Raw genomic sequence first — 109073 nt, forward strand, 5'->3', positions numbered from 1 at the left:
TAATCGGTTGTGAATGCCCCTTAGCATAGCCGTACCCTCTCATGCTACAAATGGGGGAGAAATCGACTGGTTGATTTCGGATTAGTGTTGTGGAGCATATCTTAACGAAGGCCGCCCACTTCCACTCTTGTGGGACCTGTTTGACCTGAAGATCCACTTTTACGAGCGGTTTTTGCTCGAAAAAGTTAGCTGAAGGGCAAACCCCACGGAAAGGGAAGTGGGCAGCCGGAGTGGTAGTTATCATCACGATATATTTCAAAATTATGTCTTAGATTACCGCACATCTAATTACTGCACTACTTAGAACAAACAAAACTTTCATTACTTCGCAGTATATATCTAACGTACCAGTTACTAGATAATTGGACTAGCGGTGATAACCTGAAATATCAGAGGAGGACTATTCTTTCTGTTTTTTGACGTTCTTTCTAATAACAAAAAATATGACGAGACCGATAATCAAGAATAGAATAATAATGGGTGCATTGCCGATAAGAAATACAAAAAGTCCAGACGCGATCGATAGAATTACCTGTATACTTTTAAGAAATTGATCTTTTGTTTTTTCCCATGTACTTAATGATTCGTCTTGAACAGATGGCATATCAACTCTGCGCTCTGTCAGTTCCATATTGATGGTCGCATAGTCAGACTGATTTTCTAAATAATTTATTTTTCCTGTTAATTGTTCAATTTCTTCCTGTACAGCTGCTAGGTCATCGGAAATCTTCAATAAATCCTCCGTTTTTTCAGCTTCTTCCATGAAAGAAAGTAATCGTTCTTCGACCACTTCCTGTGATTTCAATCTGGAAGTTAAGTCAACATATTGCTCCGTGACATCTTCCCCGCTAACTGATTTATCCGAAACTTTTACATCGCCATTTTCTACTAATGCGATATAATCTTGAAAACGATCTGCAGGTATTCGAACGGTCAATGTAGCAAATCGTTCCGCTTCTTCTCCATGGTTTGCATAATTGGAATTGACAACATACCCATCATAATTAACCGTTTCTGTTTCCAAAAAATCAACTGTTTTATCAAAAGTTTCTGTTTCTAAATGTAAATTAGCATTATAAATAATTTTCCTGTCCTCTACATTGTTCAAGCTTTCCTCATTTCCTTCATTATCCTCACTTGTTGCTTCCTCTGTTTTTTCCATGTCAACTTTATTTTCTAGTTGCTCATCAGCACTCATACCCGATGACTGGCTGGCTGACTCTTCACTAGCGGCACTATCTGTGTCAGCAGATTCGTAGTTATTATCTTCTGCATTGTTGGAACAAGCAGAGAGGAAAACAATCAACATCAACACATATACAACTTTATTCAAATGGACCACTCCCTTTTTGTTGGATTAGACGTGGCAAAAGTAAAGAGGTTACAAAAAGATTACAATTTATATTTATTCAATCACTTGTATATTTTTCGTTCGGTGTGGTGTAATCATTGAAAAAGAAGACAAAAACCATCTATACTCTCCAACGGGGATGGAAGGCATGAGCGAATAGAAACACCATTTAGTTGGCAATGTCGATTCTTCCTTGTTGCATGGGCACAGTCGAAACATAGCTAAACAGGGGCTTGCGCTTTTCCGATAAAAAAATAAAAAATTTTCATGATAACTGTTGAATTAATATACTAAATAGTGCATAATAATACATAATTAATCAAACGAATACATCTAGAAATAGATAATACACTTAAGGAGAGGTTATTTCATGGGTAAAGAGAAAATTGTTTTAGCTTATTCTGGGGGACTTGACACCTCTGTTGCAATTAAATGGTTACAAGATAAATACAATTATGACGTTATTGCTGTTGGTTTGGATGTTGGCGAAGGAAAAGATTTAGAATTTGTGAAAAATAAAGCAATCGATGTAGGAGCAATCAAATCTTATTCAGTTGATGCTAAACAGCTTTTTGCAGAAGAGTTTGTTTTACCAGCATTACAGGCGAATGTAATGTATGAAGATAAATATCCATTAGTATCCGCATTGTCTCGTCCGCTAATCGCAAAAGTATTAGTAGATATCGCGGAAAAAGAAGGGGCGGTAGCAGTTGCACATGGTTGTACTGGTAAAGGGAATGACCAGGTACGTTTTGATGTAGCCTTTACCTCATTAAACCCAGAGTTAAAAATTGAAGCACCTGTACGTGAGTGGCAAATGACAAGGGACGAAGAAATAAAATATGCACAAGAGAATGGTATTCCAATTCCAATTAATTTAGATAGTCCTTATAGTGTTGACCAAAATCTTTGGGGCCGTGCTAATGAATGTGGTGTTTTAGAGGATCCTTGGGCAGAGGCACCGGAAGATGCGTTTGAATTAACGGTTAATCCGATTGATGCACCTGAAAAGCCTGAGATTGTGGAAATTGAATTCAAACAAGGAAAACCAGTTGCGATTAATGGGCAAGAATATCCTTTGCATGAATTAATTTTAGAATTAAATGATATTGCAGGTAAGCATGGGGTTGGAAGAATTGACCACGTAGAAAATCGTCTTGTAGGAATTAAATCTCGTGAAATTTACGAAGCGCCAGCAGCGATTACGCTTATCAAGGCACATCATGAAATAGAAACCATTACACTTCCAAGAGAAGTATCAAAATTCAAGCCGGTTGTGGAGCAACAATTAGAACAAGCAATCTATGATGGTTTATGGTTCACACAATTAACAGATGCACTAAAAGCATTTATTGCAGAAACTCAAAAATATGTGAATGGTGTGGCGAAAGTGAAACTTTACAAAGGGCAAGCATTTGTGATTGGACGTAAATCAGAGAATTCATTATATGATCTGAACCTTGCAACGTATAGTAAAGGGGACGAATTTGATCATGAAGCGGCACTTGGTTTTATCAAACTTTGGGGCTTACCAACAAAAGTTCATTCAACAGTGAATAATGTACACGCAGATAAAGCGAAAATTATGGAAAAAACAAAAATTGATATGAAGGAATCAGTGAAACAATGAAACTATGGGGCGGACGATTTACAAAACCAACAAATGAATTAGTCGATGAATATACAGCATCGATCAGCTTTGATAAAAAATTAGCACAATATGATATTCAAGGCAGTCTGGCACATGTGGAAATGCTTGCTAAATGCGAGATTATCCCGGTAGAAGACGCTGAAGCGATTAAAAAAGGCTTGAAGATTGTAGCTGAGAAAATAGAAGCTGGAGAAGCAGAATTAACAGAAGCAAACGAAGATATTCATATGAATGTTGAAAAGCTGCTTATTGATGAAGTCGGTGCTGTTGGTGGTAAATTGCACACTGGAAGAAGCAGAAATGATCAGGTAGCACTAGATATGCGTTTGTATTTACGCGATTCACTTGTAACGTTAGTCGAATTGCTAACGAAAGTACAAGGGGCGCTTCTGACACAGGCAAAAGCGAATTTAGATACAATTTTGCCAGGATATACGCATCTACAACGAGCGCAGCCAGTGTTGTTCGCCCATCATATGATGGCATATGTATCCATGTTTGAACGTGATGTGGAGAGGTTAAGTGACAGTTTCAAAAGGGTAAATCGTTCACCGCTTGGTGCAGGTGCATTAGCTGGAACAACTTTCCCGATTGATCGTCATGATGTTGCAGAGAAGCTGAACTTTGATGGTGTGGTAGAAAACAGCTTAGACGCAGTTAGCGATCGTGACTTTGTCGTCGAATTTTTATCCAATGCTTCTTTAACCATTATGCACTTATCCCGTTTAAGTGAGGAATTAGTGCAATGGTCTAGCGCTGAGTTTAATTTTGTTGAATTAGATGATGCCTTCTGTACGGGTAGCAGTATGATGCCTCAGAAGAAAAACCCTGATGTGGCTGAATTAGTAAGAGGAAAAACAGGGCGTGTCTATGGGAATTTAATAGGGATGCTGACAACCTTGAAGGGTTTACCAATTGCATATAACAAGGATATGCAAGAGGATAAAGAAGGTATGTTTGATACGATGGAAACATTAAAAGGTGCACTTGCTCTTTTTGCACCGATGATTGAGACAATGGAAGTAAAGAAGGATAATATGTATGCTGCCGTTGCAGATGATTTCTCTAATGCGACGGATTTAGCGGATTACTTGGTGAATAAAGATTTACCATTTCGTGAAGCACATGCGGTTGTCGGTCAAGTTGTATTGCATTGTATACAGGAAAATATATATTTACTTGATTTAAGCTTAACGGATTTCCAAAGCTTTTCTGAGTTAATAGATGCAGATATTTATGACATATTATCACCAAAAGCGGTTGTAAACGCTCGTGATGTTGTCGGCGGAACAGCGAAAAACCGTGTTCAAGATCAAATGGTACAGGCAGAAAATCGCCTCCAGGAAAGCAAAACGTGGATCGAAATCCATGAGGAAAAAGTGAATGTTCTTAAAAAATAACTTAAAAACGCAACTGACTAAATTCAGTTGCGTTTTTGTTATAAAGAGATGCGTAGCCTAAGCACTAAGCTTAAACCTTTCTCAAAAATTTTCAAAAAATTAATGCATAAATATAAACTTTGTAGTATAATTATAAATAATTAAACATGAAAAATTAATATGACTTGAGATAATATATTGTTAGATATTGGAGGAGGAGCAAAATGTCAGAAACAACAGGTTATCTTGTTTTAAATACGGGGGATATTTTAGAAGGAAAATGGCTAGGAACACCAAAGCAAGAAGAAGGAGAACTCGTATTTAATACAGCGATGACGGGCTATCAAGAAGTGATGACAGACCCCTCATATGCTGGGCAAATCGTTACTATGACCTATCCATTAATTGGGAATTATGGTTGGAATGAGATCGATTATGAAAGTATCAAGCCATCTCTAAAAGGTTTTATCGTCTCAACACCTAGTCATAATCCAGAACACTATCAATCGAAAAATACGTTAATGGAAATGTTGGAGGAGCACCATATTCCAGCATTATCTCATATCGATACCAGAGCACTAACACGTATTATTCGTGAGCATGGAGAGGTATACGGGAAAATTACACAGGACCCAAATGAAAGCCCTGTGAATACTTCCGTTAATACTAATATCGTCTCAACGGTATCCGTTAAAGAAAAAAAATCTTACAAAATAGATAATCCAACAAATCATCCCACACCACATGTGGTCGTAATGGATTTTGGCTATAAGCATTCTATCGCCCAATCATTATTAGAATTGGGGTGTGAGGTAACTGTTGTTCCATATAATGCAACTTTTATAGAAATTCAATCATTGGATCCGGACGGTGTATTATTATCCAATGGCCCAGGTGATCCCCAAGCATTGGCAGATCTATCGGAAAACATTAAACAAATATCAGAAAGCTTTCCAACGATGGGCATTTGTTTAGGACACCAACTGATCGCACTAGCACATGGTGCAACAACCCAACGCTTACCATATGGTCACAGAGGCAGTAACCACCCGGTGAAAGACTTACAAACCGGTAAAGTAATGATTACATCGCAAAACCATGGTTATGTAGTTGACTATGACTCTGTTAATATGAAAAATTGGTACGTTTCGCACGTTAATGTCAATGATAAATCAGTAGAAGGTTTAAAACATAAAACTAAACCTTTAATGACGGTACAATTTCATCCTGAGGCACACCCTGGTCCAATCGATACCCACCATTTATTCGTAGATTTTATTCAGCAGTTTATTACTAAGGGAGAGAAACAGCATGCCTAAGAAAGACAACATAAAGAAAGTACTTGTTATCGGCTCCGGTCCAATCGTCATTGGGCAGGCAGCCGAATTTGATTACGCAGGAACCCAAGCGTGTCTTGCCTTAAAAGAAGATGGCGTAGAAGTCATTCTGGTAAATAATAATCCTGCGACGATTATGACGGACGAAAATATAGCAGACAAAGTATATCTGGAACCATTGACTTGTGACTCAATTACGAAAATTATTGATAAAGAGCGACCTGATGGTATTTTGCCGACTTTAGGTGGTCAAACAGGATTAAACATGGCAGTTTTACTAGATGAAGCTGGTGTGTTAGAAAAATACGATGTTACTTTATTAGGAACACCGCTAGAAACGATTCAAAAAGGGGAAGACCGTGAAATTTTTAAATCGATGATGAAAGATATTGGAGAACCAACTGCTGAGAGTCTTTCCACTTCTTCTGTTGACGAAGCTGTGCGTTTTGCCGGTACAGTCGGCTACCCGATGATCGTACGGCCTGCTTATACACTTGGTGGTGCTGGTGGCGGAATTGCAAATGATGAAGCGGAATTACGTAATATCGTGAAAAACGGTCTGCACTTCAGTCCAATCAGCCAGGTTTTAATTGAACAAAGTGTAAAAGGCTGGAAAGAAATCGAATATGAGGTAATGCGCGATTCCAACGATACATGCATCATTGTTTGTAATATGGAGAATTTTGATCCGGTTGGTGTGCATACAGGAGATAGTATTGTTGTCGCGCCATCTCAAACGTTAACGGACCGTCAATATCAAATGCTTCGTACATCTTCGGTAAGGGTTATCCGTGAGTTAGGTGTGATTGGAGGGTGTAATATTCAATTTGCGCTTAACCCGGACAATGATGACTATATCATCATTGAAGTAAACCCGAGAGTTAGCCGTTCCAGTGCATTAGCATCTAAAGCAACGGGTTATCCCATTGCACAAATTGCGGCAAAAGTAGCGCTAGGTTATCAATTGGATGAGGTGATTAACCCGATTACAGGTGATACGTATGCAAGCTTTGAGCCGGCGATTGATTACATTGCAGCAAAAATTCCGCGTTGGCCGTTCGATAAATTCACCCAAGCAGACCGTCTATTAGGCACACAAATGAAAGCAACTGGTGAAGTGATGGCACTGGCACGAAACTTCCCAATGGCGATTAATAAAGCGATCCGTTCACTGGAAATTGGTTTGGATTCATTATATTTACCTGGTGTGGAAAAGTTATCTAATCAAGAGATACATACCGCACTGGATCAAGCAACAGATGAGCGGTTGTTTATAGTTGCGGAAAGCTTACGCAGAGGAATGACTGTGGAAGAGATCCATGACATTACAGCGATCAATAAGTACTTTTTATATGAGTTAGAAGCAATGATTACAAAAGAAAAAGAAATTGCCGCAAAAGAATGGCAAGCGATCGAAGCAGAAGACTTAAGAGATGCAAAATCTTTTGGTATTTCCGATCTTACCTTAGCTAAGCTATTAAACGTAGATATATCGACTATTCAACAGAAAGTGAAGGAAGAAAAACTAGCCCCTTCATATAAAATGGTTGATACATGTGCTGCTGAATTTTCGGCAGAAACACCATACTTTTACAGCTCATGGAATGAATGGGATGAAGTAGAGTCGTTGAATGGAGATAAACGGATGGTTGTGTTAGGCTCTGGTCCGATCCGCATTGGCCAAGGGGTGGAATTCGACTACTGCTCCGTTCATGCAGCCAAGTCTCTGCAAGGGCAGGGTATTGATGCGGTTGTTATTAACAACAACCCTGAAACTGTGAGTACCGATTTTAACACGGCAGATCATTTGTATTTCGAACCGTTAACAGTTGAAGATGTGTTACATGTAATTGAGAAAGAAAATGCACAAGGTGTCCTAGTCCAATTCGGGGGTCAAACCGCGATTAATTTAGCTGACGGACTGCAAAAAGCAGGTGTTAAAATTACTGGTACTGCACTGGAAGCAATAGAATCGGTAGAAGATCGTGATCTGTTTTATCAACTTTTACAACAATTAAATATTCCACATATTCCCGGTGACACGGTCATGGCGGTAGAAGACGCTAAAGCAGTTGCAAAACAAATAGGTTATCCGATCTTAATGCGACCATCCTATGTTATTGGCGGTCAAGGAATGGTAATTTTGCATAATGAAAATCAACTGGTTGAATATTTGGCAGATTTACAGGCAACAGCACATGGTAATCGAATTTTTCCATTGTTAATTGACCGTTATATTGCAGGATATGAAGTGGAAATTGACGCGATTTGTGATGGATCAGATGTGTTGATTCCAGGCATTTTTGAACATGTCGAAAAAGCAGGGGTACACTCTGGAGATAGTGTGGCTATTTTCCCGGCACCTAATCTGACCAAAGAGCATAAACAGCTGATTGAACTATATGCACAAAAAATCTCCAAGCAACTGAATGTCAAAGGGATTATGAATATCCAGTTTGTTCTAAGTGAAGATCGAAAAACTATTTACGTATTAGAAGTAAACCCGCGTGCCTCTCGTACCGTGCCAATCGCAAGTAAGGTCACTGGTATTCCAATGGTCGACCTGGCAACACGTGTGCAAATGGGAGAATCACTGAGCGACCAGGAATGGAAGCTTGGACTCCATAAAGAGGTGCCGTATTATGCGGTAAAAATGCCGGTATTCTCTACTAACAAGTTACCAGGTGTGGATCCGATTCTAGGGCCTGAAATGAAATCAACAGGTGAAGCGATTGGACTCGGCTCAACGGTAAAACATGCGATGGCTAAAGCATTTGGTTGGAAAGAAAATAGCCTCAAAGCATTAAGCGAACAAGATACTATTTTCTTATCATTAACCAAAATAGATACAAAACTAAGCGAACAATTGAAGTCTGTGACCGCATCGATAGAAGCAGATCCGGAAACAGCAACATTATTAACAGAGCAAGGCATTCAAGTTCGCACAACTACAAACCTACAGGAAGCAGAGCAAAAATGTGTAGACGAAAAGTACACTTTTATTGCAGATACACATCGCACAGGTGAAAAGGATCAGCATGTTTCATTACGTGAGGCAGCCTTACGTTCCGATACATTGCATTTTACAGCAAATGATACGCTAAGTGCTTATATCGAAGCAACAACAACAAATGCAGAATCACCTGTATCCATTCAGCATTATCGTAGCAATAAACCAGACTTAAACAAAAAGGAGCGTGCGATGCCGTGAGTTTCAAAGAACAATTAAAGGGAAGAAGTCTCCTGACACTTGCTGATTACTCGCAAGCTGAAATAGCTTATATCTTAGAACTGGCTGTACAAATCAAACAAAAACAAAAGAAGGGTGAGTTGTATCAGCCACTAAAGGGAAAGACATTGGGAATGATTTTTGAGAAATCATCCACCCGTACCCGTGTCTCTTTTGAAACAGGCATTTACCAACTAGGTGGAATCGGCCTTTTCTTAAGCTCTAATGATATTCAATTAGGCAGAGGAGAGCCCATTTCTGATACAGCAAAAGTATTGTCCGGATATTTAGACGGGATTATGATTCGTACTTTTTCCCAACAAGATGTCGGGGAATTAGCAGAGAATGCCTCGATTCCTGTAATCAATGGCTTAACCGATGATTATCACCCTTGCCAAGTGTTAGCAGACCTGCAAACCATTAAAGAAGAAAAGGGAAAGCTAGAAGGCTTAAAACTTGCTTATATTGGTGATGGCAACAATATGGCCCACTCGTTAATGATTGGTTGTGCCAAAATGGGGATAGATGTTGCTATTGCAGCGCCAAAAGACTATCAGCCAAAAGAGGAAATTACGGAATTAGCTAAGTCTTTTGCAGATGGTGGTGAAGTGCTAGTAACTGAAGATGCTGTGGAAGCAGTGAAAGATGCGGATGTCATTTATTCAGATGTGTGGGCAAGTATGGGGCAGGAAGAAGAACAAAAAGAACGGGAAAAAGCATTTGCTCATTATCAAGTGAATAAGGAACTGTTCTCGCACGCTAAGCAAGATGCCATTTTTATGCATTGTTTGCCAGCCCACAGAGAAGAAGAAGTCACAGCAGCAATTATTGATGGACCACAATCGGTTGTCCTCCAAGAAGCGGAAAATAGATTACATGCACAAAAAGCGTTAATGGTTGCGCTGATGGGCTAGATCTCTTTTAGAGAGATCTAGTTTTTTTTCGTGTTTGCAGTTCATATTTTGTTATTGCTATAATAAAGATTAATTGTGTGGCAATACACAATAGTAAATTAAAGGATTGATATGACATGAGTATCGTAAAAGAATTACAACAAATTATAAATCCAGAACATATTTTGATAGATGAACCGTTAAAAAATCATACGTATACAAAATTAGGAGGAGTAGCTGATTACTTTGTAACTCCATCCACTGTCGAAGAAGTGCAAGAAATTATCCGCTATGCTAATAAAACAGATGTCCCTTTTACTTTATTAGGAAATGGTTCAAATGTAATCGTGAGAGATGGAGGCATTCGCGGGATTGTTTTAAGTTTGAAAAAATTTTCAGGTATTAAAAGAGAAGAGGACAAAGTGATTGCAGAGAGTGGCGCCCGTATAATTGATGCATCCCGTTTTGCATTGAGCGAATATTTAACCGGATTAGAGTTTGCATGTGGCATCCCTGGAACAGTAGGTGGTGCACTGTACATGAACGCTGGTGCCTACGGTGGAGAGGTGAAAGATTGTTTGGAAAGCGCGCTTGTCGTCGATTCTACTGGAGAAGTACATCGCTTGCCTGCAGATGCCTTTGCTTTAGAATACCGTACAAGTAATATCGCAGAAAAAGGTTATATTGTATTAGAAGCAACTTTTAGCCTCGAAGAAGAAAAATATGATGACATCAAAGCAGTTATGGATGATTTAACTTATAAACGAGAATCAAAGCAGCCTTTAGAATACCCATCTTGCGGGAGTGTATTCAAGCGTCCACCAGGATATTTTGCCGGAAAATTGATTCAGGATAGTGAGTTACAAGGAAAAGGTATTGGCGGAGCAGAAGTATCTAACAAGCACGCCGGATTTATCGTAAATAAAAACAAAGCCACAGCCACTGACTACATCTCTGTCATCGAAATGGTGCAACGAGAAGTAAAGGCAAAATTTGGCGTGGAATTAGAACGAGAAGTGAGGATACTGGGAGAAGACTAATTTATTTAGAATAATGAACGAGCGCAGATTGAGATGAAAGACAAAAGAAGTGAAAATCGTTGAAAAGTGTCCATCATAAGCAAGATGAAAGACAAAAGAAGTAAAAATCGCTGAAAAGTGTCCATCATAAGCAAGATGAAGGACAAAAGAAGTAAAAATCGCTGAAAAGTGTCCATCATAAACAAGACGAAGGACAAAAGAAACCAAAAATTATAAAATTGCCCATGAGTTGAATTCAACTCATGGGCAACTTGCTAAAGAAAAAGCAAAATTTATTCATAATAAGTCCATTGGCGAACTCCTTTTTTTTGAAAATGGTCATCTAATAACCGTTGAATACTTTTCTTAGAATATCCATCACCACACCAATCATAAACGAAATTAGTCGTCAATTTCTCATCTGGAAACAACATGTGTAGTTCTTTAATATTTCGAAGGAGTGCTTTATGAATAGGCTCCACCTGTTGACAATGTGGACAGAGGGCTTTTCTGCCTTCGATAAAAACAGATAAACCAGAACATTTACTACATCGCAATCCTTTCTTTAATTGTTGAAAATTATATGCAGGGATCCTAGGGTGTGGATAGTCTCCAATATCCCTTGAAATCAGTTGTTGTGCCAACGTATGTTGTGAAGATGTCACCGGAATTTTTGAAGCCAATTCTTTTATGGATTTCGGTAATTGTGTCGGAAAAATAATATGTTTATTTAATGGAGCTTGGTAGAGGTTGAATTCGGGGTTGATAAAGACATCGAAACATTCAACAGGAAGACTAACATGAAGTTGTTGTAAGACTTGGCTCATTAACGTTTCGTTCCTCATTAGTTGTAAGAGCGGATTACTGACTTCTTTATCCGGAAGCTTATACCAACGCTTTTCAGCATACTTATAATCACCGGAATAATTTTTCACATCAAAAAAGTAAAGTGTGTCGCCTGTTAGTACTATCGAATCAATTTGAAATGTGGTGGTTTGAACCTCTAACCGTAGATCGCTGAGCACAATAAAACGATTATCAACTGTTTTATCCAAAAATTGTTCGAACTTTTTTTCACCTTCATATCCCATTTTTAAATTATAAAAGTAGCGATCTTCTTTCATTGAAAAAGGGGTTCTAGCAAACAATGCTTCATACATGACTAATTCATGTGGTTTTTCCAAGGCTTTTTCGATCATAGAATGGTTCCTTTCTATAAGGATTTCGGGGTGGCAGGAAGTGTATTGGCTAGGATGATATAGATAACAAGACCAGCTGGGATGCAGAAAAGAAAAAGAAGACGAACAAGGAAGGAAGAAATCCCAAAGTACTCAGCAATACCACCACATACTCCATGAAGGGAGTTGTCTGTAGATGATCTGCGCAATTTCCGGTTCATGTACTAACCACCTCTCTGTCAATATACTTATATATTAACACAATTTTCCACAAATCAACAAAACAGATATTTTGCAAACAGGAGAAAAATTCTTTATACTATTTACATAATAAAATATGCGATAAAGATTCCTTTGGGGCAGGGTGTAATTCCCGACCGACGGTGATAAAAGCATAGACGCTTTTTTAGTCCGTGACCCGGATCATTTAACAATGTGAAGGTGGATTTGGTGAGATTCCGAAGCCGACAGTGATAGTCTGGATGGGAAAAGGGATTGGTGACGTAGTGACTTTTCTATGGGGAAAAGTAGTTCTTTTTGTGTCCTCATAGCTTTGCAACCACAAAACCAAGTTCTTTACTATGAATTAAAATACAAAAGCCCTAGGTATATCGCCTAGGGCTTTTTTGACTTTTCAAATAAAAGGTGATGATGAAGTGAGAACGAATGAAGAATGGATGGACCTTGCACTCAATCTTGCAGAAGCAACGATAGGTCAAACGAGTCCAAATCCTTCTGTTGGAGCGGTAGTTGTGAAAAATGGTGAATTACTCGGTGTTGGCACACATTTAAAAGCGGGCGGGTCACATGCCGAAGTACATGCAATCGCTCAGGCAGGTGAGAAGGCAAAAGGCGCAGATGTCTACGTTACGCTCGAGCCTTGTGCCCATTATGGAAAAACACCGCCATGTGCAGAATTGCTTGTAGAAAGCAAAGTAAATAAAGTCTATATCGCTTGCCTCGACCCCAATCCAAAAGTTGCGGGCAAAGGTGTCACTATCTTACAAAATGCGGGTATTGAAGTTGAAATAGGTATCCAAGAGCAGCGTGCCTTACGTATCAATCAACATTTTTTTCATTACTTGGCAAAAAAGCGTCCTTTTATCACCTTGAAGGCAGCAACGACTTTAGATGGTAAAACAGCAACTGTCACAGGTGATAGCAAATGGATAACGTCTGAAAAAGCAAGAGAAGATGTTCACAAAGAACGGCATAAACATGATGCAATTCTCGCGGGAAGACAAACTGTAGAAAAAGATAATCCTAGTTTAACAACGCGTTTGCCTCAAGGCGGAAAAAGTCCCATTCGCATTATTTTAGATACCTATTTATCACTCACAGGGGATCTTCATATATTTGAAGCCCATTCACCAACGTGGATGATATGTGGTAATCAGGCAGATAAAGCACACTTTACAGAAAAGTATCCAGATATCAAAGTGATTCAACTGCCTACTGAAAAAATTGCATTAACCGATTTAATGGAAGTCTTAGCAGAGGCAAAGGTACAATCCCTTTATGTAGAAGGTGGAGCTACCATCCATCAAGCTTTTTTAAAAGAGCGTCTGTTTGATGAATGCCATTGGTATATTGCACCAAAACTATTAGGAGGTCAAGATGCCAGGTCCGTGATTGGTGGTGCATCACCTTCAACGATGAAGGCAGCACAGCAACTGCAATTTATAGATATTAAACAAATTGGTCCGGATCTTAAGCTTATTGCAAAACCAAAGGAGGAGTCCTAATGTTTACTGGCATTGTAGAGGAAAAGGGAAAAATAGCGTCGATTACCCAGCACAATCAAGCTTTACAGATAAAGATTCATGGAAAAAAGGTAACAGAAGAAATCTCGATTGGCGATAGTATTTCTGTCAATGGTGTTTGCTTAACTGTAACTGAGTTTGCATCTGATTGGTTTACCGTTGATGTAATTCCCGAAACATTTCGTAGTTCATCGCTATCCAAACTAACTGCACAGTCTGAAGTTAACTTAGAACGTGCCATGCATGCGAATGGGAGGTTTGGCGGCCATTTTGTCTCTGGGCATGTCGATGCAGTTGGAAAGGTTGAACGTACATGGCAAGAGGATAACGCTAAATATTATTACATTTCCGTACTAGAAACGCGATATATTACGATGAAAGGTTCAATCTCAGTAGATGGCACATCGCTTACTGTTTTTGGAGTCGATGAGAAGGGGTTTACTATTTCACTCATCCCAGAAACACAAACAGCAACTGTCCTTGGTGCAAAAAATCAAGAAGATATCGTGAATGTTGAATTTGATATGTTAGCAAAATATATGGAGCGTCTCCTGCAAACATCCAATCAAACATCAGGTATTACGGAAGAGAAATTACAGCAATACGGATTTTAAGGAGGTGCAATAATGAAACACTCAGTTGAAACAGCTATAGAAGCACTAAAAAAAGGAGAAATCGTCATCGTTGTGGATAATGAAGATCGTGAAAATGAAGGGGATTTTATTGCCTTAGCAGAACACACGACTTCAGAAGTGATTAATTTTATGGCCAAGGAAGGTCGTGGCTTGATCTGTGCACCGATGACCAAAAGTTATGCTGATCGTTTTCAATTAGGAGAAATGGTCACAAAAAATACTGATGATCATGGTACTAATTTTACCGTCAGTATCGATTATCATACGACACATACGGGAATTAGTGCGCAGGAGCGAGCATTAACGATTCAGAAATTAGTCGATGATACGACGACAGCACAGGATTTTAACCGACCTGGACATATTTTCCCGTTAATCGGAAGAACAGCAGGAGTACTCGAACGAACAGGTCACACTGAAGCAGCGATTGATTTAGCACGCTTAGCGGGTTCGAAGCCAGTGTCTGTTATTTGTGAAATTATGAATGAAGACGGAACGATGGCGCGCCAGCCAGATTTAGAAAAAATGGCTGACAAACATAACATGCAGATGATCACGATTCAGGAATTAATTCAATACCGCAAACGTTATGACCAATTAATTGTGAAAGAAACTGAAATTAATTTACCGACTGCATATGGTGAATTTAGACTTGTCGCCTATACAGAAAAATATACTGGTAAGGAGCATATTGCATTATATAAAGGTGAATTAAACTCGGATGAACCGACACTGGTACGAGTACATTCCGAATGTTTAACCGGTGATGTGTTCGGCTCAGAGCGTTGTGATTGTGGACCGCAATTAGAAAAAGCATTAGAGGAAATCCAAAAGGCAGGGAGAGGTGTACTCGTTTATATGCGCCAAGAAGGCCGTGGTATTGGTTTAATCAATAAAATGAAGGCATATAAATTGCAGGAAGAAGGCTATGACACGGTGGAAGCAAATCACCAGTTGGGCTTTCCGGATGACTTGAGAGACTATGCGATTAGTGTTCAGATATTAAGGGATTTAGGTGTTGGAAAGCTTCATTTACTCACTAACAATCCTCGTAAGCTTTCAAGTATGGAAGAGTACGGACTGGAATTAGTAGGAAGAAAAGCAATTGAAATTCCGTCCAATAAAAATAATGAAAAGTATTTGCAAACGAAAGTAGAAAAATTAGATCATTTATTACACATAAAAGGGAACCAAGATGGAGGAGGAATTTAACATGGCAAAAACATTTGAAGGAAATTTGGTAGGTACAGGTTTAAAAGTAGGGATTGTCGTAGGGAGATTTAATGAATTTATTACGGGTAAGCTGTTAAGCGGTGCAGAAGATGCTTTCCGTCGTCACGGTATAGCAGAAGCCGATGTAGATGTAGCTTGGGTACCCGGAGCTTTTGAAATTCCATTAGTAGCGAAAAAAATGACCGAATCAGGAAAATATGATGCGGTAGTAACATTAGGAACGGTTATTCGAGGATCCACGCCACACTTTGATTATGTCAGTAATGAAGTATCAAAAGGAGTAGCAGGAGTTTCTATGGATGCTGGTATTCCGGTTATTTTCGGTGTGTTAACAACAGACACAATAGAGCAAGCAATTGAACGTGCTGGTACGAAGGCAGGAAACAAAGGCGCAGAAGCAGCAATTTCAGCAATTGAGATGGCGAATTTATTAAAAGAGATTGGTTAAGTTGAAAAGAGGGTGGGACAGAAGTACTCGAGTTATGACAAAACACGAACATCAAATGGATGTTCGTGTTTATTGTTCCTTGGGAAAGTATTATTGTTCCTTGGAAAAATGAGTATTTCCAAGGAAGGGAACTAGAATTCCGAGGAACAGCAGCACTTTTCCAAGGAAGAGAACTAGAATTCCAAGGAAGAAGCAACAAGCCCAATATATTCAGATGAGAAAAAGTATTTGTCCCACCTTCTTTTCTTATGGAAGTAATGCTTTTATATCATTTTCGATTTCTTTTGGTTCTGTCTTTGGTGCATAGCGTTTCACGACATTTCCATTCTCATCAATTAAAAATTTCGTAAAATTCCATTTTATTTGATCTGAAATCACTCCTGGTGCTTCTTTGGTTAGATGCTGAAAAAGTGGATGTGCATTTTTGCCGCGGACTTCCGTTTTGGCAAACATCGGGAAGTTGACACCATAATTGAGACGACAATATTCCTCCGCTTCATCACTTGATCCAGGCTCTTGATTCATAAACTGATTACAAGGGAATCCTAAAATTTCTAATCCTTCATCCTTATATTTATTATACAATTCTTGTAACCCGTCAAACTGGGGAGTAAAGCCACATTTACTAGCGGTATTTACAACAATCATCGCTTTTGCCTTATAATCGTTAACCGTTTTATTTTCACCTTTAACTGTTTCAATTGAAAAATCATACAATGACAATCTAATCGCCTCCTTCATAAAAAGGATAGCATATTCGTCCGACAACTACGAGGAACAGCTCACAGCTGAATTAAAAAACAAAAAAACACGAGGCATATACCTCGTGATTCATTAAAATTCTTGCATTACACCGTCTTCTTCAGCGATACGATCCAACCTTGCCTGGATTTCTTCTTCAGAAAGATTGTGTTCTTTAATATATAGATTGCGAGGGTGAACACGGCACTCGTGTGTACATCCACGCATATATTTATGTTCATTCTCTTCTGAGCATAAAATTTGTTTATTACACTCAGGATTGGCACAATTTGCATAACGTTCACAAGGCTCGCCGTCAAAGTACTCACGACCTACTACAACATGGTCTTTGCGGTTCACTGGAACAGAGATACGCTCATCAAATACGTAAAGTTGTCCGTCCCATAGTTCACCTTGTACTTCAGGATCTTTCCCATAAGTGACAATACCACCGTGAAGTTGTCCGACATCATTGAATCCTTTTTCTTTCATCCAACCACCAAATTTTTCGCAACGAATGCCGCCCGTACAATACATTAGTACTTTCTTACCTTCTAAAATTTCACGATTGTTTTCAATCCATTCCGGCAAGTCACGGAAATTATCAATGTCAGGATTAATCGCACCGCGGAAATGACCTAGTTCATATTCATAATCATTTCTAGTATCTAGAATAACAGTGTTTTCATCTTGCATTGCTTCATAAAATTCTTTAGGATTCAAGAAATCGGCATTCTTTTCGCGTGGATCCACATTTTCCTCACCTAAGCGAAGTGTTACTAGCTCTGGACGATAGCGGCAGTGCATTTTCTTGAATGTATGTCCATCCGCTTCATCAATTTTAAACATCATGTCACTAAATTTAGGATCACTTTGCATTGCTTCCATATACTTGTTTGTTTGTTCCACTGTGCCAGAAACTGTACCATTAATACCTTCTTCTGCTACAAGAATTCGTCCTTTTAATCCAAGGTCTTTACAGAATTCCAAGTGTTCCTGCGCAAATATTTCTGGGTCTTCGATTGTGACAAACTTATAATACAACAATACTTGATACTTTTCTTTATTTTCCATTTTACTACCACCTATCAATTCATATTTGCAAGATATAAATGTTTTTAGGTTGGTTTGTACTTTTATAATCTTGCAAGTCCTTATTTTATCACGTTTTTTTTGCATACTCAATATAGTCTTATTAACTTGAATTATGCAAATGCTAACATTTTGCTAACATTTAATTTAAAAACTGATTTTTTCTCTTACTTCCTTCATTAAATTACTGAACCGAGCTGATGTCTTTTGCTTCTGACCTTTGGTCGTATGAGCGTAAATTTTATTTAATGTCTTCATATCGTCATGACCCAACCTTTCAGCTATGTCTCTTAGTTCGATTTCTGCTTCGATGCATAAGGAAGCGTGTGTATGTCTTAGAGAATGGGGTGCCAGTTTTTTAGGGTGCTCCATCTTCTTTAATATTTTTTTCATATGATCATAAATATAGTGAGGGTGCATAGGGAACCCAGGATACTTACTAGTATTAATAAAGGCAAAATTATAATCGGTATAGGTTTTTCTATTTTTCATTATAAATTCATTCTGCCATGACTTGTGTTCTTTCAATGTATCGATCACAAAATCATCCACATCAATCACACGGATAGACCCCCTCGTTTTAGGTGGTACCAAAGAAAAATCATCAATCCTTTTTGATTCACTGTAATAGGTTTTTGTTATCGACAAAGTCTTTGTTGCAAAATCAATATCATCCCACTTTAGAACACAGAGCTCTCCTCGTCTTAAACCAGTGTATGCAAGAACAGAATAAACAGCAAAGTCTTGAGGAAACTTTTGACGCTTTGCTATTTGCAGAAACATTGCCAATTCTTCTTTTTCAAGAAAGTTCTCATCTACGTTTAATTTATCCTCCACAACTTTTTTCTTCTTCAAGAATCTAAAATCCATATTATCAGTAGGATCTAATCTTATCGTATCTTCAAGCGCAGATTTAAAAATTAATCGAGCTGTAGAATGGATGGATTTTATTGAATTCTCAGAATAGCCATTATCATGTAAGTCGTGTAACATTTCCATATACATATTTTTTTTAATCTTTTTCAAAGGGTAGTGAGCAAAGTACTCGTTTAATTTTTTAATCGATGTACGCCTACTGTCTGAAGTTCCTGGTTGCACTAATTTGGAATATCGAGGAAACCATTGATCTATATATTCTCGAAATGTAATAGTAGACTCTTGAACAAAAGTTCCTTCATGTATTTCTTTTTCCACTTTAGCTGCAGCAAGTTGCGCTGCCTTTTTTGTTTTAAACCCACTCTTAGCTTTTTGTTTTCGCTTACCAGTCTTAGGGTTTATACCAATATCAACTACATATCCCCATGAGGTCCCTCGCTTTCCTACATAAGCCATATCGATTTACACACCTCCTCTATTTTAATAGTAAGGATATTGTTTGTAATAAGACATCAGTGAATGATTACAATTTCTTATCTTTTATCATTTCAGCTATCTCGAGTGCCTGCATAATAGAACGCATAATTAATCTCGACTCTTCTCTGGAAAATTCAACACTGTCACTGACGTAGTTGTTACCTAAGTAATAAATAGCTATTAATCTTTCTAGTTCACGAATTGCATCATCTAAACTCATCTCAATCCCTCCAGGCTATTAGTAAGTAATAATATGATGAGACTGTGCATTAGCTTCTTTTCGTTTAATCTGATTAACAATATTGCGAATCTCTTCTTCTCTGAAGCCTGTTTTACGCAAGCCTTCTATGAAAGTCTTAAAGTCAGGTTGTTCCCAAAAGGGAAGATCTCCATAAATATCTATGGTTTTAGGTTCTTCATTGACTACTGGTGGGAGCGATACCAACTTTTCAAATTCTTTTTGGAAGAGAGCTCCGTTAACTTGGTTCTCATAATGCTTCAATCGCTCGTTTGCAAAATCTATCGTTACTTGAAAAGTATTAGCAATCATATCAACGGTTTCTGAACGATACTTTAAAAAATCAATTTTATGAAGCATAAAGGTAGGTACTGCAAAGTGAAAAGCAAAATTGCGTGCTCTATATTCCTGTAGATCTTTAAATGATTCAGGTAATTCTTGTTGATCACCATAGTGATGAAGAACATGGCCAAGTTCATGAAAAAATTGCTGCCTTTGTAAAAAAGAATGCAATCGTGAGTCTATTTTGATAATCTTTATGCCAGAGAAGATACCAGATATTGAAGGTCCTTTATGCGCCTTTAATAAGATGTTATATTCATCAGCTATAGTTTCTACATCTAGCAATTGCAATGGTGATCTGACATGCAATCTTTTTAGTTCCTTTTCAATTTCCATTTCTAAGTTAGTTGGCATGTAATCCATACTATCCAGCCCCTTTTGCGAATATTCGTTCGTTTTAAAGATGAATAAAAAAGCCTTATCCTGGCTAAAGGTAGATTACAGATTGTAATCCAAAAATGGTAATAAATGAGTAATGCATATACCCATTATAGAACATTTGTTCTATTTTGCAAGAAGAAATGATGTTCACATTTACATGAATGTTATATATACAATACTGATTTCATTCTTTGTTATAGTAAATATCATACTTATACCAAGGGTGATAACAACGCTCATTTGTCAATAAAAAAAGCATGAATTTACTTGATAAGTAAAATCCATGCCTGCTTATTTCCATCATAATTCTATGAGTTATATTGTTTTAAAAAGTTTAACTGATCATAAAGTAAATAACCGTCATGTTGAAGCCTAGCTACAACTATGCCAGGAAGTATATCCTGACTTTTGGCAAACTGTTCTATATTTTTTTTATCAAATTCTTGTGTGCTAACAAAATCCTTATAATCATCAGGGTGGATAAAGAAGTCTCTTGCAAATTTATTTGCTTCTTTTTCCTTGTGAGAAACTTCTTGGAATTCTAAATCATGTTCCAAGGTTATTAGTGATTCTTCAGGTATATAGTGAAGTAATAAATGTCCAATTTCATGAATTAGAGCAAACCAGACATGATCATGGGATTTAAACCGACCACTTAAGAAGATAGATGGGTGTTTTTTATAACTTGTTAGCGCACCTCTCACTTTACTATTAACTACAGCATCGCAAAACACCAGATATATCCCTAACCTGTTGAGTAATTTCCTTGCACTCTTTATAGAACTTTCATAATCTGTGTTAAGAGCAAGTTTTTTAAATTTAGATAATGATTTCTCTAATTTCTCTTTGTCGTATCTTTTATTAGTTAAATCGTTATTCTGAATTTCGACTTCTTCCCTAGCTAAATTTAGCCAAATTGCAATTGCTTCTTTTTCACCGCCATCTTCCATAAAATCAACGTCTAAATTAGAATATACCTTATCAAATTGTTCAAAGTTACTTAATCTCAGCAACTTAAGCATTTCATTTGCTTGTTCTTTTAGATCAAGGTCTAATCCAGAAAATATTTTTGAGAAATTAAACCTCTTATCGAATGTTTTTAATGTAGCTTCGTCAAACTCATTAGCAAGGTCGTTTCTAGCTTTATATTCTCTATATTTGCTCTCATAATTTAACCAATATGAAGCGGGTACAGAGTGTATGATTTTTTCCAATCGAATTGCAAAATCTTCAGTTAACCTACTCTTACCATTTAAAAGGTTGGATATGTGTTTCTCGCTTATGCCCATTCTTTTTGCAAGGTCTTTTTGGCTTATCTCAAGTTCATCCAAATAGTCTTTTATTACAAAGCCAGTAGGTACTATAAACTCATTACTCAATACCACCCCTCCTTTCTAATGATAATCCTCAATATCTTTTATTAGGATTTCATTTATTGTTTTAAGGTCATTTTCATTATATTCACCATGAGGTTGGATGATAATACGATAATTTTTAGAAACATTTATTCCCCAACAATCACTAAAAGTGCCTTTAAGTTTATGCCTGCGGGGGGGAGGATCACATGAAATATCCTCAAGTGAATTAGCTGCTCTTAATTCAGACAGTCTTATCGATAGTTTATCGTATAATTTATTGTATTGTTTTTTTATAAGTCTTGGATTATTAAGTATTTTCTCCAACTTTCTAGAGGAGTATAGAATATTCATATGGTTCCTCCTTCTTTATAAGAATATTTTACCAAAATTAACCCCGTAGGTCAATTTTGTAGGTGTAGACTAATTGATTTAGTGAATGTATAATTTATATAGATAGGAGTGTTCGGTAAATGATTAGTAAAAAAATTGATTGTTTTGAATATGGTCAATTATTATTTGAAAATTATTCAACGGTCTTAAGCAATGAAAATGTTGAGGACAGAATAATTAATACCTTTAATGGAAATATAGAACCTGATTACTTTAAAGAAAACAATATAACTCCAAGGGTATTTATTAATGAATTTCTGTTACGTTATTACCCAAATGAGACATCTATAAAATCTACATTTATAAATAATGTACTTTTAAAATCAACTAATCATGTGACAGTCTTTGAGTTAAAAGTAGGTAATAGTAGACTCGATTTATGTAAAATAAACGGCATTAGTACTGCTTTTGAAATTAAAACAGAGTTAGATACATCTGTAAGATTAGAGCACCAAATGGAGGATTATTTTAAAACTTTTGAAAAAGTATACTTAATTTGCTCAGAAAGCAATATTGACAAGATGATTGATAAAATACCAAAAGAGTGCGGTATTTACACATATTATTCGACTAAAACTGGGAGATACATTTTCAAGAAAAAAAGAAGTGCAATTAAATCTAGTCAAATCTCTTCATACAGTCAATTATCATCATTAACAAAAAAAGATTTACAAGTTTATTTTAAATGTAAATATGATATTGATAAAGATTCAATGATAGAGATGATCATTAATTCAAACACAAACAAAGAAATAAATAAAATATTTAAATTATGTTTAAAGAATAAATACTTAAAAAAATGGGAATTTCTTTTAGAAAACAAATCCGATATCTTGGAGATAGATTATCAATGGTTTTATAAAAATTTACTATCACCAGAAATAGTATACCAGTAATTACAGGTATACTATTTTGTTGCTTGCTGATGAATATATCTTGCTAAAGTATAATATATCCAACTGGGCCAACCACCAAATGAGCCTTTTTTTGCATTATCTCTAATGGCTTTTATTATTGGACAAGTATTTGTTTTATCTAATAATGAGACGTTATTTAATACTTCTTGTACTACATATGGATAACCAGTTACTCCCAAAGTTTTATCTTCATTAACAATTGAAAAAAACTTATTTTTATCCTTAAGGAAAATTAATGCTAGAGCTGAACCATTATTTCCACCACCGGGACTTGGTAATCGATCTTTTAATCCTCCAAAGTCACCAAAACCATTTAGTTTATATTGCCTGTATTCAGTTGCAACAATATTATCAATAATTCGTGTAAATTCTAAGTTATTAAATTCTGAGTTATATTTTTTCCTAGGTCGAGGGGAATTTAATAAAATTTTTTTAGCATTTGTTTCAATTTCTTGAAATTCTTGTAGCTCTATAAATTTTGCTTCAGCGTTTTGCTCTCTTATATCCAACATTATAAAATCATGGTGTGATAACTTTGCAATTTCTTCAATGTAATCTTCTAAATAATTATCTGTAATTCTCAGAGCTATACATGAATTGTTTTTTTTAAGTTCAGTAATAAATGAATTAAGATCAGTAATACTCATTTTAAAACCATCTTTTATTGAAATAGTAGGTATTAGATTTTCGTAGTCCTTAATTTCTAACATCCTATCCCTATAGTAACTATAATCCCTACTTAAACTAAATGATAACTGCACATCACTAACTTTTACATTTTTATATTCATTTGGTTGATGCCTAAAAAAATCTATAAAAGCTCTTTTTCCTTGAAGATTAGTTACAATTTCATCTAATGTTTTAATATCTTCAGGTTTATTTGGTAGTTTTACTTTGGTTTTTATCTTGTTTCCAGGTTTTAGTGTTTTAACAGGGTCTCCGGTTTTTGGATCAATCTTAAATCTATCGTTATATTTTTCTGTTATTAGTTCAAATAAAGGCATTATAGATTCGCCGAAATGTTGATTCAGATCCTTAGTTACTTTTATTTCTTGTGCTAGATTTTTCATAATAGGTACATACATAGTACTCCTCCTTGCATAATATAATATGTATAAACATTCATAAAAAGACAAATTTTTCCCTAACAATTAAAAATAAAAAGCGTATAAACGCTTCTGGTAATAAAGTTTTTCATACAAAATACCTAAATAGATGATAAATAATTAACATTATTAAACGAACTGAATTAATAATGTTAATTTAACAATGTATTATAATGATAATTGATCATGGTTTTTTTTTATTATTTTTCTGCCACAAGAAAAACTCAACTTCTTTTTTAAGCTGATCTTTTAATTCTTTCTTTTCCTCTTCTGTTAAGGAATCTAGATCGTAACCGAAGAAGCCTTCAACAGATTCAGATTCTGGCTTTTTATCTATATATCCCGCCTTTTCTAGTAATGACTCATAAGGATAGTCATAAGAATCAGAGAGTCTTTTTAGAGTTTCTGGGGACGGTTTTAAAGGAGTTTTGGTGTCTCTACGGAATCCCTTTTCAATATCTGATATGTAGGAATGACTCAGGCCGGTATCTTTAGCTACTTCCCTTAAAGATTTCTTACCTCTTAGTTCTTTCAATAATTCCCCAAGCTCGTTCATTATCACTCCAACTTTCAAAAAAGTATAGTATGTACTACATATTGTAATCTTTATTTTACAATCAATAAATAAAAAAGCAAAAAAAACCTGTTGAACATAGTTGACAATTAGTAAACAGTGTACTACAATGAAAAATGTAAACAATGTGCGACAGAGAAAGCGAGGTGATTTAATGAAAAATAATTTAAAATTCTTAAGACGTAGTCAAGGTTTTAATTTAACCCAACAGCAATTAGCGGACGAGTTAAAAGTTTCAAGGCACACCATCATTTCAATTGAAAATGGATCAAATACAACTGGAGAGATGGTTATAAAAATTGGTCATTTTTTTAACAAAGATCCAAGAGATATTTTTTTATAAATGATGTCGCACAAAACGAACAGAATAAATCTAAGGAGGTGATCTGAATCTCAGATAAGAATGGACAAAAACAAAAAGTTACTGTTGATTTTGGTCGAGTGAATCTGAAAAGTTTGGTCCTTACTAACGATATTCAACATTACGAAAAGATGAAGGCTCAAGACAATATAGGAGTATTGTTTGAGCCTCAAGTTATAAAAAATATGGGTTGTACAAACTCTACCGATTTTTACCTAATTGGGATTCAGGCGGATAAATAGGATTGTCATCACTGTCCCAAATTAGATTAACGAAATAGACTTCATTTCCTAGATTAAATGTTGAAATTCGTTTTCAACCTAATTCAACATGTTTTTGAACATATTCAAGGTCTTTATTTTCAGTTTTTCTTTCAAATTTCTCATCATGGTTACCTCCTTTCTAGTACTAGTTTACTAGATTGGGGTGGAATAACAAGGAGGTACACAATGCTTGAAATAAACATGAAAGTTGATCCAGATGCTATAAAAAAGGAATTATATGATCTCCTTTATGATGTAGTATCAGACATCACTGAAGATCACAAGCAAGAAAACGAGTTACCGTTTCTTTTAAGCAAGCGAGAATTGGCCGAGCATATTTTTAACGTTAGTGCTCAGAGTTTAAATAATCACATCTTGCACCGGGAGGACTTCCCGAAGATTCACGTCGGTGAAAGGGTTCTATATCCTCGTGATCAGGTAAAAGAATGGATCCATAAAAACATCGAAGTTATTGAACAGCAAACTACTAGATTAAGCATCATTAAATAATTTTTGGAGGTGCACTAAATGCAACAATTAGTATTTATCCAAAATGAACAGATTGTTACAGACAGTTTAACAATCGCAGAAACATTCCAAAAAGAACACGCACGAGTAATGAGAGACATTCGAGAATTAGAATGTAGCCAAGAATTTCGGGTCGGCAATTTTGCCGAGTCAAGCTATATCAATACTCAAGGTAGATCATATCCAAAATTTATCTTAACTGAGCAAGCATTTACATTATTGGTCATGGGTTACACCGGTTCACAAGCTCAACATTTCAAAGAAAAATACATTGCAGAGTTCCACAAAATGCGAGAGCAATTACAAAACAATGTAAAAGTATTAGATGACCGAACAGCATTTATCCAATCCTTAAAGATGACAGTTGAAACTGCTGAACGTCAGGATCAACTACAAAAAGTAGTAAACGATCAGCAGCTAAAGCTATCAACACTCAAATCGAAAATGGATGAACAGATTACCCTTGATCACGGTGAACAACGCCGGTTTCAAAAAGGTGTTGCTCATAGGGTATACCAATTCACAGGAGATAGAAGCGAAGCTAGCAGACTGTTCCGTGAATTATATAGGGAAATTAAAGATAGATTTGGCGTTTCCAGTTATAAAGACGTTAAACGAAAAGACCTGCAAACTGCTCTGAACTACATCGAGAATTGGGTGCCGAGAAAAGTATCTTAACTCCCTAACTTTACCTTACAAAATCTATTTGTAAGGTTTCTATAAAACATTATTACAAAGGAGAACATTATGAAATTAGGAGAATTAATAAAAAGATTTAGAGACGATGAGGGTTTAACGCAAAAAGATTTCGCTGAAGAAATGCATGTTAGTTCTTCCTTGATCGCATTGATCGAAACGAATAAAAGAGCCGTCCAGGAAGATTTCGCACAGAGGACTTTAAAGCAGTATGACGATCCAGTTTATGCAATGGAAGTCATTCGAGAGTTCTCGGACGGATATACAGCTCCTAGATTAAATGGTAATGCAGTCGAGTGGCATCGATTAGCTTTAGAAGAACTTGCGATTACTGAGGTGCAAGAAGCAGTCAAAATATTAAATGATGTAAGTTTTGTCAAGAAACCTGATGAGACGGAGTTAGAAGAGTTAGATCGAATAGAAAATGTTATAGCTGAATTACTAGATGCCGAACTTGCAGTAACAAACTTGAAAGCAATTTTAGCCAAGGAATACCACCTATCACTGAAAACAATCAGTAAAAAAAGGATTCCATATTGGAAATCGCAAGGATGGATATCATGAAGTATGGCACCTTATTTCTATTGTTTTTGTCTTGATGGTTTACTGATTTCTCTACGCGCTGTAGGAGGTGATCTAATGAAGTTCATTAGATACTTAATTGATTGTAAGTTAAGAAAGAAACACAGGTACAGTATCTTTACAAAACGGTGCATTGTCTGTGGTAAGTCAGATGGGAGTGAGTAATATTGAGAATGACAGCAGGAACATGGAAAGCACTAACCAAGAAACAGAGGTATGCCTTATTAAGTGGCTTGGTTGCAATTAATCAATTGAAGGAGATGAGTTAAGTGGAATTTCCCGAAGTTTATCAAACTAGCAAAACAGACAACACAACAAAAAAAACTAATATTTATGGTACAGATTACAAAGGAAATGAAGTCTATGCCGGTGATGAAATTTACATTTATGAAGAAGAATTTTGGCTTGTAAATGCAACAACGGATGACGAGAAAGAGTTGCTTCAGTTTTTTGGAGCGGTACGAGTAAAAGCAGAATCGGAAGTAAAAGAAAAATGACCAGCTCGGCATAGCTGATCATTAGGTATTCGCTAAATAGTGTTAGCCCCATTATAAGCGAATACCTCTATATTATCAATATTAGGAGGGTTTAATCAATGAAACAAATGAAGTTGATGGAGTTAAATTTAGTGAACTTTAAAGGTATTAAAGCATTTGAGTTGAATGCAGAAGGTGAAAACAAAACGGTATTCGGTAAAAATGAAGTAGGTAAAACCTCTATATTTGATGCATTTATCTGGTTATTATTCGATAAAAACAGCCACAACCAGAAGGATTTCGGTATAAAAACATTGGTAAATGGTGAGGTGCAGCACAACCTTAATCATGAAGTAGAAGCAACATTTTTAATAGATGGTCAAGATTTATCGCTCAAGAAAGTATTTGCTGAAAAATGGACTAAGAAAAGAGGTTCCGTTAGAAAAGAATTTACTGGACACACAACTGATTATTACATCGACTGCGTACCTAGCAAGAAGAAAGAATTCACAGATAAAGTTGCAGAGATAGTAGATGAAGAAATATTCAAACTATTAACATCGCCTAGCTATTTTAACGAACAATTGCACTGGAAAGATCGACGAAAAACACTGTTAGACATTGCCGGTGACGTATCAGACGAAGAGGTTATTCGCTCTAACAGAAGTTTATCGAATTTAACTGACATTTTGGACGGAAAAGATGTTGAGGATTTAAAAAAGATCATTGCTGCTAAACGAAAAGAAATCAATCAAGAACTAGAACGCATACCAGTACGAATCGACGAAATCAATCGAAATAAGCCAGATACAGACGGATTAGATGAATCAAATATAAACACTCGCTTAGAAGATATAAACAATGAAATCGAAGCGAAGAACAATGAAATAAATGATATTAAAAATGGTAGTGAAGCGAACCAATTAAAGGCACATATCAGCGATGTCGATTTAAAGATATCTAAAGTAAAGAATCAGCATGAACAGGATAACCAACAAGTCATTTATCGTCTGCAAGCCAAGCTACAGGAAGAACGATCAAACGCAAGCATCATTGAATCAAAAGTTAAGAATAACGAGCAACGCAAAGAAATGAACGATCGTAATATTGAAACCTTTACCAAAGATATGGCCATTCTAAGAGACAAATGGACCGCGAAAAACAAAGAAGAGTATACTCACGAAGATAATTGCGTTTGCCCTACTTGTGAACAAGAGTTACCAGAAGAACAAGTACAAGCAACGAGAGAAAAAGCAGAGAAACAATTTAATACTGCTAAATCAAACTATCTTGAAGCTGTGAAAGAAGATGGATTACAAGCTAAACAAAAGGTTGAATCATTAAAGCAAGAGAACGAATCACTGTTAAATGACATCAACAAATACAATGAGCAGCTAGAAGAGAAAAGGAAAGCTTGCGAGAAATTACAACATGAAATTGAAGATGCAGAAAGCAACGTGAAGCCATTAAGCGAGAATAAAGACTACCAGGAATTAATAGCTGAAAAAGCTCGCTTAAACAGTGAGATAAATAATATAGAGAGTAACGTTGAAGATTCTATCAATAAAGTAAGACAAGCAATGAGCGAATTAAAAGAGAAACAGTCAGCCTTGCAATTAGATTTAAGCATGATTAAGCAATTTGAACAGTCTAATAACCGTATTGCTGAACTGGAAAAGCAAGAGGAAGAACTTGCTGCAGAATTTGAAAAGCAAGAAGAACAATTACACCTAACAGAAGAATTTATTCGCACCAAAGTCGATCTTCTGGAAGAAAAGATCAACAGCAAATTCAAACATGCTCGATTTAATCTATTCAAACAGAACATTAATGGTGGTTTAGAAGAAATATGCGATACCACTTTTAAAGGTGTTCCTTATAAAGACATGAACGATGGGGCGATTATTAATATTGGCCTAGATATCATTGAAACATTATCCAAGCATTATGAAGTACAAGCACCAATCTTTATTGACAATGCAGAGCAAGTCACACACTTCTTTGCTGATATAAACGCACAAGTTATTAAATTGTTCGCTTCTAAAAATGATGCAGTATTACGAATCGAAAATTCAGAAGAAATGGAGTTGGTTTAATTGGCTAATAATAACGAATTGGCATTGGTGAAAAAAGATACAGTCGATGTTGTCGCATCAAAAGTAAAACAGTTTCAAGAAGCAGGGGAACTTCATTTCCCTGCTCACTATTCACCTGAAAACGCAATGAAATCAGCATGGTTAAAACTGCAAGAAGTGAAAGCGAAAAATGGTAATTCATACGTTCCAATTCTAGAACACTGTACAAAAGATAGTATTGCAAACAGCCTTTTAAACATGGTAGTGCAAGGACTCAATCCAGCTAAGAACCAAGGGTATTTTATTGCATACGGAAAATCATTAACGTTTCAGCGCTCATACTTCGGAACAATGGCCGTAACAAAACGAGTAACAGGCGCAAAAAGTATAAACGCATCCGTTATTTATGAGGGTGATGATGTAGATTACGAGATGGTAAACGGTCGAATTAAGAATTTAACGCACAAACAAAAATTTGGAAACTTGAACAAAGAAAACATCATAGGTGCTTATTGTGTCATAGATCTTGGCCATGATGATGTTTACACGGAACTAATGACGATTGATGAACTTCGCCAGGCCTGGTCACAATCTCAAATGTGGGGAAAAGAGCAAACAAAAGAGAAAAAAGGAAGCACGCATGATAATTTCAAACAAGAAATGGCAAAGAAAACCGTCATTAATCGCGCTTGTAAGAAATTCTTGAATTCTAGTGATGATAGTAGTCTAGTAATTGATCACTTTATGCAACAAGATGAAAAAATAGAAGAAGCGCAAGCACAGCAAGAAGTTAGCGAAAATGCTAATAAAGAGTTTATAGATGTAGAGTACAACGAGGTAGAAGAGGATTCACCACCACAACAGGAAAAAGAGCAAGAAACACCAACAGAACCACAAAATGAATTCGAGCAAGCAGCACAAGATTTAGATAAACAAACTCAAGATGAAGGACCAGGTTTCTAATGATAGCTATCAAAACATTAGCTTCTAGTTCAAAGGGAAACTGCTACTACGTCACGGACGGTAACACTCCCTTAGTACTGGAAGCAGGAATAAATTTTCGAGAGATCAGAAAAGCTTTGGACTTTAACACTAGCAATTTAGCAGGATGCTTAATCACACATGAGCATGGTGATCATTGCAAAGGATTAAAAGACGTTTTGAGAGCAGGTATTGATTGTTATGCCAGTGATGGCACTTGGGATGCATTATTACTAGACGGACATCATAGAGGGCATCCAGTTAAATCTCATGAACCATTCACGATCGGAACATGGACAATAATGCCATTTGATGCACAGCACGATGTATCAGAACCATTAGGATTCTTATTAGCAAATAAAGCCGGAGATAAGCTATTATTCGCAACAGACACCTATTACATCAAGTACAAGTTTAAAAACGTCTCACACATGCTAATAGAGTGCAATTACAGTAAAGAAATCCTAGATAGGAACATTGAAGAAGGTATAACACCTAAAGTGATGCGAAAGCGTCTCCTGAGGTCGCATTTTAGCTTAGAGAACGTCAAAGAATTTTTAAAAGCAAATGATTTAAGTAGAGTCCAAGAGATACACTTGCTGCATTTATCAGACAGTAATAGTGATGAAGCACTTTTTAAGCGTGAGATTCAACAACTGACAGGCAAAGTAGTTTATATAGCGTGACACAGAGGTGGAGGTGATAAGGTGGCAAGTCCCCAGGTTGAGAAAGGTTACATCAGGATAGCGAATGACCTTTGGAATGAAATATTAAGACGTGATTTTAGCAAGAGACAAATGAACTTAATTTTATTCATTTGGAGGTTGTCTTATGGAACAGGACAGAAAGATTGCATAGTTAATAGGTTTAATCAGTTTGAGATAGCAGGCGTTTACAAGAATGACATAAAAAAAGAGTTGAAGTTTCTGAGGGAATGCTCGGTTTTAGAGTGGGATGAAGAATCGATGACTTTCAGCATCAACAAAGACTATCATCTTTGGCAGGTATCACCTAACAAAAATTGGGATGGGGATAAATTTAAAGACCTTATTCACCTCAACCTAAACAGAAAAAAAGTTGGTGAAACACTAACTTCTGATAATGAAAAAGTTAGTAAAACACTAACAAAAAACCGGAAAAAAGTTAGTAATTCACTAACCGAAAAAGACCAAAAAGTTAGTAAAATACCAACTACAAACAAAAGTTCGGTTAGTAAAACACTAACATTTATAAGTAAAACAGTTAGTAAAACACTAACTATGAAGTTAGTAAAATACCAACCGTCAGACGATGGGAAGTCAATAGTGATAAGCGATTCCAGCTCTCTAAAGACATTATTAAAGACATTAATTATTAAAGACATAAAAGAATGTAGTAGTAGTAACAGAGATAATTATTTTGCGGAAGTTATGAAATTCTATCAACAAAATTTACAAAAAAATGTTAGTGAGTCCACTTTTAATTACGAACTAATCGAACAATGGTATGGAGAATTTGGCTACGACCTATTACTTGCTGCTATGAAACTATCAGCGAAAGCAGAGGTGCAAGGGGTTAAATTTGTGGAAAGCGTACTATTCAACTGGCAAGAAGCAGGTGTAAAGACATTAGACGATGCTCGTCTTTACGAAAAACAGTTCAAGGAAATTCGCAAAAGGCGAACATATCAGCCGAAGAATTACGGATCCAACAAGAAAGACATAACGCCGGATTGGTACATCAAGCAGAAAGAAGAGCAACGCAAAAAAGAACAGGAACGGAAAGGTCAACAATCTTCAGAAGAAGAGCGAAAGCGCACTGCCGAGGAAGCTGATCGAATGCTAGAAGAATACTTAAAACAACAGAACAATTAGGGGAGATGACATGATCACTCTGATCAAGTGGATTCGATTTATTTTAAACTACGATCATAACCAAATACTTGAAGACGATGGTAAATGAATTTCTGAGGGGGCATCGAAATGACTGATCGTCTACCGGAAAAGGTAATTAGCATTGAGCAAGTAAAAATAAATAGAAGCAGGGACAAAATATGCAAATGCAGCAATAGACGATTTGAAATAGATACAAGAAATAGAAAAATACATTGTCGAGATTGTGGCGCTATGATTGCCCCTTACGATGCTATGTACGATTTAGCGATGAAAGGCAATAGGTTGCAAGGGGAAGTAAATCAGTTGTTAGAGCAACGGAAGCAGATCATAAACTACAAACCGTGGCTAGTAACGATAAAGAAACTCGAAAGGCAATATCGTGGAAAGAAGATGCTGCCATGCTGTCCCAGATGTGATGAACCGTTTTATCTAGAAGAATTAACAAGTTGGACTGGCAAACCCTTTGCTGACGGAAATCAATCCCTTATGATGATTTTATTTATTACTCTGTAGGTCTATTAAAATCGCGAAACGGGATACCACTGGATTATTTAAGTTTAGTAGACAAGCTTTTCGATAGCGTAGCTTAAAGTGGGAGTTGAGGAAATGAACATACCAAGAATTTTGCATTATCCAGGAAGTAAATGGTCGCTGGCAAATTGGATAATTAGCTACTTTCCAGAACATGAAACATACCTTGAACCCTTTTTTGGCTCAGGAGCAGTATTATTTTCCAAGAATCGTAGCAGGTTAGAAACCGTAAATGATATTGATGGAGAGATTGTCAATCTATTTAAAATCATTCGAGAACGTCCCGATGAGCTGGCTAAAGCTATTATATTCACACCACATAGCAGAGAAGAGTACTATCAAAGCTACCTCGAGGCAGAAGATAATTTAGAAAGCGCTAGAAGATTAATTGTGAGGCTCTGGCAAGGACGTGGAGGGAAAACAGCACATAGAACAGGATGGAGAAGCATGATTGAGCGCAATGGACCATTACCAGGTAAAGAATGGCTAAGTTTTCCCGATAAAATATCAGTTGTGGCAGAGAGATTAAAAGGTGTTCAAATTGAAAATCAACCTGCAGAACTATTGATAGAAAGGTATAACCGACCAAACGTTTTAATTTATGCGGATCCACCCTATTTATTAGGAACTCGAACCACTACAAGTTACAAGCACGAAATGACAGACGCTGACCATGAGATCTTACTTGATCGACTTAATGCTCATACAGGACCTGTTATCTTATCGGGATATGAGCACGACTTGTATAACGATCTATTAACAAGCTGGCGGAAAGAGGTTGTTAAAGCAAAAGCCGAGGGTGGAGCAAGCAGGAAAGAAGTATTGTGGATTAATCCAGTAGCAGCTGAGAAGGTTCAGCAGATTAATATATTCGATTTGGAAATCTAATATCGAAGAAGAGAGACCTGATAAAACAGGTCTCAAAAAGACAAGAGAACTTGCGTTCCCCTTGGCGTATTTATTATATCAGACGAGAGGGGAAAAGAAAATGAATATTAAGTCAAGCACAATTTATAACATGGATTGTATAGAAGGGATGAAACATATTCCAGATAAAACTATCGATATGATTCTATGTGATCTACCGTATGGGACCACTAATTGTAGTTGGGATGAGATCATTCCTTTTAAATCTTTGTGGGAACAATACGAGAGAATTATTAAAGATAACGGAGCTATTGTATTGACAGCTAGTCAACCCTTTACTACAAAACTCATATCCAGCAATATGCGATTATTTCGTTATGAATGGATATGGAAAAAAGGGAAGCATGTAACTGGTTTTCAAAATGCAAAGCGAATGCCTTTGAAAAATCATGAGAATATTTGCGTATTTTATAAAAAGTTACCCACGTATCATCCACAGGGTATTATTCCTTTGGTGAAAATTAGAAAAAATAAGAGAAAGAAGATAGGTGGAATCTTTCGAGAAGGAGATGAAAGTCTATTACAAGAGTATGAGACAACTCATACAAATTATCCGAGATCTATTTTGGATTACTCTAGGGAAAGCAAAACGTTTCACCCTACTCAAAAACCTTTAGTTTTATTTGAATACTTAATTAAAACTTATACGAACAGAGGAAATCTTGTATTAGATAATTGTATGGGTTCATTTACTACAGCAGTGGCTTGTGACAATACAAAAAGAAATTGGATTGGATTTGAACTTGATAAAAAATACTGTAGACAAGGAAAAGTTAGAATTAATGAAAATAGAAAGAGTCTAGGTTTAGAAGGTGTAAATACAGTATTTATTTAGAAAATGAATGGTGGTTTAAATGAAAGGGTTATGTATAAATGCATCGGGTTTAACTGTATTAAAAGCTGGCCAGGAATATTTTGTTTTTCCTGGTGGCTCTAACACTTTTTATGTTTCAAAGTTTAATAATGAAAAAGCTCATTTCGGCGCATTTCAACGTAATAGGTTCGAAGTCATTGACGATCAAGAAAAGATCGAACAACCGGAAATCTTGGAGGAAGAAAAATTCGATCAGTTGGTTCAAATGGATTTATTTGAATTTCTAGAGGATGACGAGGAGAAACTTGATCCAGGAATAGAAATTATAATACCAGATGACATTATTTCTCCTCTGGAGTGTAAGAACAGTCCGAAATCAAAGGCATTTAAGAGGGTTCAGCATAGATGGAGTGTATATGTAAAAAGTGTACAGGATTATCATAAATGTTCATGGTTTGAAGCAAGTAAGAAGCTACTCAAACATAAAAAAGAAGGATCCCCTATTCAAGTAACATGGGATCCGGAAACAAACATATAAAAAGAGCTAGAAGCAAGCTCCCAACTCACAAACCTAAAACTATTATAACATGGGGGCATGCTCTATGCGATTAGAAAATGTGAATATTGAAGATGAAGGAAAAGAATTTAACATAAAAATACCAATTAAAGCAGGAAATTTGCCATTTGTTGTCGTATACTGTAATGGAATAGCTAAAAAGACCTATTTGCCTGATCATGGTGAGACGAAGGTAATTACACATCAAGGGAAGGTAAAGAGGGTAAAGTTTGATGAGGGGGAAGAATTTTGATTTATATTATAAATTTTGAGGAAAAGTGTGAAGGGTTTTGGAATTGTGTTTCTCCTGATGCGATAGTTAGTAGTGCAGGTACTTTAATTGGCGCATTCTTTGGCGCATTATTAGCGGGATTGATTACCCTTTTCATCTCTAAAAGGCAGGATAAAGAAGCATATAAAAGACAAAAAAAAGAAAGAGAAGAAAGGTTTTTGGTTAATTATTCTTATACTAGACTTACTATAATTGTCTTAAAAGATTATTTTAAAGAAGTCTATGATTATATAAATCAAAATGATGGTTATAAGGATAAGTTTACAAAGTTAATAAGTGACTTATCGATATACAATAGCCATTTCGATCATATTATAGCAGACAACTATACCTTTCCATCTCACAAAGTAAGGCATTTTATAAATATAAGAACAGCTTCCGCAAAAATATTTTCAACAATTAAGAAATCAAATTTAAATAAAAACAATTTACTTGATACCAAATTAAAAGAAGAAGTTAATGAGAGTTTTAGGATTTTTATGGATGCTTATTTCAAATTAGAAGAGTACTATTTGAATTTACTAAAACAGGTCGAAGATAGAGAAAAAGAACACCATAAATGATTTTATCAACTATCTGGAGACGCTATAAGTAAGAAGTACATTAATGCAGGGAAAAGAAAAACGAGGGGGGGAAGAGTATTGAATGAAATTGTGGATTTTAATAAATAAACCTAGAATTGTTATTCCCATAATTGCAATACTGTCTTTGGCTTTCGTAATATATTTTAAGAGTAATTTCTCTTTAATTTTTTTTATTGTGATTTGGTCGTTCTTAATAGCAAGAATTTTAATATACACTTTGGACAAATATGATCATTTATTATTGTATATAATTATTTTGTTACTATTGCCTTTTATTATATTATTTATTATGGCATTTAATCTTGTATTTTTACAAGATACATATTTTCTAAGTGATATGATGATATTGAAATTAATTTATTCATGCTGCTTTCTTGTCCCAGTATTTTTAGCTATATTTGTAAATAAAGGGAACTTAGATAAATTAAAGCTATCTATCAATATTCAAATTTGTATTATAACAACTATTACTGCCTGTTTTTTTATTATAAAACCAGATTTGTATGAGAGTATATTTGATATAGTTTATAATGATTTTCAAGAGGAATTTAACTTAGAATTACTTGAAAATCCTGAATTTATAGAAGACTTAGAAAAAGAAATAAAATCTAATGGAATAAAAATGGATATAACAAATCAAAATGGAGATTTTCTGGAACCCCAGGTTATTAGAGATGATTTAGAAGTTATATTAAAGAAAGAGCTAGAAAAATTCCTTGAATTATCCTTTCAATATCTTTTCTTACCATATTTGGTACAAGGTATATGGAGCAATTTGATTTTAGAAATTAGAAGGTACAAAGCCAGTCTTAGGAAAAAATAAAAATAATGTTCTACCAGCCAACTGGAGGGCACTAATCGGAAAGTTGTAAAAGCAGCTTCTTGATTGGTGTCCTTTTTTATCGTTGCAACTTTTGTGCCTAAATCCGATATTTTTGCAACCAAGGAGCGATGTAGTATGAATAACTGGGCAGATAGATTGATTCGTGAATATGAAATAGGTAGACATGATTTAGCAACAATGAAAAATGAATTGGATCCAGCTAATCTAGCGGAACGTGAAGATAGAAGTAAAATTAATAGCATGATTAGAACCATGACAGAGTCTATCGAGTGGATGACGACAGGAAGAGAGCCAGGAAAGTTAAGGGGGGTAGATAAAAAGGCAACTTACCAAAGGCGTGCAATAGCAGACATGGATATGTTTCCATCACTTGACATTGTTCCAGAGGAACGTGAATTGGACGAAGAAGAGAAACGAGTTATCTTTAATATAATTGCAGAGTTATCGCCACGTGAAAGACAGTGTTTTATTATGAATAAAGCTTATATGATGTCTTATGCTGAAATCTCAGAGGAATTAAAAGTTGGACGGAGCACTGTACAAAAATACGTAGAAAGGGCAAAAAATAAAATTTCTTGTCGTGCAAATGTCATACAGTGTTCTTAATTAGTGAAAGGGGTTATAGATAAAGCACGCATCTAGCAAGCGTAATATCTTTTTTAGACCTTACGGTCTTTTATATAAGAGCACTATATATCATAAGTACTATAAAAAACAACTAATATGCAGGAATATCCTCCTTTTTGTCGAATTTATATTGATAGAGGGAGGTGTTAAGATGAAAGAAGAAAAATATTATTATAAATTCACTTATGTTGATGGGACAACAGAGGAGTTCGAACAAGATGATAATGAGCTTACTTCCAAAATTAAGGATTCAAAATCAAACAGAATTGTGATAAATAAACATGTTTTAATTAATTTTAATAATGTTATAAAAGTTACTACAGAAACGAAATCGGAAAGAGAAGAAAAAGAAAGAATTACTGAAGAAAAATTGAAAGTCGACGCTGAAGCTATAAATAAAATAAGATTTTAATTAGTTAAAAGCATCTTTTAAAAGGGTGCTTTTTCTTATACTCAAAACAAACTTAAATTAAGTCGGAGGTGGCGGTGATGTAGATGGCAAGACCACGAAATCCAAAAAGAGATGAAGCATATCAAATATGGAAAGCAAGCAATGGAGAAAAGAAATTAAAAGACATTGCAGCTGAATTAGAAGTGTCATCTTCACAGATACGCAAGTGGAAAAACCAAGACAAATGGAGCGACAAAATGAATGGTAACGTTACGAAACGAAAAAGGGGAGCTCCTAAAGGAAGTAAAAACGCTTTAGGTAATCGAGGAGGTGCAGCACCAAAAGGAAATGCTAATGCTGTAACGCATGGATTATTTGCTAAGCATCTTCCGCAAGAAACCTTAGATATAGTAAATGATATGGATAGTATAAATCCATTAGATATACTTTGGATGAACATTAAGATGCAATTTGCTTCGATACTAAGAGCACAAAAGATAATGCATGTAGAGAGCAAGGATGAAATGATCAAGGAGCTCAAAAAGGAGAAAACAACATCCAATGAAAATATGGACATTGAAGAAATAGAATACGAATTTCAATTTGCCTGGGATCGCCAGGCTACTTTTATGAATTCTTTGAGTAGATCCATGAGTGAGCTCAGAAGTATGTTGAAGCAATTCTATGAACTTGCTAATGCAGATGATATGAGATTGCTGGAGTTAGAGAAAATGAAACTTAGCATCGATAAAACGAAAGCTGAGATTGATAAGCTACAGGATGATGATAGCGACAAACCTATTGAAATCATGATCAAAAGAAAAGGTGAGGGCTCATGATTGAAAAAGAAGTTAATCCTCACTTTGAAGATTTTCTATTTGATTGGTATCAGAAGTTTCAATTTCTTGTTGGTGGCTACGGATCCAGCAAGAGTTATCATGTTGCTCTAAAAATCATATTAAAGCTACTTGAAGAAAAGAGAACAGCGCTAGTGGTAAGAGAAGTATATGACACACACAGAGATTCAACCTTTTCTTTATTTGAAGAAATCATAGAAGACATGGATTTATCCCGTAAAATACGTTGTATGGGCTCACCAATGCAGATAAGATTTCCAAATGGCAGCAAAATCATATTCAAAGGGATGGATAAGCCAGCTAAGTTAAAGTCCATCAACAATGTATCACTGATATGGCTGGAAGAGTGCTCAGAAATTAAGTACGAAGGTTTTAAGGAATTGATGGGACGTTTACGCCATCCATCTTTGAAGCTGCATATGATCCTTTCAACTAACCCTGTTGGTGAGGACAACTGGACGTATAAACATTTCTTCCAAGACAGAATCAATAAACGTTATGTTTTGGATGATAAAGATCTCTATCGAGAGCGGACCATGGTTATTGGCGACACATATTATCACCATTCGACGGCAGAAGATAACCTATTCCTTCCGGAGAGTTATATTGAGCAACTGGAAGAAATGAAAGAGTATGATCCAGATCTTTATCGGATTGCCCGTAAAGGGAGATTTGGTGTTAACGGAGTTCGAGTGCTGCCGCAATTCACTAAAATGGAACATCGAGAAGTAATGAAAGCTATAAACCGCATTGAGAAACCTTTATTTCGAGTTGGAGGAGATTGGGGTTTCGTTAACTCATACAATGCATTCCTTCGCTTAGCTGTAGACACAGAAAAGCAGATTTTATATATCTATTGGGAATACTACAAGCGGGGTAAGACCGATGACGAAACCATTGTAGACTTGGCAGAATTTAAAAATAGTGGCGAGCGAATTATTGCTGATAGCGCAGAACCGAAAACAATAAAATATTTTAAGAAGCAAGACTTTAATATGGTAGGAGCGCATAAGTTCCCTGGATCCGTACTTGCGAACATTAAAAAGATAAAAAGGTTTAAAAAAATAGTTTGTTCTGATGCCTGTGAAAATACCATCCATGAGTTAGAGGACCTTGTTTTTAAAAAGGATAAAAACGGAGATGTCATTGAGGATGAATTAGCAATTGATGCGCATACATTCGATGCTATGGCTTATGGATTAGATGGATACGAGGTTATTGACTTAAAAGATGAAGCACAGAAACAAGCTAGACCAACAAGGCAACGACCTTCGGGAGGGAGGAAAAGATAATTATGTCAGAACAAACAGTCAAAGCAAGGGTTATCAAGGCTTCTGTTACTTCGTCCACTCAACAGTTATATAGAGATGACTTTTCCAATCAATACGGAGATATCCTAGAACCTCCATACAACTTAAAAGAATTAAAGATGATCGGAGAGTACTCTTCTATCTTGCAGCAGTGTGTCGATGCGTATAAAACAAATATCATTGAATTTGGTATTGAACCGGAATTTAAAATTGATATGAATTCGGATGAAGTAAGGGACGAGCAGAAAGAGCAAGCTCGATCAGAGTGGACCAGACTTGATGAGTTTACTCGTTATTTAAACATGGATGAATCACCAGAAACTATCCTGGGTTATGCTTTCGACGATCGAGAGAAAACAGGTAACGGTTACCTTGAGATAATTCGTGACGGAGTAGGGCTACCGGTTGGGATTGAATATGCGGATACTCAATACATGCGAGTTTGTAAAAAGACCGTCCCTGAGGAAATTGAATACACTATATTAGAAAATGGCCAGGAAAAAAAGGTAAAACGATGGAAGAGATTCAGAAAGTATGTCCAATTGATAGACGAAAAAAAAGTATTCTTTAAGGAATATGGGGATCCGCGCATCATGAACTCTGCAACAGGTAAATTCGATGACAGTACTCCAGAAAACCTAATAGCAACCGAGATCTATCACATGAAGATTGGTTCAGGAACCTATGGAAAACCGAGATGGATAGGTAATATTATCAGCTTGTACGGTGCAAGAAAAGCAGAAGAATTAAACCTAACGTATTTCACAAACGGAAGGCATATTCCAGCTGCGATAACAGTTTCAAACGGAAAGTTAGACGATACCTCATTTGAAGCGCTACAGGATTACATGAACGACCTATCCGGGGCTGAAAACGCTCATAGGTTCCTTCTTTTAGAAGCTATGGGTACAACACAAGAGGACCAAATGGGTGATGAAAAGGTTACTCCGGCGAAGGTGGAAATAAAGTCACTTGCCGAGATTCTACAGCAAGACGCGTTGTTTCTTGAGTATGATGAAAAAACAAGGCAGAAGATACGTTCATCATTTCGGTTGCCACCACTATATACTGGAGAGTCACAAGATTTCAGCAGAGCAACCGCGGATACAGCACGAAAGGTAACAGAAGAGCAAGTCTTTCAACCTGAAAGAAAGGGATTGGCAAGGGCATTAAATACTCTATTTCTGGAACCACTTGGTTTAAAATACGTCAAATTAACAGTAAACGGGGCAGATTTCCGAGATCCGTTAGAAATAGCAAAAGCACTTTATCCGTTAATATCTGCAGGATCGGTTTCGCCTAATGATCTACGTCCGTTAGCATCCCAAGTTCTTGGTCAAAAATTAGAAGTGTTCAGCGAAGAGTACAACATTCCCTTTCAAGCAATGATGAAGGAGCAAGAGAGTAACCCTGTGTCCGATTTATTTGCTGTACAAAAGTCTAAAAACAAACAACCTGACCTTATCAATCTGTTAAAAGATATGCGGGACGTACTTGAGGGGCTGCAGAAGTCATGAGTATGGTTGATAAATTATTAAAAAGCCTAAATGATTTTATTGCCAAAGCAGAGGATGAGGAAGACTTCCTTGACGATGTTCCTGATTTTCCGGGACTTGAGACATTGCCAGCGATTATAGAAGACTATGAAACAGCCATCGCAAGATTGTTGAGGGTACAACGTAAGCGTTTTGTAGATGCCTTTAATGGTTTTGTATCTAAAGATGACAAACAAACACTAGAGTCCTTCCTTGTGTTTCTGAGAAGCGATTTGTTTGCATCAGATAGCTTCGCCGAAGAATTTGGAGAGGAAACAGCCAAGTTCTTACAGTTAACAACTGAGGAACTAACCAAGTCTATCATGGAGTCCATTGACAGAGATATTTCATTCGAGATTCTTTCAAATAGTACTGTTGATTGGATGCAAAGATGGTCCGGAGATTTAGCTGATCTAATGCAGCTAATCACCCACACAGCACTGGAAAACGAAGTACTGCAAGCTATTGAACTTGGTGAATCAATAGCAGATGTTGAGTTACGTATGAAGGAATTGCCTCAGTTCGACCGTAAGAGAGCGAGAGCCACGGCAAGAACAGAAATACTGACTGCTTCTAGTAGAGCACATTATGAATCTTTTATGCAAAGCCCAGCTGTTAAAGGAAAACGATGGAAGCATAGCGGAGCTAAGAAAACTAATCCACGAGCTACACATATTGCAATGGACGGTGTAGTTGTACCAGTAGATGATCATTTTCTTGTTGATGGGGAAGAAGGACTTTATCCAAGAGACCCAGCATTCTCGGCAAAGAACAGGGTTAATTGTGGTTGTGTTATTGGTCCAGAAGTTGATGAAGTCATTTTAGGATTGTCTAAGGAAGAGAAAGAATCTATTAGGCAGGAAGTTTTAGCAGAATTGAATGGTTAGGAGGTGATAGTTATGGAATATACACGTTCTATAGGAAATTATTACGAAACTTTTGAAGGTACACCTAAAGAGATAGCGGAACTTATTTCGATCTTAGATAAACAGGAACGTGAAGTAAGCCAAGAGAAAATTAAATATCCTAACTTAACAAAGGTCAAACAGAAAGAAGTTGGAAAAGGTGAAGTAACAAAATAGTAAGGGGGTGTAATGGTGATCAACGTGGTGACAAAAGAGCAAATTGAATCGCTATTTAGTGGTTCGGAGGTCGAAGTTATGACTTTGTGGGATAAAACTACGGTAATGTCCGTAAAACTTCCAAATGGATTCGTTATCGTTGAATCTTCTAGTTGTGTTGATCCTACCAACTATGATGAAAAGATAGGTTATGAAATTTGTTTGCAACGAGTGTTTAACAAACTATGGGAGCTCGAGGGCTATAAACTCCAAAGTGAATTGAAAGGAGGTGAACACTAAATGCCAAGAGAGTTAGTTAATGCGAACATCACCCACGTTTCATACGTGGATAAGGGAGCAAATCAGAAGCAATTCTTCTTTACGAAGTCGGATAAGCAGCCAGATTTTAAAAAGGAAGTTAAATTGTTTATCAACAAGGATGATGAAGATCAACAGCTAGTTTATGGGGTTGTATATGAGCCGGATGTTGAGGATTCACACGAGGATTTCATGACAGCTCCTGAAATCGAGAAAGCGGCTCACGGATTCATGAAAGATGCCCGCAATATTGATAAGCAACATGACTTTGAATCTGGTGTAGGCGAGGTTGTCGAATCGTACATCGCTCCTGCCGAATTTCAGTTAGGTGAAGAAACAATCACAAAAGGATCATGGGTACTTGTTACTAAAGCAAGCGATGAAGTTTGGGAAGAAGTTAAAAAAGGTGAAATTACTGGTTATTCCATGGCTGGTACTGCAGAGACAATTAAAAAGCAAAAAAAAGAAAAGCCTGTTTCTAAGTCTGAAAACGATGAGGAAATGAAGGGCTTTTTTGATTTACTTAAAAGCTTTTTCGCAAAAGGAGAAGTTCGTGATCGTTACGAGGATAACCAGAAACGACGTAATTTATGGGCTGTATGGGACGGAATGGAAGATACCTTCTACGAGTCTCTTTGGGACAACCGCACACCTGATGTCGCAGATTTCGAGCGACTAGAAACTGGTGTGCAGGATTTCCTTGAAATTTTACAAGAAATCAAATCATCAGGTGATGTCCTGAAAGCATTGAAAGAGAAACCAGAAACAATTGGAAAGGGTGAAGGCGAAATGAAAAAGGAAGATATAGAAAAGCTTCTTGACGACAAATTGAATCCAATCACAAAGCGTTTGGATGCCATCGATAAGGAAGATCAGGGCGAGGGGCAAGAATCGATAGAAGGTGAGGAAGACGACGTATTGAAACAACTTTCCTCTGTTCTGGATGAGAAGTTGAGTCCAATCACTAAACGTCTTGAAACTGTGGAAAAGGCAAGAGGAATTTCTAAACAGGCAGATCAAGATGAAAATAATCAAGAGCCTGTTAAAAAGCATTATTTAGAAGGGATTCTGTAAAAGGAATCCGATAAAAGGAGGAAAAATAAATGCCGACAAATCAGCAGATCATGAAAACTATTACAACTGGTTCTATTACTTCCGGATTACTTAGTCCGGAGCAGGCTCAAAAATTTATTCAACAGACTTTTGAATCTACTGCACTAGGTGGATTAATTCGTAAGGAAACGCGTAAAGCAAAAACAGGGGAAATTGATAAAATCGGTATCGATTCTCGTATTTTACGTAAGAAAACAGAGAACACAGATGACGGGTACCGTGCAAAAACTAAATTTAGCAAGGTAGAATATGCGACTACTGCAGTTCGTTTACCTTGGGAAATTACTGAAGAATCTTTAAATGAAAACATCGAGGGTCAAAACTTTGAGGACATCACCACTAAACTGATGACTACTCAATTAGGTGTTGATCTTGAGGACATTTATATCAACGGCGATGAAGATACACCTTCTGATGATGAAGATTACGACTTCTTAAAAATCAATAACGGATGGTTGCAGCAACTTAAAACAGGTTCACACATCGAGGATCGTTCTGCCAAAAACAGTGGGGCAATTTCCCTTGATGTTTTTTATGATGCGTTGGAACAAATGCCGAACAAGTTTAATGATGGGACATTGAAATGGTTGGTCGCTCCATCCACTAAACAAAAATGGGAACAATATTTATTAAATCAAAGCATCAACAATGGCGGAGGATTATCTGACTCTGTCATGAGAGCGCCAGCAGGTATTGAATTCGTTCCAGTTCCGCGGATGCCAGCAGACAAAATCTTGCTGTCTAATCCTCGAAATCTTGGCGTTGTTAATACTTATGATGTGAAAATTCGTAAGACGACAGAGGGAGAAAAAGCGATCATGCAGGATAAGCGTTTTTATGTTGTTCATCTTGACTTTGATCCTGTTATTGAGGAAAAAGACGCAACAGTTCTTGTTAAAGGAATACTTCAACCTGCAGGAGACGGAGGTGCCACTGAATGATTAAGTTAAAACTTAAAAATGCCTTGTCATATAATGGTGTCGTTTCTGCTAATGAAAAGAGTCCTTTTGTTGAGGTTAAATCTAAGGAAGCGGCTGACAAGGCAGTTAAAACTGGTTATTTCGAGGTTGTGGAAGAGCAAGAACCAAAAGAACCAAAGGAGCCAGAGGTTCATACAAAGGCAAGTTTAAAAAAGCTTAATAAAGAACAACAAGAAGCAATAATCTCTCAAGCGGGTTGGGACCCATCTACTGCCAAAAATGAGGAAGATCGTATTTCTTTTATTCTAGAAATACAGGATTCAAATCCAACAGAGACAGAGGAGTGATGATTATGTCTGTCACTCCTGAAGGTTTAAAGGGTTACACTACTTTCGAATCGGTTAAGAAGCGCCCTGATTCACAGCTGGAAAAAGACATCTTTGAAGCTAAGGTATATATAAATAACATAGTTGAAAAGCCACTAGATGAACATGAAGAGTTACCTGATGAGCTAGAAATAGCTTGGTTGAAGGTGGCTCAATTTTATGCACTCATTAATAGTGATGAATCCATGGCCAAAGGCTACAAATCCGAGAAGATAGGAGACTACTCCTATACCTTATCAGATGGTAGTAGCTTAACCATGCCTGATATTTCATCCTTGCTAGCAGAATTTATTCCAGATGATGGGGGAAATAAAGGCTTTTTTATGAGGATGAGGTCATTATGAGTTATGAAAGCTTACTAACCGATACGTGCTCTATTTTTCATTTGAATTCGCGTTCTTCAGGTGGTAAATGGGGCATTCCTTCTGATGATAGGCAACAGGATCATTATTATGCTGATAATCCTGATGTAGAAGAGCAGTCATGCTACTTCGTTGAGAAAAACCAAAGCATAACTCAAGGCGAACCTAACAACGAAATAATTCAAACCTATCGTGTGCATTTTCCTATAGATGCAGATATCCAAATTAATGACAAGGTTGTCTGGGAGGGCATTACTTTAAAGGCTCAAAAACCTCGAAACATAAAGGATCACCACATTGAGGTCAACCTTGTGAGGAGGGTTAATCTATGAAGGGTGAAATTAATTTTGACATAGAAATCGAGGGGTTAGATGAGTTTATAAGTGCATTGAAAAACACTGAGAAAGGTGGATTCGCTGAACAATTAGGTCTTTGGCTAGAAGCTATTGGAATTGATTTTCTAGACATTGTACAGGACGAGATTGTCCGCACTGAGACTGTTGATACTAGGAATCTTTTAAACTCATTTAGTAGAGGTGACTCAGAAAACCTCTGGAGCATAAGTAGCGGAGGAATGGTACTTGATATAGGTACCAATCTTAATTATGCATCCTTTGCAAATGATGGCCACTTCACTGTGGACCCAAATTCGGGGAAGGATAGACGCTGGGTTCCAGGTCGGTGGTTAGGCGATCGATTTGAATATGACCCGAGTGAGCGCGAAACGGGCATGCTTTTGAAAATCACCTGGATAGATGGTACTGGCTATTGGGACAATGCACTTGCCATCTTAGATAAGACATTTGAAAAGAGTTTAGATCGGTTGCTGCAAAAGTGGCTTGATTCTAATTTTTAAGGTGGTGGTTAATTGAATCAAGAAATAGGATCCATCATGGCATATCTGTATCAACTGTTTCGAGTAAAGATCTACGATTTGAAGTTGCCACAAGACTTCAAAGTACCATCCCTGTATTTCCCAGTACCGACATCTTTCAGCAGTAATGATACAAATCAGACGTACTTGAAAAGCTACACGTTGAACGTCAAGTTGTTTCACCATGATAGCAAACTAGCTTATTACAAAGCTGAAGAATTAGCAGATCATATCGCTAACAATCGTGAAGTCATACCGATGGTAGATGTAGAAGGGGAGAAAACAGGCGACTATATCCGGTTCAATCGTATTGAAACAAGGATAGGTGAAAATGGAGTGGCTATACTTATATTGAACTGGGACAGTCGTTACCATTACCACCATGATGAAGCGCCAGCAATACAATATGTTGATATTACAAGTGGGGTGAAATAATTGAGCAATGAAAAAGCGATTAAAAAAACTGAGGAGATTGTTAAACCAGCTGTTTCCACAGCAAAGACTATTAAAAAAGAAACAGAATTTCCCTTGTATGAGTTAAGAGAGCACAGTCTTGAACTCTTTGGCGTGAAGTCAGAGGTCATTGATGGTGCTTTTTTAAATTACAAAAATGTGAAAGCAACTAAAAAGCAGGCAGAGAACTTAATTAAGTCCTTTCTCAAGAAGGAGGTAAAGTAATATGAATGGTGGAACATTTACACCTGGTGTAGAAAAAATACGTCCAGGTATTTACTTTAATTTTCAAATACTAGCGAATGAACGTATTTCAACTGGTGAACGAGGTCGGGCTGCACTTCCTCTCGTATTAGGTTGGGGAGAGTCAAAGAAAATGATAGAAATTAACACTGAAAACGATGCAAGAAATCGTTTGGGGGTCGATATTACTGATCCAACAATGTCTTTATTAAGAGAGGCAAAGAAACGTAGTGCCACAGTACTTGTATATCGTGTGAACACAGGAGAGAAAGCTTCCGCAATAGTGAGGGGTGGGGGTGAAGAGAGTGAGGAGCAATCCGTCACAGCGTTATATGGCGGTATAAAAGGGAATGATATTCGAATCGTCGTAGCCCCTAACGTCCTTGACGAGACAAAGAAAGATGTTACAACTATTTTTGATACTCGTGAAGTTGATAAGCAAACTGTAACTACTTTTGAAGAATTGGAGAACAATCAATATGTAGAATTTACGGGATCTGGGGAAATTGAAGATACAGCTGGTACAAATCTTGCAGGCGGATCTAATGGTACTGTTGCTAATGAGGATTACGTTGATTTCATCGGAGCAGCGGAATCAGAGCATTTTGATACTATTGGGTTACCAATCGATGAGGAAGCACTGAAAGCAACATTTGTTTCCTTTGTTCGCCGTTTACGCGATGGCCAGGGTATTAAGGTACAAGGTGTTTTGCCAAATTATCCAGGTAACTATGAGGGGATCATTAATGTTACCAATGCTGTTGCTTTGACTAATCGTGAATTGACAGTACCAGAAACTGTTGCATGGGTAACAGGTGCTAGTGCCGGTGCTACTTTACAACAATCACTTACTTTTATGGAATATGAAGGTGCTATTGATGTTAAGCCGCGTTTTGACAATGATCAGATCGAGCAACGTCTTCAAAGAGGCGAATTTTTGTTTACTTATAATGCTCGGGACAAGAGTGTCACTGTTGAACAAGATATCAATTCAATCACTGGAACAAGTAAGTTGCGGAAAAATAAAATTGTCCGCATTTTAGATGCAATTAACAATGATATTACTCGTAGCTTGAAAGAATCAATTAAAAACCGTAAAAATACTGGTCAAGATATCCCAGCTAATGCTGATGGTGTTCAAATCATTCAAACGGCTGTGTCTATTTACTTGAATGAATTGCAAGAAAATAATATCATTCAAAACTTTGACCAAAGTGAAGATGTGGTTATTGAATTAACTGCTGCAGGTGATGGTGTCTTAGTAAATCTAGGAGTTCAGCCAACGGATAGTCTTGAGAAATTCTATTTTAATGTAACAGTTGAATAATACGTTATCCAAAAGAGATCCTAAGGGGTCTCTTTTTATCATGAAAAAGGAGTGAGAATACATGTCATTACGTTCAAGAGATGTAATAAGCGGAAAAGAGGGGCGTTTATTCCTTGATGGGGAAGAGATGGCACAAATCAAGTCATTTGAAGCGACGGTTGAGAAAAACAAAGAAGAAGTACCAATCATGGGTCGTCGAATGATGGGGCATAAAACGAATGGTGCAAGTGGTTCTGGAACAATGACATTGCATAAGGTGACTTCCCAAATGGTAAAAATTATGATTGATTATGTAAAAACGGGTGTTGACCCATATTTTACATTGCAATCAGTTCTTGATGATAAAACTTCTGGCAGGGGTACGGAGCGAGTGACCTTATATGAAGTTAACTTCGATAGCGCTAAGGTTGCCGGATTAGATGCTGAAACAGCTGCTTTGGAAGAAGAAGTACCATTTACATTTGAGGACCTAGACTTACCAGAAGAATTAAGATCAGACTTCAATTAATCAGAGAGCGATTAACTTCGCTCTTTTTCAATTTATAAACCAAATTAGAGGAGAGATTTAAATGACTGAAAACTATGAAAACACATCTGAAAATCAAGAGGAAAGTACAACTGTAGTGAACGATATTTCCTTTTTTATGCCAGGTAAAGTTGAAAAGGCTGACGAAATTAAAGCACCTATTTCTAAACGTTATAAAGATAACCAAGGAAACATTATTCCATTTGTATTTAAGCCAATCACCACGGAGCGTGTTGATGAATTAGAGAAACAGAGTATGAAGATGGTGAAGCAAAAAGGTCGTCATATTGGCCAAGAGTTAGATCAAGCACGTTTTATGGCTAGAATTGCTGTTGAATCTACTATATTCCCAGATTTCAAATCTAAGGAACTTCGTCAGGCCTATAAAACAGAAGATCCGATTGAGGTGGCTAAAAAGGTCTTAAATATAGCGGGTGAATTTAGTGGATGGCTGTCGAAAGCTTCAGAAGTAAATGGTTTTGATGAAACGCCAGATGATCTAGAAGAATTAGCAAAAAACTCATAAGAGAAGGTAATAAAGACGCGGTTTATCTACATTATGCAATGCATGAGCTGCATTATTCGCCTTCTCAATTGTTAGAACTTTATGAAGCACCTAGAAATTTTAAGGCTTTTTTATACGGTTCTATTGATTTCTTATTAGAAGAACGTGCGAAAGAATCCAAGAAAAAAAATACATAGAAAGGGGGTAACCAATGGCTAAATTAACCGCAAGATTTGAGATGGTAGATAAAATCAGCAAAAAAATGCGTTCTTTTCGTGGAGAATTAGATATGGTCAATAAACGGAAAAAGGCAATGAGTAAACCAGCGGTGTTTGAAGTTAGGGATCGAGCTACTAAGCAATTGAAGAACATACGAAAGACAGCTGATAAGTTATCGACTAACCGAACTGTAACACTTGCTGTAGCTGATAAAATGACAAAACCAATGGCAGGGATTAATAAGTATTTACAAAGAAAATTCCCTAAATCCCACACTCTACTAATGCAGGTAAAAGACAACGCTACAAGAGATATGCGAAGTATCAATGATTTTATTAAACGTCGTATGCCTAGGGCACATGAAATCATGGTGCAAGCACGCGATCGATCGAGAACAGTTCTTGAAAGAATTAGAAGATATCTTGGCAAGAATATATTAGGTGCTCATATGTTTGAAGTGCTGGTCCGTGATAAAGCTATGCCAACCCTACAAAGGATTGCTAGCTACACCAAACGTCAACTTGCTCGAGGATATAACTTCTCGGTACGAGCCATTGATATTGCAACCAAGACAGTTGGCCGTATTGCTTCGTATACAGGCAGGGTAATTCCAAAAGTTAGGAATTTTACCGTTCGTGCCATCGATAGTGCTTCTAGAGTGATTGGTTCAGTTAAGAGAGCATTATTTTCAGTGCCAACTATGATTACAGTAGGGTTAGCTGTGGTCGGGTTAGGTAGTGTTGGGGCTTCTACGTTAGGTGCTGCTATGAATTTTGAAGGTTATGAAGTAGCTATGCAACACTGGTTGGACGGAAATAAAAAAGAAGCTGATAAACTGGTCAACTGGATGGGGCAATTCGCGGATAAAACGCCATTCAGTAGCCCTGACTTATTCCCAGCACTATCTCGAGGTGTAGGGTTAACCAGCGGAGATGTCAATCAAGCTAAATCATTATTAGAAATCGCCACAAACATGGCGGCTTTAACACCAGGACGCACAGTAGCCGACGCTATGGAAGCTCTCGGCGGTGCTCAAATGGGTCAGTTTGAAATGATGAAAGGCTATAACGTCGCCATGACCAAAGAAGAATACGACAATATGGGCGGATGGGAAAGTTTTATCGGCATGGTCGATAAAGAATTTAAGGACGGAGCTCTTAAGTTCTCGCAAACGGCATCTGGACAAGTTTCAACATTAAAAGGTTACACATCATCTATCTTCCGTGAGGCTGGAGTCGGCATTCTCGAATCTATGACCCCTCGCTTAAACGCCATAACAAATTGGTTAGACAATAACCAAGAAAAGTGGGGAGAATGGAAAAACACAGTACAACAAGCTGGTGAACAAGGTGCTGAATGGATATTTTCCAAGCTGGAAGGTGCTTTTTCCTACCTTCGTGACAACTACCTTGAAAATGATGAGTTTAAAAACCTTGGTTTCGAAGGAAAAGTTAAATTTATCATGGAAGATCTAGGGGCATGGTGGGATAAAACAGGGCGACCTTGGCTTGTAGAAGTAAGTAAAGATGTCGGCGAAGCTGTTTTTAATGGTGTGACTTGGGGGATCAAAGAAGGGTTTAAAGGAATTGGCTCTATGTGGGCAGACGCTTTTAAAGATCCTAGTGTAGGTAGTTTCGCGAGTGCAGGAATAGCCACTGCAATTGGCGCGTCTGTTATATCCTTACTCGTTAGCCCCTTAATTGCAGCATTTAAAATAGGTGGCTCCATCATAAGAGCAGCCCTGAGCGCCGGAAGGTGGATAGGTGGGCTATTCGGTAAAGGAAAGGGCAAAGGACCAAAACCACCAGTACCTCCCGTTTCTAGTGGGGGCACACAAAAGAAATCACCAACAACTACCAACAGAAAAAGAACACCTGTCTACACGAATCCTTGGTTCAATAAAGGTGAAAGACCTCAAACAAACATGTCAAAGCAAGGTGGATCTAAACTCACTAAAGGATTGGATTCTTTCGGAAAAGGTTTAGGAGCGTTCGCTAAAAGAGTGCCTGTACTGGGGACTATTTTAGGAGCTGGAGCTATCCTTACTGCGCCAAAAGAGCAAAAAGGAAAAGCTATCGGAAGTGTCGGTGGTGGACTTGGTGGAGCGGCAACAGGTGCTGCAATAGGTTCTATCATCCCAGGAATAGGAACTGCTATTGGAGGCATAATCGGGGGTATTGCTGGATCATTTGGTGGAGAAAAACTCGGTGGATGGCTTGGCGATAATTGGGATACAATTAAAACCAAAGCAAGCGGAGCTGCAACATCTGTTGGAGATGCCTTCAATACTACTAAAGAAAAGATCAGCAACACTTTATTTAGTGGTGACTGGTGGAGTGAAAAGTGGAACGGGGTAAAGGATTGGACATCGGAAAAATGGCAAAATGCAACAGATACCTGGGATACCGTTAAGGAATCGATTTCAAGTACTATCTTCAGCGGAGACTGGTGGTCTGGAAAATGGGAAAGTGTCAAAGAAACAGCCACTTCGACTATATTCAGTGCTGGATGGTGGGCTGAACAAGCTGGTAAAGTTTACGGTTTCCTTGAAGGCACCATATTCAGCGGTGAATGGTGGTCTGAAAAATGGGAAGTTGTAAAGGAAGTTACTGCAGGCACTATGTTCGACCCTAGTTGGTGGGGAGAAAAATGGCAAGGTGTTAAAGATTGGACATCTGAAAAATGGGAGAGCTTCACTGACATTTGGGATGCCGGAGTAGAAGCTATAAGTAGCACTGTTTTTAGTGGTGAATGGTGGAGTGAGAAATGGCAAGGTGTCAAAGACTGGACGTCCGAGAAGTGGAGCACATTTACTGATGTATGGGACGCAGGCATGGCAGCCATCAACAGCACTGTATTCAATGGTGCTTGGTGGGGAGAAAAATGGCAAGGCGTTAAGGACTGGACATCAGAAAAATGGGATGGTTTCACAGATGTATGGGATGCAGGTGTAAAGGCAATAAGCGATACCGTTTTCAATGGTGAATGGTGGAAAGGTCATTGGGATGATACTGTCGGTTGGGCTCAAGAAAAATGGGACGGAGCACAGGAAGTGTGGGACTCTGTTAAAACCTCTCTTGGCGATACATTGTTTGACGGTTCTTGGTGGAAAGGCAAATGGGATGATGTCAGCGGATGGGCCCAGGAGAAACTAAGTGGCGTTGGAACTTTGGTATCTGGGTTAGTTGACAATGTTAAAGAAAGGTTTAGTTCTGGTCGTGATCAAGGTAATGAAACAGCGGAAAAATACGCTAACGGCGGCATGATCACTAGACCCCATTTAGGACTAGTCGGCGAAGCTGGTCCAGAAATGATTATTCCTTTATCGTCAGGTAGACGCGGACGCGCTATGCAATTGTATAATCAAACAGGTGAAATGCTAGGAGTAAAGCCATACGCTAACGGCGGCTTAGCTGGTGGTTCGGTGAAAGCTGTTAAACCTCAAACAGTTCAAGCTGCCGTTAATGCCGGTTCAGTATCTATTCAAGGAATGGGCAAAGAAGCGAAATTATATGGTGAGTCATATACAAATGCAGTCGCTTCTGGAATAAACAATAATGTTGTTCCAATCAACAAATGGAAAAATAATAACATCGAAAATCCAATGCAGAGTGTTGTTAAAGAAGCAGTTGGATTCGGTTCTGGTACCGTCACATCGTTCTCGACAGGGCAAAATTCAACACAGACGAAGACTGATGCACACTTAGATACACAAGTAAAAGCACCATTCAAGGTGATTGAAGGTGGAGCTTCCGAGTGGGGTAAGGGTACTGTTAGCGGATTCCGTTCTGGTCAAGATTCTTCTCTAACAGGCACAAGGCCGTATCTTGTATCTAACGTTCATACTCCATTCGAGGAGACTAAGGCTAAAGGATCTGGATGGGGTTCCGGAGCGATATCTCAATTTGTTGCTGGTATGCGTTCAGAAGACTCGAAAGTTCAAGAAGCATCCAAATACCTTGCTGAACAAGTGGACAAAACGTTCAAAGCAGAGTTGGGAATCAATTCTCCGTCCCGTGTCATGGAGAAAGACGGCATGTGGACAGCTCTGGGGATTGTAAAAGGATTTGGTAAAGTAGATATCAAAGCGTTTGCTGAAAAACAAGCCGGATCACTTGCAGCTGCTTTTTCCGGAATGGGTGCCATTGGAGGTAACGTTAGCGAATGGATTAGAACTGCAATGATGATTACAGACGTTCCGTCATCTTGGTTAGGTCCACTAAGTGTAATTGCTCAAAAGGAATCTGGCGGTAATCCTAGAGCACAAAACAACTGGGATATCAATGCTAAGCGTGGTATACCATCGAAAGGGCTTATGCAGACGATAGGACCAACTTTCAACGCTTATAAAGGAAACGGGATGGAAGATATATTCAATCCGATACACAATGCTGTGGCAGCTATCAATTACATCAAGTCTCGATATGGAAATGTTTTTAATGTTCCAGGAATCAAGTCAATGGCATCTGGCGGTGCTTATCGTGGTTACTGGAAAGGTACTAAAGGTCCGTTACGAAGTGGTGAAACGGCTTGGGTTGGTGAACGTGGTCCGGAACTTGTTAATTTGCCAAGAGGATCCGAGGTATTATCAAACAGAGAGAGTAAGCGCGTTGCATCCAATCAGGTTTCTGCTGCAACAGGAAATAGTAGACATAGATCATCCGGAGGGAGCAAAGGTAGTGTAATCTTGAACTTCAACGGTGATAATCATTTTTATAATGATGAGGATGAAGCAGGCTTCGTAGGCAAGGTCAAAAGTGCTGTTGAACAGATTGTGAAAGATGAATACAACGAGGGAGGAGAGGTGGTAGTCAATGACTAAAAGTGTGTATGAAATATGGCTGTCTACAGCCGATAACAAGGAAAGACTGCGACTGCCAGTCCTTCCTTCATCGCTTGGTTTATCGATAGGTAACAAGAATGAATCTATTGATATATCAAACTTAGGCGAGGTAACAGTTATTCAGGATCCCTCGCCTAAGACTGTTCAATTTTCTTCATTCTTTCCTGCCAAGAGCACTCCTTTGGTGGAATATAGTAGTTTTCCTAAGCCGTGGGAGGCTATTCAAAGAATTGAGAAATGGCAGAAGTCTAAGAAACCATTAAGACTTGTTGTAACAAAAACAAAAATCAATATCCCTGTATCAATAGATACTTTTAATTATAGCGAAGAAGGCGGATCAGTTGGAGATATTTTATATGATTTATCTTTAAAAGAATACAAATTTGTCTCAGTTCGCAAAATTAAAGTCAAGGTTCCCAAGAAACCTAAGCGCCCTAATCCAAAGCCAAAACCTAGAACACATACTGTGAAAAGTGGAGATACATTATGGGATTTGGCAAGGAAATACTATGGTAATAGTTTGGAGTGGCGCAAAATTTGGAATGCCAATAAGCCTATGATGGTGAAGCGTGATAAAAGGAATTTAAAACAACCAGGACACTGGATATATCCGCAACAACGTTTAAAAATCCCCTGAAATGTAAGTTGGTGATTGAATTTTGATTGAACTATTCATAGTGAAAACAGGAGAGATGATAGAGATACCAACGGAGTCCATCACATGGACTGGACAACGATACAAGGCAGCTAGAAAGATTACGGCCAATATTCTTTACACAGATAAAGGAGGGCTCCAGTATACACAGGTTGAAGAAGGAAACACCGTCCTATTTAAGTGGAAAGGCAAAGAGTTGTTCCGTGGTACCGTTTTTAGTAAAGCTAAGACCAAGGGTGGACTATTAAGCCTTATTGCATATGACATGCTGCAGTACCTTCTTGTGAACAAAGATGTTTATGTCTTTAATAAACGAAGAGCAGATCAGATCATTACTAGGATATGTAGAGACTTTCAGATACCTTTTACTTCAATTGCCAATACAGGAACGGTGTTGAATCAAATTCATACTAATGAAACGACATTATACGACATGGTTCTTACAGCATTGATTAACACAGAAAAGCAAAGTGGTATAAGATATAATCTTCTTTCGGAAAAAGGAAAATTGATGCTCGAAGAACAAAAGATATCGAGTGATCAATGGGTTCTTGAAACAGGTGTCAATTTAATTGATTATAATTACTTCACATCGATCGAAGAGACGGCAACACAAGTAAAATTAGTTAGTGGAGATGAAAATAATCCTATATCAGTAACGGTATCTGACAGTTCTGGCCAGAAACAATTTGGTGTGCTACAGTATTTTGAAAAAGTGACTGACAAACTAAATCGTGCGCAGCTGAACAGCAGATCCAATAGCCTTTTAAACAAAAAGAAGGGTATCCAAAAGGAATTAGATGTTACCGCGCTGGGGATTCCCGAAATAATCAGTGGGAAACCTATCTATGTCTTAGAAAATGAAATAGGAGTTAAGGGTACCCGATATGTGGATGTGGATACCCATACATTTAAAGGGGATCACCACGAAATGCAATTGAAATTGATAACTCGAAATACAAGGGCGGTGCTTTGATGGCTAGCTTGGGGCAAATGTTTAAGAAAATGGCAAATGAAGCTGTGGCTGCAGGTAATCCTGTGCAATTAGTAGAAGGTGTGATTCAATCTACTTCCCCTATTACTTTAAAGTTGAAGCAAAATGATAAGCTGATTATTCCAAGCGATTTTATTCATGTAGCACAGCACTTAAAGAGTCATACAAGAACAGCTACAATTTCAGCTGGAAGTGTCGGAGAAACAATGACTCAGGCAGGGGATCCAGAGCATACGCATAACATTCAATCGATAAATTTGAATAATGCCCAAATTCAATTTGCAAGTGCACTACAAACAGGTGATAAGGTAATGGTTGCAGTCATACAAGGCGGGCAATCATTTTTTATTATCGATAAATTTTAAACGGTGAGGTGAGGAGTATGCTTTCACCAGAGATTGAAATAGAAGATTTTACAGAAGATGAACTGGAAGAAGAAACATCAAGAACCTACCGTATTGACTTTGAGATGGGTGTTGTCACTAATGAGATAATAACCGGTCAAGAAGCGATACGCCAGTTTATCTATTTGGCTTTAAATACACCTAGATTCGCTCATTCTATTTACTCAGATGAAACGGGATCCGAATTGGTTGAATTGTTATCCGATAAAGAGGTGTCTCCTGATTTCATAGAGATGGAGATACCAAGATTGGTAGAAGAAGCGCTTATATACGATGAACGCATAGACGGTGTTTCAGATTTTGAATTAAATCAAATTGATGATGAGCTGCACATTAAGTTCACCGTTAACTCAATCGAAGGGGAATTGGATATAGAGGAGGTGATTTAATTTGGAAGAAGAGCAAAGCTATGAAGCTATTTTAGAACGAATGCTTGATAAAGTGCCAGCTGACATCGATAAACGCGAAAACAGCGTAATATGGAATGCGCTGGCTCCTGCAGCTGCTGAACTTGCCATGAGTTATATCTGGATGAATCAGATCCCGACATTAGCATTTGCAGATACGGCAGAAGGCGAATACCTTGAGCGACGGACAGCTGAGTTTGGTACCAACCGAAAAAAAGCAACTGCAGCTGTTAGACGTGGCTTATTCTATGGAGAAAATGAGACAGCATTTGACATTCCGATTGGAAGTCGTTTTTTTATTGATGATTTGCATTATATGGCTACTGAAAGGCTGTCAGCTGGTCAGTATTCCTTGACGTGCGAAGAGTTAGGTACCAAAGGAAATGACCCAAATGGAGCGATTTTATCTTTAAATACTATACCTGGCTTAGAACAAGCCATTATGACCGATATTATTGCAGCTGGCGAAGAGGAAGAATCAGACGAGTCGTTGAGATCTAGGCATTATCAAATGGTTAATGAGCCAGCATTCGGCGGGAACATATCTGATTACCGCCATAAGATCAATGCTATCACTGGTGTGGGTGGTACCAAAGTATTTCCTGTGTGGAATGGTGGTGGATCTGTTAAATGTGTGTTTATTGGAGCGAATTTCTTGAAGCCTGATAATGCTTTAGTTGCTTCGATACAAGAAGAGATAGATCCGGAAGTAAATCAAGGTCAAGGTCTTGGTGTGGCCCCAATCGGTCATGTAGTCACAATTGAAGGGGTAGAAGAAACCTCGATAGAAATTGAAACATCGCTGACACTAGAAAATGGTGTGTCAATCAGAAGTGTAGAGGACAATATCAAAGAAATATGTGACCAATACATGCATGACCTGCGACAAATGTGGGAAAATGAATCAAATTTAGTAGTCAGAACAAGCCAAATTGAGGCACGCATATTAAATGTATCTGGTGTGCTAGATGTTGCTGATACACTCATAAATGGGCAATCAGCTAATATCGAAATAACTGCTGTAAATATCCCTATGTTAGAAGAGGTGATCCTGAATGAATCGACTCCTTGAAAGACTTCCTGATCTACTTTATAACATACGAGAATTCAAAGGATTAACGGAAGCAGAATTACAAGAATTCGATCAGCTGGCACAAAGTATTGACCTAACATTGGATGATCAATTTATTGAAACAGCGACATTAAAAGCTATTGAACGTCGAGAACACATGCTTAATATCATTGCTGATCCATCAGTAGAAACTTTAGAGAATAGGCGAATCAGAATACTTAATCGTTATCAGACAAAGCCACCATTTACGAAGAGATACTTACAGCAACAGTTAGATATGTTGCTAGGTGTAGCCAGATCCAATGTAACGATAAACCCAGAGGTGTATATATTAACTGTTACCACAAGTATTGATGACGCTTTTCTATTTCGAGAGATGGAATACACAATCAATACTGTTAAGCCAGCCAATATGCTTTATCAACAAGAGACATCCATTATGGAGCGAATAGTGATAAAGGAATCAGCAAAAAAGCAGGTGTTGACTCGTAATACCAGGCTAGGTACGACATGGAAGCTTGGAAGAACACCGTGGGCTGATAGAGGGGAAGAGGTGGTCATTTTTGATTAACCAATCGTTTATAAATGACGTGGCAACATACATTGAGCAAAGGATATCGTCTGTTCGAATAAACAATTCGTATGTCATTGACAATTTTGTTGTCAAAGAAGTACAAGAGTGCTGTGTAGCCATGGAAATACTGGTTCCACATGGTAGTGTGGATACAATTACTGTCATTGATTTGTTGGATGAAAACGGCAAGGTAATAAGCACCAATGATGTAGTTGTGCCAATCACATCGGACACGGTAATCTTACAATCGTTCGAAGTAATGGAGGGATAGTATTGGCTTTTGATAAGAAAGAATGGAAATTTGAGGATGTTGTTACAGAGGATGATGCTAATCGCTGGGAAGATGGAATAAAAGAAGCACACGAAACTATAGACGAACATGTCAATGACAAAAATAATCCACATAGTGTCACGAAATCACAAGTCGGTTTAGATAACGTTGACAATGTGAAACAAGCAACTAAAACAGAATTTGATGATCATGTTGGAGATAATTTAAAACATAAGAACGCTAGTAATATTACAGAGGGTGGAAGCTTGGCTAATGCAGAAGGATTTGGCTCTAAAGCAGAAGGTTATTGTTCCCATGCAGAAGGATTTGGCACTGACGCAGAAGGTAGATATTCCCATGCTGAAGGAGATAATTCTTATGCAATCGGTGACGCTTCCCATGCTGAAGGAAGTGAAACAAGAGCAGGTGTTTTTGCATCACATGCACAAGGTAGATATAATAATCCGATGAACGGATCACCTACTGATATAAACAATACAGATGATGCTATGATTATTGGTAATGGTACTAGTTCTAACGAAAAAGGTAATGCATTTCGAGTAACATTTGACGGTAAAGTATATGGATTATCAGCATTTAATTCCAGCGGTGCCGATTATGCAGAATATTTAGAGTGGCTAGATGCCAATCCTGATAAACAAGATAGGGTTGGTTTTTTTGTGACCTTAGACGGTGACAAGATCAAGAAAGCCAAGTCGGATGATTCCTTTGTTTTGGGTATTATATCGGCTAATCCATCTGTCATAGGCGACAGTCACCAAGACGATTGGCAAGGGAAATATATTCGTGATGACTGGGGTAGAATTCAATACGAATGGACAACAATTAAATCTAGAGACGTAAAAGAAGATGGTGAAGAAATAGAAAAAGAAGAAAAAGCATATTTACCTGTACTTAATCCTGATTGGAACAATGAAGAAAAATATATTCCTAGAGAAAAAAGACCGGAATGGGATGCTGTAGGTATGCTTGGGAAATTACTTGTTCGTGATGATGGCACATGCCAGGTCAACGGCTACTGTTTACCTAATGATGAAGGCATTGCAACATCAAGTGAAACAGGGTATCGAGTGATTAAACGAGTATCAGAAAATATCGTACAAATCTTATTTTATACTGTTTAGGAGGTGATGCAAAAACTCGAAGAAACGTCTAATAGGGCGTATTTTTTATACTCAAAATAGGAGATGAGGAAATGTTTGATGGAAATAAAATTTCACTAATGCTAAAAGGAATAGGTACTGGTATAGGGGCAGTGTGGTCATTTATTGTAGGTACAATTGGATGGGCGTTTCCCACACTAATTATTTTAATGGTAGCCGATTTCATTACAGGCTCATGGGCTGGTGGAAAAGAGGATGGTCTAAATAGTAATGTTGGGCGAAAAGGTTTTATTAAGAAGCTCTACATCCTTATTTTAATAGGAATTGTCTATCTAGTGGAAAAGACAATCTTTGATACTAAGCACCTTGGAGATGGAGTAACGATTGCTTATGTGATCATTGAATTTATCAGCTTGGTTGAAAATGGCGGACGATTAGGTGTACCACTTGGACCTGTAGAGAAGTTTATGGCGGTACTAAAAGAAAAAGGTAATGGGAAGTAAAGTTGTCTCCATTTGTGAGATGGCTTTTTTCTACTATAATAAAAAAGGAGAGATTTAAATGGTTAAAATCTATATTGATCCAGGTCATGGTGGAACGGATCCAGGAGCAACAGGAAACGGTTTAAAGGAAAAGGATTTAACACTAGCAATCTCGTTAAAAATACGAGAAAAATTAAGAAAATATCAAGGTGTTTCTACTAGATTAAGTCGTACTACTGATAAAACACTATCGTTAAATCAACGTACGAATGATGCTAATAACTGGGGAGCAGATTATTTAATGTCTGTTCATATTAATGCTGGTGGTGGAACTGGCTATGAAGATTTTATTTATAATCGCTTGTCATCTAGTTCCGAGACAGAACACATGCGTGAAATTATGCACCAAGCGATCATTGATCAAGTCCATCTACCTAATCGTGGAAAGAAAAAAGCTAATTTCCACATGTTAAGAGAATCCAGAATGCCAGCTATCCTAACGGAAAATGGTTTTATTGACGCTGCCAATGATGCAGCTCGTTTAAAGAAAGATTCTTTCCTCAACGATATTGCACAAGGTCATGTAGATGGTCTAGTTAAAATCTTTAATTTAAAGAAGAAGGTAAAGGCTAAGGATCCTAATGCAGTTGTTGGGAAACCAAAGCCGGATAAAGCTAATCTCACAGTAGATGGCAAGTGGGGTAATGCTACAACAAGAGCATTGCAAGAATACCTAGACACAGTAGTAGATGGTATAATCAGTGACCAATTACGTAATGCCATAACCGAAGCTTTTTACGGATCCACTATTGATTTTGGTAATGGAAAAAAAGGCAGCTTAGTCATTAAAGCACTACAGAGCAAGATCGGTGCTAAGGTGGATGGTCTACTAGGTCCTGACACAATTGGTAAGCTTCAACAGTATTTAGGTACTGTTTATGATAAGAAATTAAGTAGACAGTCACTCGTGGTCAAAGAGTTACAACGTCAATTGAATAAAGGTACATTTTAGTCAAGTCGTAAATACAATATCTATGTCGTTAACAAAAGCCCAGGTGTGGAAAGCCAGGGCTTGAATGTATATTTAAATGTAAACTGTGTAATTCAACTAACGCACCAGATAGTTAAAATACTATTCTATTCTTAAATCACTCCTCCTTCTATTGTAAGCATATAAAACCCGGTTACTTCAGAAATGGTGAAGTAACCGGGTTTAAAGTTGGATGTAGAAAATGAGACGTAAATTAATTCTAAACACAAATACATCATCATCTACTGGGTATTAAGCGTCTCGTCTTTTAGTTGATATTACAATTTCCTATCAGTGATGATGGTGATGTCCAGATGACTCAGCTTGCACTTTACACAAAATTGAATTGTCATGCAGATGATCAGACGTTTCTAATTGAACCGTCATATGGTGAATATTTTGGTGCTCAAGGTCCTGTTCGATTTGACGAAGCAATCGTTCACTTTCAGCAATCGACATTCGTTCATCTACAACAGCATGACAGGAAAGCGCGTTTAATCCACTTGTAATCGACCAAACGTGTAAGTCATGGACGCCTTCAATGCCTTTTTTGTTTTGGATTGTTTCAACCACATCGTCCATATCAACATTTTCTGGGGTCCCTTCCATCAAGACATGTAGCCCTGCTTTCGTAACAAAGTAACCACTGCGTAACACGAGTGCGGCAACAATGACACTTGCGAGTGGATCTGCCCAGCCCCACCCAAAGAACATGATGAGTAATGCAGCAACAATCGCACCAATGGAACCAAGCATATCGCTAATCACGTGCAAGTATGCTCCACGCATATTCAAGTTCTCTTCTACATCTCCGCCGCGCATCATAATCCAAGCAACAAGGATATTAACTAGTAAACCAATTGTAGCAATGATTAACATTCCGGTTGAAGCAACCTCAGGTGGGTTTTGAAAACGTCCGATTGCTTCATAAAAAATAAAAAGTGCGATGATGATGAGTGTCAATCCGTTAAGAACAGCCGCCAGTATTTCAAACCGCTTATAACCATATGTGTTACTATGGTTAGCAACCTTTGCTCCAAGTGTAAAGGCGAGTAGCGCAATACCAAGTGATATGGCGTCACTTAACATATGACCTGCATCTGCTAACAAGGCAAGACTATTCGTAAGATATCCACCTATCGCCTCGGCAATCATATATAACGTAATAATAATAAAACTAATCAATAAAACCTTTTTATTTGCACCATGTGTATGGTCATGTCCATGATCGTGTCCCATTTTAAGTACCTCCTAAATTAATGATGTGAAGCATGCTCAATTGCCTGCTTCAGTAAATTAATAACATGAACGTCATTTTCCGAATAATACAACGTTGTTCCTGCTCTTCTATACTTGACTAGTCTTAAATTTTTTAAGAAACGCAATTGGTGGGAGACACTGGATTGGCTCAAGTTTAATGTCTCCGCAATATCATTGACAGCATGCTCACCTGTACACAGAAAGTTCAAAATGCGGATTCTGGTTGGATCACTCAATGCTTTGAACGTTTGCGAAACGATAAACAACGTCTCTTCATCTAAGTCTTGCTTTCCTTCATTCAACAATTCTTCAGGTTTCTGTTCTTCATTCATTTATTTCACTCCTATATAATATATTTATTTAACTATATGAACATATACTCATGTTATCATATAAAGCTTATATTAAGCTACATTGAATGTCAAATAGAAACTATAACATTCAAATGATTCTTTATGTTTTCTAAAAGATAAAATATAAATATCAGTTTGGATAATGCGATAATCGTAACCACTATGCTACCTTATCTCTAATGTAATGTTTCTCTTGTTCCACAAACCTGCACCTTTAGTTTAAGATCACTATAATCATCCAATTGTAGCACAAATAGTTTGTAAGACCTCCTTTTGGAAACTCAATGGAGACATTACGAAAGTATTTCTACACACCCCAACAAAATTCCTGCAAAAACATCATAATTTTTATCCATACTAAAAACACCAGAGTAAAACTCTGGCTACAGCTCCAACGCCCATCACTATTAAGTGGTGGGTTTAGTCATGAATACGTAAAAAAGCCCAATCTAAAGGGAAGCTAGTTATAGCATCATGAGAAATCTCCGCGATCCGTTTCTTTCTATGGTGAAACGTTTTTGGTAATATTAAAAGCAATCACAGTACCCACTTTTACTCGACTTTTAATTTGTATTCCTGTTCCAAAGCCTTCAATTAGTCTTCTATCTGTATTTTTGAGTCCTATCCCTGTAGAATTAACTGATTCCATGCGTTTAATAGAGCGAATGACGTCATTGCTCATTCCAACTCCATCATCTTTAATGATGACTCGTAAATAGTCCTTTTTCTTAAAAGCTTTAATTTCAATTGTTCCACCTGAAGCCCGTTGCATAATCCCGTGTTTTATTGCATTTTCAACAATTGGTTGAATGGTCAGCGTCGGTAGATAAAATCCTTCTACATCTTCTACATTCCAATGAACTTTTAATTTGTCGCCAAACCTTACTTTCTCTATATACAGATAGGATTCTACGACGGAAATTTCCTCTTCAACAGGTGTCCATTTATTAAAGGAATCTGAGTCAAATTTACTCCGTAGAAATTCACTAAATTCATCTACCAATCGACGCATTTTTTCAACGTCTACGATGCTTAAAGCATTAATAGAATTTAAGGTATTAAAAATAAAATGGGGTTGTATTTGTGCTTGCAACCATTTTGTTTCCATTGCGGATTTCAATTCCTGTCTCATTTGATAAGATAAAGCAAGTCCTAATCCTAAAGGCAATCCAATGTAAAGAGGGATAATTAATAGAACTAATAAAACTTGGAATGAATGTTGTGTCGGTCCAATTAGCTGATCCTCGATTTGACCGCTAAATGCTAAATACCATCTATAAGAAAAAACTGGGACGATCAAAACGGCTGAAACAGCTGCATATAAATGCACCCAAAATTGAACTTTATTTGTTTTATAAAGCATAGCCACTATCGAAATCACTGCAAGCAATACGACAATAAAATCATGGTAAAGATATCTCGCAGTTGGATTGGTTTGATTTATAAACGACATGATAACGGATACCAAAATTAACGCTATTATTAGTTTTTGTCTTTTTCTTTCATTACCAAAATCGCGAAATCTAAGGATTCCTTCCATTAATAGAACTGCACCGATCAATGTACAGCAATTGTTTAAGAACGTGATCAAACTTCCATCAAAAAAATAGATAATATTAAAGCTCACAAACCAGCTCACAGTCGACCAAGTCCAGAAAGCAGGACCTTTTACCATAGGGTTAATTCTCCATAAAAAAACCATTAATGTTAATGCCATAAAATTAATGATGCCCGTAACTAGTAGAAGTGTTGCTAGATCAAGTGCCATATAAGCCTCCGATTATCCTGATGAATTCTTTGTTTATCGTTCCTTAATTATATAAATAATATATATGTAAAACAAGGATTGGAAAGGATGCTTTTGAAGATATAGTCAGTAATAATAAGAGACCATTTTTCTTTGATTAAACATTATCTTCTTTTTCAGATAAAATATTTATGGTAATTATTTTATCTGTAACCTCTCAAAATAATCCTCCAATATAACGAGCACTTTCTTCCGAATAGCCGGATTAAAGTAATTCCAATAACTTGTTAACTAAAAAAGGGCTAAGATGATATTTTTTAATTGTATTAAAATGAAATCAACGATTTTTGCCGGCGAAGTCGCATTTGGGAAAATAATGTAAATAATGGATACTACCCAACCTATTATTGTTAGGGTTGCAAATGCAATTTTTTCCTTTACCTTGGTTGATTCTATTTTAGGCCATTGATAGATAAACATCCACATTACTACTGCTGTTATACTGACTATATAGACCCCTTTCATATTCTTCACCTCTTACATTAAGGTACATTTCCTTGCCCTGTTCTTAAAACGCTTGCCTCAATATCAAAGATCACTTTTACAGTAGGAAATATTTCTTTCCAATCTGCTTTTATTCCCTTCCATTTATCAGGGTGTTTTCGTCGGAATTCTTCTGCAAAATCTAGTATATCTACTTCCATCTCTTTTTGGACCATTTCTAGCGTGTCAGTTAGACGCATTTCAATCTTTTGTGCTAACTCTTTTTCCAACATTTTATGTTTTTTCATTTTTTTCAAGTCCCACTTTGTCTTATTCTGAATGACATCGTCTACCGTTTCTACCTTAACCGTCATTTTTAATTGGTTGCCGTCTATTTTTGGAATCAAGTTTGTCCTTCCTTTCATTAAATTCATCGAAATAAGTCCATCTGCTTCTTCAGGTTTTACAGTAACGGTAGATTCTTTGATCTCATTCCTAAACCAGAGCACTCCTCTAGTTAACCGGTCATTAATCGTTCCGATCATTCTCCCTTGTTTTAAAATAGCTGAACGATTAATATACGCAATCGTTTCTAATGGTTGCTTCCCTTCTTCAGGAGGCAATTTATCAATCATAGGAAGAATGGAAGCACCTGATTCCCCTTTCAGCATTTCCAGTAAATCGAATAGCGTCACCTTCATCAATACTTCAGATTTAGCTAATTCTATTAGTACCTCGGACGAGCTTCTTTCCATTGGAGGAAGTAATGCCATGATTTCTTTCGCACTCCCTTCGCTAATAAACACGTAACTTCTCAAACGCGGTTCGGGATGACGGATAAAGAAATCTAATTCTTCACGAATTCCTGTCTCAGCTAACTCCTTATTGATCACTATCGCTTCCGTATGACTCCAAAGAATTTCCCGCGGAAGTTTTGTTTCAAGATCCTCAATGGCCTTGGGGATAGATACTCCTTTTCCCGTTTGAAGAATCGTTTCATTTCCTCCCGCCTGATTGCCTTCTCCTCCTGTTCCGCCTCCTTCATTACCACTAGGGGAGGGTATTTCAACTGTTACTTCTACTTCTCCGTCTTTTGGTTGATCCAACCCGACTCCAGTTACAATCCAAAGATCATTGGTTTCCTTTCGATCCCAACAACCAGTGAGCAAAAACAAGATGATACCAATCAAACCAATTACTTTCATACATCTCACCGTTCTCTCTCCCCTCTCTGCTTAAAAATTCTCAGTTTTCGTATGTAGGCTACAAAGAAGAGAAACATTGGAATCATTGTTCCATACACTAAAGTATCCATTAATCCTTGAGAGACTAGACGAAAATGTTCGGCCGCCTCTGCTGAATTAAGGAATGCCTGCATTGCAAACACCCCAATCAAAAAACCAACTGGTAATACAAGCGAGCGATAGTTTGAAAGATTGAGCCATTGGGCAGTTCCCAACACCACTGCATAATAAAACACGCAGATTTTGATAAATGTTCCCGCAAGCCAAATCGCCATAACAAGTGCTTCAAGATGAGACAAAAATTCAGCTATACTAATATATCTCGTAGCGCTCATGAGTGGGGCATTAAAATTCTCAGTTACACTACCAAAGACCAAAATAACGATGATATTGGTAAACATCAACGTTAACGTAACAACTAATACCGAAAACATCCCTGATTTCATCCCTTTTTCACGATTTGTTAAAAATGGGAGAAAAAAATAAATGATTCCGAATTGAGCGAACCATGTGTATAACGCCACTGAACCTTTTACGGAAGGCATCATCCCGTTTTCCATCACTGGCAGCATTCGCTTTATTTCTATATCTGGAAGGAGTAGAATGATGATGATTAAAAAAAGTAAGAAAAAAACTGGAACAACCATTTCAGCAAGTCTTCCTATAACCTCAAGTCCACCATGTACAGCAAATGCGCACAATAGAACCATCATTCCTATTATCACGAACTTCGGGGTGTGTGGAAGAAATTCACTAACAACGAATTCTCCATATTGCCAGATCATCACACTAACAGAAGTATATAGCAATAACAACAAGACTAATCCAAGCACCTTACCTAAAAAGGTACCTAGAATATGTTCGCTGTATTGTATAATTGTATGATTGGGATAAAGCTTGTGTAACTTATATGCGATATATACACTTAACAAACCTAAAGGACAAGCCCAAATTGGTGAGATCCAAATATCCTGCTTGGCAGCTTCATAAACTGTACTTGGAATAAAAAGAATCCCCGTTGCTATAATAGCGTGATACATCATAATGCCCATCTGTAAGGCAGATATTTTTCCTTTTTCAATCATTTATCTCACCTCTACTTTACTCTCCCTCACTTCCCTTGTCGGGAGAAGGTTTCTGATCGGAATCTTGCCGATATTTATTATATTCTCCCGTTAAATGGGGACGCGTATTTAATTTCCATAAAGGCGCTCGCATTAAAGTATCTTTCATATCCCTTCCTTTCATCGGTGCCATTGGGGAAAGGTAAGGTACACCGAAGGAACGTAATGTGCTCATATGTGTCAAAATAGCCAAGAGTCCCATCATGATGCCTACCAGTCCGAACGTCCCTGCAAGTAACATGATTGGAAAACGTAACATCCTAAAAGGGATTGCAATATTGTAACGTGGAATGGTAAAGGAAGCGATACCGGTAAGGGCAACGACCATGACCATATGATCTGAAACTAAGCCAGCATCCACAGCTGCTTGACCAATAACTAATGCTCCTACAATACTAACGGCAGCCCCTACTTGTTTAGGAAGTCTAAGTCCTGCTTCCCGCAATCCTTCAAACGTAATCTCCATAATTAAAGCTTCAACTAGAGCTGGAAAAGGAACTGCCTCACGTGAATCCGCCATTGTAAGCAACAATGTAGTTGGCACCATCTCTTGGTGATAGGTAATAATAGCGATATATAAAGAAGGTAACAGAAGAGAAATGAATAAAAATAAAAAGCGCAACCAGCGAGTTGCCGTGGCTATCATAAAATGATGATAATAATCTTCTCCAGATTGAAATAAGGAATAGAACGTCGTTGGAGCAACCAAAACAAAAGGTGTACCATCTACAATAATAACCACACGCCCCTCAAGCAAATTAGAAACTGCTGTATCAGGCCGTTCCGTAACAAGTACTTGCGGAAAAGGAGAGTAAGAATTGTCTTGAATTAATTCTTCTATATACCCGGATTCTAATATTCCATCAATATCAATTCGTTTTATACGTTGACTAATTTCTTCAATCAACGTTTCATCCGATAGATCTTCAATATAAGTTATCATAATCGTAGTTTGAGTATAACGTCCCACTTTTAACGTTTTCATTTTTAGTTGGGGACTTTTGATCTTTCTTCGCAGCAAAGAGGTATTTACCTCTGCACTCTCAATAAATCCTTCACGAGGTCCTCTAACAACCAACTCACCAGTTGGTTCTTCAACCGCTCGTTTCTCCCATTTAGATAATCCCAATGCAAATCCCTGTTGATCACCTTCCAATAACAAAATCGGATTACCAATGGATAACTGATCGATACAAGCATCAAAAGATTCAATCCTTGTTACCTCCGCAACAGACAGTCTCTGTTCAATCAAGACTTTAGGATTAATGGAATTCTGATCAGCTTTTTGCATAAGCGGAGTTAGTACATTACTATCCACTTCTTCAATATTTGACATGCCTTTTATATAAATTAATTGAGCCTTTGTCTGGTCAGCAATTACAAATGAACGGAAAACCACATCTGAGCAATCTTTATAAAGAGAATGTAACACTTCTAGGTTTTGGTCCAAGTTAGGATAAAGAGGATTTGAATTTAGTTTATCATCCTGCTGTTGTTTATTTTTTTGGTTGAACTTTATCTTTCTTCGATTAAACACTTGGCTCACACTTTCTCATGGTATAGGGGTATAATCCATGTTCATTTCCAATATACGTAGTATCTCCTTATCAATCAAAAATATACCAATGTTGGAGATACCTCCATATATGTACTGGGGTTCAGAAATTAATGATAGATAAAAATAGATACAAAAAATCTTAAAACAAGAAATGTTCATAAAATGCTATCATGTCAATGGCTGATTAATATAATTAGATAAAATAATTATTGTTATTGATGTCTAAGAATATGAAGAAATTTTAAGATTGATAACACTTTATCTGCTTATATTATAAGACGTTCAAGAGGAACATGAATGTGCTTCTTTCTTTTTTGTTAAGTTTATGCAAACTGTAAATGAAGTGGGAGGATATTCACTATTTATGTCGAATTTATAGGATATAAGATTAAAAGGAGGGAGAGCAATGCTTGATAGCTAAAAGAAAGACCGTTTTAAAATCCATACTGTATATGAGGAAGAAATGCAACAAAGTTCGATACATATATTAGACAGAGATAATGGTCAAACTTTCATTTACTATGAGGATGCGGTGGAGAACTTGACCAACAGAGATTTGCACCCTATGAAGCACTATCTGCGTAAAAGAATGCATCTGATTAGACATGGAGCATATGACAAAACACCTACCGAATAAGTAGGTGCTACTGTTATCCCAAAAAGTTATCTTACCCACGTATCATTTTTAGCTCCAAATTAGCCCCATAAACATTCTTTCTTATACATTAATTTGCGTTTAATGATTTTGATGAATTAAACAAATAAGGTAGCCCAAGGCTACCTTACATTCATACATCATGTAGTTGCTAACAAAATGCTAACATTTTGCTAACAAACAGTATATTTATTAATAGTTTTTATTTGATGCTTTACTTTTATATATGGCGGAATCATTGTAATTCAAATTTCGTGTAGTTGCTATTTTTGCCTATTTAATCCCCAAAAGATATTTGCAAGATATAAATGTTTTTAGGTTGGTTTGTACTTTTATAATCTTGCAAGACAATATTCTATCATGTTTTTATAGCATTAACAATACTGCTGAAACAATTCAAAACGCGTAAATACTAAGATTTTGCACTAATAAGTTATGGTTTCCCTGATTCATATTTTTTATCCAGTCAGAATATCTAGCGTAAGTGGTCTGAGTTTTCCTACCACAGTTATGAATCAGTAATACCCATTGATAATACCACAATTCCAAATACAGGAAACCTAAAACAATATGGTAATGTTCTTCTTCGTGATACTTAATATAAGGCTTATACTCCTTCTTTTTCAAAACGGTGAATAGCGGAATTATGTCCCATCACAATTAAAATATCATTTTTTAATACCCTTTCGTCAGCAACTGGACTAATGATCATCTGTTTATCTCTTTGAATACCTACAATCGTACATCCGTATTTTCCTCTCACATTTAATTCTGTTAATGACTTATCATATAATTTGTTTGTGGCGACAATTTCCACCATACTATACTCTTCAGATAGTTCTACATAATCAATAATGTTATCAGATACTGTATGATGGGCGATACGTTTTGCCATTTCCCGTTCTGGATGGATAACCCTGTCGACTCCAATCTTACTTAATACTTTATGATGATATTCATTTTGTGCTTTCGACCATACTCTTGGGACTCCATGGTCCTTTAATAATAATGATGTTAATATACTAGATTCAATATTTTCTCCGAAAGAGACAAAAGCATGGTCAAAATTTCTTATACCTATTTCTTTCAAAGAATCTTCATCCACTCCGTTTGCCTGAACAGCATGTGTTGCAATTTTTGAATATTCTTTTACTTTGCTTGGATTAGTATCAATTGCCAATACATCTTCACCTAATTCAACAAACGATTTAACCAAACTTCCACCAAATTGACCTAAACCAAATACTGCATACTGCTTTTTCATTATCATCTCTTCCTTTCTCAACAAAAAAAGACCACTCTTAATAAGAATGGTCAATGGTTTCATTAACCCTTTTCTCACAAATGCATACGAGGTTAGCTGTCGGATTAGGGAATGAGAGTATCCCTTCTTAACTAAGTATGTTAAGATTCACCCCAAGATAAACATGATTTATCAAAAGTGGTTCCCCCGCTCATATTGCATGATTAAGCTTAAAAGGTAGGTTTATAAAATTGATAATTTCACATTACTCCTGTCGATGCAGATAGTCAATAGGAATTTTGTGAAGATTTATGAACGATGGAAGTATTACAAATCATCCTCAAACCAGTTGATCAGAGCTTGTGTACCACGATCTTCCAATCCTTTTTCGGCCAATTCTTCATATAACTCTAAAGATAATGTCAGTCCGGGTGTTTGTAGTCCCATTTGTTGAGCATTTGCTAATGCGATTTTCATATCTTTAATAAAATGCTTCATATAAAAACCTGGATCACTGTCCCCTTTGATCATCCGAGGTGCCAGGTTGGAGAGGGACCAACTGCCAGCAGCACCAGTGGAGATGCTTTTTAGGACGCGGACCGGATCAAGGCCAGCTTTTTTGGCATACATAATTGCTTCTGATACACCAATCATATTTGAGGCGATCGTAATTTGATTCGCCATTTTTGTATGCTGTCCTGCCCCTGCAGGTCCTTGCAAGACAATATTTTCACCCATTTTTTCAAGGATTGGGCGCATTGATTCGAAAGCCTTTTGCTGACCGCCAACCATAATGGTAAGTTTTCCATTTTTAGCACCGACATCACCACCGGAGACAGGTGCATCAAGACTGTGTACTCCTTTTTCCTCTGCTGCTTTAAAAATCGTTTCAGCTAGAACAGGATCAGAAGTAGTCATATCTATTAAAAAGGTTCCTGGTTGTGCATTTGAAATAATCCCATTTTCACCGAGGTAAATAGCTTTAACATCATGCGGATACCCGACGATCGAAATAATTACGTCCACATTTTTTGTTAGAGAAGCAACTGACTCTTCCCAAATTGCCCCAAGGTCCAAAAGTTCTTGTGCCTTTGATTTCGTTCTTGTAAAAAGATGAATTTTATGTCCAGCATTCATTAAATGTTTGACCATGCTTTTCCCCATTACACCAGTACCGATAAAGCCAATTGTATTTGTCATTTTATACTCCTCCTTTTTTTCTTTTACTTTACCAAAAATCAGCAGACAATCCCACTAAAGATAATGCATTTACGGATATGAAAATACTTGAGAAGAAGGTACCTAACTTTGGTTGTGATACGAGGGGATACCCGTTATAGGCTGTTTCCAATATAAAGAAAACCCCAAGCAAAAGCTTGAGGTTTTCATATTGCATTACTTAGTATTTTGATTACTTAAAGCTAATGTTGCAGTTTGTAGGTTACCTTCACGATAGAAGGATATCGTTACTTCTTCACCAACTTCTGTTTCATTATAAAGATATTTTTTAAGGTCTAACATGGATTCGATATTTTTATCATTAACTTTAGTCACGACATCATATTGTTTTAATCCGGCTTCTTCTGCTGGTGATTTTGGCTCAACCTGTGCAATAACAACACCTTGTTCTACACTTTCATCTAATTGCAATGTTTCTTGAATATGGCGTTGAGGTACGGTAGACAAGTCGATAGCACTGATACCGATAAACGGACGAACAACTTCATTACCTGTTTCCAATTGATCAATGACTGGTTTGGCATCATCGATTGGAATCGCAAAACCAATTCCCTCTACTTGAGACTGGGCAATTTTCATGGAGTTAATACCAATCACTTTCCCGTTGGTGTTGATTAAGGCACCACCACTGTTACCAGGATTTATTGCTGCATCGGTTTGAATAACATTGGTAGTCCAATCTGGCTGACTGTCATTGTTTAAGTCGATATCAACTGCACGATCCAAACCACTGATAATACCTTGTGTTACAGAACCGGCAAAATCTTGACCAAGTGGGTTACCAATCGCAATCGCGGTGTCACCTACAGTCAGCTTGTCAGAAGAGCCTAGTTCTGCTACAGTTTCCACTTGATCATTAGGAATGCGAAGTACTGCTAAATCGGTTAATGCATCTGTACCTAATACATTAGCTTCCACATGCTCCCCATTTGTAAGAATTACTTCTAGCTCTTGGGCTCCTTCTACTACGTGATTATTCGTTGCGACGTAAGCGTATTCGTCATCTTTCTTATAAATCACACCTGAACCTGTACCAGCTGCGTCTGATTCTTCCCAAAGACTTATTTGTTGAATGTTGGAGACACCAACTACTGCATCAGATACCTTTTCTACTGCACTGCCAATCGAATTGGAGGATTGATTGGTAAGATTAGCTGTTGGAAGAACTTCTTCTGTTGTTGTTTGTTCTGCTTGCTCCTTCTGCTGGCTATCTTCAGCAGTAGTAGCTTGTTCATCATTCATCATGTTAATGAAAATTCCGCCAGTAAACAGTGCTACAATTACACCACCTGCAACACCGCTCATTAACATAGCTAATGTATTTTTCTCTTTTTTGACCTTTTTACCTTGTTCAGGTGTTTTTTCTTGATTGAATTCTTCACTCATTTATATTCACCCTTTCCCCAGGAATATTAATGTATCTTATACAATAATCATATCCGCTATATACGGCACATTAATGGGATAATTGTATAAAAAATGTGTAAAAGTAAGAATTTATTGCTCGTTGCTTAATTTTTTAACGTAAGTGTGCGAAAATAAGAGCAAGTAAACTGGGGTATAATGGGAGAGGTGAGTAATATGAATCAGCAAATCTATATTGTAGAAGATGACGCAAATATTAGAGATATAGTGAAAGCCTATTTAATAAAAGATGGATTTCAGGTAACACTTTTGGAGAATGCCGAAGATGCTTGGCAACGAGCTCAGAGTGGGCAACCAGAAATGTGGATTCTCGATATTATGTTACCAGGTATGGATGGTTATGAGTTATGCAAGAAAATTCGGCAAGTAAGTGAAGTACCGATTATTATCATATCGGCCAAAGATGAAGAAGTAGATAAAATTCTCGGTTTAGAACTTGGTAGTGATGATTATTTAACGAAGCCGTTCAGCCCGCGAGAATTAGTGGCGAGAGTCAAGCGTTTGTTTAAAAGAGCAGAAGCTCGTCCAATCGATCAAACTGATACAACGGCTGTCATTGAACTGGGAGAATTGGAGATCGATAAAGCAGCGCGGATTGTATATTGGAAAAAACAAGAGATTGACGTGACTTCCAAAGAATTTGAGATGTTAGAGATCTTTGCTCAAAAACCGAAGCGAGCTTTTTCAAGAGAGGAATTACTCACATTGGTTTGGGGTGATGATTATTTTGGGAGTGATCGGGCAGTGGATGATTTAGTGAAAAGGTTACGGAAAAAATTGGATAGTTTACCGATTGAAACAGTGTGGGGATATGGATACCGTCTAGAATATGATGAGGATCAAAAATGAAGTTACAGTATCAATTAACGATTGCTTTTACAACATTACTAGTGGTTATCATGACAGTTACTGGGATTATGATTTACTCACAGATGCTACAGATGTTAATTAAGGACGAGCAGCGTCAGTTAGAAGACAAAGGGGAATTAATCGTAAACTTTGTATTGTCCGAAGATCTCAATAATACAGCAAACGTCCAACGGTTTTTGCAATTATTAGAGGAATATAATTTGCAAGTTTTTGCGTACGATGAAGGCAGTGAAAGGGTTGTTTTTTCCTCTATTCCTAATATGAGCACGATTGAATCATGGATACAGGAATACGATCTTGACAGTAAGACTCAGCCATTATGGCAGGGAAAAGATGATACTTATGTAGTATCGATTATTCCGATTGTGTCCCCGTTGGCCACTCAACACATGGTGTTACTCACACCGTTAGATGATCTGCAGGAAGTACAGAAGAGCTTGATTAATCGATTGATTCTCATTTTCTTAATTGGAATTGCAGTGGCAGTTTTACTTAGTCATTATTTGACTGCCAAGCTTGTCACACCATTAACAAAATTAAAACATCAATTAAAGAAAATAGAAAAACGTAAATTTGATGAGATGGAAGAAGTAAAGGCAACAGGTGAGATCAAAGAGGTCGAGCAAAGTATCGTCGAGATGGCTAATGAGTTAAATAGTTTTATTCAGTCACAACACCACTTTTTTCAAAATGCAAGCCATGAACTCAAAACACCACTAATGACCATTCAGGGGTATGCAGAAGGTATCCGTGATGGAATTTTTGAAGGAGAAGAAGCTAGGCGAGGTTTGCAAGTGATGGTAACGGAAATTAAACGGCTGAAAAAAATTATCAATGAAATTATTTTACTCGCCAAACTAGATAGTGAAGCATATAAATATCAATCTGAAAAGGTAAATAGTAAAATATTTATGGAACAAGTAATGGAAAGAGGAATCGCCATCGCCAATGAACAACATATCCAGGTGGAACAAGGTCAAGTGGAAAATGTTCATGTAATGTTTGATGCAGAAAAAATGTTGCAGGCTGTTATGAATATTATAACCAATGCGATTAGACACGCGGATAAACAGGTGGAAGTTACAGCATTTACAGAGAATAAACAATTTTATATCCAAATTACGGACGATGGTGAAGGAATTGATGATGAATTAATTAAAAAGTTATTCCATCGTTTTGTGAAAGGTGAAAGTGGAGAAACAGGCCTTGGTTTAGCGATTGCGCGTGCCATTGTAGAACGGTCAGGTGGAATAATCAAAGCAGAAAATGCTCTACATGGTGGGGCAAGATTTACGATTATTTTTACGGAATTTGAAAAAAATAATGATTAATGATAACAATTACTGACTATTATGATATACTAGATAAGTTATAATATGATGAACGCATCTTTAAGAGGAGAGAATAAAATGACGCAATTGAGAGAAGAACTTCGCAACATTGCGATTATTGCCCATGTTGACCATGGCAAAACGACGTTAGTAGACCAGTTACTCCGTTACTCGGGAACTTTTCGTGAAAATGAGCAAGTGGCAGAACGTGCAATGGATTCCAATGATATTGAAAAAGAACGTGGAATCACGATTTTAGCGAAAAATACAGCAATTAATTATAATGATACTCGTATTAATATATTGGATACACCAGGACACGCTGACTTCGGTGGAGAAGTAGAGCGTATTATGAAAATGGTGGATGGGGTATTACTTGTGGTTGATGCTTATGAAGGGTGTATGCCACAGACCCGTTTTGTATTGAAAAAAGCACTGGAACAAAAATTGCAGCCGGTTGTAGTACTAAACAAAATCGACAGACCTAGTGCGCGCCCTGATGAAGTAATCGATGAAGTATTGGATTTATTCATTGAACTTGGCGCTGACGATGGTCAATTAGAATTCCCTGTTGTCTATGCTTCGGCATTAAATGGAACGTCTAGCTTTCCAGATGAAGAACAACAGGAAACAATGGAGCCAGTTTTTGAAACTATTTTAGGGAAAATTCCGGCACCAATTAATAATGCAGACGAACCATTACAATTCCAGATAACCATGCTTGATTATAATGACTACTTAGGACGTATCGGTGTAGGCCGTGTGTTCCGTGGGTCGATTAAAGTAGGACAGCAAGTATCTCTAATGAAAACAGATGGTTCGGTGAAAAATTTACGTGTTACCAAATTATTTGGTTTTATCGGTTTGAAACGAATTGAAATCGAAGAAGCAACAGCAGGAGATATCATTGCGGTGGCTGGTATGGAAGATATTAACGTAGGTGAAACGGTTTGTCCGACTGAACATCAAGAGGCATTGCCGATTTTGCGTATTGATGAACCGACATTACAAATGAAGTTCGTAGTCAATAACAGTCCTTTTGTCGGAAGAGAAGGAAAATATATTACTTCCCGCCAAATCGATGAACGTTTAATGTCACAATTAGAAACAGATGTAAGTCTACGTGTAGACCCGACAGAGTCACCAGATGCATGGACAGTATCTGGACGTGGGGAATTACACTTGTCTATTTTAGTAGAGAACATGCGTCGAGAAGGCTATGAATTACAGCTTTCCAAACCACAAGTTATTATTAGAGAAATTGATGGTGTCCAATGTGAACCAGTAGAACGTGTCCAAATTGATGTACCGGATGATTATACAGGTCCAGTTATGGAGTCACTAGGTGCACGTAAAGGTGAAATGATGGATATGGTGAATCACGGAAATGGACAAGTTCGTATGGAATTTAAAGTTCCATCTCGTGGTTTAATCGGTTATGCTACAGAGTTTATGACACAAACACGCGGTTATGGTATCATCAACCACACATTTGAAGAGTATGCACCACTTGTCAAAGGCCAAGTAGGTGGCCGTCGTGAAGGCGTGCTTGTTTCCTTGGAACACGGAAAAGCATCTACGTATGGTATTATGAACCTGGAAGACCGCGGTGTAATTTTTGTAGAGCCAGGCACGGACGTATATGCAGGGATGATTGTTGGTCAACATAACCGCGAGAATGATCTCACAGTTAATATTACCAAAGAAAAACACTTGACCAATGTACGTTCTGCAAATAAGGATCAGACATCAACAATTCGCAAAACTCGTGACATGTCATTAGAAGAAGCAATCCAATATTTAAATGACGACGAATATTGCGAGGTTACTCCTGAGTCCGTTCGTTTACGTAAGAAGATTCTAAATAAAAACGAACGTGAAAAAGCATCAAAGAAAAAAAGTAATGCATAGTCAGTTAAATTGAAAAAGTAAAAACCCGTTTTGATAGTGAAATATTATCAAAACGGGTTTTTTTGATTATGAAGGACAGTATTTTTGTAAATACGTCTTATTTATAATTAAAGAAAGTATAAAATCCTTGGTATAACAGCGTTTTGTCTTATAGCAGCGACATAAATAAAAAGTGTTTTGAAATGTATAGAGTGCTGGGCACAGCTCCGGACAGCGAAGCGGTTGCCGTAGCAGATGAAAACATTTCATCATTTCTAACTTGGTTAGAGTACATTATCCTAGTTTATAAACGAAAGGACCGGGTGGGCTTTCCCGTTTTTTCTGATGTCCCCTCCCACACATCACACGAAAATCTTATGCAAAGGTAAAAGTTTTTTTATCTAATTACAGGGAATAATTAAATAATGAATAAAGAGAAAAGAGGGTGTGCTATGCGCTTTTTTAGAAGGTTAAAATTTCTATTTACATTCCGTAAATCTTTTCCTTTCTTTAAGGAATTTTTCTTATCCAACCAAGTAAGAGTAACTGCAAAATTGGCATCGATAATTCTTATAGTGAGCTATATCCTTTTTCCATTTGATTTAATCCCCGATTACCTGTTAGTGCTCGGCATTTTTGATGACGTTATGATCGCGACTTTAATTCTCCAGCAAATGGTCAAGATGGCGCCGGAACGTTTGCGGAAAAAATACGATATAGAGAGTTAAGTAACTCTCACTCTCTACATCTCTCTTCTCATCGCTTTTAAGACATCAATTTCAGTAGCACGCTTGGCAGGCTTTAATCCAGATATAATCGTCACAATTAAACAAATTACAACTGAAATAAGAATCAACGAAGGAGGGATACTTGAAAATTGAAACCCTTCAGGTAACTCTTGTCCAAAAGCAGATTCAATGATCCTTGGTAAACCAATGTTTAGGAGAATACTAATGACAAAAGCTACTACGGTACCTATTACTGCACCAAGTAACCCGATATAACTACTTTCCAGTAAGAATATCTGCTTAATTTTTTTAGGATGTGCTCCGATCGCTTTCATAATCCCGATATCAGATGATCTTTCGGTGACAGCCATTGTCATTGTGTTAAAGATACCAATGGATGCTATAAGAATGGCGATTGTTCCAATAAAAATAAGACCGGCTTTGGCAATGGTAAAAACGGAATTTAAGGATTCTAGTTCACTCGCTGCTGAGTAAACCATGTAGTCTTTTTCTGTTAAATCATCCATTATTGCCTGTATTTCTTCCAATGAATCAGCATACCCATATACGTTATCATAACCTTCTACCTCTTCACCAGAAGTTGGCTGATCTTCAGATATAACCGCTCCTCTTGAGGTTTCGGTAAATGCCTCCACGTCAGCTAAAACTTCTTCAGATATATATACTTGCTGATCCTGTAACCAATTCTTTGCAGGGGGTTCGACAATACCAGTAATTGTTAGTGTGATCGTATGTTCTTTGATTTCGTTATCCACATTTTGCTCGACAACCATTTCAATCTCTTTACCGACGAGTGATTCATCATATTTATAATCTTCATTTAACATACCTTCTTTATCATAAATTTCCGCATCTGCTGGAAGATCTTTCGGAAAAATATTTTCAATAAAATGTGGGCCGACGACTACTTCGTAAGATTTCTCTGGTAAATCACCTTCTGCCAACTCCATACCAGCCTTTAATTCTGATGGAAAGTGGGTTACTACTGTTTCTGTGCTTCCATTGTAATCATCGATACTAAATCGAGGTGTCTGTCTTAACCTTTGTTGTCTTGTGACAGCATTCATACCATCTATTTTTTCCAGTTCAGCAATTTCTTCATCCGTAATCGGTGCATAGCCATCATCATTTTCGATTCCGGATATTTGCATTTGCGTGACCGAGCGATCTTGAAGGATATCGGCAATTAAGGTGCTGTGTAAACCAAATCCAACAGAGGCTAAAACAATTAAGAATGTTACCCCCATTGCAGTGGCCAGTACCGTCATAAATATTCGTGATTTGCTCCGTTTCATATTACTGCGGACAAATCGCCATTGATCTTTAAAATTCATGCACTAACTTCCTCCTTTACAATCTCCCCATCATGAATATGGATTTTTTTCGAAGCAATTCGGGCAACTTCTTCATCATGTGTGATCATTAAAAATGTAATGCCTAAGTCTTTATTTAATCCTGTAATCAAATCTAAAACTTCTTGTTCGGTTTCACTGTCTAAACTACCTGTTGGTTCATCGGCTAGAATAATAGGCGGTTCTATTACGAGCGTTCTTGCGATACTTACCCGTTGCTGCTGGCCGCCAGACAATTCACTGGGATAATGCTGATGGTAATTTGAAAGACCGACTTTTTCCAATGTTTGTTCCGTTCTTTCTTTTCGCTCTTTTTCTGGCAGCCCTTTTAATACCAATGGCAATTCTATGTTTTCATAGGCTGTCATACTTGGAATCAATTGAAAGTTTTGAAAGATAAATCCGATATTATCTAAACGAAAATCTGCGAATTCCCCTTCACTAAAATTAGTTACATTTTTCTCCTTGACCCAGACTGATCCGCTAGTCGGTTTCATAAATCCGGCAATGATATTCAATAAGGCCGATTTTCCAGAACCGCTTTTTCCCGTTATCGCCAGAATATCTCCTTTGGCTACAGAAAATGAAATGTTTGTTAATACTTGAAGAGCGGTTTCGTTTTGTTTTTTTCCTAATAAAAATGTATGGTTGATGTCTTTTGCTTCAATCATTTTTTATCCTCCTTTTTTCCCTTCACTAGTAATTGACGAATGAAAATCTTTCATTACTTCATTTTTGTGACAATAAATAATATTTTTTTATGTTAAAATAAAATGAGTCTTCCTAGAGGAGTTTTCATATGAAAAATGTGTGTACCGCTTTATTGATAATATTATTTTTGATCATAGCAGGGTGTGAGGGACAACAGGAGTATCAAGGGCACTCCCACCATACGAATGAAATAGACAGACCAACAAAAGACACAGATATAAATTTATTTGAACATGAAATTTCTATAGCAGCGATTGGGGATATTTTGATTCACGCTCGGGTATATGATGATGGATGGAATGGGGAAAGGTATGACTTCTTATCCATGTTAGAACCGGTAAAGGAATATTTAAAACAACCAGATATCACCATGGCGAACCAAGAAACAATCATGGGTGGGGAAGAGATTGGCTTATCTACCTATCCTCAATTCAACAGTCCGTTTGAATTAGGAGAGGATTTAAAGAAAGTCGGTGTTGATGTGGTAACAATGGCAAATAATCATACGTTGGATAGAGGTGAAGAAGCCATATATAATGCGACCAATTATTATGAAGAGATAGGTATGCATTATACGGGAAGCTTTAACAGTGAGGAAGATCAGCGTACTTTAAGAGTTATAGAAACCGAGGAAGATATTTCGGTAGCTTTTCTAAGCTATACATATGGTACAAACGGTATTCCGGTTCCAGATGGGAAGGATTATTTAGTAAACTTAATCGACCGAGAGCAAATAGAACGGGAAGTAACAGAAGCAGAGGAGCAAGCGGATGTTACGATCGTTAGTTATCATTTTGGGGAGGAATATCAGCGATTACCAAATCAACAACAAACAGATTTAGCACAATTTGCTGCTGATCTTGGTGCGGATGTAGTGATTGGCCATCACCCACATGTTCTGCAGCCGTTAGATTGGTTGGAGGGGAAAGACGGTAATCAAACATTAGTTGCCTACTCGTTAGGAAATTTCCTTTCTGGTCAATACGAACTATATAAGAGAATCGGTGGCATTTTACAGTTTTCAATTAAAAAAGATGGAACACAGGTGAAGGTACATTCCCCGTCTTTTTTGCCGACGTTTGTTCAGTTTGATATGATCAGTGATACCATGACAGATGTTCAAGTATTACCGCTAAAGGATGTCTCAGATCAACAGTTGCCCGATGCATCTGACCATCTGGCTGAAATAAAAGAACATCTATCACAAAATATAGAAGATCTGCAGTTTATAGAATAAGGGAGAATCGAGCATGGAATGGAGAAATATTTATCGAGGTATGTTAATGGGAGCAAGTGATGTTGTGCCAGGTGTTAGTGGTGGTACGATTGCTGTTGTATTAGGGATTTATGACCGGCTAATTGAGGCGGTGAATGGGTTTTTTAGTAAGGATTTTAAGAAGCATCTAATGTTTTTAATCCCACTAGGTGTAGGTGTTCTGACAGCTGTATTTCTATTGGCTGGCTTAATTGAATGGTTGTTTGAACACTATCCAAAACAAACACAATTTGCCTTTTTGGGTCTAATTATAGGTGTGTTACCTTTTCTGTTTCAAAAGTCGAATGCAAAAAAAATGTTTAAAGGAAATCATATATTGCTGGTATTGATTGGCGCCTGTATCGTTGGCTCTATGGTCTTTTTTCAAACGGGAGAACCTGAAGTGGTTACACAATTTGAAACATCTACATACCTCTGGCTGTTTGCTTCGGGATTTATAGCAAGTTCTGCAATGATATTACCGGGGATTAGCGGTTCCTTCCTTTTATATGTGATAGGCTCTTATACTACGATTATTAGTGCGATAAAAAATTTAGATTTCGTTGTTATTTTAACTGTCGGAGTAGGTATTCTATTAGGAATTGTATTGATGAGTAAAGTGATTCATTATTTTCTAGCTTCGTTTCCGGTTGCTACGTATGCTCTGGTGATTGGCATGGTGATTGGTTCAGTCTTTGTCATTTTCCCAGGATGGCCCGCTAGTATGATGGGGACGATGATGTGTGTTGTTACTTTTGCAGGTGGTCTTCTTTTTGCTTACTTATTAGGCAGAGTGGAGTATCGATAAACAGAATAGTTGCTTTCAAACTATGTTCATGCTAGCGTTTATTAAAGTAAAGAACCATTTAAATAAAAGGAGAATGCATAATGGAAGCCATTAAAACTGAAGATCAATTTAATGAGATTATCGCTTCAAAAGACCCAGTTATTATTAAATTTTTTGCAGACTGGTGTCCAGACTGTAAGCGTATGGATATGTTTATTGGTGATATTTTAGAGCAATATAATACATTTGGTTGGTATGAGATAAATAGTGACGAAGTACAAGGGTTAGCAGAAAAGTATGATGTGATGGGTATACCAAGCTTACTTATTTTCCAAAACGGAGAAAAACTTGCACACCGTCACAGTGCATATACCAAAACACCAGACGATGTATTAGAGTTCCTGCAAGAAGAACTAGGCTAAGAGACAGTATGAACACTGTCTCTCTTTTTATATCTGAAATACATAAACAGCGAAGTAATTTTGTATTTTCCTCCCATTTTGTTGGAGATGAGTAGCTAGTCCAACGCTGCGGAAAAACACTCCCTTTCCATGGGGAACGCTTCAGCCAGGGGACTACTTGAATAACTTCTTTGTTCCCTTGCGCCGAGGAAGCATACTTCGAAGCATTACTAGAAGACACAGGCGCATCACTGCGGGGTCTTCAGACTGTTCCTTTCCCACAGGAGTGTCGTATTTTTCCGCAGCTTAGAATAGTGTTCTGTTAAAAAGACAGGAAATCCAAAGAATATAGTTACATGAGTTCAATTCTTCTAATAATCATCAGAACACGAAAATTAGCGCAGTATTCTGCTGGAGCGTTTCCAAGCACCCATCATTAATCAGAAGGGGAGGAAGCTATACCAAGATGAATTTCATTATTGCGCAGTTTGTATCTATTACGAATTAGAAAGGCAGAGAATCTGAGTTTTTAATGTTTAAAATGATTTGTATATAATTTCAATTGTAGAAACCTTTTGACAACATTTATCGTATATAAGAAATGGGGGGATTCTTATGTTAGAAGTTAAGCAACTACAGGTCGAAATCGGGAAAGAAACGATCCTTGAAGATGTTGAATTTTCCGTAGAAGAAGGAAGTATCGTAGGATTGATAGGTCATAATGGTGCTGGGAAATCAACCGTTATGAAAACCATTATGGGTTGGCAAGACAAAAAAGAAGGCACCATTATCCTAAATAAAGTAGATCAAGACCAATCATTTGTCAGATTTAAAAGACAACTTGCTTATATACCGGAAGAACCATTTTTATTACCTGAACTAACAACGATGCAACATTTTCAATTATATGGTCAAAGCTATCAACTTGATGAAAAAACGTTTACGAAACGTGCACAGGAGCTTTCAGAACAATTCGAAATAACAGATAAATTGAATGAATACCCAGAATCCTTGTCCAAAGGTATGCGACAAAAAGTCCAAACCATTTGTGCATTATTACCAGATGTCCCTTTATTATTAATTGATGAACCTTTTATGGGCTTAGATGTTCATGCAGCTCAAGATCTTCAGGAAATGTTGGTCGAAAAGGCTAAAAAGGGAACAAGTATACTCCTTACCTCGCATCAATTAGAGCGAATGGAAGAGTTGGCAGATACATATATTATGCTACATCAGGGGCATGTTGCAGAACATGGGTTGATAGAAGATTTCCACTCATTATCAAGGAGAGGAACAGAATGAAATCAACCATTCATTTGATGCGATTTCTAAAAAAGAGTCGCTTACGAAAAAAGCAAAAATTATACAAATTAGCCTTTGGTGTGGCATTTGATTTGACTATAACTATTTATACTGGTTTATTTGCGATTATGTTTTTATTTATTGCATATGACAGTTTAAAACAGTTGGAAGCTGTTTTTCTAGAATATCAAGCAAATATCGAATCATTTTTTCCGCTTATAGTAATCGGTTTGATATTCGGGATGATTGCCCTTTCCTTTCAGCATCCATCGATAAACATTACAAGTGCAGAGTGGAAGTTAACATCACTTCCTTTTTCGATAAGGAATATATGGTTATATTCTTTGTGGATTGTAATTAAAAAGCGGTTTGTTGTGTTAAGTTTGCTAATCATGCTACTGGTTTTGATAACCCCTTTTTCTTCATTATTTCTAATTAAATGGTATGGAGTAATCCTATCTGTATTTTTATTAACGGTCATACCCCAATGGTACTTTTTTCAGATACAAGGCTTTAAAAAAATCGGGGTCTATCTGTTGGGTGTTTTAAGCATTGGAGTAATCAGGCTGGCTTTCGTGTTATTTGAGTTAAACGCGGAATCTGTCTGGATATTGATCATCTTGCTATTTGGCCTAAATGTGTGGATATGGCCACGAAGATTGAAAAAAATCAATTGGATGCAAGTGATTGAGAAAAGTGACAGTAAAGAGTGGAATATGTTTTTTATCAATCACATGAGTAGAATGGATCAAGTAAAACAACAACGAAGAAACTACTTTTTACAAACACTTTTCACATCAAAGAAAGCAAAGTTGCCGTTTCCTTATCAGCAACCTGCTAAACTAATGCGGAAATTATGGAGGCGAAGTATCAATCAGGAAGTCCATATTATCTATATGATGATGTTTTCGATTTTAGCAATTATGATTGTGTTATCATTAAGAGAAGGGCCATTGCTACAGGGAATTGCTATCATGTTATCCGTTTTTATTTTTGTTAAGCTAACAGTAAGTTTTTTTAGTGAGATTTTTAAAGATAAGTTGTTTCACAGTATTCCTTGGAATATGAAAGTAATAACCACTGCTTTTTGGCAGATAGTATCCATATTAAGTATAATGATAATGGTGATAATTTCAGTGGCTGTCTTACTTGCTAATACATGGAGTTGGTGGTTAGTAGCCCAACTTTTATTCATTGTAGTTGCACTATTCTTTTTATTAGATTGTGAGATAGAGAGGAAAGTAAAAGCATTAGATAAAAAAAGGTTTCAACCTGCTTATTTCGATCAGGTTATAGGTATATTAACTTATGTTGGAATGGCTGTTAGTTTATTATATCCTTTTACTATTAGTTATTTAACGATTATATTATTATACTGGATTGCAAAGAAACATTATTTTCCATTGAAAATTGACTAGTTCTACTTGTTTGCATATAATACCATTCATATATAGATATTGAGAGAGGATGAAAGGGATGGATCAAAAGAGAAACGAATATTTAAAGAAAAAGCAAGACCCTTCCCTGAAATTGTTTGTTGTACTATCGAAGGCTTATCGCTCGGTGGCTGATCAGGTAGCAAAAGATATTAGAAGTCATGGCTTAAATACAACAGATTTTGGTGTGTTGGAATTACTATATCATCAGGGAGAACAACCTTTGCAAAAAATAGGTGATAAAATCTTATTAGCAAGTGGAAGTATTACATATGTAGTAGATAAATTAGAGAAAAAAGAATTAGTGAAACGAACACCGTGTCCAAATGACAGGAGAATCACCTTTGCGTCGATTACAGAAGAAGGGCAACAATTATTAAATGATATATTCCCGGAACACTGGAAACAAATTGAAGCAATAACTGCTGGCTTAAATGAAGAAGAGAAAGTAGCAGCTATTCCATTATTGAAAAAACTAGGAATGTACGCAGATGATTTTTCTGGCAAATCATAATAGATAGTATGTTTAGATGTTGTTTCGGGTGGGTAAATTTAACTATGAATAGGATAGTTGAGAGGGGGATTACCCACGTGAAAAAACACCTGATAGACGTATATATTAGTGATAATTGTACTGAATGTGATCAACTTGTTAATTATTTATCAGAACTTAACATTTCGTTTAATAAAAAAAATACAACCGTAAATAAAGAAAATTTACGGCAGTTACAACAAGAGAACATTTATATAACACCTACAATTATTATCGATAATTATTACCGTATCATAGGTTTTCAGCAAGGCAAGATAAAACAATTACTTAGATGATAGGTGAACAAATTCCTCTTTTTCTGCATAGGCTATTACAAAAATAGCAGATGGAGGGGAGAAAATGGATTACAGATATAATGGCTTTTCTAATTATCAAAATCAATATCAGCAGGGGATGTATCCCTATCAGCCGCCAACAAATACATCACCGATGCCGATGACACCATTTCAATATTATCAAAAGCCGTTGGTTCCAAATCCATATGATGGGTTCGAAACACCTACGCCTTCCTTTTTAGGGAAACAAAACAATTCGATGTTGCACTATTTTCAAAATAAAAATGGGGAAATGGATTTGGATAAAGTGTTTCATACTGTTAACCAATTTGCGAACACTTATCAACAGGTATCACCTTTATTTAAGAACGTCGGAAATATATTAAAAACTTTTCAGAAATAATGTAAAATGATCCTTGTCGAATGTGGCAAGGATTTCTATTATGATAGGGGGTAGCCAACTGATGACTGCGTGTCTTGTGATTCATGGGTTTACTGGTGGTCCATATGAAGTGGAACCACTTGCTTTTTATATAGAGAAACATACAGACTGGCAGGTAGTAACACCTAGTTTACCTGGACACGGATTAGGTGAGGGAAGAGATCTAGATCTTTTAGATGTATCCTATAAAGATTGGGTTAAAGAAGCGGAACAAGCCTATCTGACATTGAAAGAAGATCATGATGAGATTTATTTGGTCGGTTTTTCTATGGGAGGAATGATTGCAGCTTACTTGGCAGCAAAGTACACTTGTAAGAAGTTAGTCTTGCTGTCTACGTCGAGAAAGTATATTAGTATTCCGCGGATAAGTGTTGACCTAGTGAACTTTGCACAAAAAGCAGTAAGACGAAAGTTAAAAGATGATCATTTGTTTAATCATTACCGAAAGAAATATGGTACTGTTCCCGTGAAGGCAATCCGAGAGTTTCTGAAATGCATGAAGTTTACCAAACCATATTTGCAGGAAATTCATTGTCCTGTTTTTATAGCACAAGGAATACAGGATGGTCTGGTGCCGTATACAGCGGTACATTATTTGGACAAGGAAATACCAGTAGACGCGGAGATCATTTATTATCATGATTCGAAGCATCTAATTTGTCTTGGTGAGGATAAAGATGTTGTCATCGATGCAGTCTATCAATTTTTAATTAAAGAAGAAAGAACGCGATCTACTGTGGATTAGTAAATCGCGTTCTTTTATGTACAGAAACCATAAACTGCGAAGTAACTCTTGTGTTCTTCCTCCCATTTTGTTGGAGATGAGTGCTAGTCCAACGCTGCGGAAAAACACTCCCTTTCCGTGGGGAACGCTTCAGCCTCCTCGCGAGCAAAGAACGCTCACTGCGGGGTCTTCAGACTGTTCCTTTCCCACAGGAGTGTCGTATTTTTCCGCAGCTTAGAATAGTGTTTTGTTAAAAAGACAGGAAATCCAAAGAATATAGTTCCATGAGTTCGATTCTTCTAATCATCAGAACACTAAAATCAGCGGAGGCAGAATATGGAGACTCCTGTGGGACAGCGAAAGCTGAAGATCTACTATGCAAAGTGGTCTTCTTTGCATAGTTAGCTAAAGCCGAGCCCGACGGCATAGAAAACACTACGAAAGCGATCTTTGCTTGAGTAGATGTTGCACTTGTGCCCTTGGGTAAAAGCGCAGTATTCTGCCGGAGCGTTTTAAAGCACTCATCTTAAGTCAGAATGGAAGGAAGCTACACCAAGACAGATTTTCACTACTTCGCATCTAGGTAATTAGTGTAATGTCGCTTGTCCAGCTTAGCTGTGGTCGATGGTTATTTTCATTTTGCGTTTTCTCCTAGTGCTAGCGATGAACAGGAGCAAGCCGAAGATGACAATAGTTCCTCCTAGCCATTGTGACCAGGTAATGAGTTCGTTTAGGATGATGTAGGCGAGTAATGATGCACCGATTGGTTCAAAAAGGATCCCCATTGAAATAACGGATGTGCTCACCCATTTTAATGCCCAGTTCAGTAAATTCAGTCCCAAAATCGTTGGGACAACGGCAAGACAGAGGAAGATCAGCCATTCATTCGAATCGTAGCCTGTTAAAGGATTCGACACAGAGATATTATAGATAATAATCGCTAGTGCACCAATACTGTAAGCGATGAATGTATAACTCATGACTGAAACTTTCGTCCGTACACCTTGGCCAAGTAAAAAGTAAATCGTAATAAACAAGGCACCTAACAATGCCAGAAAATCGCCATAAAGAGCTTCACCAGCTATCTGAAAATCTCCCCATGTAATAATAACACCACCGAAAATGGCAATAAGCATGCTAATCACGGTACCGGCAGAAAAACGTTCATGAAAGAACAGATATGTACCAATAAAAGCAAAAATAGGTTGTAATGTCACGATCACAGTAGAACTAGCTACAGATGTATATTGAAATGATTCGAACCAGACAATATAATGTATCGCCAAACTGATACCAGCTACTATCGTTAATATCCATTCTCTTTTAGCTAATTTTTTTAATTCATCTCTTCTTTTCAAGAGAATATATGGTAACAGTATAATTGCTGCAAATAACAAACGGTAATTGGCTGTTACGGCCGAAGGAACTTCTGAGGCTAACTTGACGAGTACCGCGGCAGTAGAAACAGAGATCACACCAATGATAATCGCTAAATATGAAATAGAGTACTTATTCACAACATCACCTACAATAGTTAAAAATCACTCTTTTTCTTAAGTATAACAATTATTTTAGGAAATCCTAATAATATCTATCCAGGAAAAATTCAAATGTTTGAAACGATACGAAATATTATATAGAATTAACATGAAGAGTGTGTTATGATGTAGTAATCCATTGAGTGGTCATTTATAAGCCTCTTCCAAATGTGGAGGAAGGCTTTTTTTCATTGTTATTCGTATGTATCTTAGTCAGCGTCAAGATTTCTTACGATAACGACATTTATAGAAGGTAGCTTATCCTACTTTGTGCCTATTTTTTAATGTAGATAGTATAACTTGGATACACTGTTAATAACGACGAAAAAATGATAATAAAGATGAGATTTATATAGTGAAAAAAAGGAGTAGAAATTAATAGTGACAAATTTTAATGAATTAGGAATTTCAGCGTCAATTATGAAAGCATTAGAGAACATGGGATTTGAAGAGGCAACACCAATTCAAGCCCAAACGATTCCGTTAGGGATGGAAGGCAAAGATGTAATCGGACAGGCCCAAACTGGTACTGGTAAAACAGCAGCCTTTGGTATTCCGATGATCGAAAAAATTGACCCTAAAGAACGTAAAATTCAAGGGTTAATCGTTGCACCTACAAGAGAATTAGCAATACAGGTATCAGAAGAAATGCATAAATTAGCGAAGTTTAAAGGTGTTCGTACACTGCCTGTTTATGGTGGTCAGCATATGGAACGCCAAATTAAAGCGTTAAAGGATCGCCCACATATTGTTGTGGCAACACCAGGTCGATTGTTAGATCATTTACGTCGTCGTACAATTCGTGTCGATCAAGTACACACTGCTGTACTAGATGAAGCAGATGAAATGTTGAATATGGGCTTTATCGATGATATTCGTGATATCTTAAAGGCGATTCCGGAAGACAAACAAACATTACTGTTCTCTGCAACGATGCCAAAAGAAATTCGTGATATTGCGTCAACATTGATGAAACAACCTGAAGAGGTAAAAGTAAAATCAAAAGAAATGACGGTTTCGAATATTGATCAATACTTCGTGGAAGTACATGAGAAACAAAAATTCGATACACTAACAAACTTGTTAGATATTCACGTACCTGAATTGGCAATCATTTTTGGTCGTACGAAAAAGCGTGTCGATGAATTAACAGAAGGTCTGCAAGCTCGAGGCTTTAGTGCGGAAGGAACCCACGGTGACTTAACACAAGGTAAACGTACTTCTGTATTGAAAAAATTCAAATTCGGTCGCATTGAAATTTTGGTAGCAACTGACGTGGCTGCACGCGGGTTAGATATTTCGGGTGTAACACACGTATATAACTTTGATATTCCACAAGATCCGGAAAGCTATGTACACCGTATCGGGCGTACAGGTCGTGCTGGAAAAATGGGCGAGGCTATTTCATTTATTACACCAAGGGAAGTTCCTCACTTACATTTAATTGAAAAAGTTACCAAAGGTAAAATTAAACGTTTGACACCGCCTAGTTATGACGAAGCAAAACGAGGCCAACAACAATTAACGGTACAAAAATTAATGAGAATGATTGAGAAAAAAGAACTGCAGGATTACCGTGAGACAGCAAGCGAAATTCTTAACGAATATGATTCCGCAACAGTTGTCGCAGCAGCATTAAAAATGCTAACCAAAGAAAGAAGACAAACACCAGTTACCTTAACTTCTGTTCAACCGGTAAGTGTTAAATCATCGAACAATAAAGGTAATAACAAAAAGTTTAGAAATGATAAACGTGGGTTTGGTCGCAAAGGAAAACAGGGTGGCGGTGGCCGTAACCGCAAATTCCAAAACAAACGTAACAGTAATAGTAATAGATAAAAGGGCAGATTCACAGTCCGAATTATCACAAAAAAGTCCGTTGCTATGTATAGCTACGGACTTTTGCTTTATATTTTGGACTGTAACATAAAATCAAGATATTGAATTAGCCCTCAATCTACACCCTTCACACTAAAAATATCGCTACAATCGCTAAAATAGGAATGCCTAATACGGTCATATAGCCGATAAAGGATAGCGATTTTACATAGCTTAGTTCTTCTGCATTTAAGTTGGATGCTACTTCCATCACTTCTGCTTTTATTTTTTGAATTTGTAGGAAACAGAAAACAATTACTGCTAAAATAATAAGCAATGGTACAATTAAACTAGCAATTGACAAGCTTTCTTCTCCCATAAACATAAAGCCTAAAATGATCATAAATATTGGAATCGCTTCGATTAAACCAACTTGAATTAAAAAACGTATTTGATCTTTTTGCAGACCTTTAAAATGAAATTCATTTCGTTTAATTCGATAAGATAATCCTCTCATCAGTCGCTTGAAGGCAAATAAAATACCTAAACCAGCAAGCACTGATGATACCGTGAATAGCCAAACTGCTATCAAGATACATTCTCCTTTCGGTTAAAACAGACCAGAAATTACTCCGAGTAAAACTAAGATGATCAATAATCCAAATAAAATGGGCTTTAAATAGGGTTTGTAACGATAACGTTTTTTGTTCCAACGATTAGGATCAAATCCGAGATCGTTATCTTTTACTTTTCGTCTATTTTTCCATGGAGAGAATGGTTGCGCATTTTTTAAGATAACCGGGCCAATAGCAAATCCAGCAATAAATCCGAATAAATGACCTGCGACATTAATATTCGATCGGAAAAATGTCATAACTAATCCGATAACGGAAATAATCAAGATCAGTCGTGCGTTTTGTGGATCGATTAACCTCTTTTCAAAAAAGACCATGAATAAATATAACCCGAACAAACCGAAAATCGCACCTGAAGCTCCTACATGTAAATAGTAAGGACTCGGTTCTACAAGATAAGTAAGAATATTTGCAGCAATCCCAGCGACAAAATAAACAACTAAAAACTTTATTTTCCCTAGCATTTGTTCTAAAGCTGGTGCAAATAAAATCAGTGAAAAGGAATTGAAAATGATATGACCGAAACCAGCATGAAGAAAAATGGGTGTAACTAATCGCCAATATTCACCTTGGCTAATCATAAGATTCGAACCAACCCCCATTGTATAAATCCATTCACCTAAACCAGGAACTAAGCCAACGATTAGCCAAATAATAATTTGAAAGGCGACAATCGCAGAAACAACAGGATAAAATTGTAAAAAACCTCGAAAACTTTCCGTGCGTAGAAACATAGTAATCCCCTTTTATGGTTAATTGCTTATATTTTAGCATAACTATGAATGATATTAACAGTAGAATTCCCCGTTTTAAATATCTGGGTAATTAGGCTATACTTATCATATAAATGGAGTGATAAGAATGATAAAAGGAATTGGAATAGATATCATTGAATTACGGCGTATTAAAGAGATGGTAGAACGTCAACCGAAATTGTTAGAACGGATATTAACAAAAAGTGAAAAAGAATTGTTGGAGAATCTCCAATCGAATAAAAGAAAAATAGAATTTGTTGCGGGAAGATTTGCAGCTAAGGAAGCTTTTTCTAAAGCAAGAGGGACCGGAATGGGGCAGTTAAGTTTTTTAGATATTGAAATTACCAATCACAAAAATGGTGCACCTGTTTTAAAATCAAAAGTTTTAACTGCTGAGACATGCTTTATATCAATCTCCCACAGTGAAGATTATGCAGTGTCACAAGTAATAATTGAAAGTGAATCTGCATATTAAGAGAGGTTGTCTCATACTATTTTAGTGCGGGTAGGAGGGAACAAGATGTACATCGTAACCGCGGAGGAAATGTACGAAATAGATCGTTATGCGATAGAAAAAGGGGGAATCGAAGGCAAGGTTCTAATGGAAAATGCCGGATCACAGGTAGCTCAGCAGATAATTCAAGCCTATAATACCAATCGAAAGCTGGCAATTGTTGTTGGTAGTGGAAATAATGGCGGTGATGGTTTTGTTATTGCGCGTTATTTAGCAGAATACGGATATAACGTTACAGTTTTTCAATTAGTAGCAGATCATAAAATTAAAGGGGATGCAGCTTTTTATAAGCAATTGTGGTTAAACACGTCAGACAAGCTGGCCCATGTAACAGATTCGCATCAGTTGAAGCAAAGATTAGTAGATTTTGATATGGTAATTGATGCGATTCTGGGGATAGGAGTTTCTGGAGCGATTCGAGAGCCGATTCGAAGTATGATCGATGTAATCAATCATTTACCAATCACCAAAATATCAGTTGATATTCCGAGTGGCTTACCAGCAAATGATGGTATCGAGGTTGATCTTGCCATTCAAGCAGATCAAACGTATATCATTGAAGCTCCAAAAGAAACGGTTTTTTGTGAAGATACCAGCATTTACTATGGTGAATGGGAAACGGTGAAAATCGGCGTACCACAAGCGGCATATTTTGAGCATACATCGAGACAAAGATGGTGCAAAAAAAATGTCCGAGCAACTTTTCCAAAACGTAATAAGTATGCGCACAAAGGAACTAATGGTAGAGGTTTAGTCATTGGTGGTCAGCTGACGATGCCGGGAGCTATTGTGCTAGCTGCAAGAGCAGCACTCCGTTCAGGAGCGGGACTCATAACCGTTGCAACAGTGAAGGAGAATCTCCCGATCGTGTCGAGTAGTTGTATAGAAGCTACGTATCACCTATTGCCAAACCTAACGGATCGATTAACAGACCGTGACCTTGAAGCCTTTGAACAAATAGATGCTATTGCGGTTGGTATGGGCGTCGGACGTGATGAATCGCAACTTTTATCCGATTTAATCGAAAAACTAGACAAGCCATTACTTATTGATGCAGATAGTCTGTATCAGTTAAAACCATTATTGGAAACACAATTGCAACACGAAGCACCGATTGTGATTACACCACATTATGGAGAAATGGCCATGTTGACAGATACAACTGTTCCAAAAGTGAAGCGGTCGCCTTTTTCTATCTCTAGGCAGTTTGCTGAAAAATATCAAGTCTATGTGGTGTTAAAAGGTAGACATACCGTTATTACAGCACCAAATGGAGAACAAATTATCAGTGATCAGGGCAATGCCGGCTTAGCCAAAGGTGGGACTGGTGACGTGCTGTCAGGGATTTTATTGACGATGATCATGCAGCATAAAGAATTGCTACCAGCCCTTGCGAATGGTTGTTATCTTCATGGTAAATCTGCGGATTATCTGGTGGAAACGGACCATACAGAAATGGATTTGTTAGCTACCGATGTGATCGAAGGACTATCGCAAGTATTTCGTACATTGTCTTAACGTGTGATCGTGTTCCCTTTGTCCACTCAGATGAGACAAAGGAGAGATGTCGCGATGAAAAAATATAAAAGTATAGTAATCGGTATTTTATTGCTTATTGTTTTAACGGCTTGTGGGGAAAAGTCTAAAGACGATGTTGTGGAGAAACTGGAAGGTATGGCAGAGAATATGAGTTCTTACCAATCACAGGCAATGATGACGTTAAATACAGGAAAAGATAAACAGGCATACCGAGTTGAGGTATCCCATAAGAAAAAAAATTACTACCGTGTATTATTAAAGAACGAAAATGATGAGGAAAGCAGTCAGATTATTTTGCGTAATGATGAAGGGGTCTTTGTATTAACGCCAGCTTTAAACAAAAGCTTTAAATTTCAAAGTGAATGGCCGGATAACAACAGCCAGCCATATCTCTTCCAATCATTAATAAAAGACTTAGCAGCTGACAGTGATGCCACATTTACTGTGACAGACAGTTATTTTGTCTTTGAAACGAAAACAAGCTATGAAAGTAATAGTAACCTCCCATATCAAACCATTTATTTTGATAAAAAAACATATGCACCTGTGTTAGTAAAGGTATTAGATAATGATAAGAATGCGCTAGTTGAGGTAGAATTTACGAATTTTGAGATAGATCCGGAATTACCGGAAAATACATTTGATATGGAAACAAACATGACGAGCAGTATTTTTGGGGTACCTGTCATGGCACAAGAAGATTTGCCGACACAATTAACTGTGCTTTACCCTTCTGAAAATTTGGGTTCTGAACTGGTAGAAGAAAATCAAATGGACAGGGAAAATGGTAAACGTGTGATGTTATCGTATCAAGGAGATAAAAATTTCACGATTATTCAAGAGACAGTAGACGTATTTCCGACAAGTACAGCAGCACCGGAGATGGTAAGTGGTGAACCAATAGACTTAGGTTTTACCGTTGGGGCACTCACTAATAACTCATTAGAATGGCATTACCAAGGTGTTAATTATTATGTAGCAAGTGAGCAATTAACGAAAGAAGAAATGAAGGAAGTTGCAAAATCCATGTCAACAGAAGAAGCAATGAAATAAAGTAAACGGCTGGGACAGAAGTACAAGATAGGACAAAACACGAACATCAAGTTTGATGTTCGTGTTTACTATTCCTTGGAAAAATATGATTCTTCCTTGGAAAAATGAATATTTCCAAGGAACAGAAAGAGAATTCCAAGGAAGCGATGCACTTTTCCAAGGAAGAAACAACAAGCACAGGGACTAGAGCATAGGTCTTGTTCAAATGAGAAAAATTTATTTTTTTCCTACCTTCATATATATCTTAGGAATTCTTTACCTCCTCCAACAACTGCAAAGCCTCTTTTGGCATGTCATCACTTTCTACCTCCTCATAGGTGATGACCTCCTTTTCCTTGTAATAAATCTGTGAATAGGTCAGGGTGGATTTGAAAATAGGAAATAAACGAAACTTGTTTAATTAATATTCTTTTTCTGCTAAATGGTTTATAATGGATTGCGTTACACTCAATTGAATTGAAGGAGTATTTTTAACATGGATAAAAAATTTTACCGAGATTCTTGGGTAGAAGTGAATCTGGATCATATTATATATAATATAGAGCAATTAAGGAATAAATTATCAGATAAAACGCAAATCTATGCAGTAGTGAAAGCAAACGCATATGGGCATGGTGATATGGAAGTTGCCAATGCTGCGCTCGAAGGAGGTGCCACAAGACTTGCTGTTGCAGTTTTAGACGAAGCATTGCGTCTTCGCCGTGGAGGCATTAAAGTACCTATTTTGGTTATGGGATGGATTCGTCCGGAAGATGCAGAAATTGCAGTTCAACATGATATTACTGTTACTTGTTATCAAAAAGAATGGTTAGAGGAAGTGCAAAAGCTATCCCTTTCCAAACCGCTAACAGTCCATCTTAAATGGGACACCGGGATGGGACGGATAGGCATCCGAACAGAACAGGAATTATTAGGAATAATCCCGTTATTACAACATAAAAATATTTATTTAGAGGCAATCTTCACTCATTTTGCCACTGCGGATGAAGAAAATCTGGGGCATTTTGAAGAACAAATAACTCATTTCGACAAACTATGGGCTTTTTTTCAAAAGAACTGGTCACGGCATAAGGTGATGATTCATACTGGTAATAGTGCAGCAAGCATGCGGTTTCCAGAAAAAATGTTTGATTTCGTCCGCTTTGGTATCAGTATGTATGGACTGTATCCGTCTTCTGTTGTCAAAAAGGAAAAGCCGATTGATCTGAAGCCATCCCTTTCGTTACACAGTCGATTAATCCATGTAAAAAAAGTAGATAAAGAAACACCGATTAGTTATGGGGCGACATATTTAGCGAAAGAGGAAGAATGGATTGGTACAGTTCCGCTTGGTTATGCGGATGGTATTCGTCGAGCCTTACAAGGTTCAGAAGTCTTAGTTAATGGTGAGCGGTGTACAATTGTCGGACGTATTTGTATGGATCAACTGATGGTTCGGCTATCAAAACCGGCTAAGGTAGGAGATAAAGTCACTTTAATTGGTGCACAAGGCAAGGAAAGAATTGAGATGGACGAATGGGCAACACAGTTGGACACGATTAATTATGAAATTGCCTGTATGATTAGTTATCGAGTTCCTAGAATTTATTCATAAAATATAAAATATTTAGTCGGTAAGACAAGATAATTCTTCAATCTTCTGGTAATACTGAAGATATATTGTAGAAAAAAACGATAAATTATCAAAAACCCCTTTGCAATGCCTATTACGGAATGGTATGATTGTATTGGATTATCATTTAGGCTTGTCAATGTTGGTGGAGGTGTATGGTTTTGTCTGAAGACTTACAAGAAGTTGCTGTGAGATTACCTAAAAACCTGTTGAATGAGGTGGACGGCTTGATGGAAAGTGAAGATAGCAATTTGAGTGATTTTATTTGCCGAGCAACAAAGACGTATTTAAGCGAAACGAAAAAACGCCATATCCAAGAATCGATGCAACGTGGTTATATGGAAATGGCAAAAATCAATTTGAATATTGCTTCAGAAGCTTTTCAAGCGGAAGAGGAGGCAGAAAACACCCTAGAGCGCTTAGTGAGCGGGGTGTAGATCTTGATTGTAAAAAGAGGCGACGTATACTTCGCCGATCTCTCCCCTGTTGTGGGATCTGAACAGGGCGGCGTGCGTCCTGTATTAGTTTTGCAAAATGATATTGGAAACCGTTTCAGTCCCACTGTTATTGTCGCGGCCATCACTGCTCAGATTCAAAAAGCGAAATTGCCAACACATGTCGAAATTGATGCGGAAAAGTATGGTTTTGAACGGAATTCTGTTATTTTATTGGAACAAATTCGTACAATTGATAAACAACGATTAACTGATAAAATAACACAATTAGACAATAACATGATGGAACGTATAGATAGAGGATTAGAAATTAGTTTAGGGTTAACTGATTTCTAATCTTCTATCTTCAGAAACCCTTGCTTTTATTCTTAAAAGCAAGGGTTTTTTTGCGAATTATAGAAAAAAATGACCGATTTTGTAACTATTTAGATGATTATTAATCGTAAATTTCCCTATTTTATTGTAAACTATTAGATACCAAAGAAAATAGCGGAGGTTGAAAAAATGCCAGAAACATTACGAAAAATTGTAGTAGAAAACAGTGACGTTATTTCTAAAAATTGGTTAGACGATATAACAGAAAAGCGTGAGTCCGACTATACTTCAACTATATCGGATAGTTTATACCACACTACGAATCAAGAGTTCATCAATGTTATTTTTTCCAGTATTAATCAACGAAGGGATACCGGAGATATGGATGATTTTGCGGAACGATTGATAAATCTTGGCTGGCCTTTAAGTTATATAACAGACGGATTGCAAACATTTAGAAGAGTAACGATTGACTTTATTTTAAGTCAATCTGACCAAGTAGATACAGAAGAATTCTCACGTATTTTTAATATTGTTGAGGATTGGGTGGAACCAATCATTAATCAGCTTGTGAAGCAATATTCAGGAAGTTGGGAACATACGGTTTCCTTGCAACGGATGGCATTGCAGGAATTATCTGCTCCTCTTATTCCTGTTATGGACAATATTACTGTAATGCCTTTAATTGGAACAATCGACACAGAGCGCGCAAAATTAATTATGGAGAACCTTTTGGAAGGTGTGATAAAACACAATTCGGAAGTTGTATTGATCGATATTACGGGAGTACCAGTTGTCGATACAATGGTAGCACATCATATAATACAAGCTGCAGAAGCGGTTCGTTTAATTGGAGCAACTTGTATTTTAGTAGGTATTCGCCCGGAAATAGCTCAGACAATTGTCAATTTAGGTATTGATTTAAGCAAATTTCCGACCAAGAGTTCCTTAAGAAAAGGATTTAAAACAGCATTGAAATTAACCAACCGTGAGATAGTGGATTTAAATAATTTCAAAGAAGAAGATATAACGACAACAATTGATTCACTTAAATAAGGAGGTGCTTTCATGAGAATACCAATATTAAAACTACACAACTATTTATTGGTATCGATTCAAATCGATCTCGATGATCAAACTGCAATTGATTTTCAAGAAGACTTACTTAGTAAAATACATAAAAGTGGAGCAACAGGAGTAGTCATCGATTTAACCTCTGTTGATATCATCGATTCTTTTATTGCAAAAGTGTTAGGTGATGTTGTATCAATGTCAGATTTAATGGGTGCAAAAGTAGTATTAACTGGTATTCAGCCTGCAGTTGCGATGACGCTAATTGATTTAGGAATTCATTTACAAAATGTTCCTACCGCACTTGATTTAGAACAAGGACTGATTAAACTTCGCCAGGAACTGGAGGAGTAATTATGATAACAAAATCAAGCGTGCAAATAAGAAAAGAATGGGATATTGTAGGAGCAAGACAGATGGGAAGAAATTTAGCAAAGGAACTGGGATTCGGTACAGTAGATCAAGCCAGGATTACTACTGCTATTTCAGAATTAGCCCGTAACATATATTTATATGCTGATAAAGGTAAAGTGGCGTATGAAAAAATAGAAGATATGAATAAAAAAGGGTTAAGAATCGTTGCTTCTGATCAAGGTCCTGGTATTCATGATTTAAGTAAGGTAATGGAAGATGGCTTTTCTACTTCTGGAGGACTCGGTGCTGGACTGCCAGGTGTAAAAAGATTAATGGATTGTTTTGATATTGTGTCTGAACCGGGTATGGGTACGACCATAACTACGATCAAATGGGTTCGGTAAAGTAGATATACTAGTGTAACTGATTTATAGAATGTTTATATTACCCCTATACCATAATGACAATGTAGGTTAAAAATGTAGCAATCGTAGTTAGGAGGTAATGAGATGGAGCCCTATAAGTTCGATGTCAACAACTATCGAAATTTATTAAAAAAATATATAGCGTCACAGGACGAAACATCATTATATCAAGCAGAACAATTTAGTAAGTTATCGATGCAACATAATATATCTCCTGAAGAAATTATTAATGTGCATATACAAGCGTTAAAAGAGTTATATCCTGATTTACCAGTAGAGATAGACTCCTCCATGAATTTCTTGTTAGAAACAATGATTTCATACGGGCTGGCTTATCAGGAATTTCAGACATTAAGGGAAAAACAAGGAGAACTAGAGTCGGAAATCTCGATTGCTGCGAATATGCAACAGACTCTTCTTTCGACTACGATACCGGATATAGTGGGTTTGGATATAGGTGCGATTAGTGTACCTTCTCATCAAATGAATGGTGATTACTACCATTTTGTGACCGATGAATCGAATAATTTAGGTATTGCTATTGCTGATGTCATCGGAAAAGGTATACCTGCTGCGTTGGCGATGTCGATGATCAAATATTCTTTGGATAGTTTCCCGGAAACAATGAGAAATCCTAGTGTAATATTGGAAAATTTAAATCGTGTGGTTGAGCAGAATGTGGACACAAGCATGTTTATTACAATGTTCTATGGATTATTTAATCCTGAAACAGGTTCCCTGCAGTTTTCTTCGGCTGGCCATGAACCGGGTTTTTATTACTGTGCAGATAAAGATCAATTTTTTGAAATGACGACAAAAGGTTTGGTGTTAGGTGTTTCCGATCAGGCAACATATGAACAGTTTGACATTACTATGGAATCTGATGATATGGTTGTATTATTAACGGATGGTGTGACAGAATGCCGGATTGGAGAACGGTTTATTGATACGGAAGAAGTACTGGAAGTTATTCGTAAGTATATGCATTTACCTGCACAAGAAGCGGTAGAGTTAGTATATCGTCACTTTGAACGTTTACAAGATTTCCAGTTAAGAGATGATTTTACGCTGATCTTTTTAAAAAAATAGTTTAGTGCGAAAAAAAACAGGGAATCGTGAATCGTAAGTCTTGCACTAATATTCTAGTACGCCTTACTTGTATTCAACAATAGAGGACTAATATATGTAATTCGCAAGTATAACAGGATGATGAGGAGGTAATCGTTTTGAACTTAGATATTGAATGGAATGATAATGGTAAAACACAAGGGTTAAAATTAGCAGGGGAGATTGATGCTTATACCGCTCCTAAGATGAAAGAAGCTCTTTTGCCATTAACAAAGCATGAAGGAACAACTATTGTTGTAGATTTAGAGCGTGTTAACTATATGGATAGTACGGGGCTAGGAGTATTTATAAGTGCGCTGAAATCGACTAAAGAATACAATAGTGATTTGCGATTAGTTGCATTACAAGATCGTGTTAGACGTTTATTTGACATTACTGGATTAGATAGCATTATTAATATTGACTCAACGGTACGAGGTGGGAAATAATATGGAATCTTTGGACTTCATCGAAATGAAAGTACCAGCAAGGGCAGAATATGTAGGGGTAGTCAGGTTAACTACATCAGGAATTGCTAACCGGATGGGATTTAGCTACGAAGAAATTGAAGATCTAAAAGTAGCTATTTCTGAAGCTTTGTCAAATGCTACTGAGCATGCTTATAAAAATGAGGATGGCGAGGTAACAATTGGTTTTGGTCTTTATCAAGAACGTTTAGAAGTAATGATTGCTGATCGTGGTGGAAGTTTTGATCTTCAAAAAATCAAAAAAAATATAGGACCTTATGAAAACAATCAATCAATAGAAGATTTGCGCGAAGGAGGCTTTGGCCTATTCTTAATTGAAGCTCTGATGGACAAGGTAGAGATCAAAAATGATTATGGTGTGATTGTGTTAATGACCAAATACCTCCATGAAAATGAGGTGGATATCAATGACGACCAAATCTCGACCACACAATAACCGTGAGGATGAGGTTTACCAGTGGATTCGAACCTTTCAAGAGAACCCTGATGATCAAGCAACACAAGAGAAAATTGTCTTAACATATCAAAAACTTGTGAAATCTCTAGCGCGAAAATATGCCAAAAATGAAATGATTTACGAGGATCTCGAACAAGTAGGAATGTTAGGACTTTTAGCAGCTATTAGAAGATATGATCCAGATGTAGGTAGATCTTTTGAATCCTTTGCTATCCCTACGATTATTGGGGAAATCAAACGTTTTATTCGAGATAAAACATGGAGTGTACATGTTCCTAGAAGAATTAAAGAGTTAGGACCAAAGATCAAAAAAGCGACAGAGGCTTTAACAACGGATAATCAACAATCACCTACAATTAAAGAGATCGCTGATTATATTGAAGTATCAGAAGAAGAAGTGCTTGAAACGATGGAAATGAGCCAAAGTTATAATGCATTGTCAGTCGATCGTAAAATTGAGGCAGATTCAGATGGCAGTGAAGTATCGATATTGGATTTAATCGGCAACCAAGAGTCTGGATATGAAGATGTGGATCGCCAATTACTGCTGGAAAAAATATTGCCCATCTTAAATGATAGAGAGCAGGAAATTCTTCGATTAACTTATTTTGAGAATAAAAGCCAGAAAGAAACTGGTGAATTGCTTGGCATATCACAAATGCATGTATCAAGAATACAACGACATGCATTGAAAAAACTTCGTGAAGCACTACAAGCTGAGAAGATGGAGGCCATTCGTTAATGCAAAATAGTCATCAAGTAGAAGTGTCTGTTTTTCAAAAAGCTAAAAAAGGTAATTACTATTGTGGAGACAGTTATTTCTACCATGAGTCTGACGGAAAGTTTATTTGTGCTTTAGCTGATGGTCTTGGCAGTGGTGAATTCGCAAAAGAATCATCCCAAGTTGTCATGGAAGTGATTCGTGATAATAAGGATGATTCTGTAGCATCCATGATGAAAAAAAGTAACGAAAAGTTGGTAGGTAAACGTGGTGTTGTCTTAGGAATCTTACAACTTGACTTAGTGTCAAAGCGTTATGCCTATTCGTCGATCGGAAATATTGGTTTAATGACTATTACCACTAACTCTATTAAAAAAAGAAATATTCCACAGGTTGGTTATTTAAGCGGATATGACCGACCATTTAAAGTAATGACAGATCCTATCGAAGAAGATATGATTTTTGTCATGTTCTCCGATGGTGTAACTTCAAAGGAAATTTCCAACTCCTATTTTCTTCATCAAGAAGTAAGTCATATAACAGACACCTTTGCTTATCTATATCAACAAAAACTAGATGACGATACTACGTTAATTGCTATGAAATACAAAAAGGAATCCCATTAAATGATGGGATTCCTTTTTATCTGAATGTTGATGAGTGCACGTCTTACGCTACGGCAAGATACTGCGCTTTCACCCGAGGGCACAAGTGCGACATCTGTTCAAACAAGTTTTCACAGTGTCTTCTATGCCACAGGGCACGGCCTCAGCTTCCTCAGAAAACAAAGAACGTTTTCTGAGGAAGCTGAGGCTCGCGCTGTTCCCGTAGGAGTCTACGTATCTTGTCTCCGCTTTGCGTAGTGTTTTGGTTTTTGAAAGAAGTAATACCTGGGAATGGGTTTCTGAGTATTACCACTTTAAAAAGATAGAATAATGTCATTAGCGTAGGCAGAATACGGAGACTCCTGTGGGGACAGCACGACTGAAGATCCACTTGGTAAAGTGATTTTCTTTATCAAGTTAGCTGAAGCCGTGCCCACGGAAAGCGCAGTATTTTGCTGGAGCGGTATTCCAGCACTCTTTATGGAAAGAATGGAAGAAAGTCACACTATAAAAATTTTCATTACTTTGCAGTTTTTATCTGTTTTGAATTAAATAATATAAATAGGACTGGGTGAGGGTTGACTAGAGTCGTGATGGAATAGGTGAAGTAGCTGTGGATAATGGGCGTTTTCCTAGAATGTTCATGCAGTAAGTTAAGGTTTTATGTGAACTAACCTGTTCTTTTTGTTAGAATAAAGAAGGATTAGTATGAAGGAGGAAACACATTGGCAAATAGTGAAGAACATATACAATTAATTAATGCTGTTACCGACAGGACAAAAATTAATCAAAAATCAATAAAAAGCGTCATTCAATTATTAGAGGAAGGAAATACAGTCCCTTTTATTGCTCGTTATCGAAAAGAGATGACAGGCTCACTTGACGAGGTACAAATTAAAGATATCCAAGATGCATGGAATTACGTAAATGCATTAGCTGATCGTAAACAAGAAGTGATCAGGCTGATTGATGAACAAGGGAAACTAACAGATCAATTACAACAGGAAATTGTGCAAGCGACCCAATTACAGAAAGTAGAAGATTTGTATCGGCCATATAAACAAAAGCGTCGGACAAGGGCAACGATTGCTAAAGAAAAAGGACTAGAACCATTAGCTGATACAGTATACCAAAAACAAACTATCGATCTGGAAGATAAAGCTACAGACTTTCTATCAGAAGAACATGCATTACATACAGTGGAAGACGTCCTTGAAGGTGTACAAGATATCATTGCAGAGTGGATAGCGGATGAACCAAAGTATCGTGAACATATCCGTAAACAAACCCATCAAAAAGGGCTCACTACATCCAAAGCCAAGAAGTCTGAATTGGATGAAAAGAAAATATATGAAATGTATTACGATTACAGTGAAGCCATAAGTAAAATTGTCTCACATCGCATTTTAGCACTTAACCGTGGAGAAAAAGAAGGTGTGCTAAAAGTTTCGGTTGAACCACCAGTAGACAGTGTGCTTGATTACCTGAAAAAGCAAGTAATTAGAAACGATGCTACACCACAAATGAAAGAATTTTTAATCCAAATCATAGAAGATAGTTATAAACGACTGACGCAACCATCTGTTGAAAGAGAAATTCGATCTGCTTTGTCAGAGAAGGCCGAAGAACAAGCAATCGATATTTTCTCTAAAAACCTAAAGAACTTATTGTTACAACCTCCATTAAAAGGTAAATATGTATTAGGTGTGGATCCAGCATTTCGAACAGGTTGCAAACTCTCTGTTGTCGATGATACAGGAAAAATGAAAGCAGTTGATGTCATTTACCCAACAGCACCAAAAAATGATACGGCAGGTGCTGAGAAAAAGGTTATCCAATTTTTAAAAGAATACCCAGTGGAGTTAATTGCGATTGGTAATGGAACTGCATCAAGGGAAACAGAGCAGTTTATTGCGGATGTAATTGAAAAACATCAGCTCGACATTGCCTACATTATTGTCAATGAAGCAGGAGCAAGTGTATATTCTGCATCAAAATTAGCCCGAGAAGAATTTCCGGATTTAAAAGTAGAAGAACGAAGCGCTGTATCCATTGCCAGACGTATTCAGGACCCGCTGGCAGAGTTAGTTAAAATAGAACCAAAAGCAATTGGTGTTGGTCAGTATCAACATGATGTCAGTCAAAAAAGGCTAACTGAATCGTTAACATTTGTGGTGGAAACAGCAGTAAACCAGGTTGGAGTAAACGTGAACACAGCTTCTTCGTCTCTATTACAATATGTATCTGGTTTAAACAAGACTGTGGCAAATAATATTTTGAAATATCGTAACGAACACGGGAAATTCACTAACCGTAAACAATTAAAAGATATACCAAGGTTAGGTAACAAAACGTATGAGCAGAGTATTGGTTTCTTAAGAGTAATGGATGGTGTAGAACCTTTAGATCGTACCCCTATTCACCCGGAATCTTATGCGGCAACAAAACAGATTTTAACTGAAGTGAATTGTTCTGTTGAAGATTTAGGAACGGACCAATTAAAAGAATTAGTTAACCAATTGGACAAAAAATCGCTAGCTGAAAAATTAGAGATTGGCTTGCCAACTTTAGGCGATATTATCGGGGCATTAGTTAGTCCAAATCGTGACCCGCGTGACGATTTGCCACAACCATTGTTGAAGAAAAATGTATTATCCATGGAAGATCTACAAAATGGTATGGAACTTCAAGGTACAGTTCGAAATGTAGTCGATTTCGGTGTGTTCGTCGATATTGGAGTAAAGCAGGATGGTTTAGTTCATATTTCGAAAATGTCTAATGAATTTGTGAAGCACCCAATGGATATTGCTTCTGTTGGTGATGTGATAACTGTATGGGTAGATCAAGTGAATATGGAAAAACAGCGAATTGCTTTAACCATGATTCCATCTTAAATAGAGAGAGTAAAGGGTACTTTTTAGGTGCCTTTTACTCCGCTTTATTTTGTTCTTTATCACAGTAGAAAAACCAGCATTGATTCAATAACCGAATTTGGTATTTGTTTTTATGAAGGAATGCGCCTGCTAATTGTCTTTTTAACCAATTAGGCATGTTTATCATCCTCTAATTAATGATGTTGTTTTATAGTATGTAATATGATAGATAGGTGTGAAAGTATGGAAGTGATAACACAGGTCGAATTAGAGAAGCTTACAAAAGATCTTTCCAATAATGTATTTAACAAACCATTTACCGATGCAGTACGTTTTAATAATAGATTAAGAACAACTGGTGGTCGTTATATACCTACTAAACGAGTTATTGAATTAAATCCTAAATATTATAAGGAGTTGGGATATGAAGAGTTTGTTGGTATTATTAAACATGAACTATGCCATTACCATCTTCATATAGAAGGAAAAGGATATCAACATCGTGATCCAGAGTTTAAACAACTTTTAAAAGCAACGAATTCTCCAAGGCATTGCAATCCTCTACCATCGATGAATAATGATTTTAAATATCAATACCAATGCACCTCTTGTTACCATGTTTATAAACGAAGAAAAAGAATCAATGTCAAAAGGTATCGTTGCGGGAAGTGTAGAGGTGAATTAACATTGCTTCAAAATAAATGAAAAAAATCAATAATTCTATTGACTTAGATGTAAAGAATATGATAAATTGTATTGGTGTCACTTTGAAAGGCACTTACCTAGATTAAAGACAGCAATTTTAAAAATAATAAAAACAGTTGACATTTTGATGTAATTGTTATATTATATTTAACGTCGTCAACATGAATTGTTTCATTATTCCACAGTAGCTCAGTGGTAGAGCAATCGGCTGTTAACCGATCGGTCGTAGGTTCGAATCCTACCTGTGGAGCCATGGAGAAGTACTCAAGTGGCTGAAGAGGCGCCCCTGCTAAGGGTGTAGGTCGCGTAAGCGGCGCGAGGGTTCAAATCCCTCCTTCTCCGCCATTAACACTTCAAATAATGGCCCGTTGGTCAAGCGGTTAAGACACCGCCCTTTCACGGCGGTAACACGGGTTCGAGTCCCGTACGGGTCATCCCATTTATAGTAGAAATTTAATAGGTCCGGTAGTTCAGTTGGTTAGAATGCCTGCCTGTCACGCAGGAGGTCGCGGGTTCGAGTCCCGTCCGGACCGCCATTGTTGGGCTATAGCCAAGCGGTAAGGCAACGGTTTTTGGTATCGTCATGCGCTGGTTCGAATCCAGCTAGCCCAGCCATTTTTTTGACTAAAAATAGCTTACATCATTCGTCATAAGGACGAATACACTATTCCTTCCGTTTGATCGATTCTTCACAAAGCGGATCCGAATAAATCAAAACTGAAGCAGATGTAGTTGAGGATGCTTTTACTGTTTCTCTGATTCTACTATAATGTAGTTTCTAAAACAGAAAGTGAGCTACCGTCGTGATTAACATTGCAGCAAGAGCCATTAGCTCAGTTGGTAGAGCATCTGACTTTTAATCAGAGGGTCGGAGGTTCGAATCCTCCATGGCTCACCATCTATATTCTAAAATATATAGATAGCAAGCGGTCGTGGCGGAATGGCAGACGCGCTAGGTTGAGGGCCTAGTGGGAGGTAATCCCGTGGAGGTTCAAGTCCTCTCGACCGCATCAAAAAATAAACAAAAAACTATTGACTTAGTTAAGCGCTCTGTGTTATATTAGTAGATGTCGCTTTGATAAGCGCGCCCGTAGCTCAATTGGATAGAGCGTTTGACTACGGATCAAGAGGCTAGGGGTTCGACTCCTCTCGGGCGCACCATGACCGGGAAGTAGCTCAGCTTGGTAGAGCACTTGGTTTGGGACCAAGGGGTCGCAGGTTCAAATCCTGTCTTCCCGACCAGCCGACCATATCAAAAACGTATTTATTATGCGGGTGTAGTTTAGTGGTAAAACCTCAGCCTTCCAAGCTGATGTCGAGGGTTCAATTCCCTTCACCCGCTCCATAATAAGTGGGCCTGTAGCTCAGTTGGTTAGAGCGCACGCCTGATAAGCGTGAGGTCGGTGGTTCGAGTCCACTCAGGCCCACCATTTATACATTGATCTTTGAAAACTGAACAAAACAACCAGTATGATTTTAAACATGAAACAAGCTAGCTTTTAGAAGCGAGTGCAAGACAACTTTATTGAGAGTTTGATCTTGGCTCAGGACGAACGCTGGCGGCGTGCCTAATACATGCAAGTCGAGCGCGGGAAGCTTGTCTGATCTCTTCGGAGTGAAGCGAGTGGAACGAGCGGCGGACGGGTGAGTAACACGTGGGCAACCTACCTATAAGACTGGGATAACTCCGGGAAACCGGGGCTAATACCGGATAACACTTTTCTTCACATGAGGGGAAGTTGAAAGATG

General features: G+C 37.3%; 115 protein-coding genes, 11 tRNA genes, 1 rRNA gene and 2 riboswitches. Of the genes, 99 read left to right on the forward strand and 28 right to left on the reverse strand.

All coding sequences use genetic code 11. The annotated features are described in order from the left end of the window. Positions 1-400 precede the first annotated feature (400 nt). Positions 401-1333, reverse strand: a complete 933-nt coding sequence (locus BM121_RS17550) for a DUF4349 domain-containing protein (RefSeq protein WP_091485148.1) — start codon at positions 1331-1333, stop codon at positions 401-403. Positions 1334-1721: 388 nt separating this feature from the next. Here BM121_RS17550 and BM121_RS17555 point away from each other — a divergent pair, with 388 nt between their 5' ends. From BM121_RS17555 to murB, 6 genes are all read left to right on the forward strand, one after another. Continuing rightward, a complete protein-coding gene (locus tag BM121_RS17555; protein ID WP_091485149.1) occupies positions 1722-2981 on the forward strand; it encodes an argininosuccinate synthase in 1260 nt (419 codons plus the stop codon). Next, entirely contained in the window at positions 2978-4402 is a 1425-nt protein-coding gene (gene argH, locus BM121_RS17560) for an argininosuccinate lyase (RefSeq protein WP_091485151.1), read from the forward strand. Before BM121_RS17555 ends, argH begins: the two co-directional genes overlap by 4 nt. A gap of 203 nt (positions 4403-4605) precedes the next feature. Continuing rightward, complete coding sequence (locus BM121_RS17565; RefSeq protein ID WP_091485152.1) at positions 4606-5700, forward strand: carbamoyl phosphate synthase small subunit; 1095 nt, start codon at positions 4606-4608, stop codon at positions 5698-5700. Continuing rightward, a complete protein-coding gene (gene carB / locus BM121_RS17570; protein ID WP_091485154.1) occupies positions 5693-8929 on the forward strand; it encodes a carbamoyl-phosphate synthase (glutamine-hydrolyzing) large subunit in 3237 nt (1078 codons plus the stop codon). The genes BM121_RS17565 and carB overlap by 8 nt, the downstream gene beginning before the upstream one ends. Beyond that, positions 8926-9861 carry an ornithine carbamoyltransferase gene (gene argF / locus BM121_RS17575; protein WP_091485155.1) on the forward strand — a complete coding sequence of 312 codons (936 nt, stop codon included), beginning with the start codon at positions 8926-8928 and terminating at the stop codon, positions 9859-9861. Before carB ends, argF begins: the two co-directional genes overlap by 4 nt. A 116-nt stretch (positions 9862-9977) precedes the next feature. Next, entirely contained in the window at positions 9978-10880 is a 903-nt protein-coding gene (gene murB / locus BM121_RS17580; protein WP_091485157.1) for a UDP-N-acetylmuramate dehydrogenase, read from the forward strand. Positions 10881-11152: 272 nt separating this feature from the next. Here the strand turns inward: murB and BM121_RS17585 are convergent, their stop codons facing one another. Next, positions 11153-12058, reverse strand: a complete 906-nt coding sequence (locus tag BM121_RS17585) for a nuclease-related domain-containing protein (RefSeq protein ID WP_091485159.1) — start codon at positions 12056-12058, stop codon at positions 11153-11155. Between the two features lie 14 nt (positions 12059-12072). After that, positions 12073-12258, reverse strand: coding sequence for a PspC domain-containing protein (locus BM121_RS17590; protein WP_091485161.1), 186 nt, complete (start codon positions 12256-12258; stop codon positions 12073-12075). A 125-nt stretch (positions 12259-12383) separates the two neighbouring features. After that, positions 12384-12535: riboswitch (FMN riboswitch) on the forward strand. A 158-nt stretch (positions 12536-12693) separates the two neighbouring features. Between BM121_RS17590 and ribD the strand changes: the two genes are divergently transcribed. The 4 genes from ribD to ribH are packed head-to-tail and all read left to right on the forward strand — an operon-like array spanning position 12694 to position 16116. Further along, the gene (gene ribD, locus BM121_RS17595) at positions 12694-13782 is read left to right on the forward strand and encodes a bifunctional diaminohydroxyphosphoribosylaminopyrimidine deaminase/5-amino-6-(5-phosphoribosylamino)uracil reductase RibD (protein WP_091485162.1); all 1089 of its coding nucleotides are present in this window, start codon (positions 12694-12696) and stop codon (positions 13780-13782) included. Beyond that, positions 13782-14414 carry a riboflavin synthase gene (gene ribE, locus BM121_RS17600; protein ID WP_091485164.1) on the forward strand — a complete coding sequence of 211 codons (633 nt, stop codon included), beginning with the start codon at positions 13782-13784 and terminating at the stop codon, positions 14412-14414. Before ribD ends, ribE begins: the two co-directional genes overlap by 1 nt. A gap of 12 nt (positions 14415-14426) precedes the next feature. Further along, entirely contained in the window at positions 14427-15647 is a 1221-nt protein-coding gene (locus tag BM121_RS17605; protein WP_091485166.1) for a bifunctional 3,4-dihydroxy-2-butanone-4-phosphate synthase/GTP cyclohydrolase II, read from the forward strand. Position 15648: 1 nt separating this feature from the next. Continuing rightward, positions 15649-16116 carry a 6,7-dimethyl-8-ribityllumazine synthase gene (ribH, locus tag BM121_RS17610; protein ID WP_091485167.1) on the forward strand — a complete coding sequence of 156 codons (468 nt, stop codon included), beginning with the start codon at positions 15649-15651 and terminating at the stop codon, positions 16114-16116. Between the two features lie 246 nt (positions 16117-16362). Here ribH and BM121_RS17615 read toward each other — a convergent pair whose 3' ends face one another. The 7 genes from BM121_RS17615 to BM121_RS17640 form a co-directional block, all read right to left on the reverse strand. After that, the gene (locus BM121_RS17615) at positions 16363-16839 is read right to left on the reverse strand and encodes a glutathione peroxidase (RefSeq protein WP_091485169.1); all 477 of its coding nucleotides are present in this window, start codon (positions 16837-16839) and stop codon (positions 16363-16365) included. A gap of 111 nt (positions 16840-16950) precedes the next feature. After that, on the reverse strand, positions 16951-17931 hold the full coding sequence (trhO, locus tag BM121_RS17620) for an oxygen-dependent tRNA uridine(34) hydroxylase TrhO (protein WP_091485170.1): 981 nt from the start codon (positions 17929-17931) through the stop codon (positions 16951-16953). 165 nt (positions 17932-18096) lie between these two features. Then, positions 18097-19281, reverse strand: a complete 1185-nt coding sequence (locus tag BM121_RS17625; RefSeq protein WP_091485172.1) for a tyrosine-type recombinase/integrase — start codon at positions 19279-19281, stop codon at positions 18097-18099. Positions 19282-19348: 67 nt separating this feature from the next. Beyond that, a complete protein-coding gene (locus tag BM121_RS22195; RefSeq protein ID WP_175495495.1) occupies positions 19349-19522 on the reverse strand; it encodes a hypothetical protein in 174 nt (57 codons plus the stop codon). 18 nt (positions 19523-19540) lie between these two features. Next, positions 19541-20245 carry an ImmA/IrrE family metallo-endopeptidase gene (locus tag BM121_RS17630; protein ID WP_091485176.1) on the reverse strand — a complete coding sequence of 235 codons (705 nt, stop codon included), beginning with the start codon at positions 20243-20245 and terminating at the stop codon, positions 19541-19543. A 326-nt stretch (positions 20246-20571) separates the two neighbouring features. Continuing rightward, on the reverse strand, positions 20572-21642 hold the full coding sequence (locus BM121_RS17635) for a HigA family addiction module antitoxin (RefSeq protein WP_091485177.1): 1071 nt from the start codon (positions 21640-21642) through the stop codon (positions 20572-20574). Positions 21643-21657: 15 nt separating this feature from the next. Continuing rightward, positions 21658-21972 carry a type II toxin-antitoxin system RelE/ParE family toxin gene (locus tag BM121_RS17640; protein ID WP_091485179.1) on the reverse strand — a complete coding sequence of 105 codons (315 nt, stop codon included), beginning with the start codon at positions 21970-21972 and terminating at the stop codon, positions 21658-21660. A 119-nt stretch (positions 21973-22091) separates the two neighbouring features. Between BM121_RS17640 and BM121_RS17645 the strand changes: the two genes are divergently transcribed. Beyond that, entirely contained in the window at positions 22092-22907 is an 816-nt protein-coding gene (locus BM121_RS17645; RefSeq protein WP_091485180.1) for a sce7726 family protein, read from the forward strand. Positions 22908-22918: 11 nt separating this feature from the next. Here BM121_RS17645 and BM121_RS17650 read toward each other — a convergent pair whose 3' ends face one another. Both BM121_RS17650 and BM121_RS17655 read right to left on the reverse strand, forming a co-directional pair. After that, on the reverse strand, positions 22919-24013 hold the full coding sequence (locus BM121_RS17650; RefSeq protein ID WP_091485182.1) for a beta family protein: 1095 nt from the start codon (positions 24011-24013) through the stop codon (positions 22919-22921). A 205-nt stretch (positions 24014-24218) separates the two neighbouring features. Next, positions 24219-24590, reverse strand: coding sequence for a helix-turn-helix domain-containing protein (locus tag BM121_RS17655; RefSeq protein WP_091485184.1), 372 nt, complete (start codon positions 24588-24590; stop codon positions 24219-24221). 172 nt (positions 24591-24762) lie between these two features. On the opposite strand from BM121_RS17655, the gene BM121_RS17660 reads away from it, so the two are divergent. From BM121_RS17660 to BM121_RS17890, 46 genes are all read left to right on the forward strand, one after another. Next, positions 24763-24951 carry a helix-turn-helix transcriptional regulator gene (locus BM121_RS17660; RefSeq protein WP_091485185.1) on the forward strand — a complete coding sequence of 63 codons (189 nt, stop codon included), beginning with the start codon at positions 24763-24765 and terminating at the stop codon, positions 24949-24951. Positions 24952-25418: 467 nt separating this feature from the next. Continuing rightward, on the forward strand, positions 25419-25742 hold the full coding sequence (locus BM121_RS17665; RefSeq protein WP_091485187.1) for a helix-turn-helix domain-containing protein: 324 nt from the start codon (positions 25419-25421) through the stop codon (positions 25740-25742). Positions 25743-25760: 18 nt separating this feature from the next. Beyond that, positions 25761-26438, forward strand: coding sequence for a Rha family transcriptional regulator (locus BM121_RS17670; protein WP_091485188.1), 678 nt, complete (start codon positions 25761-25763; stop codon positions 26436-26438). 69 nt (positions 26439-26507) lie between these two features. Beyond that, on the forward strand, positions 26508-27020 hold the full coding sequence (locus tag BM121_RS17675; RefSeq protein WP_091485190.1) for a helix-turn-helix transcriptional regulator: 513 nt from the start codon (positions 26508-26510) through the stop codon (positions 27018-27020). A gap of 287 nt (positions 27021-27307) precedes the next feature. Beyond that, on the forward strand, positions 27308-27535 hold the full coding sequence (locus BM121_RS17680) for a hypothetical protein (protein WP_091485191.1): 228 nt from the start codon (positions 27308-27310) through the stop codon (positions 27533-27535). A 98-nt stretch (positions 27536-27633) separates the two neighbouring features. Then, on the forward strand, positions 27634-29610 hold the full coding sequence (locus BM121_RS17685) for an AAA family ATPase (RefSeq protein ID WP_091485193.1): 1977 nt from the start codon (positions 27634-27636) through the stop codon (positions 29608-29610). Continuing rightward, positions 29611-30552, forward strand: a complete 942-nt coding sequence (locus BM121_RS17690) for a recombinase RecT (protein ID WP_091485195.1) — start codon at positions 29611-29613, stop codon at positions 30550-30552. Continuing rightward, positions 30552-31256 carry an MBL fold metallo-hydrolase gene (locus BM121_RS17695; protein ID WP_091485196.1) on the forward strand — a complete coding sequence of 235 codons (705 nt, stop codon included), beginning with the start codon at positions 30552-30554 and terminating at the stop codon, positions 31254-31256. The genes BM121_RS17690 and BM121_RS17695 overlap by 1 nt, the downstream gene beginning before the upstream one ends. A gap of 21 nt (positions 31257-31277) precedes the next feature. Continuing rightward, the gene (locus BM121_RS17700; protein WP_091485198.1) at positions 31278-32423 is read left to right on the forward strand and encodes a replication protein; all 1146 of its coding nucleotides are present in this window, start codon (positions 31278-31280) and stop codon (positions 32421-32423) included. A gap of 108 nt (positions 32424-32531) precedes the next feature. Further along, positions 32532-32957: a hypothetical protein gene (locus BM121_RS17705; RefSeq protein WP_091485199.1), complete on the forward strand. Its 426-nt coding sequence runs from the start codon at positions 32532-32534 to the stop codon at positions 32955-32957. Between the two features lie 93 nt (positions 32958-33050). Continuing rightward, positions 33051-33863, forward strand: a complete 813-nt coding sequence (locus BM121_RS17710; RefSeq protein ID WP_091485201.1) for a DNA adenine methylase — start codon at positions 33051-33053, stop codon at positions 33861-33863. A 100-nt stretch (positions 33864-33963) separates the two neighbouring features. Beyond that, positions 33964-34737: a DNA-methyltransferase gene (locus tag BM121_RS17715; protein ID WP_091485203.1), complete on the forward strand. Its 774-nt coding sequence runs from the start codon at positions 33964-33966 to the stop codon at positions 34735-34737. A 19-nt stretch (positions 34738-34756) separates the two neighbouring features. Beyond that, the gene (locus tag BM121_RS17720) at positions 34757-35254 is read left to right on the forward strand and encodes a hypothetical protein (protein WP_091485204.1); all 498 of its coding nucleotides are present in this window, start codon (positions 34757-34759) and stop codon (positions 35252-35254) included. Positions 35255-35318: 64 nt separating this feature from the next. Continuing rightward, positions 35319-35525: an XtrA/YqaO family protein gene (locus BM121_RS17725; RefSeq protein WP_091485206.1), complete on the forward strand. Its 207-nt coding sequence runs from the start codon at positions 35319-35321 to the stop codon at positions 35523-35525. Then, positions 35522-36127 (forward strand): hypothetical protein, encoded by a 606-nt coding sequence (locus BM121_RS17730; RefSeq protein WP_091485208.1) that lies wholly within the window; start codon positions 35522-35524, stop codon positions 36125-36127. Before BM121_RS17725 ends, BM121_RS17730 begins: the two co-directional genes overlap by 4 nt. 82 nt (positions 36128-36209) lie before the next feature. After that, positions 36210-36971: a hypothetical protein gene (locus tag BM121_RS17735; protein ID WP_091485210.1), complete on the forward strand. Its 762-nt coding sequence runs from the start codon at positions 36210-36212 to the stop codon at positions 36969-36971. Between the two features lie 135 nt (positions 36972-37106). After that, positions 37107-37598, forward strand: coding sequence for a sigma-70 family RNA polymerase sigma factor (locus BM121_RS17740; RefSeq protein WP_091485212.1), 492 nt, complete (start codon positions 37107-37109; stop codon positions 37596-37598). Positions 37599-37770: 172 nt separating this feature from the next. Beyond that, a complete protein-coding gene (locus BM121_RS17745; protein WP_091485214.1) occupies positions 37771-38031 on the forward strand; it encodes a hypothetical protein in 261 nt (86 codons plus the stop codon). An 83-nt stretch (positions 38032-38114) separates the two neighbouring features. Continuing rightward, a complete protein-coding gene (gene terS / locus BM121_RS17750; protein ID WP_091485216.1) occupies positions 38115-38849 on the forward strand; it encodes a phage terminase small subunit in 735 nt (244 codons plus the stop codon). Next, positions 38846-40159: a PBSX family phage terminase large subunit gene (locus BM121_RS17755; protein WP_091485218.1), complete on the forward strand. Its 1314-nt coding sequence runs from the start codon at positions 38846-38848 to the stop codon at positions 40157-40159. The genes terS and BM121_RS17755 overlap by 4 nt, the downstream gene beginning before the upstream one ends. A gap of 2 nt (positions 40160-40161) precedes the next feature. Further along, positions 40162-41694, forward strand: a complete 1533-nt coding sequence (locus tag BM121_RS17760) for a phage portal protein (protein WP_091485219.1) — start codon at positions 40162-40164, stop codon at positions 41692-41694. Next, complete coding sequence (locus tag BM121_RS17765; protein WP_091485221.1) at positions 41691-42599, forward strand: phage minor head protein; 909 nt, start codon at positions 41691-41693, stop codon at positions 42597-42599. The genes BM121_RS17760 and BM121_RS17765 overlap by 4 nt, the downstream gene beginning before the upstream one ends. A gap of 12 nt (positions 42600-42611) precedes the next feature. Then, positions 42612-42794 carry a hypothetical protein gene (locus BM121_RS17770; RefSeq protein WP_091485223.1) on the forward strand — a complete coding sequence of 61 codons (183 nt, stop codon included), beginning with the start codon at positions 42612-42614 and terminating at the stop codon, positions 42792-42794. 12 nt (positions 42795-42806) lie between these two features. Continuing rightward, positions 42807-43073, forward strand: coding sequence for a Gp49 family protein (locus tag BM121_RS17775; protein ID WP_091485224.1), 267 nt, complete (start codon positions 42807-42809; stop codon positions 43071-43073). Beyond that, a complete protein-coding gene (locus tag BM121_RS17780) occupies positions 43074-44165 on the forward strand; it encodes an XkdF-like putative serine protease domain-containing protein (protein WP_091485226.1) in 1092 nt (363 codons plus the stop codon). A gap of 29 nt (positions 44166-44194) precedes the next feature. After that, entirely contained in the window at positions 44195-45145 is a 951-nt protein-coding gene (locus BM121_RS17785) for a P2 family phage major capsid protein (protein WP_091485227.1), read from the forward strand. Then, entirely contained in the window at positions 45142-45471 is a 330-nt protein-coding gene (locus BM121_RS17790; protein WP_091485229.1) for a hypothetical protein, read from the forward strand. The genes BM121_RS17785 and BM121_RS17790 overlap by 4 nt, the downstream gene beginning before the upstream one ends. Positions 45472-45473: 2 nt before the next feature. Further along, positions 45474-45854, forward strand: a complete 381-nt coding sequence (gene yqbG, locus BM121_RS17795) for a protein YqbG (protein ID WP_245780845.1) — start codon at positions 45474-45476, stop codon at positions 45852-45854. Then, positions 45851-46204 carry a DUF3599 family protein gene (locus BM121_RS17800; protein ID WP_091485232.1) on the forward strand — a complete coding sequence of 118 codons (354 nt, stop codon included), beginning with the start codon at positions 45851-45853 and terminating at the stop codon, positions 46202-46204. Before yqbG ends, BM121_RS17800 begins: the two co-directional genes overlap by 4 nt. A gap of 20 nt (positions 46205-46224) precedes the next feature. Then, entirely contained in the window at positions 46225-46728 is a 504-nt protein-coding gene (locus BM121_RS17805; protein WP_091485335.1) for an HK97 gp10 family phage protein, read from the forward strand. 12 nt (positions 46729-46740) lie between these two features. Next, entirely contained in the window at positions 46741-47181 is a 441-nt protein-coding gene (locus BM121_RS17810) for a phage tail terminator family protein (protein WP_091485234.1), read from the forward strand. Beyond that, positions 47182-47424 carry a YqzN/YkzM domain-containing protein gene (locus BM121_RS17815; RefSeq protein ID WP_139220286.1) on the forward strand — a complete coding sequence of 81 codons (243 nt, stop codon included), beginning with the start codon at positions 47182-47184 and terminating at the stop codon, positions 47422-47424. Between the two features lies 1 nt (position 47425). Beyond that, positions 47426-48769, forward strand: coding sequence for a phage tail sheath family protein (locus BM121_RS17820; protein WP_091485236.1), 1344 nt, complete (start codon positions 47426-47428; stop codon positions 48767-48769). Between the two features lie 61 nt (positions 48770-48830). Continuing rightward, complete coding sequence (locus tag BM121_RS17825) at positions 48831-49277, forward strand: phage tail tube protein (RefSeq protein ID WP_091485238.1); 447 nt, start codon at positions 48831-48833, stop codon at positions 49275-49277. Positions 49278-49338: 61 nt separating this feature from the next. Then, on the forward strand, positions 49339-49821 hold the full coding sequence (locus tag BM121_RS17830) for a phage tail assembly chaperone (RefSeq protein WP_091485240.1): 483 nt from the start codon (positions 49339-49341) through the stop codon (positions 49819-49821). Between the two features lie 190 nt (positions 49822-50011). Then, positions 50012-54841 carry a transglycosylase SLT domain-containing protein gene (locus BM121_RS17840; protein ID WP_091485243.1) on the forward strand — a complete coding sequence of 1610 codons (4830 nt, stop codon included), beginning with the start codon at positions 50012-50014 and terminating at the stop codon, positions 54839-54841. Next, entirely contained in the window at positions 54834-55499 is a 666-nt protein-coding gene (locus BM121_RS17845; RefSeq protein ID WP_091485245.1) for a LysM peptidoglycan-binding domain-containing protein, read from the forward strand. The genes BM121_RS17840 and BM121_RS17845 overlap by 8 nt, the downstream gene beginning before the upstream one ends. 22 nt (positions 55500-55521) lie before the next feature. Beyond that, on the forward strand, positions 55522-56493 hold the full coding sequence (locus BM121_RS17850) for an XkdQ/YqbQ family protein (protein WP_091485246.1): 972 nt from the start codon (positions 55522-55524) through the stop codon (positions 56491-56493). Beyond that, complete coding sequence (locus tag BM121_RS17855) at positions 56493-56876, forward strand: DUF2577 domain-containing protein (protein ID WP_091485248.1); 384 nt, start codon at positions 56493-56495, stop codon at positions 56874-56876. The genes BM121_RS17850 and BM121_RS17855 overlap by 1 nt, the downstream gene beginning before the upstream one ends. Positions 56877-56893: 17 nt before the next feature. Beyond that, positions 56894-57304, forward strand: a complete 411-nt coding sequence (locus BM121_RS17860) for a DUF2634 domain-containing protein (protein WP_091485250.1) — start codon at positions 56894-56896, stop codon at positions 57302-57304. Between the two features lies 1 nt (position 57305). Beyond that, positions 57306-58394 carry a baseplate J/gp47 family protein gene (locus BM121_RS17865; protein WP_091485252.1) on the forward strand — a complete coding sequence of 363 codons (1089 nt, stop codon included), beginning with the start codon at positions 57306-57308 and terminating at the stop codon, positions 58392-58394. Then, positions 58378-58965, forward strand: coding sequence for a putative phage tail protein (locus tag BM121_RS17870; RefSeq protein ID WP_091485253.1), 588 nt, complete (start codon positions 58378-58380; stop codon positions 58963-58965). Before BM121_RS17865 ends, BM121_RS17870 begins: the two co-directional genes overlap by 17 nt. Further along, a complete protein-coding gene (locus BM121_RS17875; protein ID WP_091485255.1) occupies positions 58958-59239 on the forward strand; it encodes a hypothetical protein in 282 nt (93 codons plus the stop codon). Before BM121_RS17870 ends, BM121_RS17875 begins: the two co-directional genes overlap by 8 nt. 2 nt (positions 59240-59241) lie before the next feature. Next, positions 59242-60384, forward strand: coding sequence for a peptidase G2 autoproteolytic cleavage domain-containing protein (locus tag BM121_RS17880; RefSeq protein WP_091485256.1), 1143 nt, complete (start codon positions 59242-59244; stop codon positions 60382-60384). A 71-nt stretch (positions 60385-60455) separates the two neighbouring features. Beyond that, the gene (locus tag BM121_RS17885; RefSeq protein ID WP_091485258.1) at positions 60456-60866 is read left to right on the forward strand and encodes a phage holin family protein; all 411 of its coding nucleotides are present in this window, start codon (positions 60456-60458) and stop codon (positions 60864-60866) included. A gap of 58 nt (positions 60867-60924) precedes the next feature. Continuing rightward, complete coding sequence (locus tag BM121_RS17890; RefSeq protein ID WP_091485259.1) at positions 60925-61857, forward strand: N-acetylmuramoyl-L-alanine amidase family protein; 933 nt, start codon at positions 60925-60927, stop codon at positions 61855-61857. 309 nt (positions 61858-62166) lie between these two features. Here BM121_RS17890 and BM121_RS17895 read toward each other — a convergent pair whose 3' ends face one another. From BM121_RS17895 to BM121_RS17940, 10 genes are all read right to left on the reverse strand, one after another. Next, on the reverse strand, positions 62167-63114 hold the full coding sequence (locus BM121_RS17895) for a cation diffusion facilitator family transporter (RefSeq protein WP_091485261.1): 948 nt from the start codon (positions 63112-63114) through the stop codon (positions 62167-62169). 17 nt (positions 63115-63131) lie between these two features. Next, complete coding sequence (locus BM121_RS17900; RefSeq protein ID WP_091485262.1) at positions 63132-63467, reverse strand: ArsR/SmtB family transcription factor; 336 nt, start codon at positions 63465-63467, stop codon at positions 63132-63134. Positions 63468-63990: 523 nt separating this feature from the next. Next, positions 63991-65256 carry a sensor histidine kinase gene (locus tag BM121_RS17905; RefSeq protein ID WP_091485264.1) on the reverse strand — a complete coding sequence of 422 codons (1266 nt, stop codon included), beginning with the start codon at positions 65254-65256 and terminating at the stop codon, positions 63991-63993. A gap of 270 nt (positions 65257-65526) precedes the next feature. Next, positions 65527-65760 (reverse strand): hypothetical protein, encoded by a 234-nt coding sequence (locus BM121_RS17910; protein WP_091485265.1) that lies wholly within the window; start codon positions 65758-65760, stop codon positions 65527-65529. A 17-nt stretch (positions 65761-65777) separates the two neighbouring features. After that, entirely contained in the window at positions 65778-66923 is a 1146-nt protein-coding gene (locus BM121_RS17915; RefSeq protein ID WP_245780846.1) for a Ger(x)C family spore germination protein, read from the reverse strand. A gap of 5 nt (positions 66924-66928) precedes the next feature. Next, on the reverse strand, positions 66929-68047 hold the full coding sequence (locus tag BM121_RS17920; protein WP_175495497.1) for a GerAB/ArcD/ProY family transporter: 1119 nt from the start codon (positions 68045-68047) through the stop codon (positions 66929-66931). Positions 68048-68063: 16 nt separating this feature from the next. Continuing rightward, a complete protein-coding gene (locus BM121_RS17925; RefSeq protein ID WP_175495498.1) occupies positions 68064-69632 on the reverse strand; it encodes a spore germination protein in 1569 nt (522 codons plus the stop codon). 1274 nt (positions 69633-70906) lie between these two features. Continuing rightward, a complete protein-coding gene (locus BM121_RS17930) occupies positions 70907-71563 on the reverse strand; it encodes a potassium channel family protein (protein ID WP_091485270.1) in 657 nt (218 codons plus the stop codon). A 66-nt stretch (positions 71564-71629) separates the two neighbouring features. Further along, a riboswitch (cyclic di-AMP (ydaO/yuaA leader) is annotated at positions 71630-71783 on the reverse strand. A gap of 86 nt (positions 71784-71869) precedes the next feature. Beyond that, the gene (locus BM121_RS17935; RefSeq protein ID WP_091485272.1) at positions 71870-72742 is read right to left on the reverse strand and encodes an NAD(P)-dependent oxidoreductase; all 873 of its coding nucleotides are present in this window, start codon (positions 72740-72742) and stop codon (positions 71870-71872) included. A 195-nt stretch (positions 72743-72937) separates the two neighbouring features. Next, positions 72938-74167 (reverse strand): S1C family serine protease, encoded by a 1230-nt coding sequence (locus BM121_RS17940; RefSeq protein ID WP_091485274.1) that lies wholly within the window; start codon positions 74165-74167, stop codon positions 72938-72940. A 195-nt stretch (positions 74168-74362) separates the two neighbouring features. On the opposite strand from BM121_RS17940, the gene BM121_RS17945 reads away from it, so the two are divergent. From BM121_RS17945 to BM121_RS17960, 4 genes are all read left to right on the forward strand, one after another. After that, positions 74363-75055, forward strand: a complete 693-nt coding sequence (locus tag BM121_RS17945) for a response regulator transcription factor (protein ID WP_091485275.1) — start codon at positions 74363-74365, stop codon at positions 75053-75055. Continuing rightward, positions 75052-76407: a sensor histidine kinase gene (locus tag BM121_RS17950; protein ID WP_091485277.1), complete on the forward strand. Its 1356-nt coding sequence runs from the start codon at positions 75052-75054 to the stop codon at positions 76405-76407. Before BM121_RS17945 ends, BM121_RS17950 begins: the two co-directional genes overlap by 4 nt. A gap of 78 nt (positions 76408-76485) precedes the next feature. Then, positions 76486-78318: a translational GTPase TypA gene (gene typA / locus BM121_RS17955; RefSeq protein WP_091485279.1), complete on the forward strand. Its 1833-nt coding sequence runs from the start codon at positions 76486-76488 to the stop codon at positions 78316-78318. 431 nt (positions 78319-78749) lie between these two features. After that, positions 78750-79025: a YkvA family protein gene (locus tag BM121_RS17960; RefSeq protein WP_091485281.1), complete on the forward strand. Its 276-nt coding sequence runs from the start codon at positions 78750-78752 to the stop codon at positions 79023-79025. A 14-nt stretch (positions 79026-79039) separates the two neighbouring features. On the opposite strand, the gene BM121_RS17965 is transcribed toward BM121_RS17960, so the two are convergent. Next, the gene (locus BM121_RS17965; RefSeq protein ID WP_091485282.1) at positions 79040-80380 is read right to left on the reverse strand and encodes an ABC transporter permease; all 1341 of its coding nucleotides are present in this window, start codon (positions 80378-80380) and stop codon (positions 79040-79042) included. Beyond that, the gene (locus tag BM121_RS17970) at positions 80377-81069 is read right to left on the reverse strand and encodes an ABC transporter ATP-binding protein (RefSeq protein ID WP_091485284.1); all 693 of its coding nucleotides are present in this window, start codon (positions 81067-81069) and stop codon (positions 80377-80379) included. Before BM121_RS17970 ends, BM121_RS17965 begins: the two co-directional genes overlap by 4 nt. Positions 81070-81197: 128 nt before the next feature. Between BM121_RS17970 and BM121_RS17975 the strand changes: the two genes are divergently transcribed. From BM121_RS17975 to BM121_RS18015, 9 genes are all read left to right on the forward strand, one after another. After that, on the forward strand, positions 81198-82346 hold the full coding sequence (locus BM121_RS17975) for a CapA family protein (RefSeq protein ID WP_091485286.1): 1149 nt from the start codon (positions 81198-81200) through the stop codon (positions 82344-82346). 13 nt (positions 82347-82359) lie between these two features. Then, positions 82360-83172, forward strand: a complete 813-nt coding sequence (locus BM121_RS17980) for a DUF368 domain-containing protein (protein WP_091485288.1) — start codon at positions 82360-82362, stop codon at positions 83170-83172. An 80-nt stretch (positions 83173-83252) separates the two neighbouring features. Continuing rightward, positions 83253-83573, forward strand: coding sequence for a thioredoxin family protein (locus tag BM121_RS17985; protein ID WP_091485290.1), 321 nt, complete (start codon positions 83253-83255; stop codon positions 83571-83573). Positions 83574-84167: 594 nt separating this feature from the next. Then, positions 84168-84854, forward strand: a complete 687-nt coding sequence (locus tag BM121_RS17990; protein ID WP_091485291.1) for an ABC transporter ATP-binding protein — start codon at positions 84168-84170, stop codon at positions 84852-84854. Next, the gene (locus BM121_RS17995; RefSeq protein WP_091485293.1) at positions 84851-86272 is read left to right on the forward strand and encodes a hypothetical protein; all 1422 of its coding nucleotides are present in this window, start codon (positions 84851-84853) and stop codon (positions 86270-86272) included. The genes BM121_RS17990 and BM121_RS17995 overlap by 4 nt, the downstream gene beginning before the upstream one ends. Positions 86273-86330: 58 nt before the next feature. Beyond that, on the forward strand, positions 86331-86804 hold the full coding sequence (locus BM121_RS18000; RefSeq protein WP_091485295.1) for a MarR family winged helix-turn-helix transcriptional regulator: 474 nt from the start codon (positions 86331-86333) through the stop codon (positions 86802-86804). Between the two features lie 44 nt (positions 86805-86848). Further along, positions 86849-87118: a glutaredoxin family protein gene (locus BM121_RS22735; protein ID WP_425432261.1), complete on the forward strand. Its 270-nt coding sequence runs from the start codon at positions 86849-86851 to the stop codon at positions 87116-87118. A gap of 64 nt (positions 87119-87182) precedes the next feature. Continuing rightward, positions 87183-87521, forward strand: a complete 339-nt coding sequence (locus tag BM121_RS18010) for a YppG family protein (protein ID WP_091485299.1) — start codon at positions 87183-87185, stop codon at positions 87519-87521. A gap of 61 nt (positions 87522-87582) precedes the next feature. After that, a complete protein-coding gene (locus BM121_RS18015) occupies positions 87583-88305 on the forward strand; it encodes an alpha/beta hydrolase (protein ID WP_091485300.1) in 723 nt (240 codons plus the stop codon). Between the two features lie 590 nt (positions 88306-88895). Here BM121_RS18015 and BM121_RS18020 read toward each other — a convergent pair. Further along, positions 88896-89801 carry a DMT family transporter gene (locus tag BM121_RS18020; protein ID WP_091485302.1) on the reverse strand — a complete coding sequence of 302 codons (906 nt, stop codon included), beginning with the start codon at positions 89799-89801 and terminating at the stop codon, positions 88896-88898. Positions 89802-90203: 402 nt separating this feature from the next. Here BM121_RS18020 and cshA point away from each other — a divergent pair, with 402 nt between their 5' ends. Further along, positions 90204-91661, forward strand: a complete 1458-nt coding sequence (cshA, locus tag BM121_RS18025; RefSeq protein WP_091485304.1) for a degradosome RNA helicase CshA — start codon at positions 90204-90206, stop codon at positions 91659-91661. A gap of 127 nt (positions 91662-91788) precedes the next feature. Here cshA and BM121_RS18030 read toward each other — a convergent pair whose 3' ends face one another. Both BM121_RS18030 and BM121_RS18035 read right to left on the reverse strand, forming a co-directional pair. Further along, entirely contained in the window at positions 91789-92232 is a 444-nt protein-coding gene (locus tag BM121_RS18030) for a hypothetical protein (protein WP_091485305.1), read from the reverse strand. 18 nt (positions 92233-92250) lie between these two features. Then, the gene (locus tag BM121_RS18035; RefSeq protein ID WP_091485307.1) at positions 92251-93009 is read right to left on the reverse strand and encodes a rhomboid family intramembrane serine protease; all 759 of its coding nucleotides are present in this window, start codon (positions 93007-93009) and stop codon (positions 92251-92253) included. Between the two features lie 127 nt (positions 93010-93136). Here BM121_RS18035 and acpS point away from each other — a divergent pair, with 127 nt between their 5' ends. The 15 genes from acpS (at position 93137) to BM121_RS18110 (ending at position 106640) form a co-directional block, all read left to right on the forward strand. Next, positions 93137-93505, forward strand: a complete 369-nt coding sequence (gene acpS, locus BM121_RS18040; protein ID WP_091485309.1) for a holo-ACP synthase — start codon at positions 93137-93139, stop codon at positions 93503-93505. 45 nt (positions 93506-93550) lie between these two features. Beyond that, entirely contained in the window at positions 93551-95062 is a 1512-nt protein-coding gene (locus tag BM121_RS18045) for an NAD(P)H-hydrate dehydratase (protein ID WP_091485310.1), read from the forward strand. Between the two features lie 54 nt (positions 95063-95116). Further along, positions 95117-96136, forward strand: coding sequence for a LolA family protein (locus BM121_RS18050; RefSeq protein WP_091485311.1), 1020 nt, complete (start codon positions 95117-95119; stop codon positions 96134-96136). A gap of 475 nt (positions 96137-96611) precedes the next feature. Further along, positions 96612-97730: an alanine racemase gene (alr, locus tag BM121_RS18055; protein ID WP_091485312.1), complete on the forward strand. Its 1119-nt coding sequence runs from the start codon at positions 96612-96614 to the stop codon at positions 97728-97730. Between the two features lie 173 nt (positions 97731-97903). Beyond that, the gene (locus tag BM121_RS18060; protein WP_091485313.1) at positions 97904-98185 is read left to right on the forward strand and encodes a CopG family ribbon-helix-helix protein; all 282 of its coding nucleotides are present in this window, start codon (positions 97904-97906) and stop codon (positions 98183-98185) included. A 3-nt stretch (positions 98186-98188) separates the two neighbouring features. After that, complete coding sequence (locus BM121_RS18065) at positions 98189-98539, forward strand: type II toxin-antitoxin system PemK/MazF family toxin (protein ID WP_026287269.1); 351 nt, start codon at positions 98189-98191, stop codon at positions 98537-98539. Between the two features lie 168 nt (positions 98540-98707). Further along, on the forward strand, positions 98708-99574 hold the full coding sequence (locus BM121_RS18070) for an RsbT co-antagonist protein RsbRA (RefSeq protein WP_091485315.1): 867 nt from the start codon (positions 98708-98710) through the stop codon (positions 99572-99574). Between the two features lie 12 nt (positions 99575-99586). Next, entirely contained in the window at positions 99587-99943 is a 357-nt protein-coding gene (locus BM121_RS18075; protein ID WP_091485317.1) for an STAS domain-containing protein, read from the forward strand. 2 nt (positions 99944-99945) lie between these two features. Then, a complete protein-coding gene (locus BM121_RS18080) occupies positions 99946-100347 on the forward strand; it encodes an anti-sigma regulatory factor (RefSeq protein ID WP_091485318.1) in 402 nt (133 codons plus the stop codon). A 105-nt stretch (positions 100348-100452) separates the two neighbouring features. Then, on the forward strand, positions 100453-101457 hold the full coding sequence (locus BM121_RS18085) for a PP2C family protein-serine/threonine phosphatase (RefSeq protein WP_091485320.1): 1005 nt from the start codon (positions 100453-100455) through the stop codon (positions 101455-101457). Between the two features lie 137 nt (positions 101458-101594). Continuing rightward, a complete protein-coding gene (locus BM121_RS18090) occupies positions 101595-101924 on the forward strand; it encodes an STAS domain-containing protein (protein WP_091485322.1) in 330 nt (109 codons plus the stop codon). Between the two features lies 1 nt (position 101925). Further along, entirely contained in the window at positions 101926-102399 is a 474-nt protein-coding gene (gene rsbW, locus BM121_RS18095; RefSeq protein ID WP_091485324.1) for an anti-sigma B factor RsbW, read from the forward strand. After that, complete coding sequence (sigB, locus tag BM121_RS18100; RefSeq protein WP_091485326.1) at positions 102371-103162, forward strand: RNA polymerase sigma factor SigB; 792 nt, start codon at positions 102371-102373, stop codon at positions 103160-103162. Before rsbW ends, sigB begins: the two co-directional genes overlap by 29 nt. Continuing rightward, complete coding sequence (locus BM121_RS18105; protein ID WP_091485327.1) at positions 103162-103767, forward strand: PP2C family serine/threonine-protein phosphatase; 606 nt, start codon at positions 103162-103164, stop codon at positions 103765-103767. Before sigB ends, BM121_RS18105 begins: the two co-directional genes overlap by 1 nt. A 704-nt stretch (positions 103768-104471) precedes the next feature. Beyond that, entirely contained in the window at positions 104472-106640 is a 2169-nt protein-coding gene (locus tag BM121_RS18110) for a Tex family protein (RefSeq protein ID WP_091485329.1), read from the forward strand. A 34-nt stretch (positions 106641-106674) separates the two neighbouring features. Here the strand turns inward: BM121_RS18110 and cmpA are convergent, their stop codons facing one another. Further along, the gene (gene cmpA, locus BM121_RS18115) at positions 106675-106797 is read right to left on the reverse strand and encodes a cortex morphogenetic protein CmpA (RefSeq protein ID WP_091485331.1); all 123 of its coding nucleotides are present in this window, start codon (positions 106795-106797) and stop codon (positions 106675-106677) included. A gap of 65 nt (positions 106798-106862) precedes the next feature. On the opposite strand from cmpA, the gene BM121_RS18120 reads away from it, so the two are divergent. The 13 genes from BM121_RS18120 to BM121_RS18180 all read left to right on the forward strand — a co-directional run. Continuing rightward, complete coding sequence (locus BM121_RS18120; protein ID WP_091485333.1) at positions 106863-107324, forward strand: SprT family protein; 462 nt, start codon at positions 106863-106865, stop codon at positions 107322-107324. A 178-nt stretch (positions 107325-107502) separates the two neighbouring features. Beyond that, positions 107503-107577: transfer RNA gene (locus tag BM121_RS18125), tRNA-Asn, on the forward strand. A gap of 1 nt (position 107578) precedes the next feature. Then, positions 107579-107669: transfer RNA gene (locus BM121_RS18130), tRNA-Ser, on the forward strand. Positions 107670-107686: 17 nt separating this feature from the next. Beyond that, positions 107687-107758, forward strand: a tRNA-Glu gene (locus BM121_RS18135). A 25-nt stretch (positions 107759-107783) separates the two neighbouring features. Beyond that, positions 107784-107860 (forward strand) — tRNA-Asp (locus BM121_RS18140). A gap of 4 nt (positions 107861-107864) precedes the next feature. Continuing rightward, positions 107865-107939: transfer RNA gene (locus BM121_RS18145), tRNA-Gln, on the forward strand. Positions 107940-108146: 207 nt separating this feature from the next. Continuing rightward, a tRNA-Lys gene (locus BM121_RS18150) sits at positions 108147-108222 on the forward strand. Positions 108223-108250: 28 nt separating this feature from the next. After that, positions 108251-108334: transfer RNA gene (locus tag BM121_RS18155), tRNA-Leu, on the forward strand. A gap of 74 nt (positions 108335-108408) precedes the next feature. Next, positions 108409-108485: transfer RNA gene (locus tag BM121_RS18160), tRNA-Arg, on the forward strand. Between the two features lie 4 nt (positions 108486-108489). After that, a tRNA-Pro gene (locus BM121_RS18165) sits at positions 108490-108566 on the forward strand. Positions 108567-108595: 29 nt separating this feature from the next. Next, positions 108596-108669, forward strand: a tRNA-Gly gene (locus tag BM121_RS18170). 8 nt (positions 108670-108677) lie between these two features. Further along, a tRNA-Ile gene (locus BM121_RS18175) sits at positions 108678-108754 on the forward strand. A gap of 91 nt (positions 108755-108845) precedes the next feature. Then, positions 108846-109073 (forward strand): 16S ribosomal RNA (locus tag BM121_RS18180); the annotation flags it as partial.

The organism is Gracilibacillus orientalis (assembly GCF_900114645.1).
Taxonomy (GTDB): domain Bacteria; phylum Bacillota; class Bacilli; order Bacillales; family Amphibacillaceae; genus Gracilibacillus; species Gracilibacillus orientalis.

Bases quoted from the DNA above. Each gene is read 5' to 3' on its own strand.
- BM121_RS18070 (WP_091485315.1), top strand. From the start codon at position 98,708: ATGCCAGAAACATTACGAAAAATTGTAGTAGAAAACAGTGACGTTATT.
- BM121_RS17695 (WP_091485196.1), top strand. From the start codon at position 30,552: ATGATAGCTATCAAAACATTAGCTTCTAGTTCAAAGGGAAACTGCTAC.
- BM121_RS17565 (WP_091485152.1), top strand. From the start codon at position 4,606: ATGTCAGAAACAACAGGTTATCTTGTTTTAAATACGGGGGATATTTTA.
- BM121_RS17640 (WP_091485179.1), bottom strand. From the start codon at position 21,972: ATGAATATTCTATACTCCTCTAGAAAGTTGGAGAAAATACTTAATAAT.
- BM121_RS17930 (WP_091485270.1), bottom strand. From the start codon at position 71,563: ATGAAAAAGCAGTATGCAGTATTTGGTTTAGGTCAATTTGGTGGAAGT.
- argH (WP_091485151.1), top strand. From the start codon at position 2,978: ATGAAACTATGGGGCGGACGATTTACAAAACCAACAAATGAATTAGTC.
- BM121_RS17735 (WP_091485210.1), top strand. From the start codon at position 36,210: ATGAAATTGTGGATTTTAATAAATAAACCTAGAATTGTTATTCCCATA.
- BM121_RS17630 (WP_091485176.1), bottom strand. From the start codon at position 20,245: ATGGATTACATGCCAACTAACTTAGAAATGGAAATTGAAAAGGAACTA.
- ribE (WP_091485164.1), top strand. From the start codon at position 13,782: ATGTTTACTGGCATTGTAGAGGAAAAGGGAAAAATAGCGTCGATTACC.
- carB (WP_091485154.1), top strand. From the start codon at position 5,693: ATGCCTAAGAAAGACAACATAAAGAAAGTACTTGTTATCGGCTCCGGT.
- BM121_RS17825 (WP_091485238.1), top strand. From the start codon at position 48,831: ATGTCATTACGTTCAAGAGATGTAATAAGCGGAAAAGAGGGGCGTTTA.
- BM121_RS17770 (WP_091485223.1), top strand. From the start codon at position 42,612: ATGGAATATACACGTTCTATAGGAAATTATTACGAAACTTTTGAAGGT.
- BM121_RS17915 (WP_245780846.1), bottom strand. From the start codon at position 66,923: ATGAAAGTAATTGGTTTGATTGGTATCATCTTGTTTTTGCTCACTGGT.
- BM121_RS17760 (WP_091485219.1), top strand. From the start codon at position 40,162: ATGTCAGAACAAACAGTCAAAGCAAGGGTTATCAAGGCTTCTGTTACT.
- BM121_RS17785 (WP_091485227.1), top strand. From the start codon at position 44,195: ATGCCGACAAATCAGCAGATCATGAAAACTATTACAACTGGTTCTATT.
- BM121_RS17765 (WP_091485221.1), top strand. From the start codon at position 41,691: ATGAGTATGGTTGATAAATTATTAAAAAGCCTAAATGATTTTATTGCC.
- BM121_RS17685 (WP_091485193.1), top strand. From the start codon at position 27,634: ATGAAACAAATGAAGTTGATGGAGTTAAATTTAGTGAACTTTAAAGGT.
- typA (WP_091485279.1), top strand. From the start codon at position 76,486: ATGACGCAATTGAGAGAAGAACTTCGCAACATTGCGATTATTGCCCAT.
- BM121_RS17625 (WP_091485172.1), bottom strand. From the start codon at position 19,281: ATGGCTTATGTAGGAAAGCGAGGGACCTCATGGGGATATGTAGTTGAT.
- BM121_RS17985 (WP_091485290.1), top strand. From the start codon at position 83,253: ATGGAAGCCATTAAAACTGAAGATCAATTTAATGAGATTATCGCTTCA.
- BM121_RS17720 (WP_091485204.1), top strand. From the start codon at position 34,757: ATGAAAGGGTTATGTATAAATGCATCGGGTTTAACTGTATTAAAAGCT.
- BM121_RS17585 (WP_091485159.1), bottom strand. From the start codon at position 12,058: ATGATCGAAAAAGCCTTGGAAAAACCACATGAATTAGTCATGTATGAA.
- BM121_RS17650 (WP_091485182.1), bottom strand. From the start codon at position 24,013: ATGTATGTACCTATTATGAAAAATCTAGCACAAGAAATAAAAGTAACT.
- BM121_RS17660 (WP_091485185.1), top strand. From the start codon at position 24,763: ATGAAAAATAATTTAAAATTCTTAAGACGTAGTCAAGGTTTTAATTTA.
- BM121_RS17995 (WP_091485293.1), top strand. From the start codon at position 84,851: ATGAAATCAACCATTCATTTGATGCGATTTCTAAAAAAGAGTCGCTTA.
- BM121_RS17655 (WP_091485184.1), bottom strand. From the start codon at position 24,590: ATGAACGAGCTTGGGGAATTATTGAAAGAACTAAGAGGTAAGAAATCT.
- BM121_RS17945 (WP_091485275.1), top strand. From the start codon at position 74,363: ATGAATCAGCAAATCTATATTGTAGAAGATGACGCAAATATTAGAGAT.
- BM121_RS18105 (WP_091485327.1), top strand. From the start codon at position 103,162: ATGCAAAATAGTCATCAAGTAGAAGTGTCTGTTTTTCAAAAAGCTAAA.
- BM121_RS18085 (WP_091485320.1), top strand. From the start codon at position 100,453: ATGGAGCCCTATAAGTTCGATGTCAACAACTATCGAAATTTATTAAAA.
- BM121_RS17715 (WP_091485203.1), top strand. From the start codon at position 33,964: ATGAATATTAAGTCAAGCACAATTTATAACATGGATTGTATAGAAGGG.
- BM121_RS17645 (WP_091485180.1), top strand. From the start codon at position 22,092: ATGATTAGTAAAAAAATTGATTGTTTTGAATATGGTCAATTATTATTT.
- rsbW (WP_091485324.1), top strand. From the start codon at position 101,926: ATGGAATCTTTGGACTTCATCGAAATGAAAGTACCAGCAAGGGCAGAA.
- BM121_RS17820 (WP_091485236.1), top strand. From the start codon at position 47,426: ATGAATGGTGGAACATTTACACCTGGTGTAGAAAAAATACGTCCAGGT.
- BM121_RS17895 (WP_091485261.1), bottom strand. From the start codon at position 63,114: ATGGGACACGATCATGGACATGACCATACACATGGTGCAAATAAAAAG.
- BM121_RS17775 (WP_091485224.1), top strand. From the start codon at position 42,807: ATGGTGATCAACGTGGTGACAAAAGAGCAAATTGAATCGCTATTTAGT.
- BM121_RS17840 (WP_091485243.1), top strand. From the start codon at position 50,012: ATGGCTAAATTAACCGCAAGATTTGAGATGGTAGATAAAATCAGCAAA.
- BM121_RS17960 (WP_091485281.1), top strand. From the start codon at position 78,750: ATGCGCTTTTTTAGAAGGTTAAAATTTCTATTTACATTCCGTAAATCT.
- BM121_RS17900 (WP_091485262.1), bottom strand. From the start codon at position 63,467: ATGAATGAAGAACAGAAACCTGAAGAATTGTTGAATGAAGGAAAGCAA.
- alr (WP_091485312.1), top strand. From the start codon at position 96,612: ATGGATAAAAAATTTTACCGAGATTCTTGGGTAGAAGTGAATCTGGAT.
- BM121_RS17905 (WP_091485264.1), bottom strand. From the start codon at position 65,256: ATGGCACTTGATCTAGCAACACTTCTACTAGTTACGGGCATCATTAAT.
- BM121_RS18050 (WP_091485311.1), top strand. From the start codon at position 95,117: ATGAAAAAATATAAAAGTATAGTAATCGGTATTTTATTGCTTATTGTT.
- BM121_RS17980 (WP_091485288.1), top strand. From the start codon at position 82,360: ATGGAATGGAGAAATATTTATCGAGGTATGTTAATGGGAGCAAGTGAT.
- murB (WP_091485157.1), top strand. From the start codon at position 9,978: ATGAGTATCGTAAAAGAATTACAACAAATTATAAATCCAGAACATATT.
- BM121_RS17705 (WP_091485199.1), top strand. From the start codon at position 32,532: ATGACTGATCGTCTACCGGAAAAGGTAATTAGCATTGAGCAAGTAAAA.
- sigB (WP_091485326.1), top strand. From the start codon at position 102,371: ATGACGACCAAATCTCGACCACACAATAACCGTGAGGATGAGGTTTAC.
- BM121_RS18120 (WP_091485333.1), top strand. From the start codon at position 106,863: ATGGAAGTGATAACACAGGTCGAATTAGAGAAGCTTACAAAAGATCTT.
- BM121_RS18000 (WP_091485295.1), top strand. From the start codon at position 86,331: ATGGATCAAAAGAGAAACGAATATTTAAAGAAAAAGCAAGACCCTTCC.
- BM121_RS17745 (WP_091485214.1), top strand. From the start codon at position 37,771: ATGAAAGAAGAAAAATATTATTATAAATTCACTTATGTTGATGGGACA.
- BM121_RS17590 (WP_091485161.1), bottom strand. From the start codon at position 12,258: ATGAACCGGAAATTGCGCAGATCATCTACAGACAACTCCCTTCATGGA.
- BM121_RS17675 (WP_091485190.1), top strand. From the start codon at position 26,508: ATGAAATTAGGAGAATTAATAAAAAGATTTAGAGACGATGAGGGTTTA.
- BM121_RS17965 (WP_091485282.1), bottom strand. From the start codon at position 80,380: ATGAATTTTAAAGATCAATGGCGATTTGTCCGCAGTAATATGAAACGG.
- BM121_RS17830 (WP_091485240.1), top strand. From the start codon at position 49,339: ATGACTGAAAACTATGAAAACACATCTGAAAATCAAGAGGAAAGTACA.
- BM121_RS17870 (WP_091485253.1), top strand. From the start codon at position 58,378: ATGAATCGACTCCTTGAAAGACTTCCTGATCTACTTTATAACATACGA.
- BM121_RS18075 (WP_091485317.1), top strand. From the start codon at position 99,587: ATGAGAATACCAATATTAAAACTACACAACTATTTATTGGTATCGATT.
- BM121_RS17780 (WP_091485226.1), top strand. From the start codon at position 43,074: ATGCCAAGAGAGTTAGTTAATGCGAACATCACCCACGTTTCATACGTG.
- BM121_RS17860 (WP_091485250.1), top strand. From the start codon at position 56,894: ATGCTTTCACCAGAGATTGAAATAGAAGATTTTACAGAAGATGAACTG.
- BM121_RS18045 (WP_091485310.1), top strand. From the start codon at position 93,551: ATGTACATCGTAACCGCGGAGGAAATGTACGAAATAGATCGTTATGCG.
- BM121_RS17755 (WP_091485218.1), top strand. From the start codon at position 38,846: ATGATTGAAAAAGAAGTTAATCCTCACTTTGAAGATTTTCTATTTGAT.
- BM121_RS17935 (WP_091485272.1), bottom strand. From the start codon at position 72,742: ATGACAAATACAATTGGCTTTATCGGTACTGGTGTAATGGGGAAAAGC.
- BM121_RS17710 (WP_091485201.1), top strand. From the start codon at position 33,051: ATGAACATACCAAGAATTTTGCATTATCCAGGAAGTAAATGGTCGCTG.
- BM121_RS17975 (WP_091485286.1), top strand. From the start codon at position 81,198: ATGAAAAATGTGTGTACCGCTTTATTGATAATATTATTTTTGATCATA.
- trhO (WP_091485170.1), bottom strand. From the start codon at position 17,931: ATGGAAAATAAAGAAAAGTATCAAGTATTGTTGTATTATAAGTTTGTC.
- BM121_RS22735 (WP_425432261.1), top strand. From the start codon at position 86,849: ATGAATAGGATAGTTGAGAGGGGGATTACCCACGTGAAAAAACACCTG.
- BM121_RS17970 (WP_091485284.1), bottom strand. From the start codon at position 81,069: ATGATTGAAGCAAAAGACATCAACCATACATTTTTATTAGGAAAAAAA.
- BM121_RS17855 (WP_091485248.1), top strand. From the start codon at position 56,493: ATGGCTAGCTTGGGGCAAATGTTTAAGAAAATGGCAAATGAAGCTGTG.
- terS (WP_091485216.1), top strand. From the start codon at position 38,115: ATGGCAAGACCACGAAATCCAAAAAGAGATGAAGCATATCAAATATGG.
- BM121_RS17790 (WP_091485229.1), top strand. From the start codon at position 45,142: ATGATTAAGTTAAAACTTAAAAATGCCTTGTCATATAATGGTGTCGTT.
- BM121_RS17920 (WP_175495497.1), bottom strand. From the start codon at position 68,047: ATGATTGAAAAAGGAAAAATATCTGCCTTACAGATGGGCATTATGATG.
- BM121_RS17740 (WP_091485212.1), top strand. From the start codon at position 37,107: ATGAATAACTGGGCAGATAGATTGATTCGTGAATATGAAATAGGTAGA.
- BM121_RS22195 (WP_175495495.1), bottom strand. From the start codon at position 19,522: ATGAGTTTAGATGATGCAATTCGTGAACTAGAAAGATTAATAGCTATT.
- BM121_RS17885 (WP_091485258.1), top strand. From the start codon at position 60,456: ATGTTTGATGGAAATAAAATTTCACTAATGCTAAAAGGAATAGGTACT.
- BM121_RS17845 (WP_091485245.1), top strand. From the start codon at position 54,834: ATGACTAAAAGTGTGTATGAAATATGGCTGTCTACAGCCGATAACAAG.
- ribH (WP_091485167.1), top strand. From the start codon at position 15,649: ATGGCAAAAACATTTGAAGGAAATTTGGTAGGTACAGGTTTAAAAGTA.
- BM121_RS17950 (WP_091485277.1), top strand. From the start codon at position 75,052: ATGAAGTTACAGTATCAATTAACGATTGCTTTTACAACATTACTAGTG.
- BM121_RS17940 (WP_091485274.1), bottom strand. From the start codon at position 74,167: ATGAGTGAAGAATTCAATCAAGAAAAAACACCTGAACAAGGTAAAAAG.
- BM121_RS17725 (WP_091485206.1), top strand. From the start codon at position 35,319: ATGCGATTAGAAAATGTGAATATTGAAGATGAAGGAAAAGAATTTAAC.
- BM121_RS18010 (WP_091485299.1), top strand. From the start codon at position 87,183: ATGGATTACAGATATAATGGCTTTTCTAATTATCAAAATCAATATCAG.
- BM121_RS18015 (WP_091485300.1), top strand. From the start codon at position 87,583: ATGACTGCGTGTCTTGTGATTCATGGGTTTACTGGTGGTCCATATGAA.
- BM121_RS17800 (WP_091485232.1), top strand. From the start codon at position 45,851: ATGAGTTATGAAAGCTTACTAACCGATACGTGCTCTATTTTTCATTTG.
- BM121_RS17555 (WP_091485149.1), top strand. From the start codon at position 1,722: ATGGGTAAAGAGAAAATTGTTTTAGCTTATTCTGGGGGACTTGACACC.
- cmpA (WP_091485331.1), bottom strand. From the start codon at position 106,797: ATGCCTAATTGGTTAAAAAGACAATTAGCAGGCGCATTCCTTCATAAA.
- acpS (WP_091485309.1), top strand. From the start codon at position 93,137: ATGATAAAAGGAATTGGAATAGATATCATTGAATTACGGCGTATTAAA.
- BM121_RS17890 (WP_091485259.1), top strand. From the start codon at position 60,925: ATGGTTAAAATCTATATTGATCCAGGTCATGGTGGAACGGATCCAGGA.
- BM121_RS18060 (WP_091485313.1), top strand. From the start codon at position 97,904: ATGGTTTTGTCTGAAGACTTACAAGAAGTTGCTGTGAGATTACCTAAA.
- BM121_RS18080 (WP_091485318.1), top strand. From the start codon at position 99,946: ATGATAACAAAATCAAGCGTGCAAATAAGAAAAGAATGGGATATTGTA.
- BM121_RS17910 (WP_091485265.1), bottom strand. From the start codon at position 65,760: ATGAAAGGGGTCTATATAGTCAGTATAACAGCAGTAGTAATGTGGATG.
- BM121_RS17605 (WP_091485166.1), top strand. From the start codon at position 14,427: ATGAAACACTCAGTTGAAACAGCTATAGAAGCACTAAAAAAAGGAGAA.
- BM121_RS17665 (WP_091485187.1), top strand. From the start codon at position 25,419: ATGCTTGAAATAAACATGAAAGTTGATCCAGATGCTATAAAAAAGGAA.
- BM121_RS18035 (WP_091485307.1), bottom strand. From the start codon at position 93,009: ATGTTTCTACGCACGGAAAGTTTTCGAGGTTTTTTACAATTTTATCCT.
- BM121_RS17990 (WP_091485291.1), top strand. From the start codon at position 84,168: ATGTTAGAAGTTAAGCAACTACAGGTCGAAATCGGGAAAGAAACGATC.
- BM121_RS17670 (WP_091485188.1), top strand. From the start codon at position 25,761: ATGCAACAATTAGTATTTATCCAAAATGAACAGATTGTTACAGACAGT.